The organism is Mesorhizobium sp. 01N446 (genome assembly GCF_056399285.1).
In genome coordinates this window covers 113,128-226,679 of the sequence record NZ_JBFTRA010000001.1, presented here as the reverse complement: position 1 = coordinate 226,679, position 113,552 = coordinate 113,128, and the positions used below count along the sequence as shown (strand labels likewise).

The window sequence follows — 113,552 nt, the reverse complement described above, 5'->3', positions numbered from 1 at the left end:
CTGGAAGCCGCCGCTCTTGGCTTCCTTGGCCTTGGCGCGCAGCCGCCGACGCCGGAATGGGGCACCATGCTTGCCACGGCGCGCGAATTCATCCTGCGCGCCTGGTGGGTGGTGACCTTCCCCGGCCTTGCCATCCTCATCACCGTGCTTGCCATCAATCTGATCGGTGACGGCCTGCGCGATGCGCTCGACCCGAAACTGAGGAGGTCGTGATGGCGCTGCTCGACATTCAAAATCTTGTCGTCGAGTTCCAGACCGCATCCGGTTCCTTCCGCGCCGTCGACGGCGTCTCGCTCCATGTCGACGAGCGCGAAGTGCTGGCGATCGTCGGCGAATCCGGTTCCGGCAAGTCGGTCTCGATGTTGGCGGTGATGGGCCTTTTGCCGTGGACGGCCAAGGTCACGGCCGATCGCATGAGCTTCAATGGCCGCGATCTCCTGAAGCTGAGCCCGGCCGAGCGGCGCAAGATCGTCGGCAAGGACATGTCGATGATCTTCCAGGAGCCGATGGCCAGCCTCAATCCCTGCTTCACCGTCGGCTTCCAGATCGAGGAGGTGCTGCGTTTCCATATGGGCATGGATGGTGCGCAGCGCCGGCAGCGGGCCATCGAACTCCTGAAGCAGGTCGGCATTGCCGAGCCGGCGGAAAGGCTGAACTCGTTCCCGCACCAGATGTCGGGCGGCCAGTGCCAGCGCGTCATGATCGCGATCGCCATCGCCTGCAATCCGAAGCTTCTGATCGCCGACGAGCCGACCACCGCGCTCGACGTCACCATCCAGAAGCAGATCCTCGATCTCCTCGTCTCGCTGCAGGCCAAATACGGCATGGGCCTGATCATGATCACGCACAATATGGGCGTGGTGGCCGAGACCGCCGACCGCGTCATCGTCCAGTACAAGGGCCGCAAGATGGAAGAGGCCGACGTGCTGTCGCTGTTTGAATCGCCAAAGAGCAATTACACGCGTGCGCTCCTGTCGGCGCTGCCGGATAACGCCGTCGGCGACCGGCTGCCGACCGTTTCAGACATGCTGTTCGAACCGGCCGCCGGAGTCGCCTGATGAGCATCAAGGTCGTTGAAGGCAAGGACATCAAGCGCGACTACCATGTCGGCGGCGGGCTGTTCCGCGGCGCGCGCACGGTGCATGCGGTGAAGGGCGTTTCCTTCAGCGTCGACAAGGGCAAGACGCTCGCCATCGTCGGTGAAAGCGGCTGCGGCAAGTCAACGCTTGCCCGCATCATCACGCTGATCGATCCGGCGACTTCGGGCGAACTGTTCATCGACGGCAACAAGGTCGACATCGCCAAGGACGGCCTGACCAAGGAGATGCGCCGCAAGGTGCAGATCGTGTTCCAGAATCCATACGGCTCGCTCAACCCGCGCCAGAAGATCGGCGATGTGCTGGGCGAACCGCTGCTCATCAACACCGGCAAGCCGGCCGAGGAGCGGCGCGACCTCGCCATGAAAATGCTGAAGAAGGTCGGCCTCGGACCCGAGCACTACAACCGCTACCCGCATATGTTCTCGGGCGGCCAGCGCCAGCGCATCGCCATTGCCCGCGCGCTGATGCTCAATCCGAGCCTGCTGGTGCTCGACGAGCCGGTCTCGGCGCTCGACCTGTCGGTGCAGGCGCAGGTGCTGAACCTGCTTGCCGACCTGCAGGACGAGTTCCAGCTGACCTATGTCTTCATCAGCCACGATCTGTCCGTGGTGCGCTACATCGCCGACGATGTGATGGTGATGTATTTCGGCGAGGCGGTCGAATACGGCTCGCGCGACGAGGTCTTCTCAGACCCCAAGCACAGCTACACCAAAACGCTGTTCGCCGCGACGCCGCGCGCCGACGTGGCGAGCATCAAGGCGAGGCTGGCGAAGAAGAAGGCGGCGGCTTAAAGCCGGGGCGCACCTGCCCCTTGTGGGGAGGCCGGACCGAAGGCCCGGGTGGGGGGAAGCGCCCAAGCTACGACAGCTTCGCGATAATCGCGCGCAACGCCTCGCAGAATTTATGCACTTCCTCAACCGTGTTGTAATGCACCAGCGAGGCGCGGATGGCGCCGCTGTCCATCGACAGATTGAGGCGCTTCATCAGCCGCGGCGCGTACATGTGGCCGTCGCGGATACCGATCTGCATCTCGGCCATTTCCTCGACGATCCGCTGTGGTGACAGTCTGCCGATGTTGAAGCAGAAGGTCGGCACGCGCTCGTTGATGCGGGCCTCGTCGGCGACGCCATAGATGGTCGCGCCGCAACCTTTCAGCACGGCAAGCATCTCGCGCGCCAGAAGCAGCTCATAGTCGCGGATGGCGCCCATGCCGGCGACGATGTTCTCGCGCCGCGAGCGGTTGTTGGAGGGTGCCAGATTGCGGCCGATCAGTTCCAGATACTGCACGGCCGCATCCATGCCCGAGACATTCTCGTAGATGAAGGTGCCAGCCTCGACCTTGTAGGGCGGCTCGTCGGGAATGAAATCCTCGCGGAACGTCGGCAGCCGCTTCAGTGTGTCGAAGCGGCCCCAAAGAAAACCCATATGCGGCGAGAAATTCTTGTAGCCGGAGCAGACGAGATAATCGCAGTCCCAGGCCTGCACGTCGATCAGCCCGTGCGGACCGTAATGCACGCAGTCGAGAAACACTTCCGCGCCGGCCGCATGCGCGATCTTGGCCACGGAGGCGACATCGACGATCGAGCCGATCGAATGCGCCGTCACCGTGCAGGCGACAAGGCGGGTGCGGTCGGAGACCAGGGGCTTGAGATCGTCGACATGCAGATTGCCGTCCTCGCGCATGCGCCACCACTTGAACTTGGCGCCGGCGGATTCCAGCGCCAGCCAGGTGGCGATGTTGGCGTCGTGGTCCATGTCGGTGATGACGATCTCGTCTCGCCCCCCATCTATCTCTTTGGCGAGCATCTGGCCGATGCCCAGGCTGACCAGGCGGATGAACGAGGTGGCGTTCATGCCGAAGCAGATTTCCGCCGGGCTATAGGCGTTGATCAGCAGCGCCACGCTTGTCCGGGCATCGGCGACCGACTGGTCGACGGTGACGCTGCGGCCATAGCGGCCGCCGCGCTGGACATTGTGTGAAACCAGATGGTTGGTCACCGCGTCGAGCACGCTCTGCGGGATCTGCGCGCCGGCGGCATTGTCCATGAAGATGAAATCGCCGGCCCGCTGCAAAGCGGGAAACATGGCGCGGATGCTGTCGACGGGGAACGCCACGGCGCTCGCATTGTCGGTCTGGTGCTTGTTCACGGATAGCTCCTGCGAAGAATTTAGCGGGTGGAGATTGGTTGGCGAGATCAGCGCGCCTTCTCGGTCTTGAAGCGGTCTTCAAGCAGGCTGACGAGGCGGACCATCGGCCAAAGGAAGATCAGATAGACAAGGGCCGCGCCGATCAGCGGCGAGGGGTTGGCGTAAAGCGACTGCGCATTGGTCGCTTCCTTCAACAATTCCGGCAGCGCCACGGTGGAGGCGAGCGAAGTGTCCTTGAACATCGAGACGCAATTGCTGGTCATCGGCGGGATGACGACGCGGATCGCCTGCGGCAGCACCACCTTGCGCAAGGTCAAAAGGAACGGCAGGCCAAGCGCCTGCGACGCCTCGAACTGGCCTTTCGGAATGCTTTCGATGCCGGAGCGGAACACTTCGGCCGAATAGGCCGACATGATGAAGGCGAAAGCCGTCACGGCGGACGCCCAGGACGACAGGCGGATGCCGAGGAAGGGCAGCGCGTAGTAGATCAGGATCAGCACCACCAGCACCGGCAGCGCGCGGAAAATGTCGGTGTAGCCGACCGCCAGCCAGCGCACCGGCTTCGGCGCATAGAGCCGCAGCAGGCTGATCACCAGGCCGATGGGAATGCCGATGCCGATGCTCAGAATGCCGAGCAGCAGCGTGTTCAGGAAACCGCGCAGCAGCGCCGGCAGGCTGGACATGATGACATCGGGATTGAAGAAAGTGTCGATCAGCGACATGGGGGCGTTCCCGCACCCCGGAGCAGGGGTGCTCAAGTTAAAACCAATCGACCGCGCCTATGGCGAGACGGTCCGCGCGGCAGCGGCGCCGAAGCGTGAAATGAATCGTGCCGGCCTGGAAAGCCGGCACGATTTTCAATGCATCGCCGCTCAGGCCTTCGGCAGCGGCATTTCCTTGACGGTCGAGGAATCGGCCGGCGCGTCGCTGCCGAACCACTTCTTGTGGATCGCGGCCAGCGTGCCGTCCTTCTTCATCGCCGTCAGCGCATCGTTCAGCTTGCCGAGCAGCGGATGGTCCTTGGTCATCATCAGGCCGTACTGTTCGCCGGTCTTGATGCGCTGCTTGACCTTCAGATCCTTCATCTTGGTGAAGGAGTATTCCATGCCGGGAATGTCGCTGACGGCGGCATCGACGCGGCCGGCGCTGAGGTCGAGCAAAAGGTTCTGCTGCGTGTCATAGCCCTTCACGTCGCTGAAGCCGTCGGCTTCCTGATGTGCCTTGACCCAGGTTTCGCCAGTCGAGCCGGAAAGCACGCCGACAATCTTGCCCTTGAGGTCGGCCTCGGCGTTGATGGCGCTGTCGGTCTTCGTCGCAATGCCCATGTCGGAATCATAATAGGGCTGCGTGAAGGACTGCGACTTCAGCCGCTCCGGGGTGATGGTGATCGACGAGATGGCGACATCGATGCGCTTCGACGTCGTGGCGGCGAATAGCGCCTGGAAGCCGAGATCGGCGATGTCGGTGGTCATGCCGATGCGCTTGGCAGCCTCGTTGACGATGTCGACTTCAAAGCCCTCGAAAGTGCCGCTCTCGTTCTTGTACTCGAAGGGCGGATTGGTCGGGTAGGCGCCGACGTTGAGCACATCGGCGGCGTAGGCCGTTGCAGGGCCGGCGGCGATGCCGATGGCGGCGGCGAGCAGGATGAGATTGCGACGTGACAGCTTCATGGTGTTCCCTCTGGGGTATTCCCTCTGGTTGTTGATCGGGCGGGGCTCGCCCCGCACGGTTTCTTGCCGTCCCGCCTCCCAGCGGGGCGTCAATTCATGGCAGCGACCTGCGCGCGTGGCCGGCGACGGTCTCTGTATGCGGATCATGGATTTGGCCGCGCACGCCATGGAAAGCAGAGCGCGCGCTGGATGATGACTGGGGCAGCATGAACGACAAGGACTGAACCCCCCGAAGCACCACGATGGACTGGCCGGCACCCCTGCGGCACGGCCGCCGTCATCGATCTTGAATGCTTATCCAAAGTGGGACGGTTTTCAAGGCGAAAGTTTTAAGCTTAAAAAGCTTGGCTTGCGTGTTGCTCCGGCGATACGCCTTTTTTGTCGGGCCGTGCCTGCCTCAAGCCAATTCGTCGCGTGCCGCGGCAGCGTTGGCCGCGGCCCCGGCGCCCAGAAACATCGTGTCGCTGGCCAGCACGAAGAAACGCGCGCCGATGGCCGCCCACCGGCCTACGGCCTGTGGGCTGGCGCAAAATATGCCTGATGTCTTGCCGTGCGCGATCGTGGCAGCAATGATCGTCCGGATCGCCGCATTGAGCTTGTCGGCGCCTTGCGGTCCGATCGCATCGATCGACACCGAAAGATGGCCGGGGCCGACGAAGATCACGTCGACGCCGTCGACGGCCGCGATCGCGTCGATATTGGCCAGCCCCTCCGCTGTCTCGACCTGGACCGCGACGACGGTCCCGTCATTGGCGCCGGCAAGATATTCGGGAATGCGATAGCCATAGCCGGCGGCCCGGCCGGGTCCGACGCCGCGCTCGCCCGGCGGCGGATAGCGCGAGGCTTTGACCGCCATCGCTGCCTGGTTGGCGGTCGAGACGCGCGGCACCAGCACGCCTTGCGCACCGCTGTCCAGCGCCGCCTGGATGGCTTCCGGCGCATGGCCGGGAACGCGCACCATTGCCGGCACGCGGTGAACGTCGGCCGCGCGCACCATGGTCTCGATCATGTCGCGCGAGATCTGCGCATGCTCCCAGTCGATGCAGAGGAAGTCGAGGCCGGCCAGCGCCATCACTTCGACAGCGACCGGATGGGGAATGGCGGCAAACGAACCGACGAGGTTTGCTCTGCCGACGCATTTCTGGCGGAATTCACTCATGCCGATCCCCTTTTTCGTCTGGCCCGAATTCATATCCGCAATCGCCGGCGAGGCGAAGCTATTTCAGGCTTGAAATATTTTGCCGCGGGCCTAGCGTATCGCCTCCCGCCCTAGAGTTCCCGAGATGATCAAAGCGCATCCCCTGCACGGCCCGAACAAACTGAAGCTCGGCGTCTTCTCGACCAACGCCGATGGCGGCCTCGCCATCACCGATGTGCCGGAACGCTGGACGGCAAGCTGGCAGGACAATCTGACAGCGGCGCAAATCGCCGACCGCGCCGGGCTGGAGTTCATGCTGCCCATCGCCCGCTGGCGCGGCTTTGGCGGCCGCAACAAGGTGCGCGAATGGTCGTTCGAAACCTTCACCTGGGCAGCGGCGCTCGCCGTGGCCACCGAACAGATCGGCCTGTTCATGACCGTGCACGTGCCGCTGGTGCATCCGCTCTACGCCGCCAAGGCGCTGGCGACGGTCGACCACATCAGCCAGGGCCGCGCCGGCCTCAACATCGTCTGCGGTTGGAACCCGAAGGAATTCGGCATGTTCGGTACGCCGCTGGTCGAGAAAGGCTACGACCAGGCAGCCGAGTGGATCGAGGTTCTAGAGAAGCTTTATGCGTCGGCCGAGCCGCTCGACTATGAAGGCACCTACTATCGCCTGAAGGAGGCTGTGAGCCGGCCGGCCAGCCTGCAGGCTCCGCGACCGGTGACGATGAACGCCGCTTTTGGCGGCCCGGGCCGCGATTTCGCCGCCGCCCGATGCGACTACCTGTTCACGACCTTTTCCGAGATGAGCGATGCCGGCAAGCATGTCGCCGACATCAGCGAGCGGGCCGACAAGGTCGGCCGCGATGTCGGCGTCTACACGGTGGCGCATGTCGTCTGCCGCCCGACGATGGAGGAGGCGCAGGCCTACTACACGCGCTACGCCGTCGATCTGGCCGATCATGAGGCGGTCGACGCCCATATGGCCGGCAAGAAGGAATTCTCGCAGTCGCACGACCCGCACGCCTATGACCGCTACCGCCAACGCTTCGCCGGCGGCGCCGGCACCTATCCACTGATCGGAACACCGGAAACGATCGCTGCCGACATGGCCGCCATTGCCGGGCACGGCTATCAGGGCATCGCACTCTCCTTCGTCAACTACACGCAGGAGCTGCCCTATTTCTGCGACCACGTGCTGCCGATTTTGCGGAAGGCGGGTCTGCGCGCATAAATTATTCCAGGAACAGCGAATTCATTATTCCGGACGAACGAGTTCGTCAGGAATGACGGCGGTGGCCTGGATCTCCACCTTGGCGCGATCCTCGACCAGGGCCATCACCTGCATGGCGGCCATTGCCGGGAAATGCCGGCCGATCACCTCGCGATAGGCCTCGCCGATTCCTCTGAGGTTGGCGAGGTACTCGGCCTTGTCGGTGAAATACCAGGTCATCGAGGTGATGTGCCGCGGCTCGGCGCCCGCCTCGGCCAGCACCGCCACGATGTTTTGCAGCGTCTGTTTTACCTGGCCAACAAAGTCGTCGGTTTCGAACTGGCATTGCCCGTTCCAGCCGACCTGTCCGCCGACGAAGATGAGCCGCCCGCGCGCCGCGACGCCATTGGCGTAGCCGACCGGTTTGGCCCAGCCTTCCGGCTGCAAAATCTCATGCATTCAAGCCTCCCGGTATTCTAAAAACCAAGTCTCAAAATCGAATACTCTTCAATTTCCCGTCGTCAGGCCGCGCCCATCACTTGCCGCGCGATGACCACTTTCTGCACATCGGAAGCACCCTCATAGATGCGCAGCGCGCGGATCTCGCGATACAGGCTTTCGACGATGTGGCCTTTGCGCACGCCGTCGCCGCCATGCAACTGCACCGCTCTGTCGATCACCTCCTGCGCCTTGTCGGTGGCGAACAGCTTGGCCATCGCCGCCTCGCGCGTTACCCGCGCCGCGCCCATGTCCTTGGTCCAGGCGGCGCGGTAGACCAGAAGCGCCGCCGCATCGACGTCGAGCGCCATGTCGGCGATGTGGCCCTGCACCATCTGCAACTCAGCCATCGGTGCCCCGAACAGCTTGCGCTCGGCCACTCTGCTGATGCTTTCATCGAGCGCCCGACGGGCAAAGCCGAGTGCCGCGGCGCCGACAGTCGAGCGGAACACGTCGAGCACCGACATGGCGATACGAAAACCGTCGCCGGGCTTGCCGATCAGTGCCGAGGCAGGCAGACGGACATGATCGAAGGACAGCCTCGCCAGCGGATGCGGCGCGATCACTTCGAGGCGTTCGGCGATGCCGAGGCCCTTGGCGTCACCCGGTACGACAAAGGCGGAAAGCCCCTTGGCGCCCGGCGCCTCGCCGGTGCGGGCAAAAACGATGTAGAGGTCGGCGATGCCACCATTGGAGATCCAGGTCTTTTCGCCCGTGAGAACATAGCTGTCGCCGTCGCGGGTCGCTGTCATCTCGGTGTTGGCGACATCCGAACCGGAGCGCGGCTCCGACAGGGCGAAGGCCGAGATCGCCTTGCCGGCCCGCGTCTTCGCCAGCCATTGCTGTTGGTCCGCCGTGCCGAACAGGCTGAGCGCGCCGGTACCAAGCCCCTGCATGGCGAAAGCGAAATCGGCGAGCCCGTCATGCCTGGCGAGAGTCTCGCGCGTGATGCACAAGGTACGCACATCGAGCGGTCCGGGATTGTCGGTGTCGACAGCCGTCGGTTTCAGCCAGCCGTCTCGGCCCAGTTTTTGCACCAGCTCGCGGCAGGCGGCGTCGACGTCGTGATGATCGACGGGGAGGTTCTTCGCGCACCACGCTTCCAGGCTTTCGGCCAGTTCGCGGTGGCGGTCTTCGAAGAACGGCCAGTTGAGGAAACTCTTGTCAGCCATCAATTCCCCTCGAACACCGGCTTTTCCTTGGCCACGAACGCCCTGTAGGCACGCTCGAAGTCGCGCGTCTGCATGCAGATCGCTTGCGCCTGGGCTTCCGCCTCGATCGCCTGGTCAAGGCCCATCGACCATTCCTGGTTTAGCTGCGTCTTGGTGATGCCGTGAGCGAAGGTCGGGCCGGAGACGATGCGCGCCGCCATGTCGAGCGCGTCGGCTTCCAGCGCCGCCGCATCGACCAACCTGTTGTAGAACCCCCAGCGCTCGCCCTCGGCGGCCGTCATGGTGCGGCCGGTATAAAGCAGTTCGGCGGCGCGGCCCTGGCCGATGATGCGGGGCAGGATCGCACAGGCGCCCATGTCGCAGCCGGCGAGGCCGACGCGGGTGAACAGGAAGGCGGCCTTGGCTTCCGGCGTGGCGATGCGGATGTCGGAGCTCATGGCGATGATGGCGCCGGCCCCGACCGCCACGCCGTCGACAGCGGCGATGATCGGCTTGCCGCAGTTGAGCATCGCCTTGACGAAATCGCCGGTCATGCGGGTGAAGGCCAGAAGCTGCTTCATGTCCATCTTGACCAGCGGACCGATAATGTCGTGGACATCGCCGCCGGAGCAGAAATTGCCGCCATTGGACAGGAACACCACGGCGTCGACATCGTCGGCGTAGACGAGGTCGCGGAACGTGTCGCGGAGTTCCGCATAGCTGTCGAAAGTCAGCGGGTTCTTGCGCTCCGGCCGGTCGAGCCGGATCCTGGCGATCCTGCCCTCGACCTCCCACAGGAAATGCTTCGGCTTGAGGTTGGCCATCGCGGTCATTCGCGTCCCTCCCAGTTGCTGCGGAACGAGGTCAGCATGCCGGTCAGCCGGCGGGCATCCTCCTCGCTGACCTTGCCCAGCAATTCGCCGATCCAGCCCTCATGCGCGGCAGCGATGGTGGCGAAGGATTTGGTGCCTTCCTCGGTCAGCCGCACCATGGACGTGCGGCGGTCGCCATTGCGGCGCGCGCGGGCAACCAGCCCTTCCGAAACCAGCCGGTCGACAATGCCGGTGACATTGCCGTTGGAGACCAGCAGGAAGCGCGACAAGTCGCTCATCAGCATGCCTTCCGGCACGCGGTACAGCGCTGCCATCACGTCGAAGCGCGGCAGCGTCGTATCGAATTCCTTCTTCAGGCGCTCGCGCAGTTCGGCCTCGATCGTACGCGAGGCGCGCAGCAGCCTGATCCACAGGCGCAGCCTGTCCTTGCCGGGTCCCGACGGTGCGGGCAGGGGGCCGGCTACCATGTCTCGCCTCCTGAGATCGAAATTGCCTGTCCGGTGATCGATGCCGCCGCATCGCCGCACAGCCACAGCACGGCGGCGGCGACTTCCTGCGGCTGGATGAAGCGGCCTTGCGGATTGGTCGAGGCAAGGCTGGCGCGTGCCTCGCCGGCCGAGCGGCCGGTTTTTTCGACAATGCGCTGGATGGACTCTTCCAGCATGTCGGTCTCGACGAAGCCCGGGCACACCGCGTTGACGGTGACGCCTGATTTCGCCGTCTCCGCCGCCAGCGCCCGCATCAGCCCGACGACGCCATGCTTGGCCGCCACATAAGGCGCGACATAGGCATAACCTTTCAAGCCGGCCGTGGAGGCGATGAACACGATCCGTCCCGCCTTGCGCGCGGCCATGCCGGCAAGCGCCGGTTTCACCGTCAGGAAGGCACCGGTCAAATTGACGTCGAGCGTCTTTTGCCAGTCGGCGAGCGTGGTCTTGTGCGCCGGCGTGCTGCCGGCCATGCCGGCATTGGCAATGACGATGTCGAAGGCTCCGCGCGCGGCTTGCGCTGTCTCGTAGAGCGAGGCCATGGACGCCTCATTGGTGACATCGGCGGCGACGCTGAAAATGCGGTCGTTTTCGCTGGCCACTTTGGCGAGTTCCGCCTCGCGCCGGCCGCAGATGGTCACGTCGATGCCGACACCAGCCAGCGCCAGCGCTATGGCCCGGCCGACACCGGAGCCGCCGCCGGTGACCAAGGCATGCTTGTCTGAAATCGCTGTCGCGGCCGTCATACTTTCAGCCCCGCGGCGGCATCGCGCTCGGCCAGCCGGTAGATCTGGTCGCGCCCGGGCAGATAGGGATCCGGCCATTTCACGCCGCGGTCGCCAAGCGTCACCGCCGCATGCAGCGTCCAATAGGGGTCGGCAAGGTGCGGCCGCGCCAGCGCCACCAGATCGGCACGGCCGGCCATCAGGATCGAATTGACATGGTCCGGCTCATAGATGTTGCCGACCGCCATCGTCGCCATGCCGACCTCGTTACGGATGCGGTCGGAAAACGGCGTCTGGAACATACGGCCATAGACCGGCTTCGCCAGCGCCGATGTCTGGCCTGCCGAGACGTCGCATATGTCGACGCCGGCTTCGTGCAGCAGCCGCGCGATCTCGACCGCGTCGGCGGGTGTGACGCCTTCGATGCCGACCCAGTCATTGGCCGAAATGCGCATCGAGATCGGCTTCCCCGCCGGCCACGCGGCGCGCACGGCGCGGAAGATTTCGAGGGGATAGCGCATGCGGTTTTCCAGCGAACCGCCATACTCATCCGTGCGCCGGTTTGTGACCGGCGTGATGAAGGACGACAGGAGATAGCCGTGCGCGGCGTGGATCTCGAGCATGTCGAAGCCGCAACGGTCAGCCATCTCGGCCGAGGCCACGAACTGGTCGCGCACCAGATCCATGTCGGCGCGGTCCATCGCCTTCGGCACCTGATTTTGCGGCGACCATGCGACGGCCGATGCCGCCATCACAGGCCAGTTGCCCGAGGCCAGCGGCACGTCGGTGCCTTCCCAGCCGAGCCGGGTCGAACCCTTGGCGCCGGAATGGCCGATCTGGGCGCAGATCTTGGCCTCGGTCTCGGCGTGGACGAAATCGACCAGCCGCTTCCACGCCACCTCGTGTTTGGGCGCATAGAAGCCTGGACAGCCGGGCGTGATGCGGCCTTCCGGACTGACGCAGGTCATCTCGATATAGACAAGGCCGGCGCCGCCCTTGGCGCGCTCCGCATAGTGGGTGAAATGCCAGTCGGTCGGACAGCCGTCGACGGCCTTGTACTGCGCCATCGGCGAGACGACGACGCGGTTGTTGAGCTTCATGTCGCGCAGCTTGAACGGCGCGAACATCGGCGCACGGCGCAGCCTGTTGCCGCCGGCGCCCGCCTGGCGCTGGAACCATTCTTCGGCGCCGCCCAGCCACTCGGCATCGCGCAGCCGCAAATTCTCGTGGCTGATGCGCTGCGAGCGCGTCAGCAGCGAATAGTTGAACTGCACCGGGTCGAGGCCGAGATAGCGCTCGACCTCCTCGAACCATTCCAGCGAATTGCGCGCCGCCGATTGCAGCTTCAGCACCTCGGTGCGGCGGGCATCCTCATATTTGCGGAAGGCGGCGTCGAGATCCGGCTCGGTCTCGACATACTCGGCCAGTGCCACCGCGCTCTCCAAAGCGAGCTTGGTGCCGGAGCCGATCGAAAAATGCGCCGATGCCGCCGCATCGCCCATCAGCGCCAGGTTCTTGTAGGACCAGCGCTCGCACAGCACGCGCGGGAAATTGATCCAGGCCGAACCTCTGATGTGGTTGGCATTGGTCATCAGCGCATGGCCGCCAAGATGCTTGGCGAAGATGCGCTCGCACACCGCGATCGATTCCTGCTGCGTCATCGCGCCGAAGCCGAAGGCAGCCCAGGTCTGTTCGCTGCATTCGACGATGAAGGTCGCGGTCTCGCTGTCGAACTGGTAGGCGTGCGCCCACACCCAGCCATGCTCCGTCTTCTCGAAGATGAAGGTGAAGGCGTCGTCGAATTTCTGATTGGTGCCGAGCCAGACGAACTTGCATTTGCGCGTGTCGATGTCGGGCTTGAAGATTTCGACGAAGGTGTTGCGCGCCCTGGAATTAAGCCCGTCGGCGGCGACGACAAGGTCATGCGTTTCCATATAGGGGCGGGGGTCGGCGATATCGGTCTCGAACATCAGCTTGACGCCGAGTTCGCGGGCGCGGCGCTGCAGCAGGATCAGCAGCCGCTTGCGGCCGATGCCGCAGAAACCATGGCCTGAAGAGACGGTGCGCACGCCGTCATGGATGACAGCGATGTCGTCCCAATAGGCAAAATGCTTCTTGATCCAGACGGCGCTGACCGGATCATTCTTGGCGAGGTTCTCCAGCGTTTCGGCCGACAGCACCACGCCCCAGCCGAACGTGTCGTCGGCGCGGTTGCGCTCGAACACCGTCACGTCGTGGCCGGCGTCCCTGAGCTTCATCGAAATGGCAAAGTAGAGGCCGGCTGGTCCGCCGCCGAGAACCGCAACCTTCATCCGTGCGATCTCCTCTTCGCTTGCTGCCTCGTGAGTATCGCGCCGGCGGCCAGATATTTCAAGCTTAAAGTTTTATGTCGAAATCATTGTGCGGGCGCGCCTGCGTGTTGTTCCGCAAGCGCGCGCCAAGGATTACTTTTCCGGGTTCTTCGGGCTCCACAGCACCGTCTCGGCACCCTTCTCATAGGCCATGCCGTCGGGATAGCTGATCGCTTCCAGCTGCAATCCCCAGGGCGCCTGGAAATAGAGAATGGTCTGGCCGCCGGCGGGGCCTTCCTTGACCGGCAGTGGTCCCATCCGCGTCTTGACGCCCTTGCCGTCGAGATAGGCCTTGGCGGCGGCGACGTCGTCGACATAGAAGGCGATGTGGAAGCCGCCAATGTCGCTGTTCTTCGGCGTCAGATCCTTCTGGTCGGGCGCGGTGTATTTGAACAGCTCGATGTTCGATCCATAGCCGCAGCGGACCATGGTGATCTGCTCGATCACGGCCTTCGGGTCGACACCCAGCACATCCTGCATGAAAGTGCCCTTGTCGTCGGCGAACGGGCCGAACGACATCGCCTTCTTGCAGCCGACCACCTCGGTGAAGAAATCGACCGCCTGCTTCATGTCGGGAACGGTGATGCCGGTATGATCATGGCCGCGCATGCCGGGGATCGAATCCGCCGAGGCCATGCCGGCGCTGCCAAGGATAGCGGCGGCGAGCGTTGCATTTCGAAGTATCGTCTTCATGTCAGTCCTCTCATTGGCGGGACCTGGATCTTTGCGGTCGCACGTCCGAAGCCCGCTTTTCGGCGTGCGTATGCATTCACGCTGGCGGCTTGGCCGCCGAAGGGATGTCCAGCCAGCCGGCGTCGATTTCGGGCAGCGGAATGGCTGCGATGAGGTCGCGCGTGTAGGCCTCTCGGGGATTGTCGAACAAGGCGTCGGTGGCGCTGGCTTCGACGATCACGCCTTCGCGCATGACGATGACTTGCCGGCACAGCCGCCGGATAACCGACAGATCGTGACTGATGAAAGCGACGGTCAGGCCCATCTCCGCCGCGAGCTTTTCCAGCAAAGTGAGGATCTGCGCCTGCGTCGACACGTCGAGGCCGGAGACGATCTCGTCGGCCAGCACGAATTTCGGCGATAGCGCGAGCGCGCGGGCAATGCCGACGCGCTGGCGCTGTCCGCCCGACAGTTCGTGGCGGTAACGGCTGGCGAAACTTTGCGGCAAACCGACCCGCTTCAACGCCTCTGCAACACGGTCCCTGAGATTGTCGCCAAGCCCGTTCTGCCTGAGCGGCGCGGCGATGATGCTGGCGATGGTGCGGCGCGGATTGAGCGACGACATCGGGTCCTGGAAGATCATCTGCAGGTCATGACGCAGCGGCCGCAGCTCCGCCTCCGGCAGATGGGTGATGTCGCGGCCCTCGAAGCTGATGCTGCCGGCGCTCGGCTCGAGCAGCCTGACCAGCGCGCGGCCGAGCGTCGACTTGCCGGATCCGGATTCGCCGACAATGCCGGTCACCGAGCCCCTCGGCAGATCGAAGTCGAGGCCTTTCAGGATCGCGGCCAGCGGCGCGCGGCCGATCAGCGGCTTGCGGGTCATGTCGGGCAGCGCGACCTTCAGCCCGCGCACGGAAAACAGCGGTTCAACCATGCGGCCGCCTCCATGCCTGGTCTGCTGCTGCGATTTCGGCGGCAAGCCCGGCCAGCACCGCCTCGTCCACCGGCTTCAGCGAAGCGAAGGGATCGGTGTAGCGCGGCGTCGCCGCCATCAGCGCCCGTGTGTAGGGGTGTTGTGGCGAGGCGAAGAGCGCCGCCGTGTCGGCTTCCTCCACCACCTTGCCGGCGTAGAGCACCGAGACCTCCTGGCTGATCTTGGCGACGACGCCGAGATCATGGGTGACGAACAGGATCGCCGTGCCGTGCTCGCGCTGCAACGCGGCGATCAGGCGCAGGATCTGCTTCTGCACGGTGACGTCGAGCGCCGTGGTCGGTTCGTCGGCGACGATCAGCCGGGGCTCGGCGGCAAAGGCGGCGGCGATCAGCACGCGCTGGCGCATCCCGCCGGAGAGCTCATGCGGATAGCATTTCAGCACGCGATCGGGATCGCGGATCTGCACCTCGTCAAGCAATTGCCGGACACGTTGATCCGCCTTCTCGCCGCTCCAGCCGAGAATGCGCACCAGCCGGTCGGTCATCTGCGGGCCGATGCGGCGCGACGGGTTGAGCGCGGTCAGCGGATCCTGCGGGATCAGCGCCGTACGCGCGCCGATCAGCGTACGCCGGGCCTTGGGCTGCAACTTGCCGAGGTCTTCGCCCTCGAGCTTCATATCGCCTTCGACGATGCGCACACTCGACGGCAGCACGCCGAGCACCGCCTTGCCTATCATCGTCTTGCCGGCGCCGCTCTCGCCGACCAGCGCGCGCACCTCGCCGGGCTGGACGGAGAGCGACACCGAGCGCAGCACGCGCTGGCCGTTCGGCAGCACGGCGCTCAGATTGGCGATGTCGAGACAGGCGCTCATCGCAGCACCGGGTCGAAACGCGCCTTCAGCGCTTCGCCGAACTGGCTGAACGACAGCACGGTGAGGATCAGCGTGATCAGCGGAAACACCAGCACCCACCAGGCCTGGTGGATCGACAGCCGGCCCTCAGCGATGATGCCGCCCCAGGTCGGGTCGTCGGTCGAGATCGACAGATTGACGAAGGACAGGATCGCCTCGACGATGACGGCTATGCCCATTTCCAGCGACAGCAGCGCCACGATCGACGGCACGACGTTGGGCAGCACTTCGCGCAGCATGATGCCGATGCGGCCATAGCCGGCGATGCGGGCGTTTTCGACATAGTCCATGCGCGACTGGCCCATCGCCTCGGCGCGGATCACCCGGCAGAAGCGCGTCCAGTCGATGATCGCGATCGCCAGGATGACGGAGCTGAGGCCGGTGCCGAGCACGGCCACCAGCAGGATGGCGAACAGTACTGGCGGAAACGCCATCCAGATGTCGACGATGCGCGAAATGATGCGATCGGCCCAGCCGCCGAAATAGCCGGCTATCAGCCCGAGCGTCGAACCGACGAGGCAGGCGGCGATCGCCGCGGCGAAGGCGACGATGAAGGCGATGCGGCCGCCGAAGATCAGCCGGGACAAGAGATCGCGGCCAAGACTGTCGGTGCCCAGCCAATAGCCGGGCTCGGCGCCATCGAGCCAGAAGGGCGGCAGCCGCTCCAGCATCAGATCCTGCGCCAGCGGGTCCTGCGGCGCGACCAGCGGCGCGAAGATCGCCGCCAGCAGGGCCAGCAGCAGCCAACCGCCGGCGAGCCACAGCCTGGGATTCAGTCCGCGTCTCGAGGCCCTATCCATGGCGCAGCCTCGGATTGAGCAGCGCATACATCATGTCGACGGTGAGGTTGATCAGCACGAACAGCAGCGCGAAGACCAGCACGATGCCCTGGATCAGCGGCAGGTCGCGGTTGATGACGGCATCGATCGCCATGTTGCCGAGGCCTTCATAGGAGAACAGCCGCTCGACGATGACGGTGCCGCCGATGAGGAAAGTGAACTGCACGCCGACCAGCGTCAGCGTCGGCAGTGCCGCGTTCTTCAACGCCTCGCGCAGGATGACCTGCGTCTCGGAAAACCCTTTCACCCGCGCCAGCACGACATAGTCGAGGTCGAGCACCTCCTTCAGCGACTGTTTCAACAGCTGCGAGATGATCGCCGCCAGCGGCAGCGCCAGTGCCACAGCCGGCATCAGCATGTGTTTCAACAGGTCCCAGGTCAGGTCGAAGCGCAGCCGAAGCAGGCTTTCGAAGAAATAGAACTGGGTGACGAAGGGCAGGTCGAGCTGCGGCGACACGCGGCCGGAAATGTCGAAGATCGGCACCAGCACGCCGAACAGAAGGATCAGCACCAGGCCCCACAGGAAATCGGGAATGGAGAGTGCTGCACCGCTGGCGATGTCGATGCCGGCTTCCACCGCTGTGCCGCGTTCGCGCGCGCCGAGAACGGCCGTCGTGCCGCCAAGCAGCACCGCCATGATCAGCGCGACGATGGCGAGTTCCAGCGTCGCCGGCAGCCGGTTGAAGACGAGGCCGAGCACGTCTTGCCGCAGCGAAATCGAGGTGCCGAAATCGCCCCTGACGACGCCGGACAGCCAGATGAAGAATTGCTGCACGATGGTCTTGTCGAGCCCGTAGAGCGCGCGCAGGCGGGCAATGTCGTCATCCGTCGCACCAGGCGGCAGCATCATGGCGATCGGATCGCCCGGCGCGACGCGGATCACGACGAAGACGACGACGGCCACGCCAAACAGCGTGATCAGCATCGTCAGAAGGCGGATCAGGAATCTTTGCAGGAGCATGCCGGCGTAACCACTCTGGGGAAACTCCCCCTCATCCGGCCCTTCGGGCCACCTTCTCCCCGAGGGAGAAGAGGCCGCGGACGGCCGGGCCCGTTTCTCTTCTCCCCACCGGGGAGAAGGTGGCCGCGAAGCGGCCGGATGAGGGGGGCCTGCCGGGCGAAGACCGGCAGGTGCAAGGCTGAAGATCAGGCCGGGGTCATCAAAGCCGGCAGCAGCGCGCCGGAAATGTGCTGTACGACATTGACCTTCTTCGAGTGCACGATCGGCTGGGCGTACTGGATCAGCGGCAGCACATAGGCCTCTTCGGCGATGTACTTGTCGACAGCTTTCCAGCCGGCGATGCGCTTGGCCTCGTCCTTCTCGCCCCAGAGCGGACCGATCTTGGCATCGAGATCGTCGGTCTTCCACGACGAATGCGGCGACGGTCCGAACATGGCGAAACCGGTCGAGGTGGTCGGGTCGCCGATGGAATTGCCCCAATTGTAGAACGCCGCCGGCGCCAGCTTGTGCGCGGCGCGCAGCTCATAGTGCTTGGCGATCTCGTAGACCTCGATCTCGGCCTCGATGCCGACCTTGCGCCACATGCCGACGATCGCCTGCACCATCTCGTAGTCCTTGGGCTTGAAGCCCTTGGTCGTCTGGATGGTGAACTTTGCCGGCTTCTTGGTCGAATAGCCGGAGGCGGCCAGCAATTCCTTGGCCTTCTCCGGATTGTGCTCGACCTTGATCGACGGATCGTAGGCCGCGTATTCCGGCGTCTCCAGCGTGTCGATCGGCTGGCCGTAGCCGCGCAGCAGCCGCTTGACCAGAAGCTCCTTGTCCACCGCCATCACGGCCGCCTGGCGGACATTCTTGTCGAGCATGGCATCCTTGTTGTTGAAGAAGATCATGCCGATGTCGGAGACGTTCTTGATCGAGCCGGCAAGCCCGTCCTTGGCGATCAGCCGGTCATATTCTTCGTAGGGGATTTCGAGCGTCACCTGCGAGGAGCCGGATTCGATTTCGGCCACACGGCTTGCCGCATCGGTGACGAACTTGATCGTCACATTCTCGAAAGCCGGCTTGCCGCCCCAATAGTTCGGATTGGCCTTCAGCCGCAGGAAGGCGTTGCGCTCGAATTTTTCCACCATATAGGGGCCGGTGCCGATCGGCGCCTTCTCGAAACCTTCCGCACCCACCTTCTCGTAATAGGCCTTCGGCAGGATGTAGCCGGTCAGGAACGACATCCACTTGAAATAGACCGGGTCGAACTGCACCACGTCGCCGGTGATCTTGTTGCCGTCGATCTTGAAGTTGTTGACGTTCTTCCAGACGAACTGGATCGGGTTACCGGTCTTTTCGTCGCCCGCGCGCTGCAGCGACCAGACGACGTCCTCGGGCGTGAAGGGCGAGCCGTCATGCCATTTCACGCCCTCGCGTACCGTCATCATCACCTTGGTACGGTCGTCGTTCCAGCCCCATTCGGTGAGCAGGCCCGGCGCGAAGGACAGGTCGGGCTTCTGCGGAATGATCTGGTCGAACACCGACTGGTAGAGACCCTGGATGGTCGGGTTCACTGCCGAGGGTCCGGTGGTCGGGTCCCAGGACGGCAGGTTGACATTGTAGGCGATGGTCAGTTCGCCGGCAGCGGCCTTGGCTATTTTAGGCAGGCCAATAGCGGTCACACCGAGTGCCGCGGCACTGTATCCCAGCAATTCGCGTCTGTTGATTTTCATGGTCGTTCCCCTTGTTGGTTATTGTCTTTGCGCGGCACTGTCCGTTCGTTGGTTCAGGCTTCGTTGGCAGCAGCGCCTTGCCTCTCGTCGCCTCGATAAAATCGTCGGAGCCTACCTCCCGCCAAGCTGTTGCGCGAGCATGAAACCAGAGGCCGCGCCGGTGCCGGCGCCCGGCCATGTCGCGGCTCCCGTCAGATGCAGATTGCCGACCGGCGTGTTCCAGCCGGCATAGCCGCGCGCCGGGCGGAACAGAAAGTTCTGCGCCAGATGGTGGCTGCCGCAGACCTGGTCGCCGCCGACAAGGTTCGGATTCTCGCGCTCGAGATCGATGGGCGAGAACACCGAGCGGCCAAGGATTTTGCTCCGCAGCCCGGGCGCATAGATTTCGATGATGTCGAGCACGCGCTCGGCATAGGCGTCCTTGACCTGATCCCAATGCGCGGGCGCGATCTTGGCCGACGCATCGCCAAGGATCTCGGCAGGCAGCATGCGCACCTGTACCCACAGCACATGCTTGCCCTGAGGCGCACGTGAAGGATCGATCGCGGTAGGCTGGCCGACGACCAGCACCGGTTCGTCGGGCAGCATGCCGGCCATCGCCTGCTGATAGGTGCGCGACATCGCGTCGAGCGAGGGCGACAGATGCACATAGGCAAACTGCCGCAACTCGGCCCCGGCGCGCCAGTCCGGCAGGTCGTCCAGCGCCAGGTGGATCATCATCGTGCCCGGCGCATACCGGAACTTTTTCATCGCCGTGTCGAAGCCGGCATTGCCGGAACCGCCGGGCAGCAGCGTGCCGGTCAGCGCCTTGGGCGCGACGCCGGCGATGACAGCCTTGGTCGCCGTATGCGTCTCACCTGAAGCGAGCCGGACACCGGTCGCCTTGCCGGCGGACATCGTGATCTCCGAAACTTCGGCGCCGGTGACGATCTGGCCGCCGGCAGATGTGACCATGCCGGCCAGCGCCCGGATGATGGTGTCGGCGCCGCCCTTGCCCAGCACCATGCCGAAACTCTGGTTCGCCATCGATTCCAGGTACGGAAAAACCGCACCCCCGGCGATGTCGGGGGCGAAGTCGAGATGCATGCCCCAGGTGGCAAGCGTTGCCCGCACATAAGGCGACTCGAAAGTCTCCTCCAGCCAGGCGCGGGGCGACGACAGCAGCAGCCGGCCGGTGTCGAGCGCACCGGCAACACCCTTCCTGCGCCACAGGTTCCACGCCGTGCCGGCAAGCGCCCGCGCACTCATCGGCGAACCCAGCAGCCGGAACAGATGCTCGGCCTCGGCCGGGAAGGCGGCGACCAGCCTGCGCCATGCCGCGGCATCGGCGGCGGAGAAATTGGCCATGCGCGTGGCGGTCTTTTCCAAGTCGTTGCTGACGCCGAACCAGCGTCCATCCGGGAAGGCGCTGGCGAAACAGTCCGCGACTGGCGAGAATTCCAGGCCCTGCGCTTTCAATTCATTTGCATATTTCCGGTGGAAGGCCGAGCCGGCAAACAGGCTCAGATTCATCGCGCCGAAATCATGACGGAAGCCGGGAAGGGTGAGTTCGCGGGTCTGGACGGCGCCGCCGATTGTTGCGCTGCGCTCGAAAATCCCGGTTTTCCAGCCTTTGAGCGCCAGATGCGCGGCGCATGCCAGACTGTTGTGGCCCGCCCCGACAAAGATGGCGTCGAACTCGCTCACGCCCCGTTCCCATTTCCTTTATGCTTAAAGATAATTGCAGATGCATATGTTTTCGTCTAGTAGGATATTAAGGGCCGAGACGAGCCTTGATCATCACTAGAAAGAGGGAACTTCAGACCATGGACACCCAAAAACTCCTCGGCGAAGTCGCTGGCCAGTTGCTGTCAGGCGCCATCAAGGTGGTTGACCTCTCCGCGCAGCTCGGGCCGGACACGCCGCTGATCAAGCTGCCGCCGGAGCTTGCCGTCGACACGCCGAAGGTCGAGATTCATCAGATCTCGAAATACGACAAGAATGGTCCGTGGTGGGCGTGGAACTGGCTGAAGCTCGGCGAGCATTCGGGCACGCATTTCGATGCGCCGCAGCACTGGATCACCGGCAAGGACTATCCGGACGGCGCCACCGACACCATTCCGGCGCAGAATTTCGTTGGCCCGGTCAATGTCATCGACTGCTCCAAGGAGGCCGCCGCCGATCACGATTTCCTGCTCACCGTCGACCACATCAAGGCGTGGGAAGCCAAGCATGGCGCCATCAACCCAGGCGAGTGGGTGGTGATGCGCACCGACTGGTACAAGCGCAATGGTTCGGAAGCCGAATTCCTCAACGCCAACGAAACCGGCCCGCACACGCCCGGCCCGACTGCCGAAGCCATCCAGTATCTGATAGCCAAGGACATCAAGGGGTGGGGCTCGGAGACGATCGGTACCGACGCCGGCAAGGCGGGCGGCATGGAGCCGCCATTCCCGGCGCACACGCTGATGCACAAGGCCAATCGCTACGGCCTTGCCAGCCTCTGCAACCTCGACCAGCTGCCGCCGAAAGGAGCCATCCTGATCGCGGCGCCGCTGAAGATCGAGCACGGCACCGGCAGCCCGATCCGCGCACTGGCGCTGGTGTCGGGAAAATAAAGCGAGGGTCTTCGGGAGAAGATCATGCGCACAGGCCCGACGGTCGAGAGCAACCGCCAATGAAAGCGCCCGATCACATCATCGTCGGCAGCGGCATCAATGCGCTGGTCTGCGCGGCGATGCTCGGCGGCAAAGGGGCGCGTGTGCTCGTGCTGGAGCGCAATGACCGTATCGGCGGCTGCATGCGCACCGAGGAGATCACCGCACCCGGCTTCATCCATGACGTGATGGCGACGACCTTCGTGCTGTTCATCACCTCGCCGGCCTTTGCCGCATTGGGCGGCGACCTCGCCCGGCACGGGCTGGAGTTCTGCCACACCGGCACGCCGACGGGCGTGTTGCGGCCGGACGGCAGCCATGCCGTGCTCAGCACCGACCGCGCCGCCAATGTCGCGGCGCTCAACGCGATCGCTGCCGGCGACGGCAGCCGGCATGCCGACGATGTCGGTGGCATCGAGCGCAATGCCGGCCTGCTTTTCGGCCTGCTCGGCGGCAGCCTGTGGTCTTATCCGACAGCCAAGCTGCTGGCCGGCGATGCCTGGCGGCGCGGCCCGCGCGGCCTTGCCGCCTTTCTCGGCGAGGCGCTGGCGCCGGCACGCGGCTGGCTGGAAAGCACCTACCAGTCCGAGACCATCCGCGCGCTCTGGGCGCCCTGGGTGCTGCATGCCGGTCTTGGGCCGGAAGATGCCTTCTCCGGCCAGATCGCCAAGGTGATCGCCTTCGCGCTGGAGGCCGCAGGCGCTCCGATCGTCAAGGGCGGGGCGAAGAACCTGCTGTCGGCCTTCGAGGCCCTGATCCGGGAACGTGGCGGCGAGATCCGCACCGGTGCCGATGTCGCCTCAATCGTCCAGACCGGTGGCCGCGCGACCGGCGTGCGGCTCGCCTCGGGCGAAACCATCGCGGCGAACAAGAGCGTCATCTGCTCGGTCACGCCGACGCAGCTTTATGGCCGCCTGCTCGGCGCGGATGCGCCCAAGAACGATGTCGAGGCGACGCGGCAATATCGCTACGGCAAGGGCAATTTCCAGATCCACTATGCACTGGACAAACCGCCGGCATGGCGTGGCGAAGGGCTGGACAAGGTGGCGCTGCTGCATCTGACGCCTGGGCTCGATGGCGTCTCGAAAGCCTGCAACGAGGCGGCGCGCGGCATGCTGCCGGAAGTGCCGACCATCTGCGTCGGCCAGCCGCACGCGCTCGACCCGTCGCGCTGTCCGCAAGGCAAGGCGATCCTCTGGCTGCAACTGCCCGAGGCGCCCCGCCACATCAAGGGCGATGCCGCCGGCAAGCTGCAGGCGCCGGCTGACGGACAATGGACTGAAGCGCTGCGCGAGGCCTATGCCGACCGCGCCGAAGCCATCCTCGCCAGCCATATCGACGGCTTCAAGGACAGCGTGATCGCACGCCGCGCCTATTCGCCGGCCGATCTCGAGGCGATGAACATCAACCTGGTCGGCGGCGATCCCTATGGCGGCTCGTCGACCATCGACCAGTCCTTCCTGTGGCGGCCGTTCAAGACCAGCCGCAACCACCAGACCGGCATCAAGAACCTCTACCATATCGGCGCCTCCACCCATCCGGGCGCGGGTCTCGGCGGCGGCTCCGGCTTTCTGCTGGCGGGGAGGCTGTGATGGAACAGAAGATCACGGAAAAGCGCCAGCGCATTTCGACCCTCGGGCAGATCGGCCTGCAGCAATTCGCGCCCTATCTGATGAACCGCATCATGGGCCGCTACAACGCCACCTTGCGCGATGATTTCCGCAAGCAGGGCCTGACCATTCCGCAGGTGCGCACGCTGGCCGTGCTGTCGGTCACCGACGGCGTCACCGTCAACGATCTCTCGGTCTACACGGTCATCGAGCAGTCGACCTTGAGCCGCACGCTCGACACGCTGGAGGGGCAGGGCTTCGTGCGTCGCGAGCAGGGCGTTACCGACAGCCGCATCCGCCATGTCTTCCTGACCGACGAGGGCCGCGCCGAGTTCACCCGCGCCTGGCCGGCCATGCATGACGCCTTCGAGGCGATGTTCGACGATATCGACGACGCCGAATATGCGGCACTCATCGCCACGCTTTTGAAGATGCTCAAGAACATTCGCAAGCACGACATCTAGATGTACGCGCTGCCAATTTCGGCGGCAACGGAAGGTTGGAAAAATGGCCGAACGGTCTTTTGCCAAGGAAGTCGAGAAACTCAGGCTTGGCGCCGGCGAGGAATTCGCCGGCGAGGGCATCCTCGCCATCACCAAGGCGCTGCTGCAATGCGGCGTCGGCTATGTCGGCGGCTATCAGGGCGCGCCGATCAGCCATCTGATGGACGTGCTGGCCGACGCGCAGGACATTCTGGGCGAGCTCGGCGTGCATTTCGAGGCGAGCGCGTCGGAAGCGACAGCCACCGCCATGCTGGCCGCCTCGGTGCACTATCCCATTCGTGGTGCCGCCACCTTCAAGTCGACTGTCGGCACCAATGTCGCCTCCGATGCGCTCGCCAACCTTGCCTCCGGCGGCGTTACCGGCGGCGCGCTGATCATCGTCGGCGAGGATTATGGCGAGGGTTCCTCGATCATGCAGGAGCGCAGCCATGCCTTCGCCATGAAGAGCCAGGTCTGGCTGCTCGACCCACGCCCCAATTTGCCGTCGATCGTCAAGGCGGTGGAGGACGGCTTCGAGCTCTCGGAAATCTCCAACACCCCGGTCATGCTGCAGGTGCGCATCCGCTGCTGCCATGTGCACGGCCACTTCATCGCCAAGGACAACAAGCGTCCGCCGATGACGGTCGCCGATGCGCTGGACGCGCCGCGCCGCGACACTGGCCGCATCGTGCTGCCGCCCGCCTCCTTCCTGCACGAGAAGGAGAAGGTGCAAAAACGCTGGCCGGCGGCGGTCGACTTCATCGCCAAGAACAAGATCAACGAATTCTTCGGTTCGGATCATGGCTCGGTCGGCATCGTCATGCAGGGCGGCATGTACAATTCCGTGATCCGCGCCTTGCAGCGTCTCGGCCTCGCCGACACCTATGGCGAGACCGACGTGCCGCTCTATGTGCTCAACGCCGTCTATCCCTTGATCGATGACGAGTTCCTGTCCTTCTGCGAGGGCAAGCAGTCGGTGCTGGTCGTCGAGGAAGGCCAGCCCAACTACATCGAACAGGCCTTTGCCGCCATGCTGCACAAGGCCGGGCGTGGCACCAGGCTGGTCGGCAAGGAATATCTGCCGATGGCCGGCGAATATACCGGCCAGGTCATGCTCGACGGCATCGGCACCTTCCTGCGCGCCGAAGCGCCGCATCTCTTGCCGGGCGAAGTGCGCGCCCCCAACAAGGTCGGCGACGGCGTCGATACGGCCGACCTGATCAATGTCGTGCCGGGCCGTCCGCCTGGGTTCTGCGTCGGCTGTCCGGAACGGCCGATCTTTGCAGCGACGAAGCTGGTCGAGCGGGAACTCGGCAAGCACCATATCGCCTCCGACATCGGCTGCCATTTGTTCTCGATCATGCCGCCCTTCGAACTCGGCGCGACAACCATGGGCTATGGTCTCGGCCCGGCCTCGGCCTCGGCGTTCAATTCGCCCGACGCCAAGCGCCGCTCGATCTCCTTCGTCGGCGATGGCGGCTTCTGGCACAACGGCCTGACCTCCTCGATCGGCAATGCGGTGTTCAACAAGAATGACGGCGTCATCGTCATCGTCGACAATTTCTACTCGGCCGCGACCGGTGGGCAGGACATCCTGTCGTCGCGCGCCGGCAACAAGACCAAGTCGACCAAGCATCCGATCACCGAGGCGGTGAAGGGCATGGGCGTCAAATGGCTGCGCCATGTCGACCGCACCTACGATGTCGGCAAGATGCAGGACACGCTGCGCGAAGCGCTAACGACGGAGGAGAAGGGGCCGAAGGTCATCGTCGCCTCGTCCGAATGCATGCTCAACCGCCAGCGCCGCGAAAAGCCGCTGGTCGACAAGGCGATCAAGGGCGGCGAGCGCGTGGTCAAACCGAAATTCGGTGTCGACGAGGACATCTGCACAGGCGACCATGCCTGCATGCGGCTGTCTGGCTGTCCGTCGCTGTCGGTGAAGTCGCTCGACGATCCGCTGCGCGACGATCCGGTGGCATCCATCGACCAGAGCTGCGTCGGCTGCGGCAATTGCGGCGAGGTCGCCGATGCGGCGGTGCTCTGCCCGTCCTTCTACCGCGCCGATGTCGTGCACAATCCGAGCCGCTGGGACCGTTTCCTGGAATCCACGCGCCGCGCCACCATCAGCCTGTTGCAACGCCGCCGCGAAAGCCGGCGCCTGACCTTCGCCGATGCTTGACGCCGTCCCCCCACTCCGCGCCAAGGCCGGCGCCCAGGATGACGAGCGTGTCATCAAGCTCGCCGTGCTGGCGGTCGGCGGTCAGGGCGGCGGCGTACTGGCCGACTGGATCACCGACGTTGCCGAGCGCAATGGCTATGTCGCGCAATCGACCTCGGTCGCCGGCGTCGCCCAGCGCACCGGCGCGACAATCTATTATGTCGAGATGGCCCGCGACACCGGCCGGCTTCCGGTCTTCGCGCTGTCGCCCTCGCAAGGCGATGTCGACATACTGATCGCCGCCGAATTGATGGAAGCCGGCCGCGCCATCATCCGTGGCTTCGTCACGCCGGAACGCACGACGCTGATTGCCTCCTCGCACCGCATCGCCGCGGTGTCGGAAAAGATCGAGCCGGGCGACGGCCGGGCCTCGTCCTCCAAGGTGCATGCGACGGCGGAAGCCGCGTCGAAGCGCGTCATCGCCTTCGACATGGAGAAGATCGCCGCTGACAACGGCTCGATGATCTCGGCCAGCCTGCTCGGCGCGCTGGCCGGATCGGATGCGCTGCCGTTCACGCGCGAAAGCTACGAGCAGGCGATCGGTGCCGGCGGCCGTGGCGTCAAGGCTAGCCTCGCCGCCTTTGGCGCTGCCTATGACCGCGCGCGCGGCACGGCCGCGCCGGCGCCAAAGCCGGCGGAGCCGGAGATTGTCGAATCCGCCCTGGGTGCGGGGCGCGTCACCGGCCCGCAGAACCTGCTGCAGGGCTGGCAGGCGCTCGCCGCCCGTATCGACCTGATGCCCGCGGCGGTGCGCGACATGGCGCTGCGGGGCCTGAAAAAGGTCGTCGACTATCAGGACATCGCCTATGGGCGCGAGTATCTCGACCGGCTGGACAAGGCCGTCGCGCTGGATGGCGCCGAGCACGCCCATGCGCTGTCCATCGCCGCCGCCAAGCATCTCGCCAACGCGCTCTGCTACGACGACATGATCCGCGTCGCCGACCTGAAGACACGCTCGACGCGTGACAGGCGCGTGCGCAAGGAGGTCGGCGTCAAGGATGGCTCGATCCTGCAGGTGACCGAATATTTCCATCCCCGCATCGAGGAGTTCTGCGGCACGATGCCGGCGGGGTTGGGCAGCTATATCGAGAGCCGGCCGAAGCTTGCCGCCTTCCTCGACCGCCGCATCAACCATGGCCGCCGCATCCGCACCGACAGCTTTGCCGGCTTCGCGGCTTTGTGGTTCATCGGCGGCCTGCGCCGCTGGCGCCGCCGTCTGCTGCGCCACAAGGTCGAGACCGCGCATCTCGATCGCTGGTACGCGCTGGCGCTCGCGCATGTGCCCCAGGACTACGCGCTCGCCGTCGAGATCCTCAACTGCCGCCGGTTGATCAAGGGCTACAGCGACACCCATGTCCGCGCGCAATCGAAATTCGACCGCGTGCTGTCGGCGCTTCCCATGCTCAAGGGCCGCGACGATGCCGCCGACTGGATCCGCCGCCTGCGCGAGGCGGCGCTGAAGGACGAAAAGGGCGACATGCTCGACGGCGCGCTGAAGACCGTGGCGACGCTCTGACCCAGTCCCACCACTGAGGTGCCCTAATCCTGACAGACTCCACAGACCGCCGGCTCTGTTTTTCAGCTGCGGTGAACGCCGTTCATTTTTCTCTTGAACAATGTTCAAAACGTGGTAGGGTGCGTTTGTGAACGATGTTCATTTCTGGCGAACCCAAAGCCACGATATGGACATCAAGCGCAGCAAGGAAGTTTAACCAGCTCAGGACTATCACTGAGATCGAAACAGCGCCTGCAACCTGCAGGGCCTTTCGGCACACAGCCGCAGGGTTCCGCCAAATGGAAATCGCCATGAACACGCATCTGATGTTGTCCCGGCGCTTTGCGCCTCTGTTCTGGACGCAGTTTCTGTCCGCTTTCAACGACAATTTCCTCAAGAACACACTGGTGTTCCTGATCCTCTTCACGCTGGCCGCCGACCAAGCGGCCTCGCTGGTCACGCTCGCCGGCGCCGTCTTCATGGCGCCCTTCCTGCTCTTGTCGGCGCTTGGCGGCGAGATCGCCGACCGTTTCGACAAGGCCCTGATCGCCCGGCGGCTGAAATTCGCCGAGATCGCCGCGGCGGCGGTCTCCGTCGCCGGCATCGCGCTGTCTTCGATCCCGGTGCTGATGACGGCGCTGCTGATGTTCGGCATCATCTCGGCGCTGTTCGGGCCGATCAAATACGGCATCCTGCCCGACCATCTCGAGCGCAAGGAACTGCCCAAGGCAAACGCCTGGATCGAGTCGGCCACGTTTGCCGCCATCCTCGGCGGCACGATCGCCGGCGGCGTCGTCTCGGCCGACGGCATTGGCGTCATGGTGTTCGGCCCGATCATGATGGCCCTCGCCGTCGGCTGCTGGTTCGTAAGCCGCTACATTCCGCCCACCGGTTCGGCGGCGCCCAACCTTGCCATCGACAAGAACATCTTCCGCTCGACCTGGCGCCAGGTCAGCGAATTGCGCACCGATATGCGCATCTGGCGCGCCGGCCTGATGACCTCGTGGTTCTGGCTGATCGGCGCCATCGTGCTCTCGATTCTGCCGACCTTGATCAAGGATTCGCTCGGCGGCGACGAGATCGCCGTCACCGTCTATCTCGCGGTGTTTGCCGTCGCGATCGCCATCGGTTCGGCGATTGCCGCATGGATGTCGCAGGGCCGCATCGTGCTTCTGCCCGCGCCGGTCGGAACGGCGCTGCTGGCGCTGTTCGGCCTGCATTTGGCCTGGGCCGTCTGGAGCATGCAGCCTTCGCCGAAGGCGCAATCACTTGCGCTGTTCTTCGCCGGGCCAAACACGATTCGTGTGGCGATCGACCTCGCCGCCATGGCCATCGCCAGCGCCTTCCTCGTGGTGCCGACCTTCGCCGCCGTGCAGGCCTGGTCGCCGGAAGCGCGCCGCGCCCGCGTCGTCGCCGCCGTCAGCATCGTCAATGCCGGCTTCATGACGGTCGGCGGTATTGTTGTCGCCGTGATCCAGACGAAAGTCTCCACCGGCGGCATCCTGTTCGGCCTCGCCTTGGCCAACGCTATCGCCGCCTGGCTGATGCTGAAATTCCTGCCGACCAACGCCTTCCGCGACTTCGTCTCCATCCTGTTCCGCGCCTTCCTGCGCCTGGAGGTCGAGGGCATGGAGAACCTCAAGGCGGCCGGCAAGGCGCCGATCCTGGCGCTCAACCATGTCAGCTTCCTCGACGGTCCGCTGGCACTGACGCTGACCGATGAGGAGCCGGTCTTCGCCATCGACTACACCATCGCCCAGGCCTGGTGGATGAAGCCGTTCATGAAGCTTGCCCGCGCTTTGCCGCTCAACCCGGCCAAGCCGATGTCGACCCGCACGCTGATCAAGATCGTGCACGGCGGCGATCCGCTGGTCATCTTCCCCGAAGGCCGCATCACCGTCACCGGCGGGCTGATGAAGGTCTATGACGGTGCCGCCATGGTGGCGGACAAGACCGGCTCGATGGTCGTGCCGATCCGCATCGACGGGCTGGAGAAAAGCCCGTTCTCGCGGCTGACGTCGCAGCATGTGCGCCGCCGCCTGTTCCCGAAGGTCAAGGTGACCATACTGGAACCGGTCAAGCTGCAAGTGCCGCCGGAACTGAAGGGCCGCCAGCGCCGCGCCGCGGCGGGTGCCGCCCTCTACCAGGTCATGTCGGATCTCGTCTTCCGCACCCAGGACATCGACAGGACGGTGCTGGAAAAGATCATCCTGACGGCGAATGAACGCGGCATGAAACGGCTCGCCGTGCAGGATCCGGTCACCGGCTCGCTGAGCTATGGCAAGCTGCTGACGGCGGCCGCCGTGCTCGGTGAGAAATTCCAGAACCTTTATGCCGACCAGCAGACGCTCGGCATCATGCTGCCCAACGCCAACGGCTCCTGCGCGACGCTGCTTGGCGTCATGTCGGCCGGCAAGGTGCCGGCGATGATCAACTTCACCGCGGGTGCCGCCAACATTCTGTCCGCCTGCAAGGCCGCAGAAGTGCGCACCGTGCTCACCTCGCGCGCCTTCGTCGAGCAGGCCAAGCTTGGTGCGGTGGTCGAGGAGATCGGCCGCTCGGTCGACATCGTCTGGCTCGACGATCTGCGCAAGACCATCGGCCTCAGGGACAAGCTGCTCGGCCTGTTGCGCAAGTCGACGCCGCGCGCACCCCGCAAGGCTGACGATCCGGCGGTGATCCTGTTCACCTCCGGCTCGGAAGGCACGCCGAAGGGCGTCGTGCTCACCCACCGCAACATCCTGGCCAATGCCGCGCAGGCGGCCTCGCGCATCGACTTCCACTCTGGCGACAAGGTGTTCAACGTATTGCCGATCTTCCATTCCTTCGGCATGACGGCCGGCACGGTGCTGCCGCTGATCTCGGGCGTGCCGGTGTATTTCTACCCGTCGCCGCTGCACTACCGCATCGTGCCGGAACTGATCTACGCGTCCAACGCGACGATCATCTTCGGCACCGATACGTTCCTCAGCGGCTATGCGCGCACTGCGCACCCCTACGACTTCCGTTCGATACGCTATTGTTTTGCCGGGGCCGAACCGGTCAAGGCAGCGACACGCATGACCTATATGGAAAAGTTCGGCGTGCGTATCCTCGAGGGCTACGGCGTGACCGAAGCGGCGCCGGTGATCGCCATCAACACGCCGATGTACAACAAGTCCGGCAGCGTCGGCAAAATCATGCCCGGCATGGAATACCGCCTGGATCCGGTACCCGGCGTCGATGAAGGCGGACGTCTCTACGTGCGCGGCCCGAATGTCATGTCGGGCTATCTGCGCGCCGAGAAGCCCGGTGTGCTGGAGCCGTTGGAGGACGGCTGGCATGACACCGGCGACGTCGTCTCGGTCGACGACGGCGGCTTCATCACCATTCGCGGCCGGGCCAAGCGTTTCGCCAAGATCGGCGGCGAGATGATCTCGCTCGCCGCCGTCGAGGCTCTGGCGGGTGAAATGTGGAAAGGCACATTGTCGGCGGTCGCTTCGGTGCCGGATGCGCGCAAGGGCGAGAAGCTCATTCTCATCACCGAGGCTCCCGGCGCCACACGCGCGGAGTTCCTGGCCTTCGCCAAGGCCAATGGCGCCATGGACCTGATGGTGCCCGCCGAAGTGCGCGTCGTCCCGAAAGTGCCGGTGCTCGGTTCCGGCAAGCTCGACTTCGCCGGCGTGACCAAACTGGTGCGGGACGCGACGGTCATCAAGGTCGAGGCCGCCTGATCATGGGCAGCGAGCCGATGCCTCGCCGAAAGTCGCGGCGTCGATTGGCGAGCGCTCCGCCCGCTAGGCTAACGAATATGTGATAGGGCCACCCATCCGGCATTCAGCCGGGTGGGTGGTATGTTGTCCTCGGGAATATCAACCATGGAGGACACAATCATGCTCAGATACATTCTGCCGATTGCTACCGCCGCAGGCACGCTACTGCTGTCGAGTGTCGGCTCGCAGGCTCTGCCCATGGCAAAGCCCAGCGCCGCTCCGTCGCCAATCGAAAGCGTCGGCTGGAGATGCGGCCCCGGCTGGCACCTGAACCGGTGGGGAAATTGCGTGCCCAACCATCGTCGTGTGATAGTGGTCAGGCCGGGTCATTGGCGCTACCACCACTACCACCGCTGGCACCACCGCTGGTGATCGCTGAGCGGATCGACGCGGAGCCTGCTCCTTTTCGCCAAAGATGGCGTCCCTTGTGACGCCATCAGGCTTTTTACGCGACGAGATCGCGCATCGGCTTCACCGCCGCGGACTCCGGAAACACCTTGTCGCCGAGCACGGTGGCAGACAGGCCGAACTGGTCGGCGAGCACGCCCTTCAGCACCGCCCTGACATCGCTGGTCGGGGCAAGGTCGCGCTGTTCGTAGAGCTGGGCCGGCTTCAATCCCGGCCAGTCTGCGATGACGCGGCCGCCCTTGATCGCGCCGCCGGCCAGCAGCACCACCGTGCCGGTGCCGTGATCGGTGCCGACCGTGCCGTTGATCCGTGCCGTGCGCCCGAACTCGGTGATGGCGACGACCGCCGTGTCCTTCCAGCGCTCGCCGAGACCCTTCTCGAACTCCTCGAAGGCGCCGTCGAGGCCGCCGAGCAGCGTGGCGAGCCGGCCGGTCGCGCCGCCTTCGTTGACATGCGTGTCCCAGCCGTCGAAGGCGAGCGCCGCAACGCGCGGCCCGTCATCCGCCGCGATCAGCCTGGCCGCACCTTGCGCGGCCTGCCGCATGCCGGCGGCGCTGTCGAGGCCGCCCTTCGGCTTCATAGCATTGGCGCCCATCTGGTCGTCGAGCGCCATCCGGTCGGCATCGAGGCCCTTTTGCAGGGCCACCGCCAGCACAGGGTCGCGATGCTGGTAAAGGTCGAGAACCCGCGTTGCGAGGTCGCTCGCCGGTGCCGGCAGTGATTGCGGCGCCCAGCCGAGCACGGGGGCGGCACCTCGGATCACCAGCGGCGTCGACGGTCCGACGGCCAAGCCGCCAAGCGTCGCCACGCGGTCGCCCGCCGGCAGGCTCTCCAGCGCCCGGTTGAGCCACCCCGTGGCGACATGGCCCGGGCCGGCGAAACCGCTTTCCAGCACGTCCTGGCCGTCGAAATGCGAGCGTTCGCGATAGCCTGTCGCGGCCGCATGCACCACCGCGGCTTGGCTTGCCTTGAACAGTCTGGCGAAGACCGGCATTGCCGGATTGACCGCGAAGAAACCATCGAGCGGCAGCGCCGGATGCGGACCGGTGAGCGACAAGGCGATGTCGCCATGCAGGCCGGCATAGTCGGGATCGCCGACCGGACCGACCGCCGACAGGCCATCGAGCGCGCCGCGCAGCACGATGACGATCAGGCGCGGATCGCGATTGTCGGCGGCGCGGGCGAAGCGCGGCAGATAGGCCCAGGCAAACAGCGCGCCGCCGGTCATCAGCACGGCGCGTCGGGAGGGGGTTTCACACAGCAGGCTCATGACTTGGTCTCCATGGGAGTTGTCGGCGCCGGACCCGCCGCTCGCGCTATCGTCGCTGGAATTCGGGCGCCATCAAAAGCAGCGCCAGGCCTTGCTGCTTGGACTCGGCGCGGGCGACCGCTTGGCGCGTCTCCGGCGAGGCCGAGGGACCGATGACGGCGTCGAGCATGTCGTTGGGATTGCCGATATCCTTGACCTGGCGGGCCGCCTGCCAGGCGATGTCGAGGCGGATCTTCATGCCTTCGGCAGAGGCCCAGCTGTCCGCCTGGTCGGAAAAGCCGTTCGGCCCCGGCGGCTGCCAGAGCGGCTCGCCCAGCGCGTTGAGCCAGTTGAGCGTCTGGCCGGGATCGTTCGCCGGACCCGGGCCGGCCGCCCGGCGGATGGCGGCGATGTAGTCGAAGGGCGAACGCATCTTGGCCAGCGGCGTCGACCAGGCCTCCGGCATGTCGATCAGGGCCGCCGCCAGTGCCCGGAGGTTGCCGTCGCTCTTGGCGAAGACCTTGGCCAGGCGCGCGACCGCCGCGGGCGGCGGGTCATCAGCAATGAAATGGCGGGCAAGTTCCGTGGCGATGTGCTGTGCCGTCGCCGGGTGGCTGGCGATGTCGTTGAGCGCCGCCTCTGCCTGGCCCATGCCGCCGGCCGGATAGGTCTTGCCCAGCAGCACCGCGTCGCCCGGCTCATGGGCGTTGGGGTTGAAGACGGAAGTGCCGGGTTCGCCCAGCCGTCCTTCGCGCCCGGCCATCGTCCAGCCGGTCAGGATGCGCGCGAAACTGGTGACGTCGGCCTGGGTATAGCCGCTGCCGACGCCCAGCGTATGCAGTTCCATGATCTCGCGGGCGAGGTTCTCGTTCAGGCCGCGCTGGCGGTTCCTGCCGGCGCGCGAGTCGGGGCCGACCGAGTGCTGGTTGTCGAGATAGAACAGCATCGCCGGATGCCGCTCCACCGCCATCAGTATGTCGGCGAAACGGCCGAGCACGAAGGGGCGGATGGCTTCCCGTTCGAAGGCGCCGGCGCTCGCCCGCACGATATTGTCCTTCGCCACGGAGACGCAGAAATGGTTCGACCAGAAATAGACGAGGCGTTCGACAAAGCCGGCCTCGGCCCGCAACGCCTTGTCGAAGCGCGCCTGGGCTTCGGCGCGAAACAGCGTGGCCTCGATTGGCGGCACGGGCTTTGCCGGGGCCATGGGCGGCGGCGTGGGTTGGGCAGGCGCAATTGGGGCCGGCGTGGCCTGGCCAGGCATGGGCTCGGCGCGCGCCATTGTCGGCTGTGCCGCCGCGGCCTTTTGCTCGCGGTCGAGCTTGCGTTGGAGGTTTGCCGCCATGCTGGCCTGGATGGCCGGCGTGCTGCCCGGCAGGCTCGCATAGGCCGGATCGTCGAGCGCGATCAGGGCGATGTCGGGCTGCCGCAGTTCCGCCTTCAGATAGCCTCGCGGATCGTGGGCCACCTTGTCGCGGTCGCCGGGCCTTGCCCCGAGCCCGAAGCGGTTGAAAGCGACAAGCACTGGGTCTGGCACTGGGTCTGGCGGGGAATTGGAGGCCGGGATAGCCAAGTCAGCTCTCCATTGCTTGGGCTTCCCGCGCGCGGCGCCGGAAGTCCGTTCGAGCCGTTTCGTCCCTGTTCAATGAGATCGTGGGGCCGACTCAAGTTGTCGGCCCCGAAAGACCCTTACCAGCGATGCCAGCGGTGCCAGTGACGGTGCGGATGCCACCCGTAGAAAGCCGGGCGGTGCCAGTAGTAACCGGGGTAGACGACCACGCGATTGGGCACGCAGCGCCCCCAGGGATTGGGATGCCAGCCAGGCCCGCAACCCCAGGCGACGTGCTCGACCACCGCCGGCGCGGCAAGCGGCGCCAGCGGCATCGCCGAGGATGCCGCAACCGTAGCAACCGTTCCGGTCATCGCGAGAGCGGCGGTGGCTGCGTATTTTGTCAGATAGTTCATGACCATGCTCCGAAGTTATCCGAGGTTGAAACCTGTCGGCGCCGGATGGCCCGGCAGGCCTTGCCCTTCATCTCGTTAAACGGGCGCCGTCGGCATTTTCCGTCGGTCGTCACGGCGATTTTTTTGGCGGTGTCGACGGCTGCGGCCCGGCGCGCCTCGAGAGGCCTTCCGCCAGCACGCTGCGATCCTCGGCGGAGCCTGCCGCCGCGAACTCGATGATGCGCTGCTCCAGCCGCGAGCGCACGGTGACGTCGGCATTGCGGGCCCGCTCCAGGGCGATCGCCAGGGCAGCCGTGTCGAGGACGGGCTGCCGCAGCAGATCCGCCGCGTCGCGCCTGGCCTGCTGGCCGTCGAGGATGATATCGCGCGACTCGCGGCGGACTTCGCGCAGTGCCTTGCGGAACAGCGTGCGCTGCTGGTCCGGAAGCCGGCCGCCGGCCGCCTCCAGCGAAGTGCCCTGCGCCGGCTTGCCGCTTTTTATCCAGACGGCCCCGCCGGCAAGCGCACCGGCCAGGAAGACGTTCAGCACCACCGAGGCGATGAGGAGATTGCGGCCGGTGCTCATAGGTCTTCCTCGATCGTGTCGGGCCCGGCATCGCCGAACGCCGTCGCATTGGCATCGAGCACATAATGGTCGGGCTGGACTTCGGGCGTGACGACGGTCACCAGGGCCAGCCCGGCGATGGCGCCGGCGAGCCCAATGCCGGCAAGCCCCAGCCCCAGCCACCAGAAGCGCTGATGCCGGCGCCGGACGACGTACCGGTCGGCGGTCCGCAGGATCGTGTCGTGCAGCGCCTTGCCGGGGTGCCGGATGCTGTAGCTGTCGAGCAGGGCGTCAAGCGCGCCGGCGTTTCGTGAAATGGCCTGGCCCGTCTCGCTTGAAGCAAAGGCAGCGGCGGCCTCGCGCTCCGCTTGCGGCCAGCGTCGAGGATCGCCGCCATAGGCCTCCGTAAGCGCCGCGAAACGCCTGGCATCCATTGCCGGCCCGTCCTCGATTTCTTCAGCCATCGGTCTTCCCCTTGCCCCTTGGTGCCGCGTGCCCACGCGGGTTGGAAACGATAAAAACCGGTCCCCCCCGGTCGCCCGCGAGGCGCGGTGAATGTCCGCCATTCATGGCCGCGCTTCTCTCAGTCATGGACGCCATCCCTGGCCAATATCATCTGCAAGGCCCGCCGGCCGCGCGAGAGCAGGCTCTCCAGCGCATCGACGCTGACCTCCAGGGTCGCGGCCGCCTCGATGTTGGACATCTCCTGATAGTAGACCAGGATGATCGCCTCGCGCTGGCGTGGCGCGATTGCCTGCAAGGCCTGCTCGACACGGTGCGGCTCTTCGCGAGCATCGGGAAGCGGGGCGGGGTCGGCCATGTCCGGCAAATCGTCGGTCACCACCTCGCGGCGCCGGCGCAGCCGGTCGTAGCAGAGGTTGAGCGTCACCCGGTGGATCCAGCTGTCGAAGCGTGCATTGCCGCGCCGCCAGCTTGAGGCGTGGCGCCAGATGCGCACGAAAGTCTCCTGCGCGACGTCCTCGGCCTCCGCCGCGTCGCCCAGCATGCGCACAGCAAGCGAAAGGATGCGCGGCAGTTTGCGCGCAACGAGCGTCTGCACGGCCGCCGGGTCGCCGGCCCCGACCCGGCGAACCAGCTCCTCGTCCGGATCGGCGCTCATGGGCTGGCGCACTCCCGATATCCATCACGCGTCATGGCCTCTTGGTCATTGCTCCGGCTTGGGAGCGGATTTGTGGCCTGGCATCTCGTCGGCCGTCAGAACGCCGTCGCCATTCTTGTCCAGCCTGGCAAAGCGCTTGGCGAAGAACGCATCGAGCTCGGCGCGGTCGATAAAGCCGTCATGATTGGAATCGATGCGCGCGAAGGATTTGGCGGCATCGCCCTTGATGTTGCGCTTGGCCTGGAAGGCCTCCCACTCGAGCAGGCTGATCTTGCCGTCGCCATCCGTGTCGGCGGCCATGATCGCCTTCTCCCGCCGCTTCTGGAACTTGGCCAGCGTGATGTCGGACCTGACCTTTGGCGTGCCGGGGGCGGCGGCCGGCGGCGTGGCGCCCGGAGGTGTGGCGGCCGGAGGCTGCGTCGCCGTCTGGGCGAGGGCCGCAACGGTCAGCAGGCTCAAGGCAGCGGCAAGGATCGAACGGCTTATCATGCTTAGGCGTCTCCGGTTGGCGCGTCGGCCACGGCCCTAGCCGTGGTCACGCTTCAACCGTTAAACGCCGTGACGCGAGAATTCCGTCGGTCGCCTGTGCCGATCATTCGATTCGGCGATGCCACCCCCGTGCAGGTGCTGAAAGCGGCGGCCATGACATCCCGTCCGGCGTCATCCACGCCGGCCGGCCACCGCCCTTGGCGAACGGGCAGGAGCTATGCCGATGGGTCGGCCGCCACCAGTTGGTCCGGTTTGAATCCCGCATGCTGCGGGATCCAGACATCGCCCTCGCGGTTGAACCAGTGGCACAGATACATGCCGGAAGCGGCGCCGTCGCTGACCGTCATCTTCGGCCCTCCCGACTTCAGCTTGACGACGTCTCCGGTCTTGAAAGTGTTGGGCATTTTGGACCTCCCATGCTGAGGCCCACGAGTTTCCCACCAAAGACGAGTCGCGACAATGGTGGATATGGAGGGCTTGGCGGGATCCCCTGCACAGGTGGTGCAGGCGCATATGAGAGGACGACGGGAGGGGAAAAAATGGTGCCGCTTAGGTGACTCGAACACCTGACCCCATCATTACGAATGATGTGCTCTACCAACTGAGCTAAAGCGGCCCGGGAGGCCGACGCCTCCAAGATGGGCTGGGTGATAGACTCAACCGGCCGCGAATTCAAGATGCCACTTGCCAAATCATGCACAGGCGCCCGCCGCGATCGAAACAAGGGTTCGCGCAGCCCGGCGTGCGAGAATCCCCGGCCTGAGCCGATTTTGTTTGCCGGAATACCGCCAAGATGGACTTTGGATGGCCCGTCGAGGCAGAATGCGGCCGCCCGCCCGTTGATTGATTGGTCGCCTACCGCTAACCATCAGGGAAGATTGGGGCAATTTGCAGAGGGATCCCGCGTGGACGCGATCGAAAAAGCGATCCGGAACGCCTTGGAAAAGGGCAATGCCGAGGACCGCGCGTTCCGCGAGAAGGTCTATCGGTCGGCCTTTGCCGCGCTCGACCGTGCGCTCCAGGCCAATCCCGGCGTGACCGTGGAGGTCGCCATCAAGCGCCGCAAGGCGATCCAGGCGACGATCACCGAAATCGAATCGGAGTTCCTGCCGGCGGTGCCGGATGTGGGCCTGGAGGTCGACGCACCGGCGGCCGAGCCCGCGGTCATCGCGGCGCCCGCCATCGAGATCGGCGACAAGGCGCCATCGCCCGCCGTCACCGTCGACGGCCCCGCGCAGCCCGCCTCCGATGCGCCGCGCTCGCGCGTGCTGCCGGTCGTCCCCGATATCATGCCGGACGCGACCCTTCCCGGCGTGCCGGCCATAGACATGTCCGCTCCCGCTGCTTCGGGTGTCGCCACGGAAGTGGCGCCCGATCGCGATGAACGGCGCATTCGCGGGCGCCGCCTGCCGCTGACCGCCATCTTCTTCACCGTGACCCTGCTTGCGGCGATCGGCATCGGCGGTTTCTTCGCCTTCCAGACCGGCGTGTTCAAGACGGCGGCGCAACTCGACACGGCGCCGCCCGAAGCGCCGCCAACCGTCGAGGACGACGATTTCACCCCGGCCGACGGCGCCAACGCGCCGGCCAAGCCTGGTGCGGCGGACCAGTCGCGCAACTGGATCAATGTGTTCTCGCCGGCAGACCCGACACATGTCGCCGCCCCGTCGGACGCCAAGGCCTCGGTGATGAAGGACGACACCGGGTCGTTCCTGCGCATCCAGTCCGGCCCCTCCGGTTCGGCGATCGCCTTCGATGTCGGGCAGGGCGTGCTGGAGAAGCTCGCCGGCAAGCACGCCGTGTTCGACATCATCGCGCGTGCCGAGGACGGCAAGGACACGCAGATCTCGGTCGACTGCAATTTCGGCGAACTCGGCGACTGCGGCCGCAAGCGCTACGCGGTCGGCCAGCAGCGCAACGAATATCTGTTCGACGTGCAGTTCCCCGCCAAGCATCCGGGCTCGGCCGGAACCATCGCCGTCAATTCCGATTTCGACAAGCAGGGCAAGGCGGTCGACATCTACGAGATCCGCGTCTCGATCGAGCAGTAGGATTTTAGCGATCGAGCAATGCCTGCAGCGTCTCGATGCGGTCGGCCTCGTTGGCCGGCTTGTCCCAGCGCAGCCGTGAAATGCGGGGAAAGCGCATGGCGACGCCGGATTTGTGCCGCGTCGAGCGGTTGAGCCCCTCGAAGGCGACTTCCAGCACCAGCCCATTGTCGCGGTCGGCCCGCACCGACCGCACCGGCCCGAAACGCTCGACCGTGTTGTCCCTGACATATTTGTCGATCTGCTTCAGTTCCTCGTCGGTGAAGCCGAAATAGGCCTTGCCGACCGGCACGAGTTCCTCCTCGCCCTCGCCGCCGGACCAGACGCCGAACGTGTAGTCGGAGTAAAAACTCGAGCGCTTGCCATGGCCGCGCTGGGCATACATCAGCACCGCGTCCACCGTGTGCGGATCGCGCTTCCATTTGAACCACGGGCCTTTCGGCCGTCCGGCGACATAGGGCGAATCCCAGCGCTTCAGCATCACGCCCTCGATGATCGGGTGCGGCGGCGCGCGACGCAGTTCTTCCAGCATCTGCCAGTCCGCGAAGGCGACGAAGGGCGACAGGTCGAAACGGCTGGGGTCGAGCGTTTTCACGAAAGCTTCGAGGCGGCCACGCCGCTCGCGGAACGGCAATGAGCGAAGGTCTTCGTCGCCGAGCTGAAGCAGGTCGTAGCAGCGCATGAAGGCCGGATATTGCTGCTGCATCTTCGGCGTCACCGTCTTGCGGTTCAGCCGCTGCTGCAGGTCCGAGAAGGTTCCCGTCGCCTCCCGCGGGTCGCCGACCAGCAACTCGCCGTCCAGCGTCGCCGAAAAATGCATGGCGTCGGCAAGGTCGGGGAAGGCGCCGGAGACATCGTCGCCGGTGCGCGAATAGAGCCGGCGGATGCCGCCTTCCGCCGCCGCCTGGACGCGGATGCCGTCCCATTTCCATTCGGCCGCGTAATCCGCCGGATCGAGTTTTTCGAGATCGCCGTCGCCAACCGGGTTCGACAGCATCACCGGGCGGAACAGCGCCAATGCCGTATTCCGGGGTTTTTCGGCCTTGCCTTCCAGCCAGGCGAACAGCGCCGTGTAGGGCGGCGACAGCCCGTGCCAGAGCTCCTCGATCTCGGCGACCTCGACCTTGCCGAAATCCGCCAGCGCCTGTTTGGCCAGCCGTGCCGAGACGCCGATGCGCAGGCCGCCGGTGACCAGCTTGATGATGGCGAAGCGCGCCGAGATGCCGGCGCTGTCCAGCAGGCTCGTCAGCACCTTCGGCCCGTCGGAGCGGCTTGCCGCCTGCAGTTTTGCCACGACCTCGCCGAGCGTCGGCTCGCGGTTGGGGATCTTGCCCGGCGTCTGCGGCCAGACCAGTGACACGGTCTCGGCGAGGTCGCCGACATAGTCGTAGGAATAGCCGAACAGCACCGGGTCCATGCGTTCGGTGACCAGCATGCGCAGCATCGCCGGCTTGACCGCGGCTATTGTAAGGTCACCGGTGATGGCGGCCAGCGCCAACCCGCGGTCCGGATCCTCGACGGTTCGGAAATAGTCGACCAGCAGCGTCAGCTTGCCGTTGCGCGACGGCGTCAGCACCAGGCGGTCGAGAAGTTCGGCGAAGCGGTTCATGAGAAAATCAAATCACCAGTTAACGCAACATCTCGCGGTCGAGGTCTCGATAAGATATGATACCGCGTGTCTTTAACCTGGGAGGTAAAAACATGGCAGCGCCTGCAAATCGCAAATGGAAAGCCTGGATCAATGTTATGCCGGGAGCATCGCCGGCGATTCATGTCACAGGCGAAGTCGAAACAAGAGCATGAAATCTGGTTCCGAAACTGAAAATGACGGTTCCACAAGGTATCAATCCGGCAATTCTGATGCTCGATCTGACGATCGTAAAAAAAGGCGACGTTGGCACCGACGATGTCGCCTACCGGAAGGTGGCATACCGGAAGCCTGCCAGGAAAGGACAGTATACCGAGGTGGATATCTTCTATGAGAAATCCATCATCACGCGGGTGAAGGTGACGGAAGCAAACTAGCCGGGTCAATCGCCTTCATCCTCATAGCCCACCAGATGCAGCGGCCGCGCGGCAATGCCTTCCAGTTCGCACCAGCGCACCAGGGCTTCCTCGCGACCGTGCGTCACCCAGATTTCCTCGGCGCCGGTCTCCTTGATGGTGGCGATGAGTTCGTCCCAGTCGGCATGGTCCGAGATGATCAGCGGCAGCTCGACGCCGCCTTGCTTGGCGCGCTGGCGGATGCGCATCCAGCCCGACGCGAAACATGAGATCGGATCGGGAAAGCGCCGCGCCCAGCGGTCGGCGAAGGCCGATGGCGGGCCGACGACGATGGCGCCGGTGAAGTCATCCTTGCCGCCCTCGACCGTTGCCGGTTCGAGGATACCTAGGTCGATGCCCTGGCTCTGATAGTACTCGCTGAGCCTGGCCAGCGCGCCATGGATGTAGAGCGGCCTGTCGTAGCCGGCATCGCGCAGCAGCCGCATCACTCGCTGCGCCTTGCCCAGCGCATAGGCGCCGACCAGATGCGAGCGTTCGGGAAACTGCGCCGCCGACTTCAGCAGGCGCGCGATCTCTTCCGTGTCGGGCGGGTGGCGGAATACCGGCAGGCCGAATGTCGCCTCGGTGATGAACACGTCGCAGCGGATCGGCTCGAACGGCGCGCAGGTCGCGTCCCTGCGCCTCTTGTAGTCGCCGGAGGCGACGATGCGCATGCCCTGATGCTCGACCGATATCTGCGCTGAGCCCAGCACATGGCCGGCCGGATGGAAGCTGACGCTGACGCCGCCAAGCGCGATCGTCTCGCCGAGCCGTGCGGCCTGGGTCGTTCCGGCAAAGTCCTCGCCATAGCGCAGGCCCATAATGTCGAGCGTCTGCCGCGTCGCCAGCACCGAGCGGTGGCCGGAACGCGCATGGTCTGAATGGCCGTGCGTGATCAGCGCCCGGTTCACGGGCCGCACAGGGTCGATGAAGAAATCGCCCGGCGGGCAGTAAAGGCCCTCGGGCCGGGGGTGAAGCAGGTCGCTGGCGCGCATGGTTCCCAAGATAGGATATAATTCCGCCGCGGGAAGCCTGTGGTCGCAGACTGCTGACTCTCCTGGGCAAAGGACGCTCAATTCGGTTCAGCTTCCGCATCCTTTGCTCTACAGAGGTGGCGGTCCGGCCTCCGCCGGCGGAACCATCATCATGAAGCCGCTCCAGACCTCATCAGGCGATTTGAACGCCGATCGCCGTGCCGACTATGCCGAGATGCTGTTTGCCTCCGGCGATTCCACGGCGGCGGCCGAGCTGCTGCTCGGCGCATTGGAGCTGGCGCCGGAATGGGCAATGGGCTGGTTCCGCCTCGGCGAAATTCAGGAGGCTTCCGGCAGGCTCGACCTGGCGGCGCAGGCCTGGGCGATGTCGGTGAAACTCGATCCGGCCGATCGCCAGGGCGCGGCCCTCAAATTGCAGCTGATCGGCAAGGGTGCGGTTGCCGCAGCCCCACCCAGCGCCTTTGTCGAAGCGCTGTTCGACCACTATGCCGAGACGTTCGAGGAGATGCTGGTCGGCAAGCTCGATTACCGGTTGCCCGAATTCCTCGAGCACATAATTCGCAAGGCAAAGCCGGGCCGCTTCCGCATGGCGCTCGATCTGGGCTGCGGCACCGGGCTGATGGGCGAGAGGTTGAGGCCGATTGTCGACCGCCTGGAAGGGGTCGATATCTCGGCCAGGATGCTGAAGAAGGCACGGTCGAAAGGCATCTACGACACGCTGACAAAAGCGGATCTGCAGCGATTTTCCCACCAAGGCGAAAAACCCGATCTGGTGACATCGGCCGATGTCCTGATCTACATCGGCGCGCTCGATGGTCTGATGGGCACCATTGTCGGACTGCTCGCCGAGGGTGGCCTGTTTGCCTTCTCCGTCGAGACCCTGGCGGGCGACGGTGATTTCGGGCTGCAGACCTCGCGGCGTTACGCCCATTCGGAATTCTATGTCAGGCGGACACTCGAGGCCAAAGGGCTTACGATCCTGGCGCTGGAGCCGACCACCATCCGGCAGGATCGCCGCGAGCCTGTCAAAGGGCTGGGCGTTGTGGCGTGGAAGCCTCACGCCATTTGAAGCGTGTGCAGGATCATCTTGCGGTAGTGCTGCCACGGCCTGCTGCGAAAAAGTCCGATTTGCGTGCGCCACTGATATTTGCGATCTGGTCGCATCAGGGCGGGACAGGAGGAGGAGCATATCGGATGCGCTGGAACATGATGATCTTGGCATCTTGCCTGGCAACGGCCGGCTGCGTCGGCAATTCGATGTCCGAGCGGCAGGACGCCAACGTAGAATCCTCCCTGCAATACGACACCGTGCCGTGTGATCAGTTGCTGGCGCAGCGCAATGGCTTGGCGCAGCAATACAGCCTTCCGGTGACCGCGAAGCCGACCTTCTCCAATCCCGCCATGGGTTTCGGTCCGTTCACGCCCGACCTGCGCTCCAAGGCCAAGCGCGACAGCGACAAGGCGGCGGGCGAGATCGACGCCATGAACCGGTCGATCGCGCGCCGCGACTGCGGCAAACCGGACAATCAGAAGAAGAAGTTCGCTTTGCCCAGTTGAGGACACGCTATAAGTCGGCAATTCGTCGTGGACGGCGTTCTGCATCCGCATAAGGGCACTGTCGGATGAAACTCTCGGACCTTGGCGACCGCATCTGCATCCTGGGGCCGTCCAACAGCGGCAAGTCGACGCTCGCCGACGCGATTGCCCGCAAGGGTGGCCTGGAGCCCGTTCACCTCGATCTGCTTCATCATCTGCCCAACACCGACTGGCAGCCGCGTCCAAAGGCCGAATTCATCGCCTTGCATGACGCCGCGATCGCCGGCGAGCGCTGGGTGATGGACGGAAATTACTCGATCTGCATGCCGCAACGTGTCCGGCGGGCGACGGGAGTGATCCTGCTGGACATCTCCACGCCGGCAAGCTTGCTGCGTTACTTCAGGCGAAGCTGGTTCGAGAAGAACAGACGCGGAGCCCTGGAGGGCGGGCGCGACAGCGTCAAATGGGACATGATCCACCATATTGCCGTGACCACGCCGAAGAACCGCCACAGATACCAGGCGATGTTCGAGGAGCTCGACCTGCCCAAGCTGCAGCTGTCCTCGGTGAGAGCAATCAAGCAGTGCTTCAGGCAGTGGGATCTGGCCAGATAGGATTCCTGGTCAGTATCCGGCCTTGCGATCCACCAGGTTCTCGAGCTTTTCGCCACGCTCGAAAGCGTCCATCTGGCGCAGCATCGACGGCACCAGGTGCATGGGATCCGAGGTCGCAGCCGCGTGCGGCGTCACGAACACTTTCGGATGGTTCCACAGCGGGCTGGTCTTCGGCAGCGGCTCGACCTCGAACACGTCGAGGCTCGCCTCCTTCAGCGTGCCGTCGTCCAGCGCCCGCACGATGTCGGCATCCTTCTGCAGGCGGCCGCGTCCGGCATTGATCAGCACCGAACCGCCGAGGCCGTTGCGCTTGCGCAATTCCTTGAGCACACCGTAATTGATGATGCCTTGCGTGTCCGGCGTCAGCGGCAGAAGCACGACAAGGATGTCGGTCGCCTTGAGGAAGGGGATCAACCCGGCTTCGCCGGAATAGGTCGCCACCCCTTGCATCGGCCGCTCGGAGCGCGACCAGCCATTGACCGCGAAGCCGAGCGACAGCAGCACCGAGGCCGCGGAGCGGCCGAGATTGCCGAGGCCCATAATGCCGACGGATATGTCGCCGGCCGGCCGCTGCTGCGGCTCGTGCCAGATCTTTTTTTGCTGCTGCTGCCGGTAGAGCAGACCCTGGCGATGATGATCGAGCACCCGCCAGACGACATATTCGGTCATGTATTGCGTGAGGTTGTCGGCGACGACCTTGACGATCGGCACGTCGGGCAGGCCGGGATCGGCGAAGATATGGTCGACACCGGCGCCGATCGAGAAGATGGCGCGCAGATTGGGCAGCGACGACAACAAATTGGGCTTCTGCTTCCACACCACCGCATAGGTGATCGACGGATCCTTGGCGCCGTCCGGCTCCAGCACCACCTCGCGCTCGGCCGACAGCAGCTCGCGCCAGCGCTGCGGATGAAAGCCGGTGACGGCAAGCAGGATGCGGCCTTTTTCCATCGCGGTTCGTCTAATCCCTCTTACGCAAATTACTCGCTGACGATGCCGACCGGCGCCGTCTCTATCTTGAAGGCGGCCGAGATCAGTGCCCGAGTATAGTCGGTTTGCGGATTTTCAAAAATCTGCTGGGAGGGGCCGGCTTCGACGATCTGGCCATTGCGCATGACGATGACGTCATTGGCAAGCGCCCGGATGACCTTGAGGTCATGGCTGATGAAGAGATAAGCGAGGTCGTGCTTGGCCTGCAGATTGCGCAAGAGGTCGACGACCTGCGCCTGCACGCTCATGTCGAGCGCCGATGTCGGCTCGTCGAGCATGACGAAGCGCGGGTTGAGCACCATGGCGCGGGCGATCGCCACACGCTGGCGCTGGCCGCCGGAAAACTCGTGCGGATAGCGGTTGCGGGTCGCCGGATCGAGGCCGACCTCCTTCAGCACGTCGGCAACCTTGTCGTCGCGTTCATCGGGCGACAGCTTCGGCTCGTGGATCTTTAGTCCTTCCTCGATGATCTCGGCGATCGACATGCGCGGGCTGAGCGAACCGAACGGATCCTGGAAGACGATCTGCAATTCGCGCCGGAGCGGCCGCATGGCGTTGAAGGTGAGCTGGTTGATGTCGCGGCCGTTGAACTGGATGGTTCCCGTCGACGAGATCATGCGCGCCAGCGCCAGGCCGAGCGTCGTCTTGCCGGAACCGGACTCGCCGACCACGCCCAGCGTCTGGCCGGCGCGCACGGTGACATCGATGCCGTCGACCGCCTTCACATGGTCGACCGTGCGGCGGAAGAAGCCCTGCTTGATCGGGAACCAGACCTTGATGTCCTTGCCGGTCATGACCGGCTTGGCGTCGGCGTTGGCGGCCGGCGGCTTGCCTTTCGGTTCGGCCGCCAGCAGATGCCGCGTATAGGGGTGCTGCGGGTTGGCGAAGATCTCCTTGGTCGGTCCGGTCTCGACGATCTTGCCCTTGGTCATCACGCAGACCCGGTCGGCGATCTTGCGCACGATGCCCAGATCATGGGTGATGAACAGCATCGACATGCCCTTGCGGCTCTTGAGGCCCGCCAGCAGTTCGAGGATCTGCGCCTGCACGGTGACGTCGAGGGCCGTCGTAGGCTCGTCGGCGATCAACAGTTCCGGTTCGTTGGCGAGCGCCATGGCGATCATGACGCGCTGGCGCTGGCCGCCGGACAGCTGGTGCGGATAGGCATCGAGCCGCTTCTGCGGGTCGCGGATGCCGACCTCGTTGAGCAGGGCCAGCGTGCGCGCCTTGGCCGCGCGGTCGGCCATGCCCTGATGCAGCTTCAGGATCTCGACGATCTGATGTTCGATCGTGTGCAGCGGATTGAGCGAGGTCATCGGCTCCTGGAAGATCATGGTGATCTTGTTGCCGCGCACCTGTCGCAACTGCTTCTCGCTCATCGCCAGCAGGTCGGCGCCCTCGAACAGGATTTTCCCGGAGGGATGGCTGGCGCTGGGGTAGGGCAGGAGTTTCAAAACTGACAGCGCGGAGACCGACTTGCCGGAGCCGGACTCGCCGACCAGCGCCACTGTCTCGCCCTTGGCGATATCGAAGGAGATGTGGTCGACGGCGACGGACTGGCCGCCGCCCTGGCTGAAGGCGACACTGAGGTCCTGGACGCTGAGCAAAGGCGCTTCGCTCATTTGAACGTCTTGCGCGGATCGAAGGCGTCGCGCGTCGCCTCGCCGACGAAGACCAGCAGCGACAACATCAGCGAGATGACGACGAAGCCGGAAATGCCGAGCCACGGCGCATTGAGGTTGCGCTGTGCCTGCTTCAGCAATTCACCGAGCGAGGCGGATCCTGGCGGCAGGCCGAAGCCCAGATAATCGAGCGAGGTCAGCGTCGAGATCGAACCCGAGAGCAGGAACGGCATGAAGGTCAATGTCGCCACCATGGCGTTGGGCAACAAATGCCGGAACATGATGGTGCGGTTGGGCACGCCGAGCGCGCGGGCTGCGTTGACATATTCGAAATTGCGGGCGCGCAGGAACTCGGCCCGCACCACGCCGACCAGCGCCACCCAGGAAAACAGCAGCATCAGCCCGAGCAGGATGAAGAAGCCCGGCGGCAGGATGGYGGCGACGATGAGCAGCAGATAGAGCACCGGGATCGCCGACCAGATTTCGATGAAGCGCTGGAACAGCAGGTCCGTCCAGCCGCCGAAATAGCCCTGCAAGGCGCCGGCGCCGACGCCGATCAGCGCCGAGCCGGCGGTCAGGATCAGCCCGAACAGCACCGAGATGCGGAAGCCGTAGATGACGCGCGCCAGCACATCGCGCGCCTGGTCGTCGGTGCCGAGCCAGTTCCAGTTGCCGACGATGCAGGCCGGGTCGGCGGCGCCTTGCGGATACTGGTTGCAGCGCTTCGCGGCGTCATACTGCCAGGACGGTTTGGCGGGCGCCGCCTCCGGAATGGCGTTGTTGACGGTCTGGTAGGAATAGCGGATCGGCGGCCAGATCATCCAGCCATTGGCGTTGATCTCGTCCTGGATCACCGGGTCGCGGTAATCGGTGACGGCATAGAAGCCGCCGAACTTTTCCTCGGGGTAGGCGACCAGCACCGGAAACAGGATCTCGCCCTTGTAGGAGGCGATGATCGGCTTGTCGTTGGCGATGAATTCGGCAAACAGCGACAGCACGAACAGGACGAGGAAAATCCACAACGACCAGTAGCCGCGCCGGTTGGCCTTGAAATTCTGCAGGCGGCGCTTGTTGAGCGGCGACAGGAACGGCCGCGGCATCCGCGCCGGCACCACGCTGGCAGTAACGCTTGCCTCCGACATCAGACGTCTCTCCGCTCGAAATCGATGCGCGGATCGACCCAGGTGTAGATGAGGTCGGACAGCAATCCGACGAACAGGCCGAGAAGCGAGAAGATGTAAAGGTTGGCGAAGACCACCGGATAGTCGCGCTCGACCACCGACCGGAAGCCGAGCAGGCCGAGGCCATCGAGCGAAAAGATGTTCTCGATCAGCAGCGAACCGGTGAAGAAGGCCGAGATGAAGGCGCCGGGAAAGCCGGCAATGACGATCAGCATGGCATTGCGGAAGACATGGCCGTAGAGCACCTGCCGCTCCGACAGGCCCTTGGCGCGCGCCGTCACCACATACTGCTTGCGGATCTCCTCCAGGAACGAGTTCTTGGTCAAAAGCGTCGTCGTGGCGAAGGCCGACAGCACCAGCGCCGTCAGCGGCAGGGTCATGTGCCAGAAATAGTCGGCGATCTTGCCCGGCCAGGACAACTGGTCCCAATTGTCCGAGACGATGCCGCGCAGCGGGAACCAGTCCCAGAAGGATCCGCCGGCGAACAGCACCATCAGCATGATGCCGAACAGGAAGCCCGGAATGGCATAGCCGACGATGACGACGCCGCTGGTCCAGACGTCGAAAGGCGTGCCGTCCTTCACCGCCTTGCGGATGCCGAGCGGGATGGAAATCAGATAGGACAACAGCGTGATCCAGAGCCCGATCGAAATCGACACCGGCATCTTTTCCAGGATCAGGTCGAGCACCGAGATATCGCGGAAGTAGCTGTTGCCGAAATCGAACCTGATATAGTTCCACAGCATCATGCCGAAGCGCTCGAGCGGCGGCTTGTCGAAACCGAACTGCTTCTCCAGCTTCTTGATGAATTCCGGATCGAGGCCCTGCGCGCCGCGGTATTTCGAGCTGACGTCGCCGGCGACGTCGAAATTGGAGGCGCCCGCATCGCCGCCGCCACCACCGAGGCGGTCGCTGCCGCCCTGATTGGTCAGCTTGGCGATCACCTGCTCGACCGGGCCGCCCGGCGCGAACTGGATGACGGCGAAGGAGATCGCCATGATGCCGAACAGGGTCGGGATCATCAAAAGGATGCGGCGCAGTATATAGGCGCCCATCAGGCTTCCTGCCTTCTGCGGACCGATATCTCAGCCTTTGCCAATTTTTGCCGCCTTGCCCTTATCGAACCACCACAGCGTCTCGACCGGAAAGCCGAAATCGGGCTTTTGCTCGACAAAGCCGAACATGTCCCAATAGGCAACGCGGTGATTCGCCAGATAGTATGTTGGAATCCAGTCTAGCCGCGCGCGCAAGACCCGGTCGAGCGCTCTGAGCGCGGTGACGAGGTCTGTTCGGCTGCGCGCCTTGCCGGCCGCGACGATCAGCGCGTCGATGGCCTTGCTTTGTGTGCCCGGATAATTGCGCTGCCCCGGCGTGTTCGCCATCCGCGAATCGTAGAGCATCTCCAGGCTGTCGGCCGTGGGTGTTGCGCCGATCGACCAGTGCAGGAGGTTGAGGTCGAAATCGAAATCACTCTGCCGCTGTTCATATTGCGCCGAATCGACCTGCCGGATCGAAGCATCGATCCCGATCGCCTTCATGTTTTCGGACCACGGGGTGAAAATGCGAACGATGCCATCGTCCTCCGCCAGCATTTCCACCCGCAGCCTTTCGCCCTTGTCGTTGACGACGAAACTGCCCGTGCGTTTCCAGCCGGCTTCGGCAAGCAGTTTCGAAGCCGCGCTCAGCAGCTTGCGGTCATGACCTGAACCGTCCGAGAGAGGCAGCGTTACCGCTTCGCCAAAGACCTGTGGCGGCACATCGGCGCGTAATGGCTCCAGCAGGGCCAATTCCCCTGGCGAGGGCAGGCCCTCGGCCTTGTAGTCCGACCGTTCGAAGTTCGATTGCGAGCGCTCGTAAGAGCCGTAAAACAGCGCGCGCTTCATCCATTCGAAATCGAAGCAGTTGGCGATCGCCTGTCGCACGCGCTCATCGCGGAATTGCGGACGGCGCTGGTTCAGCGCGACGCCCTGCATGTCGGGCGTCTTCTCGCCGGGAAATTCCCGTTTGACGACCTTGCCCTCGTTCAACGCCGGAAAATCATATCCGGTCGCCCATACGCGCGAGGTGAATTCCTCGCGAAAATGCGTATCGCCTTTCTTGAAGGCCTCGAATGCCGCCTGCCGGTCGAGATAGAAGTCGATGCGGATGCGGTCGAAATTGTACTGGCCGCGATTCACCGGGAGATCGCGGCCCCAATAGTCGGCGACGCGCTCATATTCGACGGCCTGTCCGGCGACCACGCGTCCAATCTTGTAGGGCCCCGAGCCAAGCGGCGGTGTCATGGTCGAGGCATCGAACTCATTGGCCGCATAAAAGGCCTTGGACACGACCGGCATGCCCACGACCGCCAGGATGTTTTGCGCCKACTGTTCGCCATTGAAGGTCAGGTCAAGGGTGACGGGATCGGCCGCGACCGCGTCGGTCATGTACCGCAATGCCTTGGAGAGGTTGGGGTGGCCCTTGTCCTTGTAGAGCTTCAACGCGAAGACAACGTCTTCGGCGGTCAGCGGCGAGCCGTCATGGAAGCGCGCCTGCGGCCGAAGCACGAAGCGGAAACCATTGCGGTCCGCCGACAAGGTGACGGACTCGGCCAGCAAGCCGTAGACCGCATCCGGTTCATCGAGCGCGCTTGTCATCAGGGAATCGAAACAGAGTTCGGCGCGCGGCGGCGCCTCCCCCTTCAACACCAGGAAATTCAGGGTGTTGAAGGTCAGGAAACTCTGGTTGAGGGTTGCGCTGGGCGGCGTGAAATTCATCTGGCCGCCCTTGGGCGCGTCCGGATTGACATAGTCGAAATGCGCAAAATCCGGTTTGTATTTGAGGTCGCCGAAGGCGGAGAGCCCATGCAATTTCACGCCGGTCGCAATGTCGGCGAAGGCTCTGCCCGGCAGCAGCGCGCTGGCAGCGGCAGCCGCGCCGAGGGCGAGAAAATCGCGACGGGGCAGCATCGCCATCAATTGCCGCCCCATCAATTGCCGCCCTTGTATTTGGCGGCCAGTGCCTTCTCCCTGTCGAGGTCAATCCACCAAGAATCGATATCGGCACCAACATAGGCAGGCTGCTTGTCGGGGAATTTGAACTTGTCCCAATAGGCCAACCAGACCGCCGACCGATAATACTGCGGCACGACGTAGAAGTTCCATAGAAGAACCCTGTCGAGCGCATGTGTGGCGGCAACGAGATCGTCGCGGTCGGTGGCGAAGATGATGCGGTCGACCAGTGCATCGACGATGGGATCCTTGATGCCCATCAGATTGCGCGAGCCGGGCGAGTCGGCGGCCTTCGAGCTCCAGAAGTCGCGCTGCTCGTTGCCAGGCGAATCCGACTGGCCGAACAGGCCCGTGACAACATCGAAATCGAAGTTGTTGACGCGGTTGATGTACTGCGTCTGGTCGATGATACGCAGGGAAGCGTCGACGCCGATCTTGCGCAGATTGGCGATATAGGGACTGGCGATCACCTGATCGGTATCATTCCAGCCGAGGATCTCGAATTTGAACTGGGCGCCCGTCTTGGCGTTGACCATCTTGCCGCCTCTAATCACCCAACCCGCCTTGGCGAAGAGATCGACCGCCTGTTTCAAGTACTTTCGCTCGGCTTGTGGCGAATCGTAGACCGGCAGCTTGAACTCCTGCGTGAAGAGTTCGGGTGGCAGCTTGTCGCGATATTTCTCGAGGATATCCAATTCCTTGCCTTGCGGCAGACCGCTCGACGCCAGTTCGGTACCCTGGAAATAGCTCGATGTGCGGGTGTTGAAGCCGAAGAACAAGGTGCGATTCATGCTCTCGAAATCGAAGGGTATGGTCAATGCCTCGCGAACCAGCCGGTCCTGGAACAGCGGCCTTCGCTGGTTGAGGACAAAGCCCTGCATTGGCTGTGGCGACTGAGTCTGGAAGTCCTTCTTGATGACGTCACCGGCCTGGACGGCCGGGAAATTATAGGCCGTCGCCCATTTGCGGGAGCTGTACTCGCGGTTGATGTCTTCCAATCCTCCCTTGGTGAAGGCCAGCCAGGCGGCATTGTCGTCGAGGATGTAGGTGTATCGGCGCGTGTCGAAATTCTCGCGGCCGATCTTCACCGGCAGCTTGGCCGCCCAATAGTCCGGCACGCGCTGCCAGACGATTTCCGAGCCCGCCTTAAAGCTGGCGATCTTGTAGGCCGCTGAACCCAGCGGAATTTCCAACGTCGGCTTGGTGACGTCGCGCTTCTTGCCGCTGGCATCGGTGCCTTCCCACCAGTGTTTCGGCAGCACGGCGAGGTCTCCGATGATCTTCGGCAGTTCCCGATTGCCCTTCTGGTTGAAGTGGAATTCGACCTCGCGGTCGGAGATCGCTACCGCGTCAGTGACATTCTCGAAATAGCGGCTGTATTGCGGGCTGTTCGCCTTCAACACCTGGAACGACCAGATCACGTCGTCGACGGTGATCGGCTGGCCATCATGCCATTTCGCGCGTGGATCGAGACGGTAGGTCGCCGAGGAATAGTCGGCGGGATATTTGTAGGCATCGGCGATCAGCGGGTGGCTGGTGCTGCCCTCGTCCGTCGCCTGCTCCATCAGCGTATCGTAGAGCAGGCCACCGCCGAAGCCGACGAGGCCCGCCGCTGGCGATCCCTGCACGATGTAGGGATTGAAGCTGTCGAAGGTGCCAAGCAGCACAGAATTCAGCGTCCCGCCCTTGGGCGCGTTCGGGTTGACGTAGTCGTAATGCTGGAAGTTATCGCCATATTTGGATTGGCCGATCAGCGATGAGGTGGTCCGCCACTCGTCGGCCAGGGTCGTCTGCAGTCCCGCCGCCAGAAGGGCCGCCGCCAGCAGCGACTTGAGAAGCGTTCGGCCAACCGTCATGCACTATCCTCTTCGCGATGCGTGCCAGATCATCCAGAAGGCGATCCTAGATGATTTGGCGCGCGTGGAAACCGCAATGCAGCGGCTTTGTCGCCGCATCCGGCATTTCCCAACAAAAAAGCCGGGCTGAACCCGGCTTTTCTATGAACGCTTTGATGACAATTCGGTTATTTGGCCGGCGCGGCTGGTGCTGCCGGAGCCGCGGGCGCGGCAGGCTTGGCCGGTGCGGCGCCATCAGCCGGCTTGGCGGGCGCGCTGGCGTCGGCTGCGGCGCCCGGTGCCGGCAGCGGCTTGGGATTGTCCGACAGCGTGCGCAGATAGGCGATGACGTTGGCGCGGTCCTCGTCCTTGGGCAGGCCGGCGAAGCCCATGGCCGTGCCCTTCACGAACTTCTTCGGCGAGGTGATGAAGTGGTTTATGTTGTCGTAGGTCCACTTCTCGGTGCCGCCCTTGGAGAATTCCTTCATGCCGGCCGAATAGGCGAAGCCTTCATGTTCGGCGACAGGACGATCGACGAGATCCCACAGGTCGGGGCCGACCTTGTTGGGGCCGCCCTTTTCGCCGGAATGGCAAGCCTGGCATTTCTTGAAGACGGCAGCACCCGCCTCGACATTGGCGGTCTGCAGCAGATCGGCGATCGGCTTGGATTCGGCGGCGGGCGCGGCCGCGCCGCCTTCGGCGGGCTCAGCAGCCTCGATGGCGAAACCGGGCTTTTCAGGAGCCGGCGAGGCAAACAGCGCGTCAGACACCAGGCCGACCGAGAAAACGACGAAAACGGTTCCGAGCAATCCGGCGAGCAGTTTGTTGACTTCGTTGGAATCCATACGCCCCTTGCTCCCTTTTCCGGCGGACCGAACCGTCCACTCCGTCCGTCGGTATCGAGACCTGCCCTCCAGAGCCGGTCAAATCGGGCGGAAACTAGGTCTTTTGCTCCGGCGTTGCAACACCTATAAGGGCGCTGCCAGTGAGACCTTTTGCCACTTTTACCCTCCTCTTTTCGAACGCCTTGCCACAGCGATGTCCACCTTGATCCTGATACCGGCCCGCATGGCCTCCACCCGCCTGCCGGGCAAGCCGCTGGCCGACATCGCCGGCGCGCCGATGATCGTCCATGTCGCCCGCCGCGCGGCCGAAGCCGGCCTCGGTCGCGTGGTGGTGGCGACCGATACGCAAAGCGTCGCCGAAGCGGTGCGCACGCATGGTTTCGAGGCCGTGATGACGCGCATCGACCACGAGTCGGGTTCAGATCGCATCCACGAGGCACTGGTTGCGCTTGATCCCGGGCGCAAGGTCGAAACGGTCGTCAATGTGCAGGGCGACCTGCCGACCATCGACCCCGGCATCATCGCCGCCGCGCTCAGGCCGTTCGAGGACGCCGCCGTGGATATCGCCACGCTCGGCGTCGAGATCGTGCGCGAAGAGGAAAAGACCAGTTCCAACGTCGTCAAGATCGTCGGCTCGCCGCTGTCGGCGACGCGGCTGAAGGCGCTCTATTTCACGCGCGCCACAGCGCCTTGGGGCGAGGGGCCGCTCTATCACCATGTCGGCCTCTACGCCTATCGCCGTGCCGCCCTCGAACGCTTCGTCGCGCTGAAACCGTCGCCGCTGGAGCGCCGCGAGCGGCTGGAGCAGCTGCGGGCGCTGGAAGCCGGCATGCGCATCGATGCCGAGATCGTCCGGGCGCTGCCGCTCGGCGTCGACACGCCGGAAGACCTCGAGCGCGCCCGGACAATCCTTTCGAACTGAGAAATCCCCCTTCGACACCCGTGAATCGAGACCTGGCCCATGCCTGAAAAGACCAACAGAATATCCTTCCAGGGCGAGCCGGGCGCCAATTCCGACACCGCCTGCCGCAACGTCTATCCCTCGATGGAGCCGTTGCCGTGCCCGACCTTCGAGGATGCCTTCAACGCGGTCGAGACCGGCAAGGCCGACCTCGCCATGATCCCGATCGAGAACACCATCGCCGGACGCGTCGCCGACATCCATCATCTCCTGCCGGAATCGCGGATGCACATCGTCGGCGAGTATTTCCTGCCGATCCATTTCCAGTTGATGGTGCTGCCCGGCGTCAAGCGCGACGAGATAAAGACCGTGCACAGCCACATCCACGCGCTTGGCCAGTGCCGCAAATACATTCGCAAGAACGGCTGGAAGGCGGTCGTCGCCGGCGATACGGCGGGTGCGGCCAAGATGATCTCCGAGGTCAAGGATCGCACCATGGCCGCGCTGTCGCCGGCGCTGGCGGCGACGCTCTACGGGCTCGACATCATCGAGGAAAATGTCGAGGACACCGATTCCAACGTCACCCGTTTCGTCGTCCTGACCAAAAGCAAGCAATGGGCCGAGCGCCCGTCAGCTGACACCAAGATGATGACCACCTTCATCTTCCGCGTCCGCAACGTGCCGGCTGCGCTCTACAAGGCGATGGGTGGCTTCGCCACCAACGGCATCAACATGACCAAGCTGGAGAGCTACCAGCTCGGCGCCTTCACGGCGACGCTGTTCTACGCCGACATCGAGGGTCATCCCGACGATCCGCTGGTCAAGCTGGCGCTGGACGAGCTTCGCTTCTTCTCCCGCGAAGTGCGGATCCTGGGCGTCTATCCGGCCAGCGAGTCGCGCGAGCAGTGGAAGGTGGCTGATTAAAGATTAAGATATCGGAAGAGATAGATAAAGATCCATTCTACTCGCACTTCCTCTTGATTTCGCTCAGAAAAAGGGCAACCTTCCCTCTTACAAATTCGGATCTGTCTTTTCTGGAATTGAAAACATGATAGTTGTATTCATTGCTGTCGATTAAATCGATTATCTTCTTGGCGGATGTTTTTGCGTCCTGTGAACTAAGGTATATATCAAGTATCTTGTTATTGTCCTCAAGGGCGTCGGAGGCATCAATTATGCAAATGCAGCGCGAAGAGGATTCATTGCTCATGCAGGCCTTGTATCGGGGGTCCTCTGTGTAGTCAGCGCGCACGTAGTTCGTCTGGAATAAACTAACACCAAAATACAAAAGCGACCACGTAATCGTCAGAGTCATATCGGGTATCACCTTCGCATCGAACTGGCACCAAAAGCATCTATATAGTGCCTGCAATTCTGCCCCATCGATCGTCGTCTCCGAAAACAGGGTATCTAAGACAACGGTACGGTGCCCCGTTAGCTAAACGAGCAGGGTCAGCGGCACATAGTCAATCTCAAGAAACTTCTCGACTTCCGGCACCCAGCGATCGCGCACGAAGGCGACATGGTCGGGATGGTCGTTGTATCTGGTGTAGGCGGCCTGGTCGGCAAACTCCATCGAGAAGCCGAACTGATAGTCGTTCTTGGGGCTGATCTGCCGCAGCTGTTCGAAATGCGTGACGCCCCTGATCCCTGTGAGGATCTTCTTGGCGTCGACGAGGAAGCGCTTTTCCTCCAGCGAGTGCGGCGGGTGCTTCAGCGTGAAGACGACGGTGTGACGGATCATTTGTCTCTCCTGCAATGACTTTGAGTATTGGCTATTCGCTGTCGACCCAGGCGCGGATGAGGTGATGCGCGATCGCCCCTTTCGGCGGCGTGATCAGATTGCCGGCATGCTCCCTGGCCAGCATCAGGCGCACCTCGTCGCGGCCGAACCAGCGGCAGTCCTCCAACTCGTTGAGATCGGCCTGGATGTCCTCATTGAGCGGTTCGCCGAAGCAGCCGATCATCAGCGAATAGGGGAACGGCCAGGGCTGGCTGGCATGGTAGACGACGCGGCCAAGCCGGATGCCGGCCTCCTCCAGCGTTTCGCGGCGCACAGCGGCCTCAATCGTCTCGCCCGGCTCGATGAAACCGGCAAGTGCGGAATACATGCCCGGCGCGAAGTGCCGGCCGCGCCCGAGCAGGCATTTCTCGCGCGTGGCCGTCAGCATGATCGCCACCGGGTCGGTGCGCGGGAAATGCTCGGTGCCGCAATTCGGGCAGTGGCGCTTGTAGCCGCCGGCCCGCATTTCGGACTGCGTGCCGCATTTGCTGCAGAAACGATGGCTGGCGTGCCAGGCGAGCAGGGCAGCCCCTTGCGCCATCGCGCCGGCGGCCGCTTCGTCGATCAGCCCTTGCATGTAGACCGAGCGGTAGTCGATCGCCTTGACGGTCTCGGGCAGTTGTTCGGCCTCGATTGCGACCGGCATCGCCAGCACCGGCCCCCGTTCGGAAAAGCCGAGCAGCACAGCGCCGGCAAAGGAAGGCTTGAACGGCTCGCTCCCGGCGGCCTCGAACCAGGGATCGAGATCGCCCGTTGTTCCAAGCTTCAGGTGGAGCCGGCCGCCATTCATCAAAAGCAGCCGCGTCCTCGGATCCGCCAGCGCCCTTTCGACCGAATCGTCGGCGCGGTTCTCGGATTGCCGATCGATCGTGTTGCCGGCAAAGCCGACGAATTGGCTCGGCTCGCGCAAAGGCGCGTCAAACAGGCGGAAGCTCATACGGACTCTGATGCTTTGGGATGGACATGTCTGGGAATGAACGTGTTTTGGAATAAACACCGGGGAAGGCTTATAGCGCCGCCCTTATCGTTTCGGCAAACCGGCGCAGATCGGAAGGTTGATACGGCTCGCGCAAGCCATACCCCCACACCGGACCGGGCCAGCCGGGGTCGCCTTCGGACCGTGCGACGATATGGATATGCAATTGGCGCACGATATTGCCGAGAGCGCCGGTGTTGATCTTGGTGCAGCCGCTCACTTTCTTCAGCGCCTGCGCCACCATATTGGTCTCGAAGGTCAGCATCGCCTGGTCGAGCGGCGTCATGTCGTGGATTTCTTCCGCGCCCGGCCGCTGCGGCACCAGAAGCAGCCATGGCCAGCGGCGATCGTTCATCACCCGCAATTCGCACAGCCCAAGCCACATCAACTGCTCGCTGTCCGCCTCCAGCCGGGCATCCAGCGTGAATCCGGCCTTCAGGCCCGGCAGCATCGGCGTTTCCCTTGCTTTTCTTGGTTTCCTCAAACCATGAACGCTAGAGCGGCTGCATCGGGGCTGCAAGCGAATCTCTCGTGTGATCGCGCCGATTTGCCTGCGCACTTGCATTTCGTCGCGCAATTGCCGATATGGACAGCGGGAGGTTGGTGGTGGACGATCCACTCGCCAACCGGGTCAGGTCCGGAAGGAAGCAGCCCTAACGAGCCCGGAACGGGTCATTGTTCCAGCCTCCCACCTCATCGGCCCTCCTCGCGACATTGACGACGCATTGCAGCGCGGGCGAGACTATGCGCAGGAATCGGCGCCTTTGGGCGCGGCCTTTTGGAGCTTAACGGGCGAATGAGCGAAGCCGGAAATTCGGGGCCGAAAAGCCCGGAGAATGGAAAGGCCGCCGCCTACCGCGTGCTGGCGCGCAAATACCGTCCGTCAAATTTTTCCGAGCTGGTCGGCCAGGAGCCGATGGTGCGCACCCTCACCAACGCCTTTGCCGCCGGCCGCATTGCCCAGGCCTGGATGCTGACCGGCGTGCGCGGTGTCGGCAAGACCACCACGGCGCGCATCCTGGCGCGGGCGCTGAACTACAAGACATCGACCGTCGACCAGCCCTCGGTCGATCTCGCCGTCCTCGGCGAGCATTGCCAGGCGATAATGGAAGGCCGCCATGTCGACGTCATCGAAATGGACGCCGCCTCGCACACCGGCATCGACGACATCAGGGACATTATCGAACGCGTGCGCTACGCACCGGTCTCGGCCCGCTACAAGGTCTACATCATCGACGAAGTGCACATGCTGTCGACGCAGGCCTTCAACGGTTTGCTGAAAACGCTGGAAGAGCCGCCGCCGCACGTCAAATTCATTTTCGCCACCACCGAAATCCGCAAGGTTCCGATCACCGTCCTGTCGCGCTGCCAGCGCTTTGATCTCAGGCGCATCGATGCAGGCGCGCTGGTCGCGCATCTGTCCTCGATCGCCGGCAAGGAAGGCATTTCGGTCGACGACGACGCACTGGCGATGATCGCCCGCGCGGCCGAAGGCTCGGCCCGCGATTCGCTCTCCATCCTCGACCAGGCGATCGCGCACGGCGCCGGCGCCGTCAGCGCCGAAGCCGTGCGGGCCATGCTGGGCCTGGCCGACCGCGCCCGCATCGTCGATCTGTTCGAACATGTGATGAAGGGCGACGTGGCGGCGGCACTCGCCGAATTCCGCACCCAATACGACACCGGTGCCGATCCGGCCGCGGTGCTCACCGATCTTGCCGAATTCAACCACCTCGTCACCCGGCTGCGTTTCGTGCCGACCGCCATGGACGATGCATCGCTGTCGCAGGACGAGCGCCAGCGCGGCGCCGATTTTGCCAGGGCGCTCTCGGTCCGCGTGCTGTCGCGGACCTGGCAGATGCTGCTCAAGGGCATTCCCGAGGTGCAGTCCTCCAACCGGCCGGTCAGTGCCGCCGAAATGGTGCTGATCCGGCTGGCGCATGCCGCCGACCTGCCGACGCTGGACGAAGCACTGCGATCGCTGGACGGGGCGGCAACAGTTCAAAATAGTGCGTCGCGACCGAATGGCGCGCCCGCTGGTTCCGGCAACGGCAATGGCGGCGGGACGAGCGCGGTGGCGCAGGCGCGCATGCCATCCGGGTCCGGTGGCGCGCAGACCATGCGGCTGGTCGAGGCCACGCCCGCGCCGGCCGCCTTCGTCGCGCCGCCCGCGCCGTTGTCCGAACCGCAGCATGTGCCGGTCAGGTCGCTGGCCGACATTGTCGCCCTGGCCGATGCGCAGCGCGACATCGCCTTCAAGGTGCTGGTCAAGCGCTGCATCCGCCCGGTGCGCTTCGAGCCGGGCCGCATCGACGTCAGCCTGACCGAGGATGCGCCGAAGCTGCTGCTCAACGATCTGACGACCAAACTGCGCGCCTGGACCGGCCGCAACTGGCTGGTGTCGCTATCGAAGGAAGAGGGCGGCCAGACGCTGGCCGAGATGGAATCGACCAAGCGCGAAAACGCCTTCCTCGATGCCAAGAGCGATCCGACCGTTGCCGCCATTCTGGCGCGCTTTCCCGGCGCCAAGATCATCGACGTGCGCATTCCCGACGCGCCGGAGGTGGACACGACCGAGGCCGAAGTGCCGGTCGAGCCGCCGGCGGATGATGACGAGACCTGATAAACCAAGACAAGGATCGGACCATGAAAGATCTTCTCGGCCTGATGGGCAAGGCGAAGGAAATGCAGGCCAAGTTCCAGGCCATGCAGGACGAGATCGCCACGCTGGAAGCATCCGGCCAGGCTGGCGGCGGCCTGGTCAACGTCACCTTGACCGGAAAGTTCGAGATGAAGTCGCTGAAGATCGACCCGTCTCTGTTCAAGGAGGACGAGGTCGAGATCCTCGAGGACCTGATTCTGGCCGCCCACAATGACGCCAAGGCCAAGGTCGAGCAGATCATGCAGGAAAAGACCAAGGCGCTGACCGCTGGCCTTCCGATTCCGCCGGGAATGAAACTGCCCTTCTGATGCATCTCGCCCAAAGCCATGCGGCGGTTTTGGGTGAGCGGCATGCATGAAAGTTGAACCCAGCGGCGATGCGCCCATGACCGAAGAGCCGTCCGAAAGACTGATCGAACAGCGTATCCGCAACAGGATCTACGAGATTCTGGAAATCCTCGCCGATTGCGATGCCGGCGTCGATATTGTCGGCATCAAGGGCTACTTCTACCTGTTCGAGGATTTCGTGCACCGCCCGTCGATCGAGGCCGGGACGTCGGCGCTTTCGAAGGACGAGCGCGCTGTCGTGCTCGAAATCGCCGAATTCCTCGAGGCGGCTTCCGAAACAAATCCTGATTTCACCAAGGCCGAATTCATCGACAGCGACTGGCCGGGAAAGATCGCGCCGGTGGCCAGGGAAGCACGGGCACTTTTCCTCAGGCGCGGCCTGTTTTCGGAGAAATTCGAGGAACTCGAGCCTGGTCAGCAGGCTGCGACCGCAGCCGGGCGATAGCGATTACCCGGGAAGCGGGACGCGTTTTTCCTCTCGGCAATTGCGGCGAAACCAAGAGAAGTCGGTCATCGCTTTTGTGAAATGACGGTTCGATCTATCTGGAAAGGCTCAAAATTGTGCCTTTTCGGCAACAGTAGGTGGTTAATAACGTTTTGGCCATCATTTTGCCCGAAAGTGTCTCATTCTTGCCGCAGCCTGGGGGCGGGCATCGAAGTGAGAGGGTAACCTGTTGATCGTTACGCGATGGAAGACGCCGCTGTTGCTCGGCGTCATCACGTCTCCCCTGTTTTTGGCTGCCTGCAGCCAGACCACTTCGCACGGCATGTCCGTTGCAGGCCTGACCGATGCCATCACGCCGAGCTTCCTGACGTCACGCGCCTCCAGCCACTCGCCGAAGGACAGGGAGTGCCTGGAACGGGCGATGTTCTTCGAATCCAACCGCTCGAGCCGCGACGGCATGATCGCGGTCGGCACCGTCGTTATGAACCGGCTGCGCTCCGGCAACCACGGCAGCACCATCTGCCAGGTGGTCGGCGAGCCGGGACAGTTCGCTCCGGGCGTCATGACCAGGCCGATGAACTCACGCGCAATGCCCGATGTCGAGGAAGCAGCCGATGCCGTGCTCAAGGGCGAGCGCAAGGCCAAGCTGAAGAACACGATGTATTTCCACACCGCTGGCCTGCGCTTCCCGTACAAGAACATGCACTACACCATGGTTGCCGGCGGCAATGCCTTCTACGAGAAGCGCGGCCGCAACTGGCAGCCGCTGCCCGATGAACCAATGGTTGCCTCCGTGGCGCCTGAAACGGTGAAGCCCGCCGCGCCGGTGACGATGGTTGCCTCGGCCGAACCGCCGCGCCCGGCCAAAACGTCCCGCACCGCTCCGGCGCAACAGGTGTTCATGACCGCGGCAGCGGAACCGGTCCGTCAGCCCAAGACCAAGGCCGCCGCGGTTCAAGAGACCCCAGTTCAACAGACCTACGTGACCGCGGCCGTGGCCCCCACGGCGAAGTCGGCGCGCGTGACCGCGAAGCCGACAATGGTCGCCATGCAGGAGCCGATGGAAGAACCGGATGCCGCCCGTTTCGGCGGAACCTTGAACACCCGCGTCATTTCCTCGGTCCAGGGTGCGCCGCAAGAGGCGGCGATGGGGTTCCAGTCGACGCCTGAGAATACCGACGCCATCGGTGCCATGATCGCCAGCCAGAGCAGGCCGCTCGAGGTCAACTGATTCGCATCGCCACGGCTTCGCGTGGCAGCATGGCGAACGCGGGATGTTCCAAAGCGCTCTGAAAAATCCTAGATCAGAGCGATGTCCAAGCGAATCGCCGGCCCCGAGATCGAACGCCTGATCCAGCTCCTGGCCAAGGTGCCGGGGCTTGGGCCCCGTTCGGCCAGGCGCGCCGCCCTTCATCTGATCAAGAAGAAGGAGCAACTGTTGTCGCCGCTCGCCGCCGCCATGGGCGAGGCGGCCGACAAGGTGCGTATCTGTTCCACTTGCGGCAATGTCGACACATCCGACCCCTGCATGATCTGCACCGATCCGCGCCGCGACGCCGCCACGTTGATCGTTGTCGAGGACGTCTCCGATCTCTGGGCGCTGGAACGGGCAGCCGCCATGAACGTGCGCTACCATGTGCTCGGCGGCACGCTGTCGCCGCTCGACGGTGTCGGCCCCGACCAATTGAACATCCGATCGCTGATCGACCGCGTCGCTGGCGGCGAGGTCAAGGAGGTCATCCTTGCCGTCAACGCAACGGTCGAGGGCCAGACCACAGCGCACTACCTCACCGACCAGCTGTCCGGCTTCGACATCAAGGTGACAAGGCTGGCGCATGGCGTGCCGGTCGGCGGCGAACTCGACTATCTCGACGAGGGTACGCTCGCCGCCGCGCTGCGCTCGCGGACGGCGTTTTGACAAAGTTGCGGGAAAGGATGCGGATCATGACTGTTGCGCATCCTTCCAGGCTGGTGCCAGGCACCGACACAGAACGCGGCCTTCGCCAGTTTTGTCGTATATTCCTGATGACTGCGCTTGCCTTCCTCGTCTTTTCCACGCCCGCCTCGGCAGCCAAGATCGACGACCAGTTCCGTGCCTGGCTGCAGAACGATCTCTGGCCCGAGGCCAAAACCAAAGGCATTTCCAAGCAGACTTTCGATGCCGCCTTTGATGGTATCAAGCCCAATCTGAAGCTGCCCGACCTTGTCATGCCCGGCGAGAAGCCCAAGACGCCGCAGAAGCAGCATCAGGCTGAGTTCGGCTCGCCCGGCGCCTATTTCGCCGAGAAGACGGTTCGTGCTGTGACGTCGGGCGGCCGCGCGCGCGAAGCCGCCAATGCCAGGACGCTTGCCGCGATCGAAAAGCGCTATGGCGTGCCCGGCGAGATCCTTCTGGCGATCTGGGGCCGCGAGACCGGCTTTGGCGCGGCGAAAATGCCCTACGACGCCTTCGAGGTGCTCGGCACCAAGGCGTTCATGTCGACCAAGAAGGATTTCTTCCGCACCGAGCTTTTGGCCGCGCTGGAAATCGTCCAACGCGGCCTCGCCCCCGTCGGCGCGATGAAATCGTCCTGGGCCGGTGCGCTTGGCCAGCCGCAATTCATGCCGACCTCGTTCCTCAAGCACGCCGTTGATTTCGACGGCGACGGACGCGTCGATATCTGGAACTCGACGCCCGACGTGCTCGCCTCGATCGCCAATTATCTCGTCCATTATGGCTGGGTGAGGGGACGCGGCTGGGGTTTCGAGGTGACCGTGCCCGAGAGCGTCTCCTGCTCCCTGGAAGGTCCCGATCAGGGCAAGAAGATATCCGAGTGGGCGGGCATGGGCATCAAGCGCGTCGGCGGCAAGCCGTTTCCGCCGAGCGAGTTGAAGGCGGAGGGTTTCCTGCTGATGCCGGCCGGCCGCAGCGGACCGGCTTTCATCGCCACCCCCAATTTCTATGTGCTGAAGGAATACAACACCAGCGACCTCTACGCGCTGTTCATCGGCCATGGCGCCGACCGCATTGCGCAAGGCGACCGGAATTTTTCCGGCAGCTGGGGTCCGGTCGGCGATCTCCATCGCTCCGACATCGCCGCCCTGCAACGCGCGCTGGAAGCCAAGGGCTATGATGTCGGCAGCGCCGACGGCCTGCCCGGCTTCAAGACCCGCCGCTCGATCGGCAAGTGGCAGACCAAGAATGGCCAGGCCGCGACCTGCTTTCCCGATGCCAGCCTGGTCGCCGCGCTGAAATAGCTGAAAAATTAGCAGATTTTTCTCGTTCGGCTGCCTCGATTGGCCAGGCTGTGCGTCGACGCGCCACCCGCCATTCTGCTCCAATCGGCCATCGCATAAATGCTCATTGCCCGCCGCGAGACCGCTGGATATGCTGTTGACCAATTGGACAAAAACCGCGACGGTAAGGGGTTAGAGGCCGTCCTCTGGTCCGACAAGAATTCTGCAATCCTGAGCCGGGAACTCAGGTCAATAAACCAACAAAACAGGGAACAATCACGATGATGATGGAAAAGTTTGCTCTTCGCTCGCGTGCCTTGCTTGCGGGCGCGGCGATGTCCGCGCTGCTCATTGGCGCAGCACCGGCCTTCGCGGTCACACCCGCCGACACGCTGGTCGAGGGTTTCGCCATCGACGACATCATCTCCATGGATCCGGGCGAAGCGTTCGAGCTGTCGACCGCCGAAGTCACCGGCAACACCTATGACCTGCTGGTCCGCCTCGACCTCAGCGACACCTCCAAGGTCAAGCCCGATCTCGCCGAAAGCTGGACCGTCTCCGACGATGGCCTGACCTACACTTTCAAGCTCAAGCCAGGCCTCAAATTCGCCTCGGGCAATCCGATCACAGCGGCTGACGTCGCCTATTCGTTCGAGCGCGCCGTCAAGCTGGACAAGAGCCCGGCCTTCATCATCGACCAGTTCGGCATCAGCGGCGACAATGTCACCGAAAAGGCCAGGGCAATCGACGACACCACATTCCAGTTCACCGTCGACAAGGCCTACGCGCCGAGCTTCGTGCTGAATTGCCTGTCGGCCACCGTTGCCTCGATCGTCGACGCCAAGCTGGTCAAGGAGCACGTCGCCGCGGTGACGCCGAGCGCCGACTACAAATGGGACAACGACTTCGGCAATGCCTGGTTGAAGACCGGCTATGCCGGCTCCGGCGCCTACAAGCTGCGCGAATGGCGCGCCAACGAGGCTGTCGTTCTCGAGCGCAACGACAATTATCACGGGGACAAGGCCAAACTCGCCCGCGTCATCTACCGCAACATGAAGGAAAGCTCGGCCCAGCGCCTGGCGCTCGAAGCCGGCGATATCGACGTCGCCCGCAACCTCGAGCCGAACGATCTCGACGCCATCGCCAAGAACGCCGACCTCACCTCGACCAGCGCGCCGAAGGGCACGGTCTACTACATCAGCCTCAACCAGAAGAACCCGAAACTCGCCAAGCCGGAAGTGCGCCAGGCGTTCAAATATCTGGTCGACTATGATGCTTTGAGCACCACCATCCTCAAGGGCATCGGCGAGATCCACCAGACCTTCCTGCCCAAGGGCGTGCTCGGCGAACTGGACGAGAACCCGTTCAAGCTCGACGTCGCCAAGGCCAAGGAATTGCTGGCCAAGGCCGGCCTGGCCGACGGCTTCAGCGTAACCATGGACGTACGCACCGGCCAGCCGACCACCGGCATGGCGGAATCGATCCAGCAGACTCTCGGCCAGGCCGGCATCAAGCTGGAGATCATTCCGGGCGACGGCAAGCAGACGCTGACCAAGTACCGCGCCCGCAACCACGACATCTATATCGGCCAGTGGGGCCAGGATTATTTCGATCCGAACTCCAACGCCCAGACCTTTGCGTCCAATCCCGATAATTCGGATGCGGGCAAGACCAAGACGCTGGCCTGGCGCAATGCTTGGGATATTCCGGACCTGACCAAGCAGACGGAAGCGGCCCTGCTGGAGAAGGATTCGGGCAAACGCGCCGACATGTACAAGGACCTCGAGAAGAAGATCCTCGACACCAGCCCGTTCGTCGTCATCCACCAGCAGCTGGAAGTCGCCGGCCTTCGCAAGAACCTCAAGGGCTTCGCGCTCGGCCCGAGCTTCGACACCAATTTCGTCGGGCCGGTCTCGAAAGAATAGCGCCCGCGGACGCGCCGCATGAACGCGGTTGAAAACGAGAGCGGGCGCGGTGGCGCCCGCGCCGTCGCTATTGCGTCGGCGATTGGCCGTTTCCTGGTTATCGCGGTGACGACCTATCTTGGTCTTCTCGCGGTCACCTTCTTCATCGGCCGCGTCATCCCGATCGATCCGGTGCTGGCGGTGCTCGGCGACCGGGCGCCGGCCAATGTCGTGGAGCGCACGCGCCGCGAGATGGGCCTCGACCTGCCGCTGATCGAGCAGTTCTACATCTATGTGAAAAATGCCCTGAGCGGTGATTTCGGCACCTCGGTGCTGACCACCAACCCGGTCATGACCGACATTCGCCGCGCGCTTCCGGCGACCACGGAACTGGCGACACTGGGGACGCTGATTGGCGCGCTGTTCGGCGTGCCGCTCGGCGTGCTGGCCGCGGTCAGACGCGGCAGCATCATCGACCAGATCGTGCGCGTCATCGGCCTGATCGGCTATTCCGTGCCGATCTTCTGGCTCGGCCTGCTTGGTCTCGTTCTGTTCTATGCCAAGCTGCAATGGGTGGCTTTTCCGGCCCGCCTCGACGTCGTCTACGAATACACCTTCACGCCGATCACTGGATTCTACCTTCTCGATTCGGCGATGCAGGGGCAGTGGGATGTCTTCTGGGATGCCTTCCGCCACATCATCCTGCCTGCCTCGCTGCTCGGCTATTTCTCGCTCGCCTATATCAGCCGCATGACGCGCTCGTTCATGCTCAACGAACTGGCACAGGAATACATCGTCGCCGCGCGCGCCAAGGGCCTGTCGGAAACCCGCATCATCTGGGGCCATGCGCTGCGCAATGCAGCGGTGCCGATGGTCACGGTGATCGCGCTTTCCTATGCCGGGCTGCTCGAAGGCTCGGTGCTGACCGAGACCGTCTTCTCCTGGCCGGGCATCGGCCTCTACATCACCAATTCGCTGCAGAATGCCGACATGAACGCCGTGCTCGGCGGCACCATCGTCATCGGCTCGGTTTTCATCGGCATCAACCTTCTGTCCGATCTTCTCTACCGCGTGCTCGATCCGAGGACGAAGACAGGATGAGCACAGACACCATCCAGAGCCGTCGAGACTGGCTGCTCAGCGAGCGGCCGGCCTCGCGCATGCAGGCAAGGCTTGGCCGTGCCTATGTCGCGTGGCGGCGCTTTTCCGCCAACCGGCTGGCTTTTGTCGGCCTGCTGATCATCATCGCCTTGCTGGTCATTGCCGCGCTCGCCGGCGTGCTGGCGCCCTATTCGCCGACATTCGGCGACCTGAAGAACGCGCGGCTACTGGCGCCGAGCGCCGAGCATTGGTTCGGCACCGACGACCTCGGCCGCGATATCCTGTCGCGCATCCTCTACGGCTCGCGCTGGACGCTCTATGTCGTCATCCTGGTCGCCATCATCGCCGCGCCCATCGGCTTGCTGGTCGGCACCGTTGCCGGTTACGCCGGCGGCTGGACCGATGCCATACTGATGCGCATCACGGATATCTTCCTCGCCTTCCCGAAGCTGGTTCTGGCGCTGGCCTTCGTCGCGGCGCTCGGCCCGGGGATCGAGAATGCCGTGCTTGCCATCGCCATCACCTCCTGGCCGCCCTATGCGCGAATAGCCCGCGCGGAAACGCTGACGGTGCGCAATTCCGATTACATCAAGGCGGTGCAACTGATGGGCGCTTCGCCCTTCCGCATCGTGCTGCGCCACATCATGCCGCTCTGCATCTCCTCGCTGATCGTGCGCGTGACGCTCGACATGGCCGGCATCATCCTCACCGCCGCAGGCCTCGGTTTCCTCGGCCTCGGCGCGCAGCCGCCGTTGCCCGAATGGGGCACGATGATCGCGTCCGGCCGCCGCTTCATCCTCGATCAATGGTGGGTGGCCGGCGCCCCAGGCTTCGCCATCCTCATCGTCAGCCTGGGCTTCAATCTGCTTGGCGATGGCCTGCGCGACGCGCTTGATCCCCGGAGCGGTGACCAATGAGCGGCACGCTGCTTGAAGTCGACGATCTTCGGGTCGATTTTCCGACCCGCACCGGCCTGGTCGAGGCCGTGCGCGGCGTTTCCTTTACGCTCGGCCGCGAACGCCTCGGCATTGTCGGCGAGTCCGGCTCGGGCAAGTCGCAGACCGGCCGCGCCATTATGGGCCTGACGCCGCCGCAGGCCAGGATATCGGCGAAGAAATTGGCTTTCGACGGCATCGACCTGCTCGGCATCTCGCCACGCCAGCGTCGGGCGCTGCGGGGTAACCGCATCGCCATGATCCTGCAGGATCCGAAATATTCGCTCGACCCGGTGATGAGCATCGGCCGCCAGATCGTCGAGACTTTGCGCACGCATGAAAAGGTCTCCAAGGCCGAGGCGCGCGAACGGGCGCTGGCCATGCTGGAGGCGGTGCAGATCCGCGATCCCAAACGCGTCTTCGACCTGCATCCGCACGAAGTGTCCGGCGGCATGGGCCAGCGCGCCATGATCGCCATGATGCTGATCGCCGGGCCGGAAATGATGATCGCCGACGAACCGACTTCGGCGCTCGACGTCACCGTGCAGCTCGACGTGCTCGGCATCCTCGATAAATTGGTCAGCGATCGTGGCATGGGGCTGATCTTCATTTCGCATGATCTGCGCCTGGTGTCGTCCTTCTGCGACCGCGTCATCGTCATGTATGCCGGCAAGGTGGTCGAGCAGCTCAAGGCCTCCGAACTCGGCCAGGCCCAGCATCCCTACACGCGCGGCCTGCTCAACTGCATGCCCAGGATCGGCTTCGAGCGCCACCCGCTGCCGGTGCTCGACCGCAAGCCGGAGTGGGCTGCATGACGGCTGCGATCACCATCGACGGGCTGGAAGTGATCTTCGACCGGTTTCGCGCGCTGAAAGGCGTCAGCCTCGAAGTCAGGTCAGGCGAGTCCTTCGGCCTGGTCGGTGAGAGCGGTTCCGGCAAATCGACGCTGCTGAGGGCCATCGCCGGCCTTGCGCCGGTCGCTTCGGGCAGCATCACCGTCAACGGCAAGACGCTTGGCGCCCGCCGCGACAAGGCCTTCTACCGCGAAGTGCAGATGGTCTTCCAGGATCCGTATGGCTCGCTGCATCCGCGCCAGACCGTCGACCGCCTGCTGCAGGAACCGCTTGCCATCCACGGCTTTGCCGATGGCGAAAAGCGCATCGAACGCGCGCTCGACGAGGTCGGCCTCGGCAACGGCTTTCGCTTCCGCTATGCGCACCAATTGTCGGGCGGCCAGCGCCAGCGCGTGGCGATCGCGCGTGCGCTCATCCTCGAGCCGTCGATCCTGCTGCTCGACGAGCCGACCTCGGCGCTCGATGCCTCGGTGCAGGCCGAAGTGCTCAACCTGTTGGAAGAGGTCCGCCGGCGGCGCAAGCTGACCTTCCTGATGGTCAGCCACGACCTCGCCATCATCACCCATATGTGCGAGCGGCTGATGGTGATGCAAAGCGGCCAGGCGGTGGAGAATCTCACGGCGGCGCAACTTGTCGCGCACCGCGTGACGGAGGACTATACGCGCAATCTGCTCAGGGCGAGCGAGGGGTTTGTGAGAACCGCCTGAGTTTGTTCTTCCTGTGCACAGACCAACCGTCTTCGGGGAATTCCATGGTGGAATGGAAGTTTGCAGATCCACCCAACGTCGCGGTGCTATCGGACAGGAGCATATTCAAATCTGACGACTGGATCGCATACGTCGTGCATGAAGCTGACGACGACGATGTCTGCAATGATGAAGGCGGCAGTTGGCAATTTCACAGCAGCGACACGCAAAATCGCGATGAACGCGAGATAATGCTCGTCAGCCTCCAAAATGTGCTTCAGAGGGATGAGAGCATCCTGGAATTGGCTGATTTGCCAAAAGGTTGGCATGCTTGGCGTACTTCCAAATCGTCGCCGTGGCAGCGCGCCAAATCGCTCCCTGTACCCTCCAACGATAACGAGTGATACGGCAGGGTCTTAAGTCGAACTTTGCGCCAGTTCGCCGTTCTCCGGAGCGGTTGATTTGTCCCCTTGCATCGGCTCCTTGATCCGGAACCACGTCACATAAAGCGCCGGCAGGAACAGCAGCGTGATCGCCGTACCGGCGATGATACCGCCCATCATGGCGTAGGCCATCGGTCCCCAGAACACTTCGCGCGCGATCGGGATGAGTGCCAGGCTCGCCGCGGCCGCGGTCAGCGCGATCGGCCGCATGCGATGTTCCGTGGCCTCGATGACGGCCGCCCAGCGGTCCTTGCCCTCGGCGACGAGGTCTTCGATCTGCACGATCAGGATGACCGAGTTGCGGATCAGGATGCCGATCAGCGCCAGCACGCCGAGGATGGCGACGAAGCCGAGCGGCGCCCTGCTCGGCACCAGGGCAGCCACCACGCCGATCAGCCCGAGCGGCGCCACCGCCACCACCAGGAACAGGCGCTGGAAGCTCTGCAACTGGATCATCAGGATGGTGGCCATGACGAAAAGCATCAGAGGCACCACGGCCGCTATCGGACCCTGGCTCTTGGCGCTTTCCTCGACCGAGCCGGCGGTCGCGACCGAATAGCCCGGCGGCAGCTTGGCGATGAAGGCATCGACCGATGGCTTCAACTCGTTGACCACGGTGGCCGGCAGCGTGTCGCCGACCAGCCCGGCGCGCACGGTGATCGTCGGGATGCGGTCGCGCCGCCACACCGTGGGCTGCTCGAGCTCGTAGCGGAAGTTGGCTACCGCCGCGAGCGGGATGGCCTCGCCGGTGCTGGTCGGCAGCTGCATGTTCTGCAGCGTCCCGATCGAGCCGCGTTCGGCGTCGCGTGAGCGCGCCACGACATTGATCAGATAGGTGGCGTCGCGCACCTGCGTGATGGTGGCGCCCCCGACCGTGCTGTTGAGCGCGCTGGCGATATCGGAAGAGGTGATCCCGAGCTGGCGCGCCTTGTCCTGCAGCACGTCGACCCGCAGCACGCGCTGCGGTTCGTTCCAATCGAAAGTGGGTGCCGCCAGCTTCGGATTGGCCGAGATCACGCCGGCGAATTGCTGTGCCAGCTCGCGCACGGTCTGGATATCGGGACCGCCGACACGGTACTGCACCGGACGGCCGACGGGCGGTCCGAGCTCGAGCAATTTGACGAAGGCGTCGGTGCCGACGAACTCCTCGCGCAACAGCTTCTCCAGCGCCGGCTTGACCCGGTTGCGCGCCTCGACGCTCTTGGTGACGATCACCGTCTGGCCGAAATAGGGGTTGGCCGGCTGCACGTCGTAGGCCAGCACGAAGCGCACCGCGCCCTGGCCGATATAGGACGAGAAATGGTCGATGTCGGGATTGCCGACCAGCGCCCGCTGCTCGAAGCGCTCCATCTGGTCGCGCGTCTCGGCGATCGAGGAATTCTGCGGCAGGTTCCAGTCGACGATCAGCTCGGGCCGGTCGGAGGGCGGGAAGAACTGCTGCTGGACGAGACCGAAGCCGGCGATCGAGGCGGCAAACAACAGCACCGTGGCGATGATCGTCAGCCAGTGGTGACGCACCGAGCCGACAAGCACGCGCCGGAAAAGCGAGGTGAAGCGTCCCGGCTGGTCGTGGTGTTTGGTCTTCATCGTCGCCGGCAGGATGGTGACGCCGAGCAGCGGCGCGAACAGCACCGCCACGATCCATGACACCAGAAGTGATACGGCGATGACGACGAACAGCGTGAAGGTGTATTCGCCGGCGGCACTTGAGTTGAGGCCGATCGGGATGAAGCCGGCAACCGTCACCAGCGTGCCGGTCAGCATCGGAAAGGCGGTCGAGGTGTAGACATAGGTCGCCGCCTTGCGCAGATTGTCGCCGACCTCCAGCCGCGCCACCATCATCTCGACGGCGATCATGGCGTCATCGACCAAAAGGCCGAGCGCGATGATCAGCGCGCCGAGCGAAATGCGCTGCAGCGAAATGCCGAGATAGGCCATGACCGTGAAGGTGATGGCCAGCACCAGCGGGATCGACAGCGCCACGACGAAGCCGGCGCGCATGCCGAGGCTGATGAACGACACCGCGAGCACGATGGCCACCGCCTCGAACAGGGCGCGGGTAAAGCCCGAAACCGCCTCCTCGACGATGACCGGCTGGTCGGCCACCAGATGCACGCCGACGCCGACCGGCAGGTCGGCCAGCACCTTGTTCATCTCCTCATGCAGCGCCTCGCCGAACTGCAGCAGATTGGCGTTCGGCTTCATGCCGATGGCGAGCCCGATCGCGTCCTGGCCGTTGAAGCGGAACAGCGCCGTCGGCGGATCGGCATAGCCGCGCGTGATCGTCGCCACGTCGCTCAGCCGGAAGAAGCGGTCGTTGACGCGCAGGTTGATGGCGCGAAGGCTGTCCTCGGAGGTGAACTGGCCGCCGACGCGCACGCTGATGCGTTCGGGGCCGGACTGGATGACACCGGACGGTGTGATAGCGTTCTGCGCCTGCAGGCTTGCCACGATCGCCTGCTGGTTGAGGCCAAGGGCGGCGATCTGGCGCGTCGAGAATTCGAGATAGATGGCTTCGTCCTGTGCGCCGACGAGATCGACCTTGCCGGCATTCGGCACGGTCAGGATCTTGGTGCGGACGTCCTCGACATAATCGCGCAATTGGCGCGGCGTCAGCCCGTCCGAGGTGAAGGCGTAGATGTTGCCGTAGACGTCGCCGAAACGGTCATTGAAGAACGGCCCCTGCACGCCTTGCGGAAACTGCGCCCTGATGTCGTTGACCATGTTGCGCACCTGAAGCCAGTTCGGCACGACATCGCGCGCTTTGGTGGTGTCTTTCAGGTTGACGAAGATGACGGTCTGGCCGGCCGTGGTGACGGATTTGGTATAGTCGAGGCTGTCGAGTTCCTCGAGCTTCTTCTCGATGCGGTCGGTTACTTGCTGCACCGTCTCCTTGACCGACGCGCCCGGCCAGTTGGCCTGGATGATCATCGTCTTGATGGTGAAGTTGGGGTCTTCCTCACGGCCGAGATTGAGGTAGGAGAAGATGCCGGCCACCACGAAGACCAGCATGAAATACCAGACCATGGAGCGGTGGCTGAGCGCCCAGTCGGAGAGATTGAAGCCCTTCATCAGACGCCATCCTCCGGCACTTTGACCTTCTGGCCTTCGCTCAGGCTGTGGACGCCAGCGGTGACGACGCGCATGCCGGCGTCAAGCCCTTCGGCCACCGTGAAAGTGTCGGCATTCTTCGACGCGACCTTGATGTCGCGCGTGCTTACGCTCGATGTCTGCGGATCGACGATCCAGACCTTGTCGGAGCCGTTCTTTTCCAGCAGCGCCGACATGGGCAGTTCGATCGTTGGCGCCACCTTGGTCATGCGGGTCGCCGTCACCGTCGAGCCGAGCCGGAAGGCCTGCGGCGGATCGATGAGCGTCAGCTTGACGCGCCGGGTGCGGGTCGAGCCTTCGGCCTGCGGCGCGATCTCGCGCAGCTTGGCCTGGGTCTCGATCGTCGGCAGCGATTGCAGGATGACCTGGAACGGCGTGCCGGTGGTGAGATCGCCGGTCAGCTGATCGGGAATATCGACCACCGCTTCGCGCAGATCCGAGCGCGCCACGGTGACGACGGTCTGGCCGGCCGAGACGGTCTGTCCGACCTCTGCGCCGACAGCGGTGACGACGCCGTCGAAATCCGAGAACAGCCTGGCATAGCCAAGCTGCTCCTGCGATTTGGCCAGCGCAGCCTTGGCCCGCTCGACATTGGCCTCCGCGGCCTTGCGTGCCTGCTGCGCGGCATCGAAGACGGCCTGCGAGGCGTTGGCCGAGGCGAGCAACTGGCGCTGGCGCTCCTCGCTGGCGGCGGCGTTGGCGAACTGTGCCTCGGCATTGGAGAGCTCGGCCTTGGCCGCCTGGACGGCCAGCTCCAGCGCTGTCGGGTCGAGTGCCGCGATCGTCGTGCCCTTGGTGACGATGTCGCCCACCTTGACGTCGCGCGAGACGACACGGCCAAGCAGGCGGAAGGCAAGGTCGGCGCTGACCTGCGGCTCGACCGAGCCGGCAAAGCCGAAGGTTTGCGTGGTGCGCGGCTCGACCACGACCGACAGCACCGGCCGGGTGACCTCCGGCGGCTTTTGCTCCGACTTGGAGCAGGCGGCGAGCGCGCCAAGGGCGAACAGGCCAAGCATGACGTGCGGCAGCCGGTTCATTGGCCCGCTCCCGATATTTCGACCGTCTGGCCAGGACTGAGCAACTGCCCGCCCGCGGTCACGACGCTTTGGCCCTCATTCAGTCCGCCGGCGATGACGACCGTGCCCGAATCGAAGGCCAGCACCTCGACCGGCGCCGTTGTCACCGCCTTGGTCGAGGGATCGACGATCCAGACCGCCGGCTTGCCGGCGCTGGATGTCAGCGCTTGCCAGGGCAGCAGGATCGCCTTCGCCGGCTTGGCGCTGACCGAGCCGATGACGGCTGCCCCCAGCGGCATGCCGGCTGGCGTGTCGGCAATGCCGACCTTGACCCGGATTGAGCCGGAGGCCTGGTCGACCGCCGGCGAGATTTCGCGCACCTTGCCTGTTGCCCTCACCTGCGGGTCGGACAACAACGTGATCGTCACCGCCGGCGAGGCCGGCGTCTTGGCGACCAGCGTCTCCTGCACGTTGAACACCGCATCACGGTCACCGTCCTCGGCGACCGTGAAGACGGTCTGTGCCGCCTGCACCACCTGACCGGCTTCGACCTGGCGGGCGGTAATGACGCCGGGCGCGCCCGCCTTGAGCTCGGTGAAGGACAGGTTTTGCTGGGCGTTGGCGAATGCGCTCTGCGCGGCATCGACGCTGCCTTGCGCCACCTTCAGCGCCTGGTCTGCGGCGTCATAGTCGCGCCTGGTGGTGAAGCCCTGGGCAAGCAGCGTCTTCTGCCGCTCGAAGGCGGCGGCGGACTGGGTCAGCTGCGCTTTTGCTGCGTCAAGATCGGCTTGTGCGGAGCGCAGATCGGATTGCTGCTCCTGCGGATCGATACGGGCAAGCACCGCGCCTTGGTCGACATGCTGGCCGACATCGACAAGCCGCTCGGCAATGCGGCCGCCAACCCGGAACGACAGATTGTTCAGCGTGCGCGCCGCGATCACCCCGGTCAGCGAGGTTCTCGGCGCATAGTCGGCCATCGCCACCGTTTCGGTGCGCACCATGATCGGCAGTTTCTTGTCCGCCGCTTCCTGCTTCTGGCAGCCGGCCAGCAGCGATGCGGCTGCGCAGAGGCACATTGCCGAGGCGATTGGAAATGACAAAAGGCGGGAGGTTCTGACGGATGGCGGCGAGACGGACGATGTCGCGTTCCTGCTCATGGGCTCCCCAGCCGCGGGTCGCTCGCTGATCGCGACGCCTCGCGGATGTCAGGAGGATAATCGATCCCCGGAAAAAGGAAACCGGCCTCGTACGCGTATCGCCCGACTGGTTAAGGGCGGGATCTTCCCGCCGCAGGCCCAATCGCCCGCCAGTGGTGCCGACTTGAGGAAAACGTGAAATAAGGTCAGAAGACATCTGATCAACGAGGACGGGCGCCGGCCCGATGAGGGATATCATGAAGAATTCAGCCATTTCCGAACGCAAGAACCAGTCGATCTCGCGCGGCGTCGGCATGACCACGCAGATTTACGCCGACCGGGCTGAGAATTCGGAAATCTGGGACGTCGAGGGCCGCCGCTACATCGACTTCTCCTCGGGCATCGCCGTCGTCAACACCGGCCACCGCCATCCCAAGGTGATCGAAGCGGTCAAGGCACAGCTCGACCGTTTCACCCACACCTGCCACCAGGTCGTGCCCTATGAGAGCTATGTGCGGCTGGCAGAGCGGCTGAACGCCATGCTGCCCGGCAAGTTCGAGAAGAAGACGATCTTCGTCACCACCGGCGCCGAGGCGGTCGAGAACGCCATCAAGATCGCCCGCAACGCCACCGGACGCCCGGCGGTCATCGCCTTCGCCGGCGGCTTCCATGGCCGCACCTTCATGGGCATGGCGCTGACCGGCAAGGTCGTGCCCTACAAGGTCGGCTTCGGCGCCATGCCGGGCGACGTCTACCACGCGCCGTTCCCGGTGCCGCTGCACGGTGTATCGGTTGCCGATTCGCTGGCCGCGCTCGACCGGCTGTTCAAGGCCGATGTCGATCCGGCCCGCGTCGCCGCCATCATCGTCGAGCCTGTGCAGGGCGAGGGCGGCTTCTACGAGGCGCCGCGCGAATTCCTGAGTGCGCTGCGTAAGCTGTGCGACCAGCACGGCATGCTTTTGATCGCCGACGAGGTGCAGACCGGCTTTGCCCGCACCGGCAAGATGTTCGCCATGGATCACCATGAAGTCGCCGCCGACATCACCACCATGGCCAAGAGCCTGGCTGGCGGCTTCCCGTTGTCGGCCGTCACCGGCCGCGCCGAGATCATGGATGCGCCCGGCCCCGGTGGCCTCGGCGGCACCTATGGCGGGAGCCCGATCGGCGTTGCCGCCGCGCACGCGGTTCTCGACGTGATCGAGGACGAAAAGCTGTGCGACCGCGCCAACACGCTGGGCGCGCGGTTGAAGCAGCGCCTGCAGTCGATCCGCGACGACGTGCCCGAGATCGTCGACATCAGGGGCCTTGGCTTCATGAACGCGGTCGAGTTCAACGACGTCAAGAAGGGCCTGCCCTCGGCCGAGATCGCCAACGCCATCCGGCTGAAGGCGCTCGACAAGGGTCTGATCCTGCTGACCTGCGGCGTCTACGGCAACGTCATCCGCTTCCTGGCGCCGATCACCATCCAGGACGAGGTCATGAACGAGGCGCTCGACATCCTGGAAAGCTCGATCCGCGAAGTCTGCGCTGCCTGAACCTCTTTACCTCCCCCTCGTGGGGAGGTCGGACCGCAGGTCCGGGTGGGGGCTTGGCGCCGACCCCCACCCCGCTGCTTCGCAGCGACCTCCCCACAAGGGGGAGGGTAAGTACCGTCAGGGGCTCTGTAGCCAAGCGGGAATGTCCTGCTTGGCATGCAGCACCCGCCACACATCGATATGGTCTGGCTGCTCCAGATAGAAGACCAGATATGGATAGCGCTTGAGTTGCACGCTGCGCAGACCAGGCAATCCGATTTCGTAGGCAAATCGAAGAGAGCCAGATCCTGGATGGCTCGCGATCAGCTTGTAGGCGTTTTGAAGCGCTTCGACGTAGCCCAATGCCACATGCGAACCAACTTCGCGCGCATAGTAGTCAACAGCGTCCCCGACGTCCCGCAGAGCAATGCTTCGAGGAAGAATTGCCTTTGTGGCCACTTAAATTATTGGCCCTGCGCTCGTTCTCGCAGCGCGGCGAAATAGTCATCATCAACGGGAGCACCCGGCGCCGATGATGCACCCTCAAGCAGGAGACCGCGCAGATGTTGACGGTCCTGATCGTGGCGGATCAACTCGCGCACATACTCGCTACTCGTGCCGTAGCCGCGATCCGTCACTTGCTGATCGACAAAATGCTTCAAGCTGTCGGGCAGTGAGATATTCATGGTGCTCATTCGGCCATTTTATGGCCTATGGCAAAAATTGGCAATCCTACGCTCTGGCCTTGGCCGGTTCCATGTCTTGAAACGCTGCCAGTGCCGCCTTCAGCCCATCCGGTCCAGCCGCCACCGTTTCCGGCGTCGGTGAGAAACCGGCGCCCAGCATCTTGCGGCCAAGCATGTGGTCGCCGGGGCGGTTGACGGATTCGATGCCGAGCAGCCGGTCGCCGGCATAGTGATAGATGGAGAACTTGTTCTCGGGCAGGTCGCCCAGCACGACGTGGCTGTCGCCGCCGGCGGTCAGTCCGACCATCTGCAATTTCATGTCGCCAATGTCGGACCAGAACCACGGCACCGCCGAATAGCCGTCCGCATGGCCAGTTATGGTGCGCGCTGCAAGGCGGGCCTGATCAGTGGCGTTCTGCACCGATTCCAGCCGCAAATCGCCGCCGGTGAACCAGTGCCGGTAGGAGGCGGCGTCGCCGATGGCCAGGATTTCTGGCACGGAACTGCGCATCTGGTGATCGACACGGATGCCGTTGGCGACAGCAAGGCCGGCTTCCTGCGCCAGTTCGACATTGGGCACGGCGCCGATGCCGACGATGACCATACGCGCCCGCAACCTTTCACCTGACGAAGTGATCGCGGCAGTGACATGGCCGTTTTTGCCTTCGAGCCTTGCAATCGAGGTGCCGGTGAGGATGCGCACGCCGGTCGCTTCCAAGCGCTGGCGGACATGGCTTGCCACCACCGGTGCTACGGCGCGGCCGAGCAGCCGGTCGACCGCTTCCACCACCGTCACCGTGCGGCCGGCCGCCCGCAGCGTCGCGGCGATCTCCAGCCCGATGAAGCCGCCGCCGAGGATGACGACATCTTCGCTCTGAGCGCTCAGCTCGCGGATCAGCCGCGCATCGGCCAGCGAACGCAGCGACAGAACGCCGGACAGATCCGAGCCAGGCAGCGGCAGGACACGCGGACGCGATCCGGTCGCCAGGATCAGGTGGTCGAAGGCAAGCGTGGCGCCGCCTGATATCTCCAGGCTGCGGCCTCCGGCATCGATACGCTCGATCCGCACGCCCGGCCGGTAGTCGATGGCGCTGCCGGTATAGAAGGCCTCGCCCCGAAGCGGTTGCGGTTTGGCCTCGGCATCCTTGATGAAGGTCTTCGACAGCGGCGGCTTGTGGTAGGGCAGTTCGTTCTCGTCACCGACGAGGATCACCGGTCCGTCATAACCGTCCTCGCGCAGACTGGCGGCCGCTTGCACGCCCGCATGACCCGCACCGACAATGACCACGCCGTTCTTCATTGCGTCCCAAATCCTGATTCGACCCTAGGATCTCTCGGCAAGCGGCAATTGTCTGGCGCCGCCACAAGAGAGCGTTTGCGGGTCGCACCCGGAACGGTGGCTGTCAATCGTACAGTTCGGCGGCGAAGTCGATACAGCCAGGGCATAAAGTTGACTGTTGTAGTTTAGAATAATTCTAAACTATTGTTTCAATTGGCTTTTCCCGTAGATTTTCGTTGACTTCCGCCGACGTCGAAGCTTTATGGAAGCCTGCGCAATGGCGCATCCCTTTGATGTCTGGGCCTTGAACCCGTTCGATTGGAGGCATTTTGGTGTCTTTCTTCCCCGGACCGCGCAATGACGCGGCAAGTCTTGGCGCTTTTGGCAACGACATGGCCCAACGCCGGTCGCCGCGCGCGCCGGTTATGGAATTTCCGAAAAACTGGAGACCGATAATGACAGCACGATATGGCGGCAGGCTGGCGGCGATTGGTGCCACGGCGCTGCTGACGGCGGCGGTGTTTGTGCTGCCTGCCAAGGCGGAAACCGACGGGAAAGCGGTCATCAAGACCTATTCCGATATCGCGCTTGCCAAATACGAGGACTCGCTGACCACGGCGCAGGCGCTCGACAAGGCGGTCGACGTCCTGCTCGCCAAGCCTTCGGCGGAAGCGCTCAAGGCCGCCCGCGAAGCCTGGAAGGCCGCGCGCGTCCCCTACCAGCAGACCGAGGTCTACCGCTTCGGCAACAAGATCGTCGACGACTGGGAAGGCGAGGTGAATTCCTGGCCGCTGGATGAAGGCCTGATCGACTATGTCGCCAAGAGCTACGGTACGGAATCGGACACGAATTCGCTCTATACGGCCAATGTGATCGCCAACAAGGAAATCGAGATCAACGGCAAGAAGGTCGATGCCTCGAAGCTTTCGCCGGAATTCCTCTCCGGCACGCTGCAGCAAGCCGGCGGCGTCGAGGCCAATGTCGCAACCGGCTATCACGCTATAGAATTCCTGCTCTGGGGCCAGGACCTGCACGGCACCGGCCCGGGCGCCGGCGAGCGACCCTACACCGACTACGATCTCAAGAATTGTACCGGCGGCAATTGCGATCGCCGTGCCGAGTACCTGAAATCAGCAACGACCCTTCTGGTTTCGGATCTGCAGAAGATGGTCAAGGACTGGAAGGAAGACGGCGCGGCGCGCAAGAACCTGGTCGAGGGCGAGCCGAACACGGCGATCTCGGTCATCTTCACCGGCATGGGCTCGCTGTCCTACGGCGAACTGGCCGGCGAACGCATGAAGCTCGGCCTGTTGCTGCACGACCCGGAAGAGGAGCATGACTGCTTCTCCGACAACACCTACAATTCGCATCTCTATGACGCGATCGGCATCCGGGCCGCCTACATTGCCAATTACACGCGCCTCGACGGCACCGTCGTTTCCGGACCTTCGGTGCATGACATGGTCAAGGCCGCCGATCCGGCGATCGACAAGGAACTGTCCGACAAGCTCGATGTCACCGTCGCCAGGATGGAAGCAATCAAGGCGCGGGCGGAAGCCGGCGAGGCCTACGACCAGCAGATCGCCGAGGGCAACACGGCAGGAAACGCCACCGTGCAGGCGGCGATCGACGCCCTGATCGACCAGACCAAGTCGATCGAACGCGCCGTCGGCTCGCTGAAACTCAATGCCATCGCCTTCGAGGGCTCCGACAGCCTCGACGCACCTGACAAGGTGTTCAAGTAAGCGCCGAAACCTGGAGCCTGGTCCGAAGCTGATAATCGGCTCCGGAATGGGCTCCGGGACCTAAACAAGCCACACGGCGCGGGAGGCGCCGTCAGCCATCCGGGCACTGTAAATGCTGATCTGCCATTGCAACATCATCACCGAGAGGGAGATCGAGCAGACGATCGTCGGGCTGCTGGACCAGGACCCCTGGCAACTTATCGTTCCGGCCAAGGTCTACCACTCGATGCAGAAGCGTGGCCGCTGTTGCGGCTGCTTCCCAAATGTGGTCGAAACGATCATTCGGGTCACCGAAAATTACCACGCCCGCTCGGAGGCGAGCGGCGTGGATGTCGTTTCACATCTGGATCGCGTCAGAGGCCTGCGCGTCCAATACGGGAGCAGAACCCATGAAAGGCGAAATTCAGATCATCGAGCGGCTTAACGAGGCTCTTTTCCTGGAGCTTGGAGCCGTCAATCAGTATTGGGTGCATTTCCGTCTGCTGGAGGATTGGGGGTACACGAAGCTGGCCAAGAAGGAGCGGGCAGAATCGATCGAGGAGATGCACCACGCCGACAAGCTCATCGCCCGCATCATCTTCCTTGAAGGCCATCCGAACCTGCAGTCCGTGGCGCCGCTGCGCATCGGGCAGAACGTCAAGGAGGTGCTCGAATCCGACCTTGCCGGCGAATATGACGCGCGCACGGCCTACAAGCGTTCCCGCGAGATCTGCCACGAGATTGGTGATTACGTGACGATGAAACTGTTTGAGGACCTGCTGGCTGACGAGGAAGGTCACATCGACTTCCTCGAGACGCAGCTCGACCTTCTCGCCTCGATCGGCGAGGAGAAGTACGGCCAGCTCAACGCCGACGCGGCCAACGAGGCGGAGTAAAGGCATGCGGGAATGCGGCGCCAGCTAGAATTCCTGCGCCGCTTGCGGCGGGCCGACGGCTCGCCGCTTCTCCCGAGAAGACCAGCCGGATCGGCTCGTCGGCGCTACGCCATTCTCGTGCTGGCGCTCACATCGTCCGCCATTGCCGGCGAGATTCAGCCAGCTGGCCTCGCCACCACGCGCATCGACCTCGATGCCAAGGATCAGGCGCGCGTCACCGCCGTCACCAGGCCGACCACGGATTTCTCCAAGCCCGAGCCGTTCGAACTGATGCAAGGCGGCGCCGGCACGTCACGGAAGGACGTCAGCCGTGAGTCCTTCTCGCAATCCTCGGCCAACATCACCGTCGAGGAAGAGGGCACTTTCAAGCTCGGCAACGCCTTGTTCCGCAAGAACTGGGTGTCGTCGCCATCCTCGACGCAGGCGTCGGACGGGCTTGGTCCGCTGTTCAACGAACGCGCCTGCCAGAACTGCCATCTGAAGGACGGCCGCGGTCGCCCGCCGCAAGGCGTCACCGGCTCCACTTCGATGTTCCTGCGGCTGGCGCGCGACGCCAGCAGCGCCGAGGAAAAGTCGGCTCTCGCCGACCACCAGATGCTCAATTTTCCCGACCCGGTTTACGGCACGCAGTTGCAGGAACTGGCCGTGCCCGGCTTGCGAGGCGAGGGCCGGATGCATGTCGACTATCAGGAACGGCAGGCGACGCTGGCGGACGGCACGATGGTTTCCCTGCGCAAGCCCAGCTACTCCGTCGCCGATCTCGCCTATGGGCCGCTCGATCCGCGCACCACGCTGTCGCCGCGCCTGACGCCGCCGATGATCGGCCTAGGCCTGATCGAGCAGATCGCGCCGGCTGATATTCTGGCCCATGCCGATCCGGACGATTTGGACGGTGATGGCATTTCCGGCAAGGCGAACATCGTGCGTGAGGGGCTGACTGGCGAATTGACGCTTGGCCGTTTCGGCTGGAAGGCGCAGACCGCGACGATCCGTCAGCAGGCGGCGGATGCCTTCGCCGGCGATATCGGCATCTCGACGCCGGAAGAACCAAAACACTGGGGCGACTGCAGCGCTGCAGAAGCAGAATGCCTCGCAATGCCGAATGGCGTGCAGGCGCGCCTCGGTCCGGTCGAAGCGCCACCGCCGGTGATGGATTTCGTCACCTTCTATTCGCAGAACCTGGCCGTGCCGGCGCGCCGTGACCTCGCCGTGCCTGAGGTGCTCGCCGGCAAGCAGCTCTTCTACGAGATCGGCTGCGTTGCCTGCCACACGCCGAAATTCGTCACCCGCCGCGATGCGCCTGACAAGGCGCAGGCCTTCCAGCTGATCTGGCCGTATTCCGACTTCCTGCTGCACGACATGGGTCCCGATCTGGCCGATGGGCAGGCGGTGGGCGATGCGACGGGCAGCGAGTGGCGCACCCCGCCGCTGTGGGGCATCGGCCTCACCGAGACCGTCAACGGCAATTCCTTCTTTCTGCACGACGGCCGCGCGCGCAGCTTGACCGAGGCGATCCTGTGGCATGGTGGCGAGGCGCAAAAGGCGCGCGACCGCTTTGCCGCCGCCAATGCGGCCGAGCGCGATGCGCTGGTCAAATTCCTGGAGTCACTGTGATGCTGAAGCGCCCTGCACTGGTTCTCGTTCTGCCGCTGGCTCTGCTCGGCGTTTTCCCGGCCTCGGCGGCGGTGAAAGCTTCCGACATCATCCAGCGGGCGATCGACGGTTTTGTCCGCCCGGCCTATGCCGACCTGGATCAGCATGCCGAAACCCTGACGAAGGCGATGCACACGCTTTGCGAGGCGCCATCGCAAGGGGAGCTCGACGCGGCGCGGGCCGAGTTTTCGGCCACGGTCTATGCCTGGTCGTCGACCGAAATCATCGGTTTCGGGCCGATCAAGGAGAACGATCGGCTGGAGCGCATCCTCTATTGGCCGGATCGCAAGAGCATCGGCCTCAAACAGGTGCAGGCGGCGCTGGCGGACAAGGACCCGACCGCCACCGATCCTGCACAGCTCGCCGGCAAGAGCGTCGCCATGCAGGGGCTCGGCGCGCTGGAATTCGTGCTTTTCGGCGACGGCGCCGATGCGCTGGCGGGCAAGGACGATCCCTATCGCTGCGCCTATGGCGCGGCGGTTGCCGGCAACATCGAAACCATGGCGGGTGAGGTCAGCGCCGCCTGGAACAAGCCGGACGGCTTTGCCGCGCTCTGGGCCAATCCAGGGCCGCAGAACCCGCTCTACCGCGACGGCAACGAAGCGGTGACCGAACTGGTCGGCGTCTTCATCAACGAGCTGGAAATGGTGAGGGATGTCCGCCTGAAGGGCTTTTTGGGCGGCAAGCCGGAGGCGGACAAGCCGAAACAGGCGATCTATTGGCGGTCGCAAAACACCGCCAATGCGCTGGCCGGGAATCTCGCGGGCATCGATGCGCTGTTCCAGGCCTCCAAACTCGGCGATGCCCTGCCGCCCGATACGCGCTGGATGGCGGAATCGATCCATATCCAGCTGGTCAACGGCGTCGCCACCGCGAAATCGATCCAGGGCCCCATCGACAAGACGCTCGCCGACCCGGCGCAGCGCGAAAAGCTCGAGCATTTCGCGCTGATCAGTTCCAGCCTGTCGACCCTCATCGGCACCAGGCTGACCGACGAATTCGGGCTGACCGCCGGCTTTTCGTCGCTGGATGGGGACTGAGCATGATCCCGAAAAGTGGAAGCCGGTTTTCGGAAACGATCATGCTCAAGAAGAGTAGAGAGAGTATGCGTACGCCGCTGATCGATCGCCGGGATTTCCTGAGAGCCGCGGGCATCGGCTTCGTCGCCGCAATGACGCCGTCTGCGTGGGCGGCGACGCTCGCCGCCGACGCCATCTTCGCCACAGCTTTCGTCAAGCGTGACGGCGGTTTTGGCGCTGCCGTCCTGTCGGAGGCCGGCAAGGTGCTGCATGCGATCGACCTGCCCGATCGCGGCCATGACGTCACCTTCGATCCCATATCGAAACGCTCGGTGGTCTTCGCCCGCCAGCCCGGTACCTTCGCCGTGGTGTTCGACCACACCGGGCGCGATGCCCCGCAGACCATCGCCAGCATCACCGGCCGGCATTTCTTCGGTCATGGCGTGTTCTCGCCCGACGGCGCGCTGCTCTATGCCACGGAGAATGATTTCGACAACGCGGCCGGCGTCGTCGGCGTCTACGATGCGCGGGCGAAATTCAGCCGCATCGGCGAATTCCCGACCTATGGCATGGGGCCGCACGAGCTTCTGCTCATGGGCGGCGACGGCCGGACGATCGCGGTCGCCAATGGCGGCATCGAGACCCATCCTGACTATGGCCGCGCCGAGCTCAACATCGCCACCATGAAGCCGTCCTATGTGCTGATCGACCGCGTCACTGGCGACCTCATCGAAAAGCATGAATTGCCGGCTTCCCTGCACCAGCTGTCGATCCGCCATATGGACACCGACCCATCCGGCACCGTCTGGTTCGGCTGCCAGTATCGGGGGCCGGGCACCGATCGTCCGCTGCTGGTCGGCCGCGCCTCGCGCGGCAAGGAGTTGCAGCTTCTCGACATGCCACAGGACGTATTGTCCGGCTTCCGCAACTATATCGGCTCGGTCGCCGCCAATGCAACAGCCGGCACCGTCGCCGTCTCGTCGCCGGAAGGCAATTCGCTTGTCGTGATCGACGCCGCCAGCGGCCGGGTCGTCTCGACCAGCGCGCTGGTCGAGGTCTGCGGCCTGGCGCCGGATGGATCAGGCTTCATGGCCACCACCGGCGCCGGTGAGATCATCGAGGGCAGCGGCGCGACACGGGTGGAACCGGACTATGTCTGGGACAACCACATGCTGCGCATCGAACAGGTCTGACAGCGCGCGCTGGCGGAACCGAAGCCGCTTAACAAATTATGCTTGCGGTGGCGCGCCTTGGCGGGCACAGGGAGGTGTTTCTCGGAACCGGTTGCTTCATGAAAGTGCTTGCCATCGACTGTGCCGCCAGCCTCTGCGCCGCCTGCGTCTACGACGTGGCGGCCGGGCGGGAGCTTGGCCGCGCGGTGCTCGATCTCGGCAAGGGCCATGCCGAGCACCTGATGGCCGTCATCGCCGAGGCGCTGAAGGCGGGCGAAACCGACTATGCCGGTCTTGGCGCCATTGCCGTTTCCGTCGGCCCCGGTTCCTTCACCGGTCTGCGCGTCGGTGTCTCGACCGCACGCGGCCTGGCGCTGGCGTTGAAAATTCCGGCGATCGGCGTGACGACGCTCGAAGCGCTGGCCGCCGAGGCCGCGGTGGCATTTCCCGGCCGTGCCGTGCTGGCGGCGCTCGATGCCGGCCGCGACGAAATCCATGCAGCGCTCTACGATAAAGCGTTAGTTTTGACTTACGGTCCGGCGGTGGCGACGCTGCCGGAAGCCAGTGCCTTGGCGAGCGAAGCCTCTGCGGTGCCTGCCGGCACTGCGGCGGCACAGATCGCCGCGTTGGTGGGCCGACTTTCCGATATCGGGCCTCAGGCGCCGACCGCTGATATTCTCACCTACGCCCGTCTGGCTGCCGCCAAAGGCGAGGGCGAAAGGCCGAAACCACTTTACCTGCGCGGCGCGGATGCAAAGCCGCAGGCCGGATTTATTCTTTCGAGGCAACCGAATTAATGCGCATACCTTTTCTCCAGCCGCGTCGTCGGGACTATGCTCTCGAGCCGCTCAGGATCACCGACAGCCCCGCGGTCTCGGTGCTGCATCGCGAGGATTTCGTCCGTCCGTGGACTGATGGCGAATTCGCAGCCCTGCTCGAGCAGGACACCGTCTTCGGCTACGCCGCGCGCGAGACCGGGCAGGGCGCCAAGCCGCCCGTCGGCTTCGTTCTGGCCCGTCTGGCCGCCGGCGAGGGCGAGATCCTGACAGTCGCGGTGGCGCGATCGCACCGGCGCCAGGGACTGGGCTGGCAGTTGATGGATGCGGTGCTGCGCGAACTGCATGCGCAGCGCGCCGAAGCGCTGTTCCTCGAGGTCGACGAGACCAATGTCGCCGCGATCGCCCTCTACCGCCGGCTGGGCTTCCGCGAAGTCGGCAAGCGGCCGGACTACTACAGGTCGCCCGATCGTGGGCCGACCGGCGCGCTTGTCATGCGCCGCGATCTTCGCTAGCGAGAGATCGGGTAGGACCAGGACGAAATGATCGGAAAAATCAGGATTTTCCTGGCCCTGGGCCTTGTCGTCGCCGGTTCGCTGGTTCTTGTGCCGTTGCAGATCCTGTCGATGAAGACTGGCTGGTGGCCGGAAACCGTCATTCTCAAGATCTGGCACAGGCTGATCCTCAGGGCGCTCGGCATGCGCGTCCATGTCAATGGGGCGCTGTCCGACAAAAGGCCTCTGCTGGTTGCCGCAAACCACATCTCCTGGACCGACATCATGGTGCTGGGCTCTTTTGCCGATGTGAAATTCATCGCCAGGGCTGATATGGAAGGCTGGCCGCTGATCGGCATGCTGTCGAAACTGCAGCGCACCGTTTTCATCGAGCGCGAACGCAAGCGTTCGTCCGGCGACCAGGCAAGCGAGATCGCCAGCCGCATGGCCAAGGGCGATGCCATGGTGCTGTTCGCCGAGGGGTCGACCGGTGACGGCAATGCCGTCCTGCCCTTCAAGAGTACGCTGTTCGGCGCCGCCTCGATGGCGATTTCGGAGGGCGCGGCCGAGCAGGTGTTCATCCAGCCGGTGGCGATTGCCTATACGCGCCTGCATGGCGTGCCGCTCGGCCGCCGCCATCGGCCGATTTCGGCCTGGATCGGCGACGAGGATCTGATGCCGCATCTCAAGGTGCTGATGGCGGAAGGCGCGCTCGACGTCGAGGTGCATTTCGGCGAGCCGATCGCCTTTGCCAAGGGCACGAACCGCAAGGAAACGGCCAGGCTGATGGAAGGCCAGGTGCGCGAGATGATGCAGGCGGCACTCGCCGATCCGCGCCCGAGCCGCTAGCCCAAGCCCAACGCCTGCGGTTGTGTGCCGAGAATCGTCTGTTTTTTGTCACGGAAAGGCGCTAGAAGCCGCCGGATGGACTTGAACACGATCGAAAACGACAACATTGGCGCCCCGGCCGGAGAGCCGGCGGCGCGCGCCACGGCAGCGAAGAAGGTCTTCATCAAGACCTATGGCTGCCAGATGAACGTCTATGATTCACAGCGCATGGGCGATGCGCTGGCCGCCGACGGCTACACCGCGACCGATGCCATCGACGAGGCCGACCTGGTCCTGCTCAACACCTGCCATATCAGGGAGAAGGCGGCCGAAAAGGTCTATTCCGAGCTCGGCCGCATCCGCGACATGAAGGCGGAACGCGCGAGTGCCGGCCGCGAAATGCTGATCGGCGTCGCCGGCTGCGTGGCGCAGGCCGAAGGCGCCGAGATCATCAGGCGCTCGCCGGCCGTCGACCTGGTCATCGGCCCGCAGACCTATCACCGTCTGCCCGACGTGCTGGCGCGGGTGCGCGGCGGCGAGAAGATCGTCGAGACCGACTACGCCATCGAGGACAAGTTCGAGCATCTGCCGCAGCCAAAGCGCGCCGAGATGATCAAGCGCGGCGTCACCGCCTTCCTCACCGTGCAGGAAGGCTGCGACAAGTTCTGCACCTTCTGCGTCGTGCCCTATACCAGGGGCTCGGAAGTGTCGCGCCCGGTGGCGCAGATCGTCGCGGAGGCTGAGCGCCTGGCCGATGCCGGCGTGCGCGAGGTGACGCTGCTTGGCCAGAACGTCAATGCCTGGCACGGCCAGGGCGACAATGGCGAGGAATGGGGCCTTGGCCGCCTGCTGTTCCGGCTGGCCGAAATTCCCGGCCTGGCGCGCCTGCGCTACACCACCAGCCATCCGCGCGACATGGACGACGAACTGATCGCAGCCCACCGCGACCTGCCGTCGCTGATGCCCTATCTGCATCTGCCGGTGCAATCGGGGTCCGACCGCATTCTCAAGGCGATGAACCGCAGGCATACGGCCAGGGATTATCTGGCGCTGCTCGACCGGATCCGCACTGCCCGGCCCGATATCGCGCTGTCCGGCGACTTCATCGTCGGCTTCCCCGGCGAGACGGAGGCCGATTTCGAGGCGACCATGGAACTGGTGCGCCAGGTGAACTACGCCTCGGCCTTTTCGTTCAAATACTCGCCGCGCCCCGGCACGCCGGGCGCCGAAATGGCCGATCATGTGCCCGAAACGGTCAAGGACGAGCGCTTGCAGCGCCTGCAGGCACTGCTCTTGAAGCAGCAGCAGGATTTCGGTTCGAGCCTGGTCGGCAGCACCATCGACACGCTGATCGAGAAGCCTGGCCGACAGGCCGGCCAGAAGGTCGGCCGCTCACCTTGGCTGCAGCCGGTTATTGTTGATGAAAAGGCCGGCGAAATCGGTGACATTATCCAGGTGCGAATCACGAAGACGGGCTACAATAGCCTGTTCGCCGAATTGGCCTGATGGTCTCGGCAGATGAGGAGAGACGGTTGAGCGCAGCAGAGCTGAAGAACCTGCCCCCGGTACCGGCATCTGGGGCTTCTGACATGGCGCACATCGTTCTGACTTTCGACAACAACAAGCTTGCCAGCGCCCTTTACGGTCAGTTCGACGAGAACCTCGCCCGGCTCGAGCAGAAGCTCGGCGTCGACATCCGCTCGCGCGGCAACCAGTTGACCATCAAGGGGTCGGCTTCAGCCGCCGAACAGGCGCGCCGCGCCTTGGACAATCTCTACGGGATTCTGCAGAAGGGCGTCGATATCGGCCAGTCCGACGTCGATGGCGCCGTGCGCATGGCGGTCGCAGCCGACGATCAGCTGACGCTGCCGACGCTGGAGCGCAAGGGTAAGGTCTCCGCCGCCCAGATCGCCACCCGCAAGAAGACCATTTATGCCCGTTCGCTGAACCAGGACGCCTATATGCGGGCGCTGGAGCGGTCCGAACTGGTGTTCGGCATCGGTCCGGCCGGCACCGGCAAGACCTATCTGGCGGTGGCGCATGCTGCGATGCTGCTCGAGCGCGGCATGGTCGAGCGCATCATCCTGTCTCGACCGGCTGTCGAGGCCGGTGAGCGGCTGGGCTTCCTGCCGGGCGACATGAAGGAAAAGGTCGATCCCTATCTGCGGCCGCTCTATGACGCGCTCTACGACATGATGCCGGCCGACAAGGTCGAGCGTGCCATTGCCGCGGAAGTCATTGAAATCGCGCCGCTCGCCTTCATGCGCGGCCGCACGCTGGCGCATGCCGCTGTCATCCTCGACGAGGCGCAGAACACCACGCCGATGCAGATGAAGATGTTCCTGACGCGTCTCGGCGAGAACTCGCGCATGATCGTCACCGGCGATCCGACGCAGATCGACCTTCCGCCGAGCACCAAATCGGGCCTGGTCGAAGCACTGCGTGTCCTTGACGGCGTGGCCGGCGCGGTCACCGTACGCTTCAACGATGTCGACGTCGTTCGCCATCCGCTGGTGGCGGAAATCGTCAGGGCTTATGACCGCGACGCCAAGCTGGCGCGCGGCCTCGGCGCCGAGAATTGATTTTGACGACGCGGCTTCATGCCTGAGGACAATTTATCCGGCGACGGGGGTCTCCCCGTCGACATCGATATATCGGTCGAAGCGGGTGACTGGCCCGATGAGGCCAGCCTGACGCGGCTGGTCGATCGCGCGGTTAGCGCTGCTTTCGCCGAGACCGGCGTGACGGGCCATTCCGAGCTCAGCGTCGTTTTTTCCGACGACGCCCATATCCGGATCCTCAACGCCGAATGGCGCGGCAAGGACAAACCCACCAACGTCTTGTCTTTCCCGGCTTTTCCGTTTGTGGAAGGTGGGCCACTGCCGCCGATGCTGGGCGATATCGTGCTCGCCGCCGAGACGGTTTCACGCGAAGCGGCTCTGGAAGACAAGCCCGTGCAGAACCATATCACCCATCTCGTCATCCACGGCCTGCTGCATTTGCTGGGCCATGATCACGAGACCGACGCCGAGGCCGAGGAGATGGAAGCCATCGAGCGCGCAGCGCTCGCAAGGCTTGCCATTCCCGATCCCTACGCGTAACTACATCTGACAATTGACCGGACGACGATGAACGACAAACCAGAGACTGCCGCCCGCCCCGACGCCGGCAGTGCGCCCAAGGCTTCCGACACGTCGGAAGAGGGATCAAGTCCGAGTACCGTAACCGGCAGCGCTGCCAGCGAGCCTTCGCCTGCCGGACCTTCCCTGTTCGACCGTGTTTTGGGCCTGTTTCGGCAACGCAACGGCACCAGCCTGCGCGAGGAAATCGCCGGCGCGCTGGCCGAAACGGCGAGTGATGCCGAATCCTTCTCGCCTGGCGAGCGCGCCATGCTCAACAACATCCTGCGGCTGCGCGAGGTGCGCGTCGAGGACGTCATGGTGCCGCGCGCCGACATCGAGGCGGTCGAGATCACCACGACGCTCGGCGACCTCCTGGGCACGTTCGAACAGTCCGGCCATTCCCGCATGCCGGTCTATTCCGAGACGCTCGATGATCCGCGCGGCATGGTCCATATCCGCGACGTGCTCGCTCACATCACCAAGCTCGCGCGCGTCAAGAAGGGCCGCACGACCAGGAAGACGCCGGTCGCGACGCAGCTTGATCTTGCCCAGGTCGACCTAGCGCGCACCATCGGCGAGCTCAATCTGATCCGCCAGGTCCTGTTCGTGCCGCCCTCGATGCTTGCTTCCGACCTGATGGGCCGCATGCAGACGACGCGCACGCAGATGGCGCTGGTCATCGATGAATATGGCGGCACCGACGGACTTGTCTCGCTCGAGGACATCGTCGAAATGGTCGTCGGCGACATCGAGGACGAGCATGACGATGACGAGCCGATGATTACCCAGGCTGGTGACGGCGTCTTCATCGTCGACGGCAAGGCCGAGATCGACGAGGTCGCCAAGATGATCGGCGAGGATTTCGCCGCCGGCGAACATGGCGAATATGTCGACACGATCGGCGGCATGATCTTCAACACGCTCGGCCGCGTGCCGGCGCGGGGCGAGGTGGTGCAGGCCATTCCAGGCTTCGAGTTCCATGTGCTCGATGCCGACCCACGCCGCGTCAAGCGCGTGCGCATCGTGCAAAGCCAGAAAGGCGAACGCCGCCGGCGCGCCACGGCGCGCACCGAACAGGCCTGAGTTTCCGCTGCCGATGACGGTGGACGACCCATTCAAGCACTCAAGTCTGGGGTCCGGTGTCTTCTACAGGGATCCTCGCGCCGCGCTGGCGTGGCTCGAAGCGGCTTTCGGCTTCGAACGCAGCATGGTGGTCAGCGATGCCGACGGAAAGCTTGTCCACGCCGAGATGCGGTACGGCGACTGCACCATCATCGTCGATTCCGAATGGAGCGATTACGTCGCGAGCCCGGCTTCGGTCTCGGGCAAGAACACGCAGTCTGTCTATGTCAGGCTCAAGGACGGCCTGGATGCGCATTGCGAACGGGCGCGGGCGGCCGGCGCCGACATAATCCAGGAGCCGACGGACCAGTTCTACGGCGAACGCCAGTACCGGGCCCGTGATCCCGAGGGCCATGTCTGGACCTTCAGCCAGCCCATCCGTTCCGTTTCCCGCGAAGTGGCCGAGCGGTTGAGTGGCCTGCGCATCGAGGGCTGGCACCGATAGAGGGTGATCGGGTCATTGCAGCTGATCGGTCGGCGTTTGGAGCGCGGGCCGCGGCCTGATAAATCTTGCGTCCTGATTCGCGCGACTCGGAAGTATGCATGGAGCGCCTGGCCGGCCGGATAATTCTGCTTTGGGGTTGGCGGCGTGCGCTCGTGGCCTTTCTGGCTGGAGCACTGGCGGTGCTTGGCCAGGCGCCCTACGATTTCTTCGCCGCCTGCTTCATTTCGTTTCCGTTGCTGGTGTGGCTGCTCGATGGCGCGACCGGCGAAGCCTCGGGTAGCCTGTTTCGGCGATTGCGGCCGGCCTTCGCCGTCGGCTGGTGGTTCGGCTTCGGCTATTTCCTCGCCGGTCTCTGGTGGATCGGCTCGGCGCTGCTCGTCGAGGCCGACGAGTTTGCCTGGGCGCTTCCCTTCGCCGTGGTCGGCATTCCGTTCGCGCTCGCCTTTTTCTACGGCTTCGCCACGATGGTCGCCCGGCTCCTGTGGAGCAGCGATATCGGCCGCATCGCCGCCCTTGCCTTCGGTTTCGGACTGACCGAGTGGCTGCGCGGCTTCCTGTTCACCGGTTTTCCCTGGAATGCCGTCGGCTACGCGGCAATGCCGGTGCCTCTTCTCATGCAGAGCGTCTCGGTGACCGGCATGATCGGCATGAATGCGCTTGCCGTGTTTCTTTTCGCGTTGCCGGCGCTGCTGGCGGCGCGCCGGCATCTTCGCCTGGGCGCCGCACTGTTCGTCCTGCTTGCCTCAGCCCATGTCGGTTTCGGCTATGTCAGGCTCGCCGCTCCTGAAAAGCCGGCGGAGCGCAGCCTGGATGTCCGCATCGTCCAGCCTTCCGTCGACCTCAGTGAAAAATGGGACGCCTCCGTGCGCGACCGCATCTTCGCCACCTTGCTTGGCCTGTCCGCCAAGGCGCCGGACCCCGGTCACGGCAAGCCGCAACTCATTGTCTGGCCGGAAACCTCGGTGCCGTTCCTCTTCACCGAACGCCCGGATGCCTTGACGGCGCTGGGCGACATGCTGGTCGACGGCCAGATGCTGATCGCCGGCGTCGTTCGCGAGGAAGGCGGCTCGGCGGCCGGCACCGACAGCCGCTATTACAATTCCGTGGTGGCCATCAACGACAAGGGCGAAATCGCCGATGCCGTCGACAAGGTCCATCTGGTGCCGTTCGGCGAATACCTGCCTTTCGCCGACCTGCTCAACCGTTTCGGCATCGGGCAGCTTGTCGCCGGACCGGTGACGTTCGCCGCCGGCAACGAGCGCCATCCCATCACGCTGCCGGGCGGCATCCGTGCCCTGCCTTTCATCTGTTACGAGGTGATCTTTCCCGATCTCGTGGCAGTTGACGCTACGTCAGCACAGCTTATTGTGAACGTTACCAATGATGCCTGGTTCGGGGACACACCGGGACCGTATCAGCATTTCAGGCAGGCCCAGATTCGCGCGGTGGAGAACGGATTGCCCTTGCTGCGTGCTGCCAACAACGGCATCTCGGCCGTCGTCGATCCACACGGACGCATCGTCGATGCGTTGGCGATCGACGCGCGCGGAGCCATTGATGTGAAGGTGCCGATTGCCGGACAGGCGGTCGTTTCCTCGGCCCAGCGGCGCATTAACGGAATGCTGATCATGTTGCTGTTTGCGCTGGTGGGGGCGCTGTTGAACGTAAGGCAAAGGCTACGGGTGAATTGACAGTCGACACATTAGAAACTCATACTGTATCGCCTGAAAATTTCTCGAAGTCGGTGGATCGTCTGTTGGGGCAGTCGCCTCCGGCTTTTTTTGGGCAGGAAAAAAATCACAAAGCCGAAAAAATTCGGCGAGGAAAAAATGACAGAAGAAAACAAGAAGAAACCCAATCCCATCGACATCCACGTTGGAAGCCGCGTCAGACTTCGCCGCAACATGCTCGGAATGAGCCAGGAGAAGCTGGGCGAAAATCTCGGCATCACATTTCAACAGATCCAGAAATATGAAAAGGGCACCAACCGCGTCGGCGCCAGCCGGCTGCAGGCGATAGCTTCCATACTCGGCGTGCCTGTCGCCTTCTTCTTCGAGGACGCGCCGGGCCAGGAAGCGGTGGCCGGCCGTGGCTTTTCCGAGGACGCGTCGATGGCTTTCGCCGTCGAATTCTGCGGCAGTCCCGAAGGCCTTCAGCTCAACCGGGCCTTCGTCAAGATCGCCGACGTCAAGGTGCGCCGCAGGATCATCGACCTGGTGAAGTCGCTCGCCGCCGACGATCTCGACTGACCCTCGATGCGCCTCGAACCGGCGGCATTCGCCGCCGGTGGCACAAGATATCGACATCGACAGTCGTGCCAGGATGGCGGCAACGCTTGACGAGCGGCGCTTTGCCCCGCTAACACGTGGCGCGCCAAAATCGGCAGCCTGCCGATCGTTTTTCAAGAGGGGACACCCGTGACGCGGCAGAATTACTTCTTTACCTCGGAATCCGTTGCCGAGGGCCATCCCGACAAAGTCTGCGACCGGATCTCCGACGAGATTGTCGACCTGGTCTACCGTGAAGCCAAGAAGACCGGCATGGACCCGTGGAAAGTCCGTGTCGCCTGCGAGACGCTCGCGACCACCAACCGCGTCGTCATCGCCGGCGAAGTGCGCGTCCCCGAGACGCTGCTGAAGAAGGACAAGGCCGGCAACATCCTCAAGGATGCCGCAGGCCACCCGGTCGTGAACCCGGCGAAGTTCAAATCCGTCGCCCGCAAGGCGATTCGCGAGATCGGCTACGAGCAGGCGGGCTTCCACTGGAAGACGGCCAAGATCGAGGTTCTCCTGCACGGCCAGTCGCCCGACATCGGCCAGGGCGTCGACAACGCCGCCGACCGCCAGGGCGAGGAAGGGGCCGGCGACCAGGGCATCATGTTCGGCTATGCCTGCCGCGAGACGCCGGACCTGATGCCGGCGCCGATCTACTACAGCCACAAGATCCTCGAACTGCTGGCCGCCGCCCGTCATGAAAACAACGGCGAGGCCGGCAAGCTCGGCCCGGACGCCAAGAGCCAGGTCACCGTCCGCTACATCGACGGCAAGGCCGCCGAGGCGACGCAGATCGTGCTGTCGACCCAGCATCTCGACGCGACCTGGGACTCCAAGAAGGTCCGCAAGGTCGTGGAACCCTACATCCGCGAGGCACTTGGCGATCTCAAGATCGCCGACGATTGCATGTGGTACATCAACCCGACCGGCAAGTTCGTCATCGGCGGCCCGGACGGGGACGCCGGCCTCACCGGCCGCAAGATCATCGTTGACACCTATGGCGGCGCGGCACCGCATGGCGGCGGCGCCTTCTCCGGCAAGGACACCACCAAGGTCGACCGTTCGGCGGCCTATGCGGCGCGGTACCTGGCCAAGAATGTCGTGGCCGCCAAGCTTGCCGACCGCTGCACCATCCAGCTTTCCTACGCCATCGGCGTCGCCCAGCCCCTGTCGGTCTATGTCGACCTGCACGGCACCGGCAAGGTCGACGAGGCAAAGCTCGAGGACGCGCTGCGCAGCGTGATGGATCTGTCGCCGTCAGGCATCCGCCGTCATCTCGACCTCAACAAGCCGATCTACGCCAAGACGTCGTCTTACGGCCATTTCGGCCGCAAGGCCGGCCGTGACGGGTCTTTCTCCTGGGAAAAGACCGATCTCGCCAAGGCGCTCAAGGATGCTGTCGCGGCCTGAGGCCACGACAGATCCCGCGCCGCCCGATGAGCCAGCAAGACAGGCCAAGCCGTGCGACCGAAGCCTTTTTCGGTCGTCGGCGTGGCAAGCCCGTTCGCCCGGCGCAGGCGGCGGCCCTGGAAAGCGGGCTTGACGCCTATAGGCTCGACCTGACGGCTGACGCGCCGTCGGATCTGCGCACTCTGTTCGAGACTGAAGTTTCGACCGTTCGGCTTGAGATCGGTTTCGGCGGCGGCGAACATCTTCTGCAGCGCGCCATCGAGGCGCCGACGACCGGCTTCATCGGCGTCGAGCCCTTCGTCAACGGCATGGCCAAGATGATGATGGCGGTGCGGGCAAGGCCGCTGGCCAATTTGCGGGTTCATGACGACGACGCCACGCGGCTGCTCGACTGGCTGCCGCCGGCCTCGCTCGACGGCATCGATCTTCTCTATCCCGATCCCTGGCCGAAGAAGAAGCACTGGAAGCGGCGTTTCGTCAGTCCGGTCAATCTCGAACGTTTCGCGCGCGTCCTGAAGCCGGGCTCAAAATTCCGCTTCGCGTCCGATATCGACACCTATGTAAACTGGACCTTGCTGCATTGCCGGGCGCATGGCGCCTTCGCATGGCAGGCAGCGGAAGCTGCCGACTGGCACCGCCCCTATGAGGGCTGGCCGGGCACGCGCTACGAAGCCAAGGCCATTCGCGAGGGCCGGCGGCCTGCCTATCTGACCTTTGTCAGGAAATAGGCGGCCTCGAGGATCCTCGCCAGATTTTCAGAAACGGCCGATCCTGTTGAAGATGGCCGGATCCATGCCGAGCTTGCGCAAATCGTCGGCGCGCGGCTTGCGGCCGGCTTCCACGGCGCGCGACGCGGCGACCGCGCTGCCGAATGCGGTGAAGAGATCGCCCAAGGCGGAAAATAGTCTGCGGTTGCCCATGATCTTGTCCTTTCGCGCGCCACCGCGCGCCGCTTCTGTTCGTGTCGTGGCTAACAGATAAGAGCGCCCCGCCGGCTCTCACAGGGGGATTGGCGCATGGTGGCCATGCGCCTGGAGCAATGCTGACGCTGTCAGGCCTTTTGCCGAACCGGCACGGCGGGCTTGAAAGACCGGCCATGTTGGTTTATATCAGCCTCAAATTCTTGGTCGGTATGACGAAGAGTGGGTCCACCCGGTCCCGCTCTTTTTTATTACCTGCCGATAGGTTCGAAACGACAGGTACTTGATGACTGCAACGGCAAGCGAAGGTGACGACCGCATCATCCGCGAAAGCGGCATCGATGCGCGCATTGCGCTGATCGTCCAACCGGTGCTGCGCGGCATCGGCTTTCGCCTCGTGCGGGTGCATCTGTCCGGCCAGAACGGGCTGACGCTGCAGATCATGGCCGAGCGCGAGGACGGCACCATGACCGTCGAGGACTGCGAAGAGGTCAGCCGCGCGGTGTCGCCGGCGCTCGACGTCGATGATCCGATCGAAAAGGCCTATCATCTCGAAGTGTCTTCGCCCGGCATCGACCGGCCGTTGGTGCGCAAATCGGATTTCGTGACCTGGACCGGTCATCTGGTGAAGATGGAAACATCGGTCATCGTCGCCGATCGCAAGCGCTTCAAGGGCAAGATCGCCGAGGCCGGCGAGAACGACGTGCTGATCGAGCGCGACAAGGCGGCCTATGGCGAGGAGCCGACAGTGCGCGTGCCTTACGACGCCATTGCCGAAACCCGGCTGATCCTGACCGACGACCTCATCCGCGATGCGTTGTCGAAGGACAACAGGGCGCGCAAGGAAGCCAAGAAACGTCGCGGCGAACCGGACGATGACGTGCCCGAGGGTGCGGAAGCGGACGCCACGGAAGAACACGAACAGGAAAGTTGATTGAGCTGCCGGGCGCAAAGGTCCGGCAAACAGGCTCGGGAGAAAAAACATGGTTGTAAGCGCCAACAGACTTGAACTGCTGCAGATTGCCGACGCGGTCGCGCGTGAAAAGTCGATCGACAAGTCGATCGTCATCGCCGCCATGGCCGATGCGATCCAGAAGGCGGCGCGTTCGCGATACGGCCAGGAGACCAACATCCGCGCCGACATCAACCCGAACACCGGCGAGATGAAGCTGCAGCGGCTGATGGAAGTGGTCGAAAAGGTCGACGACTACGCGACCCAGATCGCCATTTCCTCGGCCCGCGAGCGCAATCCGGATGCCCAGCTCGGCGACTTCATCGCCGAACAGCTGCCGCCAATGGATTTCGGCCGCATCGCCGCCCAGTCGGCCAAGCAGGTCATCGTGCAGAAAGTGCGCGAGGCCGAGCGTGACCGCCAGTATGACGAATACAAGGACCGCATCGGCGAGATCGTCAACGGCACCGTCAAGCGTGTCGAATATGGCAATGTCATCGTCGATCTCGGCCGTGGCGAGGCGATCATCCGCCGCGATGAGCTGATTCCGCGCGAAAACTACAAGTATGGCGACCGCGTCCGCGCCTATGTCTACGACGTGCGTCGCGAGCAGCGCGGCCCGCAGATCTTCTTGTCGCGCACCCATCCGCAGTTCATGGCGAAGCTGTTCACCATGGAAGTGCCGGAAATCTATGACGGCATCATCGAGATCAAGTCGGTCGCCCGCGATCCGGGCTCGCGCGCCAAGATCGCCGTCATCTCGCGCGATTCCTCGATCGATCCGGTCGGCGCCTGCGTCGGTATGCGCGGCAGCCGCGTCCAGGCCGTCGTCGGCGAATTGCAGGGCGAGAAGATCGACATCATTCCGTGGTCGCCCTCGGCCGCCTCCTTCATCGTCAATGCGCTGCAGCCGGCGGAAGTCGCCAAGGTCGTGCTCGACGAGGACGCCGAGCGCATCGAAGTGGTGGTTCCCGACGATCAGCTGTCGCTGGCCATCGGCCGCCGCGGCCAGAACGTGCGTCTCGCCTCGCAGCTCACCGGCTGGGATATCGACATCCTGACCGAGGCCGAGGAATCCGAGCGCCGCCAGAAGGAATTCGTCGAGCGTTCGGCGCTGTTCATGGAAGCCCTCGATGTCGACGAGATGGTCGGCCAGGTGCTGGCCTCCGAAGGCTTCACCAGCGTCGAGGAAGTCGCCTATGTCGACGCTGGCGAGATCGCCTCGATCGATGGTTTCGACGAAGACACCGCTTCCGAAATCCAGACCCGTGCCCGCGAATACCTCGAGAAGATCGAGGCCGAGCATGACGAGAAGCGCAAGGCGCTGGGCGTCAAGGACGAGTTGCGCGAAATCCCCGGCATCACCACCGCCATGATGGTGACGCTCGGCGAGGACGGCGTGAAGACGGTCGAGGATTTCGCCGGCTATGCCGCCGACGACCTGACCGGCTGGAAGGAACGCAAGGACGGCGAGACCAAGGTCTATCCGGGCGTGCTGGCCAATCACGGTGTTTCGCGCGCCGATGCCGAACAGATGGTGCTCAATGCCCGTCTCAAGGCCGGCTGGATTTCCGAAGACGAGCTTGCGGCCGAAGAAGCATCGGCTGACGAAGCCGTTGGTGCGTGAGGTGAAACCGCATCGCACACAACCCGCCCTTGGACGAGATGAACGATCGCACCTGCATCGTTACCCGCAAGCAGGCCGAACCGGATGATCTGATCCGGTTCGTCGTCGGCCCGGATTCGGCCGTCGTTCCCGATCTCAAGAGAAATCTGCCCGGCCGCGGTTGCTGGGTGAGTGCCGACCGCCTACATATCGACAAGGCGGCGGCCAAGAACCTTTTTGCCCGCGCCTTCAAGGCACAGGTGATCGTGCCGCCCGATCTCGGCGGCATGGTTGATGGGCTGCTTTCCAGATCCGCTCTGGGCATGCTGGGTCTCGCCCGCAAGGCAGGCGCGATTTCTCTTGGTGCCACCAAGGTTGAGAGTGCCGTGCGCGGCGGGCTGGCGCTTTTCGTGCTCCACGCGACCGAAGCGTCGGACGATGGCGTGCGAAAGATCAGCCAGGCGCGGCGGGCGACCGTCCATATTGGCGGTCCTTCCATCCTTGCCTACAAACTTTTCTCCGAGGCCGAGTTGAGCTTGGCATTGGGGGGTACAAATGTGATACATGCTGCCGTCCTCGCGGGAGACGCGGGTAAGGCGGTCCAGAAGCGCATGGTTGCGCTCGACCGATATCGGGGCGGTACCCCGGACGATCTGGCAATGCTTGCGGCCGTTGCTGACGAAGATGAGCCCGCAGAGGATATGGAATGAGCGATACGAAATCGGGCGACGACAAGACGTTGAGTGTTACACCGAAGAAGACCTTGACGCTGAAGCGCCCCGGCATGGAACAGGGCACCGTGCGCCAGAATTTCTCGCATGGCCGTACCAAGTCGGTCGTGGTCGAGACCAAGAAGCGCAAATTCTCCCTGCCCGGCGACAAGCCGGAGCCGGTTGCCGCTGCCCCTGTGCCTGTCTTCACGCCGAAGCCGCCGGTTGCCGCGGCCCCTGTCGTGCAGGAAGCGCCGAAGGCGCCGCCTCCGCCGCCCGCTCCCGTCGAGCGCAGCGGCATGGTGCTGAACGAACTGTCGCGCAGCGAAATGGAAGCCCGCCGCAGGGCGCTCGAGGGCTCGAAGGTCCGCGAGGTCGAAGACCGTCAGCGCGCCGCCGAAGAGGCCAAGCGCCGGGCCGAGGACGAAGAGCGCCGCAAGCGCGAGCGCGAGGAATCCGCGCGCCGCCAGGCCGAGGAAGAGGCGCGGTTGCAGACCGAGGCCGAATCGCGCCGCCGCGCCGAGGAAGAGGCACGCCGCCGCGCGCCGCTGGCCGCGGAACTGGCAACCGCGGACGAAGAGGAAGAAGTCAAGCCGAAGCGGGCTGGCGCAGGCGCGCCGGTGCGCCGCCTGGTCACGCCCGAAGTGGCGCGTCCGGCCAAGCCGACCAAGGGCGAGGAAGATCGCCGCCGTGGCAAGCTGACGCTGAATTCCGCGCTTTCCGACGAGGATGCGCGGGCCCGTTCGCTGTCGTCGATGCGTCGCCGCCAGGAGAAGTTCAAGCGCGCGATGCATAATGAGCCGCGCGAGAAAGTCATGCGCGAAGTGATCCTGCCCGAGACCATCACCATCCAGGAACTGGCGCAACGCATGTCCGAACGTGCGGTCGATGTGGTCAAGTTCTTCATGAAGCAGGGCCAGATCCTCAAGCCGGGCGACGTCATCGACGCCGACACGGCCGAGCTGGTCGCCACCGAATTCGGCCACACGGTCCGCCGCGTTGCCGAGTCCGACATCGAGGAGGGCCTGTTCAACATCGCCGACAATGCCGAGGACCTGGTGCCGCGTCCGCCGGTCGTGACCATCATGGGCCACGTCGACCACGGCAAGACCTCGCTGCTCGACGCCATCCGCAATGCCAATGTAGTCTCCGGCGAGGYCGGCGGCATCACCCAGCATATCGGGGCCTATCAGGTCGAGAAGAATGGTCAGAAGATCACCTTCATCGACACGCCCGGCCACGCCGCCTTCACGGCGATGCGTGCTCGCGGCGCCCAAGCCACCGACATCGCCATCCTGGTGGTGGCGGCCGATGACAGCGTGATGCCGCAGACGATCGAATCGATCAGCCATGCCAAGGCGGCCGGCGTTCCGATCATCGTGGCGATCAACAAGATCGACAAGCACGACGCCGATCCGCAGAAGGTGCGCTCCGAACTGCTGCGCCATGAGGTCTTCGTCGAATCGATGGGCGGTGAAGTGCTTGATGTCGAAGTGTCGGCGACCAAGGGCACCAATCTCGACAAGCTGCTCGAGGCGATCCTGCTGCAGGCCGAAATCCTCGACCTGAAGGCCAATCCGGATCGTACCGCCGAAGGCGTCGTCATCGAAGCGCAGCTCGACAAGGGCCGTGGCCCGGTTGCCACCGTGCTGGTGCAGACCGGCACGCTGATGCCTGGCGACATCCTTGTTGCCGGCAACGAATGGGGCCGCGTGCGCGCTCTGGTCAACGATCGCGGCGAGCAGATCAAGGAAGCGCCGCCGGCGATGCCGGTCGAGGTGCTCGGCCTTCAGGGAACCCCGCAGGCGGGTGACCGCTTCGCCGTGGTTAACAACGAGGCCCGCGCCCGCGAAATCACCGAGTATCGCCAGCGTCTGGCGCGCGAAAAGGCAGTGGCCAAGCATGCCGGCCAGCGCGGTTCGCTCGAACAGATGATGTCGCAGTTGCAGACGAGCGGGCTGAAGGAATTCCCGCTGGTCATCAAGGGCGACGTGCAGGGTTCGATCGAGGCGATCAACGCCGCGTTGGACAAGCTCGGCACAGACGAGGTGCGTGCGCGCATCGTTCATGCCGGCGCCGGCGCCATCACCGAAAGCGACGTCTCGCTGGCGGAAACCTCTGGTGCGGCGATCATCGGCTTCAACGTCCGTGCCAACGTGCAGGCACGGGCCGCGGCCGCGGCCGCGGGCATCGAAATCCGCTACTACTCGATCATCTACAACCTCGTTGATGATGTGAAGGCGGCTCTGTCGGGCCTGCTGTCGCCGGAGCGTCGCGAGACCTTCATCGGCAATGCCGAGATCCTCGAAATCTTCGACATCACCAAGGTCGGCAAGATCGCCGGCTGCCGTGTCACCGAAGGCAAGGTCGAGCGCGGCGCGGGCGTGCGCCTGATCCGCGACAACGTCGTCATCCACGAAGGCACTCTGAAGACGCTGAAGCGCTTCAAGGACGAGGTTTCGGAAGTCCCCGGCGGCCAGGAGTGCGGCATGGCCTTCCAGAACTACGAGGACATGCGCGTCGGCGACATCATCGAGTGCTTCCGCGTCGAGATGGTGACCCGGACGCTCTGAGTTCGCGTGACTTGTCGGTACCGGGCGGTGGTCGAAAGACCGCCGCCTAAAGCCTTTGAGAATGACCCGTTTGAGACATGCGGCGCGGTCCTATCCCGCGCCTCACGCTTTCAGGATTGAGAAGAATGCCCCGTCCAACCACATCCAGCCCGTCCCAGCGTATGCTGCGCGTTGCCGAACAGGTGCGCCATGCGCTCTCCGAAACCTTGCAGCGCGGCGAGATCATCGATCCGCTGATCGAAAACACCGTGGTTTCGGTCTCGGAAGTGCGCATGTCGCCCGACCTGAGGGTTGCCACCGCTTTCGTCTCGCCGCTCGGCGCAAAGGATACGGATGCGGTTGTCGAGGCGCTGAACAAGCATGCGAAATTCGTCCGGGGCCGTGTCTCCGGCGCCTTGCGGCAGATGAAATTCATGCCGGAGTTCCGCTTCAAGCTCGACACGTCCTTCGACAATTTCGCCAGGATCAACGATCTCCTGAAGTCGCCCGAAGTGGCGCGCGATCTCGATGCGGACGACGACAAGACCAAGGATGACGGGGCCAAAGACGACAGGGCCAAAGACGACAAGGACAGCGAATAATGGGGCGCCGCGGCAAGAAGAAGGGCCGGCCGGTTTCCGGCTGGGTGGTGCTGGACAAGCCGGTCGGCATGGGCTCGACCGAGGCCGTCTCCAAGATCAAATGGCTGTTCCAGGCGGAAAAGGCCGGCCATGCCGGCACGCTCGATCCGCTGGCTTCCGGCATGCTGCCGATCGCGCTCGGTGAAGCCACCAAGACCGTGCCCTATGTGCAGGACGGCGCCAAGATCTACCGCTTCACCGTCGCTTGGGGGCAGGAGCGCTCGACCGACGACCTTGAAGGGCCGGTGACCAAGAGTTCCGACCTGCGTCCGGCGGAAGCCGAGGTGAAGGCGCTGCTGCCGAAATACACCGGCGTGATCATGCAGACGCCGCCGCAATTCTCGGCCATCAAGATCGCGGGCGAACGCGCCTACGACCTTGCCCGCGAAGGCGAGACGGTCGACATTCCCGCGCGGGAGATCGAGATCGGCCGTTTGGATGTCATCGAGCACCACGCCGATCACACCGTTTTCGAGGTTGAATGCGGCAAGGGTACCTATGTGCGCTCGCTGGCCCGCGATATGGGCCGCGACCTCGGCTGCTTCGGCCATATCAGCGATTTGCGCCGGGTCGAGGTCGAGCCGTTCACGTCTGAAGATTTCGTCACCATCGCCGAGCTCGAGGCGGCCCGCTTCGGCGCGCCGGGCGAAGACAAGCCTGAGCCCGCCGACGATGCCGATGCGATTGACGTGCCGATAGACTTCGGCGCGATCGACGCGCTTTTGGTCGACACGTCAGCGGCTCTCGACTGCCTGCCGCAGATCGCCATCAGCGACGATGCGGCGACCAAGATCCGCCTCGGCAACCCCGTCATCATTCGCGGCCGCGATGCGCCTGTCGAGGCTGAGGAAGCCTGCGCGACGGCTCGCGGCAAGCTGGTGGCCATCGGCGCGATCGAACAAGGCATGTTCAAGCCCAAGCGGGTCTTTGCCGGTTGACGGCTCTCGGCTAACTTCACGTCGACTCTACGCTCGAGGGGCATATGGCTATGGCCGAGGCGGTGAAAAAGCGGGCGCCGGTGAAGACGAGGCGGCCGCCGGTCGGCGCTTCGCCGGGCACGCTGATTGCCGACCCGGCGGCGCGACGCTCCGAATTGCGGCTGACCTTGATCTCGCCGCAGAAGTTCAGGACCATCGACAATGCCAGCATCGACGACGTCAGTGCCAATTGCGACAAATGGCCGGTCATCTGGCTCGACTGTACCGGCCTCGCCAACATCCAGCTGATCGAAGAGATCGGCCGCATTTTCAACCTGCATCCGCTGGCCTTGGAGGATGTCGTCAACACCGGCCAGCGGCCGAAGGTGGATTTCTTCGAAGACCATGCCTTCGTCGTCGTCAGGATGATCGACGATGTCACCGCCCACCGCTACGAACAGATAGCCGTCTTCTTCGGCAAGAACTTTGTCGTCACTTTTCAGGAGCGGGAGGGCGATCCGTTCGACCCGGTGCGCAAGCGCATCGAAAGCTCGATGCCCAACCGCTTGCGTGCACGCGGTGCTGACTATCTTGCCTATGCGCTGATCGACGCCATAGTCGACAGCTATTTCCCGCCCATCGAAGCGGCCGGAGAAATGGTCGACAGCATCGAGGACGAGATGCTGCACACGCCGCACAAACACCAGATGCGGCAGCTGCATGAGTTGCGGCGTGACGCCAACGTGTTGAAGGGCGTGCTTTGGCCCATGCGCGATGCACTGGCGACGATGATCCGTAACGACGTGCCCTTTGTGAAAGCCGAGACCAAGGTCTTCCTCAACGACACGCTTGATCATTCGCTGCGATTGATCGAACTGGTCGAAAATCAGCGCGACATGCTGACCGGGCTGATCGAGATGCATCTGTCGCTGAGCCAGGCACGCACCAACGACGTCATCAGCTATCTCACCATCGTCTCGGTAATCTTCATGCCGCTCACCTTCCTGGTCGGCGTCTGGGGCATGAATTTCAATCCCGATACCTCGCCATGGAACATGCCGGAACTGCGGGCCTACTATGGTTATCCGGCGGCACTCGTCTTCATGCTGCTTGTCGCGGTCGGCTTGATTGCCTTCTTCAAGTGGAAGAAATGGCTCTAAAGGCGACAAAACTTGCCGTCTTGGCGTGAAAAGCCGGCTTGGTGAATTGGGCTGGTGTTTTGCCGGGAATTGCACTATATGCGCCGCAGCATTGCGCCACGACGCTTTGCTTGCACCGGCCCCTGCTGGACGACATCCCGGCTGAGGGCGACCCGTTTCCTCAAACAGATAAGGAAAAACACGATGTCGATTACTGCCGAGCGCAAAAAGGAATTGATGGGTGAATTCGCGACCGCCAAGGGCGATACCGGGTCTCCGGAAGTCCAGGTGGCCATCCTTTCCGAGCGCATCAAGAACCTGACCGACCATTTCAAGGACCACAAGAAGGATAACCATTCCCGCCGTGGTCTGCTCGCTCTCGTGTCCCAGCGCCGCAGCCTGCTTGATTACCTCAAGCGCAAGGACGACGCGCGCTATCAGACACTGATCGAGAAGCTCGGTCTGCGCCGTTGACGAATTGACCGGCGGGCTCTCTCAAGGAGTCCGCCGGTCGCGCATTCGAGCCGAGGACCAATCCGATCTCGAATGCAGGACTGGAGCGCCGCGCACCCCATCGGGATGCCGGACGGACGCTCCGCAAAGTTGAATTGCGCATGACGCGTTCCGCAAGCCGTGGGTTTCGGGGTCATGCGCGGGCCGATCGATCGATTGGCCATATCCGGCTTAGAGCGCGCAGAGGGCCACTCTAAGCCACCCATGGACGGTCATGGGGCAGGATTGCAGGACGCTCGTTTGGCCACCGTGCCGACAAACCCGAGCCTCCCGTTGTCTTGCCCGTGGCTGCCCGAGAAAGGAAGCCAGAGGAAAGGGCACCCGCGCACGCTGAAACGGCGCGGCCCTTCCTCATACAAAGGACAAGACATGTTCAATCAACACAAAGTGGAAATCGAATGGGGCGGCCGCCCGCTTATCCTCGAAACCGGCAAGATCGCCCGTCAGGCTGACGGCGCCGTGCTCGCCACCTACGGCGAGACCAAGGTTCTGGCCACCGTCGTTTCGATGAAGGAGCCCAAGCCCGGCCTCGATTTCTTTCCGCTGACCGTCAACTACCAGGAAAAGACCTATGCCGCCGGCAAGATTCCGGGCGGCTATTTCAAGCGCGAGGGACGTCCGAGCGAGAAGGAAACGCTGGTTTCGCGTCTCATCGACCGCCCGATCCGCCCGCTCTTCGCCGACGGCTACAAGAACGACACCCAGATCGTCGTCACCGTCGTTCAGCATGACCTGGAGAACGATCCGGACATCCTGTCGATCGTTGCCACCTCGGCCGCTCTGACCCTGTCGGGCGTTCCCTTCATGGGCCCGGTCGGCGGCGCGCGCGTCGGCTACATCAACGGCGAATACGTTCTCAACCCGCACATCGACGAAATGCAGGAGTCCAAGCTCGACCTCGTCGTCGCCGGCACCGCCGACGCCGTGCTGATGGTCGAGTCGGAAGCCAAGGAACTCGGCGAAGAGCTGATGCTCGGCGCTGTCATGTTCGGTCACAAGGGCTTCCAGCCGGTCATCGACGCCATCATCAAGCTGGCCGAAGTTGCCGCCAAGGAACCGCGCGACTTCACCGCGCCGGACTATTCCGCGCTTGAAGCAGAGATGCTGAAGATCGTCGGCGACGAGCTCAGCAATGCCTACAAGATCACCGACAAGCAGAAGCGCTATGCCGCCGTCGACGCCGTCAAGGCGAAGGTCAAGGCAGCCTTTGCTCCGGCCGAAGGCGAAGAGCCCAAGTACACCTCCGAGCAGATCGGTTCGGTGTTCAAGGAACTCCAGGCCAAGGTCGTACGCTGGAACATCCTCGACACCGGCTCGCGCATCGACGGCCGCGACCTCAAGACGGTCCGCAAGATCGTCTCGGAAGTCGGCGTCCTGCCGCGCACCCATGGTTCGGCGCTGTTCACCCGCGGCGAGACCCAGGCGCTGGTCGTTGCCACGTTGGGCACCGGCGAAGACGAGCAGTACGTCGATTCGCTGACCGGCATGTACAAGGAGAAGTTCCTCCTTCACTACAACTTCCCTCCCTACTCCGTCGGTGAGACCGGCCGCATGGGTTCGCCGGGCCGCCGCGAAATCGGCCACGGCAAGCTCGCCTGGCGCGCCATCCGTCCGATGCTGCCTTCCGCTGACCAGTTCCCCTACACGCTGCGCGTCGTCTCGGAGATCACCGAGTCCAACGGCTCGTCCTCGATGGCCACCGTCTGCGGCACCTCGCTGGCGCTGATGGATGCCGGCGTGCCGCTGGCCAAGCCCGTTGCCGGTATCGCCATGGGCCTGATCAAGGAAGGCGAGCGCTTCGCCGTGCTCTCCGACATCCTTGGTGACGAGGATCACCTCGGCGACATGGACTTCAAGGTTGCCGGCACCGCCAACGGCATCACCTCGCTGCAGATGGACATCAAGATCGAGGGCATCACCGAGGAGATCATGAAGATCGCGCTGGACCAGGCCAAGGACGGCCGCCAGCATATCCTCGGCGAAATGGCGCATGCCCTGACCGGCGCCCGCCCCGAACTCGGCGAGTTCGCGCCGCGCATCGAGGTCATGCACATCCCGACGGACAAGATCCGCGACGTCATCGGTTCGGGCGGCAAGGTCATCCGCGAGATCGTCGAGAAGACCGGCGCCAAGATCAACATCGAGGACGACGGCACGGTGAAGATCGCTTCCTCGAACGCCAAGGAGATCGAGGCGGCGAAGAAGTGGATTCATACCATCGTCGCCGAGCCGGAAGTCGGCGAAATCTACGAAGGCACGGTCGTCAAGACCGCCGACTTCGGCGCTTTCGTCAACTTCTTCGGTCCCCGCGACGGTCTGGTCCACATCTCGCAGCTCGCCAATGAGCGCGTCGCCAAGACCTCCGACGTCGTCAAGGAAGGCGACAAGGTCTGGGTCAAGCTGATGGGCTTCGACGAGCGCGGCAAGGTCCGCCTGTCGATGAAGATCGTCGACCAGGCCACCGGCAAGGAGATCGTGCGCGACAAGAAGGCCGAAGGCGAAGAAGACGCCGCCTGAGCGATCTGACAGAAAAATCGAAACGGGCGCGGCTTATGTCGCGCCCGTTTTCGTTTGGAGCAGTTCCAGGAAAGTATGAAGCGCTTTCCCCCGGGAATTGCGTAGGACTCTGGGAGCACTTCTATGCCCGCTGAAGCGCTGAAGACGCTTTTCCATCCGTTCGAGGCCGAGGCTCTTGCCTTGCCGCGAAAGGGCGAGCGCATCCTCTTCCTCGGCGCCGAGCCCGGCCTGCGCTTGCCGTCCGGTTTCGAGGCCACGCTGCATCTCGTACAAGGCTTCCGGCCGCATTTCCGCGGGTTGCAGGCGGCGGGCTTTACCGTCACGCCGCGAACCGAGGGCGACGGCTTTGATGCCGCCCTGGTGCTCGCCGGCCGTCATCGCGGCCAGAACGAACTGCGTATCGCCGAGGCGCTCGAGCGCGTGGCGCCGGGCGGACTTGTCGTCGTCGCCGGCGGCAAGGACGACGGCATTGCCAGCCTGCGCAAGCGCGTCGACGAACTCGTGCCGCTCGACGGCCATATGCCGAAATATCACGGCATCGCCTTCTGGCTGCACCGCCCTGCGGACATGCGGGCCGCCGCCACGCTTCGCGCCGCCAATCCCGCTATGCTGATCGAGGAGCGGTTCCGCACCGCACCCGGCATGTTCTCCTTCGACCGCATCGACGCGGGTTCGAAACTGTTGGTCGACAACCTGCCCGGCGACCTGCGCGGCAATGCGGCCGATTTCTGCGCCGGTTGGGGTTATGTGGCCGCTGAGATGGCTGCCCGCTCGCCAGGCTTGTCGGCGCTTGATCTTTACGAAGCCGATTTCGATGCGCTGGAGGCGGCCAAGGGCAACCTCGCCAACACAGTGGCGCAAGGCTTCTTCTGGACGGATCTGCTCGCCGAGCCTGTCGAGCGCCGTTACGACGTCATCGCCATGAACCCGCCCTTTCATCGCAGCCGTGCGGCCGAGCCGGAGATCGGCGCCGGTATGATCCGCGCGGCGGCCAAGGCGTTGAAGCCAGGCGGCAGGCTGTTCATGGTCRCCAATCGCCAGCTTCCCTACGAGCCCGTGCTGTCGGCCGCTTTTGCCAGCCACGCGGAGCTTGCCCGCGACGGCATGTTCAAGGTGTTTGTCGCGCGTCGTTGAAACGGGGCGGTATCGCCTTCAGTGCAGGTTGGCGACGCGCCGGACCTCGTCGGTCGCGTGCTCGTCGCCAAGCCTGAACTTGAGCGGCGCGGGCCGACCGAACAGGTAGCCCTGCACCACTTCGCAGCCGGCGGCCCGCAGGAGCGTCGCCTGGCTCTCGGTCTCGACACCTTCGGCGATGATGCTGACGCCGAGCGCGCGAGAAAGCCCGACAATGGTTGAGACGACGGCGCCGGAGCTGGAATCGGTATCGATGCGGCTGACGAAGGAACGGTCGATCTTCAGCTTGCCGAACGAGAAATCGATCAGGTAGCTCAGATTGGAATAGCCGGTGCCGAAATCGTCGACGGCGACCGAGATGCCCATTTCGGCAAGCTCTTTCAGGATGGCGGCCGCACGGTCGCGGTCCTGCATCATCGCCGTCTCGGTGACTTCCAGCTCCAGCCGCGACGGCTTGATGCCGGTGGCCCGCATGGTGTCGCGCACAACGCCGACGAAGTCCTTGGTCATGAATTGAACCGGCGAGATGTTGACGGCGACGAAACAGTCGTCGGGCAAATGCCGGGCGTCGCTGCAGGCCTTGCGCAGAACCCATTCGCCGATCGGGTTGATCATGCCGGTTTCCTCGGCGATCTGGATGAACTCCATGGGCGGGATCATGCCGCGTTCGGGATGATTCCAGCGGATCAGCGCTTCATAGCCGATGATACGGCCGGTCGGCAGGTCGAGCTGCGGCTGGTAGTGGAGGTCGAAGTCTCCCCGCTCGAAAGCGGTGTGCAGTTCGGATTCGACCCATTGCCGATAATCGGCGACACGCCCCATTTCGCTGTCGAAGACCGACCAGTTGCCGACCCCGCCGGCGCGCGCATTCTGCAGCGCCAGGTTGGAGCGGCGCAGGAGAAGCACCGGATCGACGCCGTCCTTGGGCATGGCCACGATACCCACCGACAGGCTCACCGATTGCTGATGGGTGCTCAGTTCATAGGGCTCCATCATTTCGTCGATGAGCCTTTCGACCATGCTCTCCATCGTTCCCTGGATCTGATGATCCGCAAGCAGCACCGCGAACTCGCCGGCGCCGATACGCCCGATCAGGGCGCGTGGGGGCACGCAGGCCTGTAGCCGCCTGGTGAAGGCGCGGATCAACTCGTCGCCTTGCGTATAGCCGATGGCGTCGTTGATCTGCTTGAACCGGTCGATGTCGATGTCGATCAGGAACACCGGCTCCCCGGTCCGGCTTGTCGCGCATGCCGCCTCGGCGACCTTGCCGACCATCGCCGGGCGCGCCAGCAGGCCGGTCAGCTTGTCGAAATGGGTTTCGTTGAAGACGAAATCGGCCGATTCATCGACGCCGGCGAAGAACGACATGGCCGCCACCGACGCCGCCAGCGCGCAAAGCGCTGCCATGATCGCGACCATCATGTCCATTGATATGCCGGCAAAGCCGTCGCCGAGACCGTGCTTCAGGCCCCAGATGCCAAGCACGAAACTGCCAATGCCCGAACTTGCTATCGTGAGCAGTCGGAACACCGGTGTTCGCTTCGGGTTGCTGACGGCAGCCATTCAAAGGTCCCCAGATTACGGGACTCTATAGCGGAAATCTTCTTAAAATGAGTTTCCGCGAATGTATCCAATTTTACTGGAGAAGATTATTTTCTTTACTGGAAAAATGGCCATTTTCCGAAACGGTTGCCCAAAGCGGGTCGCCTTGATCCGTTTCCGGACGGGTTAACCATCCGTCTGCTTCAACTCGTCGAGCGTCGGCATCGAGACGATGTGATAGCCGGAATCGACATAGTGGATTTCGCCGGTGACGCCCGAGGAGAGGTCGGACAGCAAATAAAGCGCCGAACCGCCGACCTCGTCGATGGTCACCGTGCGGCGCAGCGGCGAGTTGCGCTGCTGGTAGGAGAACATGTGACGGGCGTCCGAAATGCCGGCGCCGGCGAGCGTGCGCACCGGGCCAGCCGAGATGCCGTTCACCCGGATGCCGCGCGGACCGTAGTCGTTGGCAAGGTAGCGCACGCTGGCCTCGAGGCCGGCCTTGGCGACGCCCATGACATTGTAGTTCGGCATGACGCGGACCGAACCGGCATAGGTCAGCGTGATCATCGAGCCGCCATCCGTCATCAGTGCCGCGGCGTTGCGGGCCACCTCGGTGAAGGAGTAGCAGGATATCACCATTGTGCGGACGAAATTGTCGCGGCTGGTGTCGGCGTAGAGGCCCTTCAGCTCATTCTTGTCGGAAAAGCCGATGGCGTGGACGACGAAGTCCAGCCCGCCCCATTCCTTGCCGAGCGTCTCGAACGTGGCGGCGACCGAGGCGCTGTCCTCGACATCGCAGGGAACGACCAGCGAGGCGCCGAGCCTGTCGGCCAGCGGCTTGACCCGGCGGCCGAAGGCCTCGCCCTGGTAGGTGAAGGCGAGCTCCGCCCCATGTTCGGACAATTTCTGGGCAATGCCCCAAGCTATCGAATGATCGTTGGCAACGCCCATGACAAGCCCGCGCTTGCCCTTCATCAATCCGTCCATGGCAGGCAATCCTCTTAGAAAACCGCTGGCCTTAAGCGGAATAGCGCTGGAAAACGAGCGTTGCGTTGGTGCCACCGAAACCGAAGGAATTTGACAGGACGGTGTCGATCTTGGCGTTGTCGATGCGCTTGCGCACGATCGGCATGCCTTCGAATTCGGGGTCGAGGGTCTCGATATGGGCGCTCTCGCCGATGAAGCCGCCTTGCATCATCAGGATCGAATAGATGGACTCCTGAACGCCGGCCGCGCCCAGCGAATGGCCGGTCAGCGACTTCGTCGAGGTGATGAACGGCATCTTCTCGCCGAACACCTCGCGGATGGCGCCCATTTCCTTGGAATCCCCAACCGGCGTCGAAGTGCCATGGGTGTTGATGTAGTCGACCGGCGTTGAAACCGTCGCCAGCGCCTGGCGCATGCAGCGGACCGCGCCTTCGCCGGAAGGGGCCACCATGTCGTAGCCGTCAGAAGTCGCGCCGTAGCCGACGATCTCGGCGTAGATCTTGGCGCCGCGCGCCTTGGCGTGTTCAAGTTCCTCCAGGATGAGCACGCCCGCGCCACCGGCAATGACGAAGCCGTCGCGATTGGCGTCATAGGCGCGCGATGCGGCGGAAGCCCGGTCGTTGAACTTCGACGACATGGCGCCCATGGCGTCGAACAGGTCCGACATCGTCCAGTCGAGATCCTCGTGGCCGCCGGCAAACATGACATCCTGCTTGCCCCACTGGATGAGCTCATAGGCGTTGCCGATGCAATGCGCCGAGGTCGAGCAGGCCGATGAGATCGAATAGTTGACGCCGTGGATCTTGAACCATGTGGCCAGCGTTGCCGACGCGGTCGACGACATCGCCTTTGGCACGGCGAAGGGGCCGATGCGCTTGGGGCTGCCGTTCTTCAGCGTGGTTTCGGCCGCCTCGACGATGGTGCGGGTGGAGGGGCCGCCCGAGCCCATGACGATGCCGGTGCGATCATTGGTGATGTCGCTTTCGCCAAGGCCCGCATCGGCGATCGCCTGGTCCATGGCGACGTGGTTCCAGGCCGCGCCCTGGCTCAGGAAGCGCATCGCGCGGCGATCGATCATGGCGGAGGGGTCGAGCGTCGGCGCGCCCCAGACCTGGCAGCGGAAGCCGTGCTCGGCGAAGGAATCGGAAAAGCTGATGCCGGATCTGGCGTCATGCAGCGAGGTCTGTACCTCGTTGGCATTGTTGCCGATCGACGACACGATGCCGAGGCCTGTGACTACGACACGTCTCATTCGCAACTCCTTCCAGGGATGCTGGCCAGTGGGTCGGCCACGGGTGCGGTCAAGCGACCGCCGACTGCTTGGACAGACCGACCTTCAGGTCCGTCGCCGCATATATGGGCTCGCCATCCGCCTTCATCCAGCCGTCGGCGATGCCCAGCACCAACCGGCCGCGCATGACGCGCTTGAAATCCACGCCATACTCGACCTTCTTGACCGATGGCGTGACCATGCCCT

General features: G+C 64.0%; 107 protein-coding genes, 1 tRNA gene and 1 other RNA gene (2 of these 109 only partly in view). 60 read left to right on the top strand and 49 right to left on the bottom strand.

What is annotated here, in order from left to right; genetic code table 11:
- The 3 genes in view from AC1DPX_RS01055 to AC1DPX_RS01045 are tightly spaced (each overlapping or abutting the next) and all read left to right on the top strand, a layout consistent with a single transcriptional unit that may run on beyond the window.
- Positions 1-213: the 3' portion of an ABC transporter permease subunit gene (locus AC1DPX_RS01055; protein ID WP_244730845.1), read on the top strand. It extends 672 nt beyond the left edge of the window; only the last 213 of its 885 coding nucleotides appear in the window; the start codon falls outside the window, past its left edge; its stop codon occupies positions 211-213.
- On the top strand, positions 213-1,058 hold the full coding sequence (locus tag AC1DPX_RS01050; RefSeq protein WP_202356414.1) for an ABC transporter ATP-binding protein: 846 nt from the start codon (positions 213-215) through the stop codon (positions 1,056-1,058). Before AC1DPX_RS01055 ends, AC1DPX_RS01050 begins: the two co-directional genes overlap by 1 nt.
- Positions 1,058-1,891 (top strand): dipeptide ABC transporter ATP-binding protein, encoded by an 834-nt coding sequence (locus AC1DPX_RS01045; protein ID WP_477233982.1) that lies wholly within the window; start codon positions 1,058-1,060, stop codon positions 1,889-1,891. Before AC1DPX_RS01050 ends, AC1DPX_RS01045 begins: the two co-directional genes overlap by 1 nt.
- Positions 1,892-1,958: 67 nt before the next feature.
- Here the strand turns inward: AC1DPX_RS01045 and AC1DPX_RS01040 are convergent, their stop codons facing one another.
- From AC1DPX_RS01040 to AC1DPX_RS01025, 4 genes are all read right to left on the bottom strand, one after another.
- A complete protein-coding gene (locus tag AC1DPX_RS01040) occupies positions 1,959-3,248 on the bottom strand; it encodes a cysteine desulfurase-like protein (protein WP_477233980.1) in 1,290 nt (429 codons plus the stop codon).
- A gap of 47 nt (positions 3,249-3,295) precedes the next feature.
- Entirely contained in the window at positions 3,296-3,970 is a 675-nt protein-coding gene (locus AC1DPX_RS01035; RefSeq protein ID WP_019862987.1) for an amino acid ABC transporter permease, read from the bottom strand.
- 150 nt (positions 3,971-4,120) lie between these two features.
- Positions 4,121-4,918: an ABC transporter substrate-binding protein gene (locus AC1DPX_RS01030; RefSeq protein ID WP_202356411.1), complete on the bottom strand. Its 798-nt coding sequence runs from the start codon at positions 4,916-4,918 to the stop codon at positions 4,121-4,123.
- A gap of 397 nt (positions 4,919-5,315) precedes the next feature.
- Entirely contained in the window at positions 5,316-6,077 is a 762-nt protein-coding gene (locus AC1DPX_RS01025; RefSeq protein WP_477233978.1) for an HpcH/HpaI aldolase family protein, read from the bottom strand.
- A 124-nt stretch (positions 6,078-6,201) separates the two neighbouring features.
- Between AC1DPX_RS01025 and AC1DPX_RS01020 the strand changes: the two genes are divergently transcribed.
- Positions 6,202-7,293, top strand: coding sequence for an LLM class flavin-dependent oxidoreductase (locus AC1DPX_RS01020; RefSeq protein ID WP_477233976.1), 1,092 nt, complete (start codon positions 6,202-6,204; stop codon positions 7,291-7,293).
- 24 nt (positions 7,294-7,317) lie between these two features.
- Here AC1DPX_RS01020 and AC1DPX_RS01015 read toward each other — a convergent pair whose 3' ends face one another.
- The 13 genes from AC1DPX_RS01015 to AC1DPX_RS00955 form a co-directional block, all read right to left on the bottom strand.
- Positions 7,318-7,731 (bottom strand): RidA family protein, encoded by a 414-nt coding sequence (locus AC1DPX_RS01015; RefSeq protein WP_477233974.1) that lies wholly within the window; start codon positions 7,729-7,731, stop codon positions 7,318-7,320.
- A 62-nt stretch (positions 7,732-7,793) separates the two neighbouring features.
- Positions 7,794-8,942, bottom strand: coding sequence for an acyl-CoA dehydrogenase family protein (locus AC1DPX_RS01010; protein WP_477233972.1), 1,149 nt, complete (start codon positions 8,940-8,942; stop codon positions 7,794-7,796).
- Entirely contained in the window at positions 8,942-9,754 is an 813-nt protein-coding gene (locus tag AC1DPX_RS01005) for an enoyl-CoA hydratase family protein (RefSeq protein WP_477233970.1), read from the bottom strand. Before AC1DPX_RS01005 ends, AC1DPX_RS01010 begins: the two co-directional genes overlap by 1 nt.
- A complete protein-coding gene (locus AC1DPX_RS01000; protein ID WP_010913223.1) occupies positions 9,751-10,221 on the bottom strand; it encodes a MarR family winged helix-turn-helix transcriptional regulator in 471 nt (156 codons plus the stop codon). The genes AC1DPX_RS01005 and AC1DPX_RS01000 overlap by 4 nt, the downstream gene beginning before the upstream one ends.
- Positions 10,215-10,988: an SDR family NAD(P)-dependent oxidoreductase gene (locus AC1DPX_RS00995; RefSeq protein WP_477233968.1), complete on the bottom strand. Its 774-nt coding sequence runs from the start codon at positions 10,986-10,988 to the stop codon at positions 10,215-10,217. The genes AC1DPX_RS01000 and AC1DPX_RS00995 overlap by 7 nt, the downstream gene beginning before the upstream one ends.
- Positions 10,985-13,279, bottom strand: coding sequence for a bifunctional salicylyl-CoA 5-hydroxylase/oxidoreductase (locus AC1DPX_RS00990; protein WP_477233966.1), 2,295 nt, complete (start codon positions 13,277-13,279; stop codon positions 10,985-10,987). Before AC1DPX_RS00990 ends, AC1DPX_RS00995 begins: the two co-directional genes overlap by 4 nt.
- A 132-nt stretch (positions 13,280-13,411) precedes the next feature.
- Positions 13,412-14,011: a VOC family protein gene (locus tag AC1DPX_RS00985; protein ID WP_477233964.1), complete on the bottom strand. Its 600-nt coding sequence runs from the start codon at positions 14,009-14,011 to the stop codon at positions 13,412-13,414.
- Between the two features lie 76 nt (positions 14,012-14,087).
- On the bottom strand, positions 14,088-14,924 hold the full coding sequence (locus AC1DPX_RS00980) for an ATP-binding cassette domain-containing protein (RefSeq protein WP_477233962.1): 837 nt from the start codon (positions 14,922-14,924) through the stop codon (positions 14,088-14,090).
- The gene (locus tag AC1DPX_RS00975; protein ID WP_477233960.1) at positions 14,917-15,795 is read right to left on the bottom strand and encodes an ABC transporter ATP-binding protein; all 879 of its coding nucleotides are present in this window, start codon (positions 15,793-15,795) and stop codon (positions 14,917-14,919) included. The genes AC1DPX_RS00980 and AC1DPX_RS00975 overlap by 8 nt, the downstream gene beginning before the upstream one ends.
- Positions 15,792-16,661, bottom strand: a complete 870-nt coding sequence (locus tag AC1DPX_RS00970; RefSeq protein WP_202356400.1) for an ABC transporter permease — start codon at positions 16,659-16,661, stop codon at positions 15,792-15,794. Before AC1DPX_RS00970 ends, AC1DPX_RS00975 begins: the two co-directional genes overlap by 4 nt.
- Entirely contained in the window at positions 16,627-17,634 is a 1,008-nt protein-coding gene (locus AC1DPX_RS00965; protein ID WP_202356399.1) for an ABC transporter permease, read from the bottom strand. Before AC1DPX_RS00965 ends, AC1DPX_RS00970 begins: the two co-directional genes overlap by 35 nt.
- Positions 17,635-17,819: 185 nt before the next feature.
- A complete protein-coding gene (locus AC1DPX_RS00960; RefSeq protein ID WP_202356398.1) occupies positions 17,820-19,349 on the bottom strand; it encodes an ABC transporter substrate-binding protein in 1,530 nt (509 codons plus the stop codon).
- Positions 19,350-19,460: 111 nt separating this feature from the next.
- Positions 19,461-21,035, bottom strand: coding sequence for a phytoene desaturase family protein (locus tag AC1DPX_RS00955; protein ID WP_477233958.1), 1,575 nt, complete (start codon positions 21,033-21,035; stop codon positions 19,461-19,463).
- Positions 21,036-21,154: 119 nt separating this feature from the next.
- On the opposite strand from AC1DPX_RS00955, the gene AC1DPX_RS00950 reads away from it, so the two are divergent.
- From AC1DPX_RS00950 to AC1DPX_RS00920, 7 genes are all read left to right on the top strand, one after another.
- Entirely contained in the window at positions 21,155-21,946 is a 792-nt protein-coding gene (locus tag AC1DPX_RS00950) for a cyclase family protein (protein WP_202356396.1), read from the top strand.
- Positions 21,947-22,005: 59 nt separating this feature from the next.
- Positions 22,006-23,577, top strand: a complete 1,572-nt coding sequence (locus AC1DPX_RS00945) for a phytoene desaturase family protein (RefSeq protein ID WP_477233956.1) — start codon at positions 22,006-22,008, stop codon at positions 23,575-23,577.
- Positions 23,577-24,059 (top strand): MarR family winged helix-turn-helix transcriptional regulator, encoded by a 483-nt coding sequence (locus AC1DPX_RS00940; protein ID WP_202356394.1) that lies wholly within the window; start codon positions 23,577-23,579, stop codon positions 24,057-24,059. The genes AC1DPX_RS00945 and AC1DPX_RS00940 overlap by 1 nt, the downstream gene beginning before the upstream one ends.
- Positions 24,060-24,102: 43 nt before the next feature.
- Positions 24,103-26,256, top strand: a complete 2,154-nt coding sequence (locus tag AC1DPX_RS00935) for a thiamine pyrophosphate-dependent enzyme (protein ID WP_477233954.1) — start codon at positions 24,103-24,105, stop codon at positions 26,254-26,256.
- Entirely contained in the window at positions 26,249-27,811 is a 1,563-nt protein-coding gene (locus AC1DPX_RS00930) for an indolepyruvate oxidoreductase subunit beta family protein (protein WP_477233952.1), read from the top strand. Before AC1DPX_RS00935 ends, AC1DPX_RS00930 begins: the two co-directional genes overlap by 8 nt.
- A 290-nt stretch (positions 27,812-28,101) precedes the next feature.
- Complete coding sequence (locus tag AC1DPX_RS00925; RefSeq protein WP_477233950.1) at positions 28,102-31,503, top strand: acyl-[ACP]--phospholipid O-acyltransferase; 3,402 nt, start codon at positions 28,102-28,104, stop codon at positions 31,501-31,503.
- Between the two features lie 156 nt (positions 31,504-31,659).
- Positions 31,660-31,914 (top strand): GCG_CRPN prefix-to-repeats domain-containing protein, encoded by a 255-nt coding sequence (locus tag AC1DPX_RS00920; protein WP_446721201.1) that lies wholly within the window; start codon positions 31,660-31,662, stop codon positions 31,912-31,914.
- Positions 31,915-31,987: 73 nt separating this feature from the next.
- Here the strand turns inward: AC1DPX_RS00920 and AC1DPX_RS00915 are convergent, their stop codons facing one another.
- The 9 genes from AC1DPX_RS00915 to AC1DPX_RS00875 all read right to left on the bottom strand — a co-directional run bounded on the left by AC1DPX_RS00915 (position 31,988) and on the right by AC1DPX_RS00875 (position 37,933).
- Positions 31,988-33,220: a DUF1501 domain-containing protein gene (locus AC1DPX_RS00915; protein WP_477233948.1), complete on the bottom strand. Its 1,233-nt coding sequence runs from the start codon at positions 33,218-33,220 to the stop codon at positions 31,988-31,990.
- Positions 33,221-33,266: 46 nt separating this feature from the next.
- Positions 33,267-34,724: a DUF1800 domain-containing protein gene (locus tag AC1DPX_RS00910; RefSeq protein WP_477233946.1), complete on the bottom strand. Its 1,458-nt coding sequence runs from the start codon at positions 34,722-34,724 to the stop codon at positions 33,267-33,269.
- A 164-nt stretch (positions 34,725-34,888) separates the two neighbouring features.
- A complete protein-coding gene (locus tag AC1DPX_RS00905) occupies positions 34,889-35,164 on the bottom strand; it encodes a GCG_CRPN prefix-to-repeats domain-containing protein (protein WP_477233944.1) in 276 nt (91 codons plus the stop codon).
- A 109-nt stretch (positions 35,165-35,273) separates the two neighbouring features.
- Positions 35,274-35,729: a periplasmic heavy metal sensor gene (locus AC1DPX_RS00900; protein WP_477233942.1), complete on the bottom strand. Its 456-nt coding sequence runs from the start codon at positions 35,727-35,729 to the stop codon at positions 35,274-35,276.
- Complete coding sequence (locus AC1DPX_RS00895) at positions 35,726-36,172, bottom strand: hypothetical protein (RefSeq protein ID WP_477233940.1); 447 nt, start codon at positions 36,170-36,172, stop codon at positions 35,726-35,728. The genes AC1DPX_RS00900 and AC1DPX_RS00895 overlap by 4 nt, the downstream gene beginning before the upstream one ends.
- Before the next feature lie 119 nt (positions 36,173-36,291).
- Complete coding sequence (locus tag AC1DPX_RS00890) at positions 36,292-36,828, bottom strand: RNA polymerase sigma factor (protein WP_477233938.1); 537 nt, start codon at positions 36,826-36,828, stop codon at positions 36,292-36,294.
- A gap of 45 nt (positions 36,829-36,873) precedes the next feature.
- Complete coding sequence (locus AC1DPX_RS00885) at positions 36,874-37,317, bottom strand: EF-hand domain-containing protein (protein WP_477233936.1); 444 nt, start codon at positions 37,315-37,317, stop codon at positions 36,874-36,876.
- A 215-nt stretch (positions 37,318-37,532) separates the two neighbouring features.
- The gene (locus tag AC1DPX_RS00880) at positions 37,533-37,721 is read right to left on the bottom strand and encodes a YodC family protein (protein ID WP_019863018.1); all 189 of its coding nucleotides are present in this window, start codon (positions 37,719-37,721) and stop codon (positions 37,533-37,535) included.
- 136 nt (positions 37,722-37,857) lie between these two features.
- Positions 37,858-37,933, bottom strand: a tRNA-Thr gene (locus AC1DPX_RS00875).
- A 289-nt stretch (positions 37,934-38,222) separates the two neighbouring features.
- Here AC1DPX_RS00875 and AC1DPX_RS00870 point away from each other — a divergent pair.
- On the top strand, positions 38,223-39,368 hold the full coding sequence (locus AC1DPX_RS00870) for a hypothetical protein (RefSeq protein WP_477233934.1): 1,146 nt from the start codon (positions 38,223-38,225) through the stop codon (positions 39,366-39,368).
- A gap of 4 nt (positions 39,369-39,372) precedes the next feature.
- Here AC1DPX_RS00870 and AC1DPX_RS00865 read toward each other — a convergent pair whose 3' ends face one another.
- Positions 39,373-40,974, bottom strand: a complete 1,602-nt coding sequence (locus tag AC1DPX_RS00865; RefSeq protein ID WP_477233932.1) for a cisplatin damage response ATP-dependent DNA ligase — start codon at positions 40,972-40,974, stop codon at positions 39,373-39,375.
- 215 nt (positions 40,975-41,189) lie between these two features.
- On the opposite strand from AC1DPX_RS00865, the gene AC1DPX_RS00860 reads away from it, so the two are divergent.
- Positions 41,190-41,390: a hypothetical protein gene (locus AC1DPX_RS00860; RefSeq protein WP_477233930.1), complete on the top strand. Its 201-nt coding sequence runs from the start codon at positions 41,190-41,192 to the stop codon at positions 41,388-41,390.
- Between the two features lie 5 nt (positions 41,391-41,395).
- On the opposite strand, the gene AC1DPX_RS00855 is transcribed toward AC1DPX_RS00860, so the two are convergent.
- A complete protein-coding gene (locus tag AC1DPX_RS00855) occupies positions 41,396-42,403 on the bottom strand; it encodes a ligase-associated DNA damage response exonuclease (protein ID WP_477233928.1) in 1,008 nt (335 codons plus the stop codon).
- 151 nt (positions 42,404-42,554) lie between these two features.
- Between AC1DPX_RS00855 and AC1DPX_RS00850 the strand changes: the two genes are divergently transcribed.
- The 3 genes from AC1DPX_RS00850 to AC1DPX_RS00840 all read left to right on the top strand — a co-directional run bounded on the left by AC1DPX_RS00850 (position 42,555) and on the right by AC1DPX_RS00840 (position 44,553).
- Positions 42,555-43,472, top strand: a complete 918-nt coding sequence (locus AC1DPX_RS00850) for a methyltransferase domain-containing protein (protein WP_477233926.1) — start codon at positions 42,555-42,557, stop codon at positions 43,470-43,472.
- A gap of 5 nt (positions 43,473-43,477) precedes the next feature.
- Positions 43,478-43,960 (top strand): hypothetical protein, encoded by a 483-nt coding sequence (locus AC1DPX_RS00845; protein ID WP_477235712.1) that lies wholly within the window; start codon positions 43,478-43,480, stop codon positions 43,958-43,960.
- 65 nt (positions 43,961-44,025) lie between these two features.
- Entirely contained in the window at positions 44,026-44,553 is a 528-nt protein-coding gene (locus AC1DPX_RS00840) for a P-loop NTPase family protein (RefSeq protein ID WP_477233924.1), read from the top strand.
- Positions 44,554-44,562: 9 nt separating this feature from the next.
- Here AC1DPX_RS00840 and AC1DPX_RS00835 read toward each other — a convergent pair whose 3' ends face one another.
- From AC1DPX_RS00835 to AC1DPX_RS00805, 7 genes are all read right to left on the bottom strand, one after another.
- Complete coding sequence (locus tag AC1DPX_RS00835) at positions 44,563-45,504, bottom strand: 2-hydroxyacid dehydrogenase (protein WP_477233922.1); 942 nt, start codon at positions 45,502-45,504, stop codon at positions 44,563-44,565.
- Between the two features lie 29 nt (positions 45,505-45,533).
- Positions 45,534-47,165, bottom strand: a complete 1,632-nt coding sequence (locus tag AC1DPX_RS00830; RefSeq protein ID WP_477233920.1) for an ABC transporter ATP-binding protein — start codon at positions 47,163-47,165, stop codon at positions 45,534-45,536.
- The gene (locus tag AC1DPX_RS00825) at positions 47,162-48,307 is read right to left on the bottom strand and encodes an ABC transporter permease (protein WP_477233918.1); all 1,146 of its coding nucleotides are present in this window, start codon (positions 48,305-48,307) and stop codon (positions 47,162-47,164) included. Before AC1DPX_RS00825 ends, AC1DPX_RS00830 begins: the two co-directional genes overlap by 4 nt.
- Positions 48,307-49,401 carry a microcin C ABC transporter permease YejB gene (locus tag AC1DPX_RS00820; RefSeq protein ID WP_477233915.1) on the bottom strand — a complete coding sequence of 365 codons (1,095 nt, stop codon included), beginning with the start codon at positions 49,399-49,401 and terminating at the stop codon, positions 48,307-48,309. The genes AC1DPX_RS00825 and AC1DPX_RS00820 overlap by 1 nt, the downstream gene beginning before the upstream one ends.
- 30 nt (positions 49,402-49,431) lie before the next feature.
- Positions 49,432-51,300 carry an extracellular solute-binding protein gene (locus AC1DPX_RS00815; protein ID WP_477233913.1) on the bottom strand — a complete coding sequence of 623 codons (1,869 nt, stop codon included), beginning with the start codon at positions 51,298-51,300 and terminating at the stop codon, positions 49,432-49,434.
- A gap of 14 nt (positions 51,301-51,314) precedes the next feature.
- Complete coding sequence (locus AC1DPX_RS00810) at positions 51,315-53,192, bottom strand: extracellular solute-binding protein (protein ID WP_477233911.1); 1,878 nt, start codon at positions 53,190-53,192, stop codon at positions 51,315-51,317.
- A 167-nt stretch (positions 53,193-53,359) separates the two neighbouring features.
- Positions 53,360-54,016: a c-type cytochrome gene (locus AC1DPX_RS00805; RefSeq protein WP_202356370.1), complete on the bottom strand. Its 657-nt coding sequence runs from the start codon at positions 54,014-54,016 to the stop codon at positions 53,360-53,362.
- Positions 54,017-54,209: 193 nt separating this feature from the next.
- On the opposite strand from AC1DPX_RS00805, the gene AC1DPX_RS00800 reads away from it, so the two are divergent.
- Positions 54,210-54,938, top strand: coding sequence for a 3-deoxy-manno-octulosonate cytidylyltransferase (locus tag AC1DPX_RS00800; RefSeq protein ID WP_477233909.1), 729 nt, complete (start codon positions 54,210-54,212; stop codon positions 54,936-54,938).
- Between the two features lie 39 nt (positions 54,939-54,977).
- Complete coding sequence (locus AC1DPX_RS00795; protein ID WP_064984594.1) at positions 54,978-55,841, top strand: prephenate dehydratase; 864 nt, start codon at positions 54,978-54,980, stop codon at positions 55,839-55,841.
- 514 nt (positions 55,842-56,355) lie between these two features.
- Here AC1DPX_RS00795 and AC1DPX_RS00790 read toward each other — a convergent pair.
- The 3 genes from AC1DPX_RS00790 to AC1DPX_RS00780 all read right to left on the bottom strand — a co-directional run bounded on the left by AC1DPX_RS00790 (position 56,356) and on the right by AC1DPX_RS00780 (position 58,127).
- On the bottom strand, positions 56,356-56,661 hold the full coding sequence (locus AC1DPX_RS00790; RefSeq protein WP_477233907.1) for a Dabb family protein: 306 nt from the start codon (positions 56,659-56,661) through the stop codon (positions 56,356-56,358).
- A gap of 31 nt (positions 56,662-56,692) precedes the next feature.
- The gene (gene nudC / locus AC1DPX_RS00785) at positions 56,693-57,637 is read right to left on the bottom strand and encodes an NAD(+) diphosphatase (protein ID WP_477233905.1); all 945 of its coding nucleotides are present in this window, start codon (positions 57,635-57,637) and stop codon (positions 56,693-56,695) included.
- Between the two features lie 70 nt (positions 57,638-57,707).
- Positions 57,708-58,127, bottom strand: coding sequence for an HIT family protein (locus AC1DPX_RS00780; RefSeq protein WP_199645468.1), 420 nt, complete (start codon positions 58,125-58,127; stop codon positions 57,708-57,710).
- A 144-nt stretch (positions 58,128-58,271) separates the two neighbouring features.
- Between AC1DPX_RS00780 and ffs the strand changes: the two genes are divergently transcribed.
- The 13 genes from ffs (at position 58,272) to AC1DPX_RS00715 (ending at position 70,227) form a co-directional block, all read left to right on the top strand.
- Positions 58,272-58,368: signal recognition particle sRNA small type (gene ffs, locus AC1DPX_RS00775), an RNA gene on the top strand.
- A gap of 104 nt (positions 58,369-58,472) precedes the next feature.
- The gene (locus AC1DPX_RS00770) at positions 58,473-60,296 is read left to right on the top strand and encodes a DNA polymerase III subunit gamma/tau (protein ID WP_477233903.1); all 1,824 of its coding nucleotides are present in this window, start codon (positions 58,473-58,475) and stop codon (positions 60,294-60,296) included.
- 23 nt (positions 60,297-60,319) lie between these two features.
- The gene (locus AC1DPX_RS00765; RefSeq protein WP_477233901.1) at positions 60,320-60,643 is read left to right on the top strand and encodes a YbaB/EbfC family nucleoid-associated protein; all 324 of its coding nucleotides are present in this window, start codon (positions 60,320-60,322) and stop codon (positions 60,641-60,643) included.
- A 76-nt stretch (positions 60,644-60,719) separates the two neighbouring features.
- Positions 60,720-61,127, top strand: a complete 408-nt coding sequence (locus tag AC1DPX_RS00760; protein ID WP_477235710.1) for a hypothetical protein — start codon at positions 60,720-60,722, stop codon at positions 61,125-61,127.
- Between the two features lie 229 nt (positions 61,128-61,356).
- Positions 61,357-62,358, top strand: a complete 1,002-nt coding sequence (locus AC1DPX_RS00755; protein ID WP_477233899.1) for a cell wall hydrolase — start codon at positions 61,357-61,359, stop codon at positions 62,356-62,358.
- An 81-nt stretch (positions 62,359-62,439) separates the two neighbouring features.
- On the top strand, positions 62,440-63,045 hold the full coding sequence (gene recR / locus AC1DPX_RS00750) for a recombination mediator RecR (RefSeq protein ID WP_202356362.1): 606 nt from the start codon (positions 62,440-62,442) through the stop codon (positions 63,043-63,045).
- A gap of 26 nt (positions 63,046-63,071) precedes the next feature.
- The gene (locus AC1DPX_RS00745; protein ID WP_477233897.1) at positions 63,072-64,364 is read left to right on the top strand and encodes a lytic murein transglycosylase; all 1,293 of its coding nucleotides are present in this window, start codon (positions 63,072-63,074) and stop codon (positions 64,362-64,364) included.
- A 260-nt stretch (positions 64,365-64,624) separates the two neighbouring features.
- Complete coding sequence (locus AC1DPX_RS00740) at positions 64,625-66,268, top strand: ABC transporter substrate-binding protein (RefSeq protein ID WP_477233895.1); 1,644 nt, start codon at positions 64,625-64,627, stop codon at positions 66,266-66,268.
- 18 nt (positions 66,269-66,286) lie between these two features.
- A complete protein-coding gene (locus AC1DPX_RS00735; RefSeq protein WP_477233893.1) occupies positions 66,287-67,348 on the top strand; it encodes an ABC transporter permease in 1,062 nt (353 codons plus the stop codon).
- Positions 67,345-68,265, top strand: coding sequence for a nickel transporter permease (gene nikC, locus AC1DPX_RS00730; protein WP_095198405.1), 921 nt, complete (start codon positions 67,345-67,347; stop codon positions 68,263-68,265). The genes AC1DPX_RS00735 and nikC overlap by 4 nt, the downstream gene beginning before the upstream one ends.
- On the top strand, positions 68,262-69,098 hold the full coding sequence (locus AC1DPX_RS00725) for an ABC transporter ATP-binding protein (RefSeq protein ID WP_477233891.1): 837 nt from the start codon (positions 68,262-68,264) through the stop codon (positions 69,096-69,098). The genes nikC and AC1DPX_RS00725 overlap by 4 nt, the downstream gene beginning before the upstream one ends.
- Positions 69,095-69,844, top strand: a complete 750-nt coding sequence (locus AC1DPX_RS00720) for an ABC transporter ATP-binding protein (protein ID WP_202356357.1) — start codon at positions 69,095-69,097, stop codon at positions 69,842-69,844. The genes AC1DPX_RS00725 and AC1DPX_RS00720 overlap by 4 nt, the downstream gene beginning before the upstream one ends.
- Positions 69,845-69,888: 44 nt before the next feature.
- The gene (locus AC1DPX_RS00715) at positions 69,889-70,227 is read left to right on the top strand and encodes an immunity protein Imm33 domain-containing protein (RefSeq protein ID WP_202356356.1); all 339 of its coding nucleotides are present in this window, start codon (positions 69,889-69,891) and stop codon (positions 70,225-70,227) included.
- 12 nt (positions 70,228-70,239) lie between these two features.
- On the opposite strand, the gene AC1DPX_RS00710 is transcribed toward AC1DPX_RS00715, so the two are convergent.
- Genes AC1DPX_RS00710 through AC1DPX_RS00700 form a run of 3 tightly spaced genes read right to left on the bottom strand, consistent with a single transcriptional unit; the run spans position 70,240 to position 75,550 of the window.
- Positions 70,240-73,338, bottom strand: coding sequence for an efflux RND transporter permease subunit (locus tag AC1DPX_RS00710; protein WP_477233889.1), 3,099 nt, complete (start codon positions 73,336-73,338; stop codon positions 70,240-70,242).
- Positions 73,338-74,414, bottom strand: a complete 1,077-nt coding sequence (locus tag AC1DPX_RS00705; RefSeq protein ID WP_477233887.1) for an efflux RND transporter periplasmic adaptor subunit — start codon at positions 74,412-74,414, stop codon at positions 73,338-73,340. The genes AC1DPX_RS00710 and AC1DPX_RS00705 overlap by 1 nt, the downstream gene beginning before the upstream one ends.
- Positions 74,411-75,550: an efflux RND transporter periplasmic adaptor subunit gene (locus AC1DPX_RS00700; RefSeq protein ID WP_202356354.1), complete on the bottom strand. Its 1,140-nt coding sequence runs from the start codon at positions 75,548-75,550 to the stop codon at positions 74,411-74,413. Before AC1DPX_RS00700 ends, AC1DPX_RS00705 begins: the two co-directional genes overlap by 4 nt.
- A 236-nt stretch (positions 75,551-75,786) precedes the next feature.
- On the opposite strand from AC1DPX_RS00700, the gene AC1DPX_RS00695 reads away from it, so the two are divergent.
- Positions 75,787-77,064: a 4-aminobutyrate--2-oxoglutarate transaminase gene (locus AC1DPX_RS00695; RefSeq protein WP_202356353.1), complete on the top strand. Its 1,278-nt coding sequence runs from the start codon at positions 75,787-75,789 to the stop codon at positions 77,062-77,064.
- A gap of 117 nt (positions 77,065-77,181) precedes the next feature.
- On the opposite strand, the gene AC1DPX_RS00690 is transcribed toward AC1DPX_RS00695, so the two are convergent.
- The 3 genes from AC1DPX_RS00690 to AC1DPX_RS00680 are packed head-to-tail and all read right to left on the bottom strand — an operon-like array spanning position 77,182 to position 79,029.
- Complete coding sequence (locus AC1DPX_RS00690) at positions 77,182-77,502, bottom strand: type II toxin-antitoxin system RelE/ParE family toxin (protein ID WP_202356352.1); 321 nt, start codon at positions 77,500-77,502, stop codon at positions 77,182-77,184.
- 5 nt (positions 77,503-77,507) lie between these two features.
- Complete coding sequence (locus AC1DPX_RS00685) at positions 77,508-77,738, bottom strand: type II toxin-antitoxin system ParD family antitoxin (RefSeq protein WP_202356351.1); 231 nt, start codon at positions 77,736-77,738, stop codon at positions 77,508-77,510.
- Positions 77,739-77,775: 37 nt separating this feature from the next.
- Complete coding sequence (locus AC1DPX_RS00680; RefSeq protein ID WP_477233885.1) at positions 77,776-79,029, bottom strand: NAD(P)/FAD-dependent oxidoreductase; 1,254 nt, start codon at positions 79,027-79,029, stop codon at positions 77,776-77,778.
- A 434-nt stretch (positions 79,030-79,463) separates the two neighbouring features.
- On the opposite strand from AC1DPX_RS00680, the gene AC1DPX_RS00675 reads away from it, so the two are divergent.
- The 18 genes from AC1DPX_RS00675 (at position 79,464) to trmB (ending at position 96,670) form a co-directional block, all read left to right on the top strand.
- Positions 79,464-80,753 carry an imelysin family protein gene (locus tag AC1DPX_RS00675; RefSeq protein WP_477233883.1) on the top strand — a complete coding sequence of 430 codons (1,290 nt, stop codon included), beginning with the start codon at positions 79,464-79,466 and terminating at the stop codon, positions 80,751-80,753.
- Positions 80,754-80,865: 112 nt separating this feature from the next.
- Positions 80,866-81,177 carry a (2Fe-2S)-binding protein gene (locus AC1DPX_RS00670; protein ID WP_202356348.1) on the top strand — a complete coding sequence of 104 codons (312 nt, stop codon included), beginning with the start codon at positions 80,866-80,868 and terminating at the stop codon, positions 81,175-81,177.
- The gene (gene bfr / locus AC1DPX_RS00665; protein ID WP_096453290.1) at positions 81,143-81,628 is read left to right on the top strand and encodes a bacterioferritin; all 486 of its coding nucleotides are present in this window, start codon (positions 81,143-81,145) and stop codon (positions 81,626-81,628) included. The genes AC1DPX_RS00670 and bfr overlap by 35 nt, the downstream gene beginning before the upstream one ends.
- Positions 81,629-81,640: 12 nt before the next feature.
- Positions 81,641-83,242: a di-heme oxidoreductase family protein gene (locus AC1DPX_RS00660; protein WP_477233881.1), complete on the top strand. Its 1,602-nt coding sequence runs from the start codon at positions 81,641-81,643 to the stop codon at positions 83,240-83,242.
- Positions 83,242-84,321, top strand: a complete 1,080-nt coding sequence (locus AC1DPX_RS00655; RefSeq protein WP_477233879.1) for an imelysin family protein — start codon at positions 83,242-83,244, stop codon at positions 84,319-84,321. Before AC1DPX_RS00660 ends, AC1DPX_RS00655 begins: the two co-directional genes overlap by 1 nt.
- Before the next feature lie 65 nt (positions 84,322-84,386).
- Positions 84,387-85,493 (top strand): DUF1513 domain-containing protein, encoded by a 1,107-nt coding sequence (locus tag AC1DPX_RS00650; protein ID WP_477235708.1) that lies wholly within the window; start codon positions 84,387-84,389, stop codon positions 85,491-85,493.
- Positions 85,494-85,591: 98 nt separating this feature from the next.
- Positions 85,592-86,269, top strand: coding sequence for a tRNA (adenosine(37)-N6)-threonylcarbamoyltransferase complex dimerization subunit type 1 TsaB (gene tsaB / locus AC1DPX_RS00645; protein WP_477233877.1), 678 nt, complete (start codon positions 85,592-85,594; stop codon positions 86,267-86,269).
- The gene (gene rimI, locus AC1DPX_RS00640) at positions 86,269-86,763 is read left to right on the top strand and encodes a ribosomal protein S18-alanine N-acetyltransferase (protein WP_477233875.1); all 495 of its coding nucleotides are present in this window, start codon (positions 86,269-86,271) and stop codon (positions 86,761-86,763) included. The genes tsaB and rimI overlap by 1 nt, the downstream gene beginning before the upstream one ends.
- 27 nt (positions 86,764-86,790) lie before the next feature.
- On the top strand, positions 86,791-87,591 hold the full coding sequence (gene olsA, locus AC1DPX_RS00635) for a lyso-ornithine lipid O-acyltransferase (protein WP_477233873.1): 801 nt from the start codon (positions 86,791-86,793) through the stop codon (positions 87,589-87,591).
- Between the two features lie 75 nt (positions 87,592-87,666).
- Positions 87,667-89,076 (top strand): tRNA (N6-isopentenyl adenosine(37)-C2)-methylthiotransferase MiaB, encoded by a 1,410-nt coding sequence (miaB, locus tag AC1DPX_RS00630; protein WP_477233871.1) that lies wholly within the window; start codon positions 87,667-87,669, stop codon positions 89,074-89,076.
- Between the two features lie 83 nt (positions 89,077-89,159).
- Positions 89,160-90,152: a PhoH family protein gene (locus tag AC1DPX_RS00625; protein ID WP_019863063.1), complete on the top strand. Its 993-nt coding sequence runs from the start codon at positions 89,160-89,162 to the stop codon at positions 90,150-90,152.
- An 18-nt stretch (positions 90,153-90,170) separates the two neighbouring features.
- Entirely contained in the window at positions 90,171-90,671 is a 501-nt protein-coding gene (ybeY, locus tag AC1DPX_RS00620) for an rRNA maturation RNase YbeY (RefSeq protein ID WP_202356341.1), read from the top strand.
- A gap of 27 nt (positions 90,672-90,698) precedes the next feature.
- Positions 90,699-91,775 carry a hemolysin family protein gene (locus AC1DPX_RS00615; RefSeq protein WP_202356340.1) on the top strand — a complete coding sequence of 359 codons (1,077 nt, stop codon included), beginning with the start codon at positions 90,699-90,701 and terminating at the stop codon, positions 91,773-91,775.
- A gap of 13 nt (positions 91,776-91,788) precedes the next feature.
- Positions 91,789-92,259 (top strand): VOC family protein, encoded by a 471-nt coding sequence (locus AC1DPX_RS00610; RefSeq protein WP_477233868.1) that lies wholly within the window; start codon positions 91,789-91,791, stop codon positions 92,257-92,259.
- Between the two features lie 98 nt (positions 92,260-92,357).
- A complete protein-coding gene (gene lnt, locus AC1DPX_RS00605; RefSeq protein ID WP_477233866.1) occupies positions 92,358-93,950 on the top strand; it encodes an apolipoprotein N-acyltransferase in 1,593 nt (530 codons plus the stop codon).
- Between the two features lie 138 nt (positions 93,951-94,088).
- Positions 94,089-94,508, top strand: coding sequence for a helix-turn-helix domain-containing protein (locus tag AC1DPX_RS00600; protein ID WP_027032979.1), 420 nt, complete (start codon positions 94,089-94,091; stop codon positions 94,506-94,508).
- Positions 94,509-94,676: 168 nt separating this feature from the next.
- On the top strand, positions 94,677-95,942 hold the full coding sequence (metK, locus tag AC1DPX_RS00595; protein WP_056569917.1) for a methionine adenosyltransferase: 1,266 nt from the start codon (positions 94,677-94,679) through the stop codon (positions 95,940-95,942).
- Positions 95,943-95,968: 26 nt separating this feature from the next.
- A complete protein-coding gene (trmB, locus tag AC1DPX_RS00590) occupies positions 95,969-96,670 on the top strand; it encodes a tRNA (guanine(46)-N(7))-methyltransferase TrmB (RefSeq protein ID WP_202356337.1) in 702 nt (233 codons plus the stop codon).
- 27 nt (positions 96,671-96,697) lie between these two features.
- On the opposite strand, the gene AC1DPX_RS00585 is transcribed toward trmB, so the two are convergent.
- The gene (locus AC1DPX_RS00585; protein WP_477233864.1) at positions 96,698-96,862 is read right to left on the bottom strand and encodes a hypothetical protein; all 165 of its coding nucleotides are present in this window, start codon (positions 96,860-96,862) and stop codon (positions 96,698-96,700) included.
- A gap of 286 nt (positions 96,863-97,148) precedes the next feature.
- On the opposite strand from AC1DPX_RS00585, the gene rimP reads away from it, so the two are divergent.
- The 10 genes from rimP (at position 97,149) to AC1DPX_RS00535 (ending at position 109,543) form a co-directional block, all read left to right on the top strand.
- On the top strand, positions 97,149-97,796 hold the full coding sequence (gene rimP, locus AC1DPX_RS00580) for a ribosome maturation factor RimP (RefSeq protein ID WP_010913319.1): 648 nt from the start codon (positions 97,149-97,151) through the stop codon (positions 97,794-97,796).
- 49 nt (positions 97,797-97,845) lie between these two features.
- Complete coding sequence (gene nusA / locus AC1DPX_RS00575; protein ID WP_202356336.1) at positions 97,846-99,441, top strand: transcription termination factor NusA; 1,596 nt, start codon at positions 97,846-97,848, stop codon at positions 99,439-99,441.
- A 38-nt stretch (positions 99,442-99,479) separates the two neighbouring features.
- A complete protein-coding gene (locus tag AC1DPX_RS00570) occupies positions 99,480-100,130 on the top strand; it encodes an RNA-binding protein (protein ID WP_202356335.1) in 651 nt (216 codons plus the stop codon).
- Entirely contained in the window at positions 100,127-102,703 is a 2,577-nt protein-coding gene (gene infB, locus AC1DPX_RS00565) for a translation initiation factor IF-2 (protein ID WP_477233862.1), read from the top strand. Before AC1DPX_RS00570 ends, infB begins: the two co-directional genes overlap by 4 nt.
- Before the next feature lie 125 nt (positions 102,704-102,828).
- The gene (gene rbfA / locus AC1DPX_RS00560) at positions 102,829-103,284 is read left to right on the top strand and encodes a 30S ribosome-binding factor RbfA (protein ID WP_202356333.1); all 456 of its coding nucleotides are present in this window, start codon (positions 102,829-102,831) and stop codon (positions 103,282-103,284) included.
- Entirely contained in the window at positions 103,284-104,261 is a 978-nt protein-coding gene (truB, locus tag AC1DPX_RS00555; RefSeq protein WP_477233860.1) for a tRNA pseudouridine(55) synthase TruB, read from the top strand. The genes rbfA and truB overlap by 1 nt, the downstream gene beginning before the upstream one ends.
- Before the next feature lie 44 nt (positions 104,262-104,305).
- Positions 104,306-105,400 (top strand): magnesium/cobalt transporter CorA, encoded by a 1,095-nt coding sequence (corA, locus tag AC1DPX_RS00550; protein WP_477233858.1) that lies wholly within the window; start codon positions 104,306-104,308, stop codon positions 105,398-105,400.
- Between the two features lie 78 nt (positions 105,401-105,478).
- Positions 105,479-105,853: a 30S ribosomal protein S15 gene (gene rpsO / locus AC1DPX_RS00545; RefSeq protein ID WP_269465810.1), complete on the top strand. Its 375-nt coding sequence runs from the start codon at positions 105,479-105,481 to the stop codon at positions 105,851-105,853.
- Positions 105,854-106,261: 408 nt separating this feature from the next.
- On the top strand, positions 106,262-108,409 hold the full coding sequence (gene pnp, locus AC1DPX_RS00540) for a polyribonucleotide nucleotidyltransferase (protein ID WP_477233856.1): 2,148 nt from the start codon (positions 106,262-106,264) through the stop codon (positions 108,407-108,409).
- Between the two features lie 123 nt (positions 108,410-108,532).
- Positions 108,533-109,543 carry a class I SAM-dependent methyltransferase gene (locus tag AC1DPX_RS00535; protein WP_477233854.1) on the top strand — a complete coding sequence of 337 codons (1,011 nt, stop codon included), beginning with the start codon at positions 108,533-108,535 and terminating at the stop codon, positions 109,541-109,543.
- A gap of 18 nt (positions 109,544-109,561) precedes the next feature.
- Here AC1DPX_RS00535 and AC1DPX_RS00530 read toward each other — a convergent pair whose 3' ends face one another.
- From AC1DPX_RS00530 to fabA, 4 genes are all read right to left on the bottom strand, one after another.
- Complete coding sequence (locus tag AC1DPX_RS00530; protein WP_477233852.1) at positions 109,562-111,106, bottom strand: putative bifunctional diguanylate cyclase/phosphodiesterase; 1,545 nt, start codon at positions 111,104-111,106, stop codon at positions 109,562-109,564.
- A 165-nt stretch (positions 111,107-111,271) separates the two neighbouring features.
- Complete coding sequence (gene fabI, locus AC1DPX_RS00525; RefSeq protein WP_202356327.1) at positions 111,272-112,075, bottom strand: enoyl-ACP reductase FabI; 804 nt, start codon at positions 112,073-112,075, stop codon at positions 111,272-111,274.
- Positions 112,076-112,106: 31 nt separating this feature from the next.
- Positions 112,107-113,327 carry a beta-ketoacyl-ACP synthase I gene (gene fabB / locus AC1DPX_RS00520; protein WP_202356326.1) on the bottom strand — a complete coding sequence of 407 codons (1,221 nt, stop codon included), beginning with the start codon at positions 113,325-113,327 and terminating at the stop codon, positions 112,107-112,109.
- A 49-nt stretch (positions 113,328-113,376) separates the two neighbouring features.
- Positions 113,377-113,552: the 3' end of a 3-hydroxyacyl-[acyl-carrier-protein] dehydratase FabA gene (gene fabA / locus AC1DPX_RS00515; RefSeq protein ID WP_010913332.1), read on the bottom strand. It continues 340 nt past the right edge of the window; the window shows 176 of its 516 coding nt (coding positions 341-516); the start codon falls outside the window, past its right edge; the stop codon is at positions 113,377-113,379.

Bases quoted from the DNA above. Each gene is read 5' to 3' on its own strand.
- rbfA (WP_202356333.1), top strand. From the start codon at position 102,829: ATGCCCCGTCCAACCACATCCAGCCCGTCCCAGCGTATGCTGCGCGTT.
- AC1DPX_RS00925 (WP_477233950.1), top strand. From the start codon at position 28,102: ATGAACACGCATCTGATGTTGTCCCGGCGCTTTGCGCCTCTGTTCTGG.
- AC1DPX_RS00610 (WP_477233868.1), top strand. From the start codon at position 91,789: ATGACGGTGGACGACCCATTCAAGCACTCAAGTCTGGGGTCCGGTGTC.
- AC1DPX_RS01030 (WP_202356411.1), bottom strand. From the start codon at position 4,918: ATGAAGCTGTCACGTCGCAATCTCATCCTGCTCGCCGCCGCCATCGGC.
- AC1DPX_RS00850 (WP_477233926.1), top strand. From the start codon at position 42,555: ATGAAGCCGCTCCAGACCTCATCAGGCGATTTGAACGCCGATCGCCGT.
- AC1DPX_RS01005 (WP_477233970.1), bottom strand. From the start codon at position 9,754: ATGACCGCGATGGCCAACCTCAAGCCGAAGCATTTCCTGTGGGAGGTC.
- AC1DPX_RS00780 (WP_199645468.1), bottom strand. From the start codon at position 58,127: ATGCTGCCGGGCCTGAAGGCCGGATTCACGCTGGATGCCCGGCTGGAG.
- AC1DPX_RS01000 (WP_010913223.1), bottom strand. From the start codon at position 10,221: ATGGTAGCCGGCCCCCTGCCCGCACCGTCGGGACCCGGCAAGGACAGG.
- AC1DPX_RS00840 (WP_477233924.1), top strand. From the start codon at position 44,026: ATGAAACTCTCGGACCTTGGCGACCGCATCTGCATCCTGGGGCCGTCC.
- bfr (WP_096453290.1), top strand. From the start codon at position 81,143: ATGAAAGGCGAAATTCAGATCATCGAGCGGCTTAACGAGGCTCTTTTC.
- AC1DPX_RS00600 (WP_027032979.1), top strand. From the start codon at position 94,089: ATGACAGAAGAAAACAAGAAGAAACCCAATCCCATCGACATCCACGTT.
- lnt (WP_477233866.1), top strand. From the start codon at position 92,358: ATGGAGCGCCTGGCCGGCCGGATAATTCTGCTTTGGGGTTGGCGGCGT.
- AC1DPX_RS00960 (WP_202356398.1), bottom strand. From the start codon at position 19,349: ATGAAAATCAACAGACGCGAATTGCTGGGATACAGTGCCGCGGCACTC.
- AC1DPX_RS00570 (WP_202356335.1), top strand. From the start codon at position 99,480: ATGAACGATCGCACCTGCATCGTTACCCGCAAGCAGGCCGAACCGGAT.
- AC1DPX_RS00855 (WP_477233928.1), bottom strand. From the start codon at position 42,403: ATGCGCGCCAGCGACCTGCTTCACCCCCGGCCCGAGGGCCTTTACTGC.
- fabB (WP_202356326.1), bottom strand. From the start codon at position 113,327: ATGAGACGTGTCGTAGTCACAGGCCTCGGCATCGTGTCGTCGATCGGC.
- AC1DPX_RS00650 (WP_477235708.1), top strand. From the start codon at position 84,387: ATGCGTACGCCGCTGATCGATCGCCGGGATTTCCTGAGAGCCGCGGGC.
- AC1DPX_RS00740 (WP_477233895.1), top strand. From the start codon at position 64,625: ATGATGATGGAAAAGTTTGCTCTTCGCTCGCGTGCCTTGCTTGCGGGC.
- AC1DPX_RS00790 (WP_477233907.1), bottom strand. From the start codon at position 56,661: ATGATCCGTCACACCGTCGTCTTCACGCTGAAGCACCCGCCGCACTCG.
- AC1DPX_RS00685 (WP_202356351.1), bottom strand. From the start codon at position 77,738: ATGAGCACCATGAATATCTCACTGCCCGACAGCTTGAAGCATTTTGTC.
- AC1DPX_RS00985 (WP_477233964.1), bottom strand. From the start codon at position 14,011: ATGAAGACGATACTTCGAAATGCAACGCTCGCCGCCGCTATCCTTGGC.
- AC1DPX_RS01015 (WP_477233974.1), bottom strand. From the start codon at position 7,731: ATGCATGAGATTTTGCAGCCGGAAGGCTGGGCCAAACCGGTCGGCTAC.
- AC1DPX_RS00990 (WP_477233966.1), bottom strand. From the start codon at position 13,279: ATGAAGGTTGCGGTTCTCGGCGGCGGACCAGCCGGCCTCTACTTTGCC.
- AC1DPX_RS00585 (WP_477233864.1), bottom strand. From the start codon at position 96,862: ATGGGCAACCGCAGACTATTTTCCGCCTTGGGCGATCTCTTCACCGCA.
- AC1DPX_RS00710 (WP_477233889.1), bottom strand. From the start codon at position 73,338: ATGAAGGGCTTCAATCTCTCCGACTGGGCGCTCAGCCACCGCTCCATG.
- AC1DPX_RS00680 (WP_477233885.1), bottom strand. From the start codon at position 79,029: ATGAAGAACGGCGTGGTCATTGTCGGTGCGGGTCATGCGGGCGTGCAA.
- corA (WP_477233858.1), top strand. From the start codon at position 104,306: ATGGCTATGGCCGAGGCGGTGAAAAAGCGGGCGCCGGTGAAGACGAGG.
- nudC (WP_477233905.1), bottom strand. From the start codon at position 57,637: ATGAGCTTCCGCCTGTTTGACGCGCCTTTGCGCGAGCCGAGCCAATTC.
- AC1DPX_RS00705 (WP_477233887.1), bottom strand. From the start codon at position 74,414: ATGAACCGGCTGCCGCACGTCATGCTTGGCCTGTTCGCCCTTGGCGCG.
- AC1DPX_RS01045 (WP_477233982.1), top strand. From the start codon at position 1,058: ATGAGCATCAAGGTCGTTGAAGGCAAGGACATCAAGCGCGACTACCAT.
- AC1DPX_RS00965 (WP_202356399.1), bottom strand. From the start codon at position 17,634: ATGCTCCTGCAAAGATTCCTGATCCGCCTTCTGACGATGCTGATCACG.
- AC1DPX_RS00805 (WP_202356370.1), bottom strand. From the start codon at position 54,016: ATGGATTCCAACGAAGTCAACAAACTGCTCGCCGGATTGCTCGGAACC.
- AC1DPX_RS01010 (WP_477233972.1), bottom strand. From the start codon at position 8,942: ATGGCTGACAAGAGTTTCCTCAACTGGCCGTTCTTCGAAGACCGCCAC.
- AC1DPX_RS00880 (WP_019863018.1), bottom strand. From the start codon at position 37,721: ATGCCCAACACTTTCAAGACCGGAGACGTCGTCAAGCTGAAGTCGGGA.
- tsaB (WP_477233877.1), top strand. From the start codon at position 85,592: ATGAAAGTGCTTGCCATCGACTGTGCCGCCAGCCTCTGCGCCGCCTGC.
- AC1DPX_RS00890 (WP_477233938.1), bottom strand. From the start codon at position 36,828: ATGAGCGCCGATCCGGACGAGGAGCTGGTTCGCCGGGTCGGGGCCGGC.
- AC1DPX_RS00830 (WP_477233920.1), bottom strand. From the start codon at position 47,165: ATGAGCGAAGCGCCTTTGCTCAGCGTCCAGGACCTCAGTGTCGCCTTC.
- AC1DPX_RS00950 (WP_202356396.1), top strand. From the start codon at position 21,155: ATGGACACCCAAAAACTCCTCGGCGAAGTCGCTGGCCAGTTGCTGTCA.
- AC1DPX_RS00725 (WP_477233891.1), top strand. From the start codon at position 68,262: ATGAGCGGCACGCTGCTTGAAGTCGACGATCTTCGGGTCGATTTTCCG.
- AC1DPX_RS01025 (WP_477233978.1), bottom strand. From the start codon at position 6,077: ATGAGTGAATTCCGCCAGAAATGCGTCGGCAGAGCAAACCTCGTCGGT.
- AC1DPX_RS00895 (WP_477233940.1), bottom strand. From the start codon at position 36,172: ATGGCTGAAGAAATCGAGGACGGGCCGGCAATGGATGCCAGGCGTTTC.
- AC1DPX_RS00860 (WP_477233930.1), top strand. From the start codon at position 41,190: ATGACGGTTCCACAAGGTATCAATCCGGCAATTCTGATGCTCGATCTG.
- AC1DPX_RS00720 (WP_202356357.1), top strand. From the start codon at position 69,095: ATGACGGCTGCGATCACCATCGACGGGCTGGAAGTGATCTTCGACCGG.
- rimI (WP_477233875.1), top strand. From the start codon at position 86,269: ATGCGCATACCTTTTCTCCAGCCGCGTCGTCGGGACTATGCTCTCGAG.
- truB (WP_477233860.1), top strand. From the start codon at position 103,284: ATGGGGCGCCGCGGCAAGAAGAAGGGCCGGCCGGTTTCCGGCTGGGTG.
- AC1DPX_RS00940 (WP_202356394.1), top strand. From the start codon at position 23,577: ATGGAACAGAAGATCACGGAAAAGCGCCAGCGCATTTCGACCCTCGGG.
- AC1DPX_RS00810 (WP_477233911.1), bottom strand. From the start codon at position 53,192: ATGACGGTTGGCCGAACGCTTCTCAAGTCGCTGCTGGCGGCGGCCCTT.
- AC1DPX_RS00905 (WP_477233944.1), bottom strand. From the start codon at position 35,164: ATGAACTATCTGACAAAATACGCAGCCACCGCCGCTCTCGCGATGACC.
- rpsO (WP_269465810.1), top strand. From the start codon at position 105,479: ATGCGCCGCAGCATTGCGCCACGACGCTTTGCTTGCACCGGCCCCTGC.
- AC1DPX_RS00795 (WP_064984594.1), top strand. From the start codon at position 54,978: ATGCCTGAAAAGACCAACAGAATATCCTTCCAGGGCGAGCCGGGCGCC.
- AC1DPX_RS00770 (WP_477233903.1), top strand. From the start codon at position 58,473: ATGAGCGAAGCCGGAAATTCGGGGCCGAAAAGCCCGGAGAATGGAAAG.
- recR (WP_202356362.1), top strand. From the start codon at position 62,440: ATGTCCAAGCGAATCGCCGGCCCCGAGATCGAACGCCTGATCCAGCTC.
- AC1DPX_RS01020 (WP_477233976.1), top strand. From the start codon at position 6,202: ATGATCAAAGCGCATCCCCTGCACGGCCCGAACAAACTGAAGCTCGGC.
- trmB (WP_202356337.1), top strand. From the start codon at position 95,969: ATGAGCCAGCAAGACAGGCCAAGCCGTGCGACCGAAGCCTTTTTCGGT.
- nikC (WP_095198405.1), top strand. From the start codon at position 67,345: ATGAGCACAGACACCATCCAGAGCCGTCGAGACTGGCTGCTCAGCGAG.
- AC1DPX_RS01035 (WP_019862987.1), bottom strand. From the start codon at position 3,970: ATGTCGCTGATCGACACTTTCTTCAATCCCGATGTCATCATGTCCAGC.
- AC1DPX_RS00530 (WP_477233852.1), bottom strand. From the start codon at position 111,106: ATGGCTGCCGTCAGCAACCCGAAGCGAACACCGGTGTTCCGACTGCTC.
- AC1DPX_RS00935 (WP_477233954.1), top strand. From the start codon at position 24,103: ATGGCCGAACGGTCTTTTGCCAAGGAAGTCGAGAAACTCAGGCTTGGC.
- AC1DPX_RS00930 (WP_477233952.1), top strand. From the start codon at position 26,249: ATGCTTGACGCCGTCCCCCCACTCCGCGCCAAGGCCGGCGCCCAGGAT.
- AC1DPX_RS00915 (WP_477233948.1), bottom strand. From the start codon at position 33,220: ATGAGCCTGCTGTGTGAAACCCCCTCCCGACGCGCCGTGCTGATGACC.
- pnp (WP_477233856.1), top strand. From the start codon at position 106,262: ATGTTCAATCAACACAAAGTGGAAATCGAATGGGGCGGCCGCCCGCTT.
- rimP (WP_010913319.1), top strand. From the start codon at position 97,149: ATGACTGCAACGGCAAGCGAAGGTGACGACCGCATCATCCGCGAAAGC.
- AC1DPX_RS00615 (WP_202356340.1), top strand. From the start codon at position 90,699: ATGAACGACAAACCAGAGACTGCCGCCCGCCCCGACGCCGGCAGTGCG.
- AC1DPX_RS00945 (WP_477233956.1), top strand. From the start codon at position 22,006: ATGAAAGCGCCCGATCACATCATCGTCGGCAGCGGCATCAATGCGCTG.
- AC1DPX_RS00675 (WP_477233883.1), top strand. From the start codon at position 79,464: ATGACAGCACGATATGGCGGCAGGCTGGCGGCGATTGGTGCCACGGCG.
- AC1DPX_RS00835 (WP_477233922.1), bottom strand. From the start codon at position 45,504: ATGGAAAAAGGCCGCATCCTGCTTGCCGTCACCGGCTTTCATCCGCAG.
- AC1DPX_RS00625 (WP_019863063.1), top strand. From the start codon at position 89,160: ATGGCGCACATCGTTCTGACTTTCGACAACAACAAGCTTGCCAGCGCC.
- ybeY (WP_202356341.1), top strand. From the start codon at position 90,171: ATGCCTGAGGACAATTTATCCGGCGACGGGGGTCTCCCCGTCGACATC.
- miaB (WP_477233871.1), top strand. From the start codon at position 87,667: ATGGACTTGAACACGATCGAAAACGACAACATTGGCGCCCCGGCCGGA.
- AC1DPX_RS00885 (WP_477233936.1), bottom strand. From the start codon at position 37,317: ATGATAAGCCGTTCGATCCTTGCCGCTGCCTTGAGCCTGCTGACCGTT.
- olsA (WP_477233873.1), top strand. From the start codon at position 86,791: ATGATCGGAAAAATCAGGATTTTCCTGGCCCTGGGCCTTGTCGTCGCC.
- AC1DPX_RS00900 (WP_477233942.1), bottom strand. From the start codon at position 35,729: ATGAGCACCGGCCGCAATCTCCTCATCGCCTCGGTGGTGCTGAACGTC.
- AC1DPX_RS00800 (WP_477233909.1), top strand. From the start codon at position 54,210: ATGTCCACCTTGATCCTGATACCGGCCCGCATGGCCTCCACCCGCCTG.
- AC1DPX_RS00970 (WP_202356400.1), bottom strand. From the start codon at position 16,661: ATGCGCTGCTCAATCCGAGGCTGCGCCATGGATAGGGCCTCGAGACGC.
- AC1DPX_RS00655 (WP_477233879.1), top strand. From the start codon at position 83,242: ATGCTGAAGCGCCCTGCACTGGTTCTCGTTCTGCCGCTGGCTCTGCTC.
- AC1DPX_RS00995 (WP_477233968.1), bottom strand. From the start codon at position 10,988: ATGACGGCCGCGACAGCGATTTCAGACAAGCATGCCTTGGTCACCGGC.
- AC1DPX_RS00695 (WP_202356353.1), top strand. From the start codon at position 75,787: ATGAAGAATTCAGCCATTTCCGAACGCAAGAACCAGTCGATCTCGCGC.
- AC1DPX_RS00760 (WP_477235710.1), top strand. From the start codon at position 60,720: ATGACCGAAGAGCCGTCCGAAAGACTGATCGAACAGCGTATCCGCAAC.
- AC1DPX_RS00735 (WP_477233893.1), top strand. From the start codon at position 66,287: ATGAACGCGGTTGAAAACGAGAGCGGGCGCGGTGGCGCCCGCGCCGTC.
- AC1DPX_RS00765 (WP_477233901.1), top strand. From the start codon at position 60,320: ATGAAAGATCTTCTCGGCCTGATGGGCAAGGCGAAGGAAATGCAGGCC.
- AC1DPX_RS00820 (WP_477233915.1), bottom strand. From the start codon at position 49,401: ATGGGCGCCTATATACTGCGCCGCATCCTTTTGATGATCCCGACCCTG.
- AC1DPX_RS00980 (WP_477233962.1), bottom strand. From the start codon at position 14,924: ATGGTTGAACCGCTGTTTTCCGTGCGCGGGCTGAAGGTCGCGCTGCCC.
- fabI (WP_202356327.1), bottom strand. From the start codon at position 112,075: ATGGACGGATTGATGAAGGGCAAGCGCGGGCTTGTCATGGGCGTTGCC.
- AC1DPX_RS01050 (WP_202356414.1), top strand. From the start codon at position 213: ATGGCGCTGCTCGACATTCAAAATCTTGTCGTCGAGTTCCAGACCGCA.
- AC1DPX_RS00660 (WP_477233881.1), top strand. From the start codon at position 81,641: ATGCGGCGCCAGCTAGAATTCCTGCGCCGCTTGCGGCGGGCCGACGGC.
- AC1DPX_RS00715 (WP_202356356.1), top strand. From the start codon at position 69,889: ATGGTGGAATGGAAGTTTGCAGATCCACCCAACGTCGCGGTGCTATCG.
- AC1DPX_RS00975 (WP_477233960.1), bottom strand. From the start codon at position 15,795: ATGAGCGCCTGTCTCGACATCGCCAATCTGAGCGCCGTGCTGCCGAAC.
- nusA (WP_202356336.1), top strand. From the start codon at position 97,846: ATGGTTGTAAGCGCCAACAGACTTGAACTGCTGCAGATTGCCGACGCG.
- AC1DPX_RS00865 (WP_477233932.1), bottom strand. From the start codon at position 40,974: ATGAACCGCTTCGCCGAACTTCTCGACCGCCTGGTGCTGACGCCGTCG.
- AC1DPX_RS00745 (WP_477233897.1), top strand. From the start codon at position 63,072: ATGACTGTTGCGCATCCTTCCAGGCTGGTGCCAGGCACCGACACAGAA.
- AC1DPX_RS00700 (WP_202356354.1), bottom strand. From the start codon at position 75,550: ATGAGCAGGAACGCGACATCGTCCGTCTCGCCGCCATCCGTCAGAACC.
- AC1DPX_RS00670 (WP_202356348.1), top strand. From the start codon at position 80,866: ATGCTGATCTGCCATTGCAACATCATCACCGAGAGGGAGATCGAGCAG.